The organism is Serratia sp. GW822-FHT06D09, from assembly GCF_058799515.1.
This window is the reverse complement of record NZ_JBXALO010000003.1, coordinates 285,665-397,829: the sequence shown is the minus strand read 5'-3', so window position 1 is coordinate 397,829 and position 112,165 is coordinate 285,665. Positions and strand designations below refer to the sequence as shown.

Genomic DNA, 112,165 nt, shown 5'->3' with positions numbered 1-112,165 from the left:
AGAAGCGCCCTTCCTGCTACGATTAAGGCCCTAAGCTAGGCGCCGATTTCGGTGCGCACATCCAACAGTTCAGGGAAGAAAGTCAGCTCCAGCGCCTTTTTCAGGAAGCTGACGCCGCTCGAACCGCCGGTGCCCGTTTTAAAGCCGATAATCCGCTCTACCGTTTTCATATGCCGGAAACGCCACAGGTGGAAACTTTCCTCTATATCCACCAGCTTTTCGGCCATTTCATAGGCTTCCCAATACTTTTGTGGATGGTCATAGATCTCTTTAAAGGCCGGCAGCAGGTTTGGATTACGTTGGTAAGGTTGCGTCCAGTCACGTTCGATACACTCCTGCGGGATCGGCAGACCGTGGCGGGACAGGTAAAGCAGATATTCATCGTACAGGCTCGGCGCTTCAAGAATGGCCTTCAGCGCCGCGTGTTTTTCCGCATCGTTGCTGAACACCGCCAGCATGGCCGCATTCTTGTTGCCGAGCAAAAACTCAATCGAACGGTATTGATGGGACTGGAAGCCTGATGAACTGCCCAGCACGTCGCGAAACTCGACGTACTCCGACGGCGTCAGGGTTTCCAGCACCGCCCATTGCTCGAACAGCAGCCGCTGGATCTGTTTGACCCGCGCCAGGATCTTGAAGCAATGACTGAGCTTATCTTGTTGCACCAGCATCCGCGCCGCCTGCAGTTCATGCAGCATCAACTTCATCCACAGCTCCGACGTCTGGTGCTGCACCACAAACAGCATTTCATCATGGTGTTGCGGGTTGGACAGCGGGTGCTGGCAGTCCAGCAGTTGATCCAGGCACAGATAGTCGCCATAGCTCATGCGTTTGGAAAAATCGGTGACAATCGCGCTTTCTAATTCCCGTTTGTTCATCTGTTATCTCCGCTGCGCCCACGACCGGAAGCGGTGTGTAGCGTGCTGCAAACAGAAAACAATAGTTCATATCGCCCCAACCCGAAGGACTATAAACGAGAGTTGCCTCGCAGATTTCAGGGTTGGTCATGTCAGGTTGATTCCCTCCTTATGTCTGCCTGGATTGAAAATCCCCGCAGTGATTATCCGCGGGGATGGGATCAGCAACTCCTGAGCATCAACATTGCTCTGCCGATCCCCGAACCGCTGAAAATCAAGGCTCTCTGTAATCTCGTCGTCGAACCATAAAGGATCGTTCGAAGGTGATCACCGTTTCGCCCGTGGATTTGATGCCCCGCGTTTCCACCGTAATGATGCCGTTGTTCGGTTGGGATTTTGACGGACGTTTAGCCAGGATCTTACTGATGGCGTAAAGCGTATCACCGACAAAAAGCGGCTCTTTCAGGCGCACCGTTTCCCAGCCCAGATTGGCCACCGCCCTGGCAGACAATGCCTGCACGGTCATCCCGCTGACCAACGCCAGCGTGATGCTGCTGTTGACCAAAACGCGGCCATATTCCGCTTGGGCGCCATAGGCCTTGTCGAAATGCAAAGGGTGCTGATTCATCGTCAACAGGGTGAGCCAGGTGTTGTCGGCTTCGGAAAGCGTGCGCCCCGGCCAGTGTTTGATCGTCATGCCGGTTTCGAAGTCTTCATAGTCCCCTCCGTGCTCTTCCTGATACTCATTTTCGCCGACTTTTCTTAACATGGTTTTTTCTCCCTGAATGGGTATAGCGCCACCGCGGCAGCGGTGTCTTCGATGGCCAGCCCCACGCTGCGAAATACCGTGGTCTGCTCCGCCGTTGCAGCGGACTCACCCAACACGAGAGCGCCCAGCTCATTCAGTCCTTCAGGCTGAATGTATCCCTGCGCCATAGCGCTTCGAATCTCCCCCGCATCCTCCCTGGCAGCCGCGCCGGTTTCCACCACGACAAAGGCGGTTTTCAATAACGCGGGGTCGACCTCAATGGCGTCCTCGTGGGTGCCGCCGATAATGTTCAGGTGGGCCCCTGGCGCTACCCAATCGGCATACACCAAAGGTTCACGGGCACGGGTTGAGGTGGTGGTGCAGATAAGATCCGCCCCCTGCACGGCCTCGAATGCGCTACTGCAAACGCTGACCGGCGCGGTGGTCAGCGTACGAGCCCAGTGCGCAAACTCTTGCGTTCTGAGCGCCGAACGGGAAAAAATGCGCACCCTGCGGATCTGCCGCACCGCCAGCATCGCCAGCAGCGTGGCCCGTGCCTGAACCCCTGCCCCGAGGATAGCAAGATCGCCAGCCTGCTCCGGAGCACACAGCTGGGTCGCCAGTCCGGCCACCGCACCGGTTCGCAACGCGGTCAGACTAGCGCCATCGAACAAGGCCAGCATCTGGCCCGTATCGATGTCGGTGAGCAGCACCACCCCATGGATCAATGGCAACCCTCTCTCAGCATTGCCGGGCGTGAGCGTAGTGATTTTAACGCTGGCGACACCGCGTCTGTTCCAGGCCGCCGGGCTGATCAACGTCTCTGAAGGACCATGCTGGAGTAAGGTCCGCGTCGGTGATTGTTCGTCACCGCGACGTAAATCCCCGAACGCCTCACTCAGCATCGCCATGACCTGCCGCAGTCGGATCTCTCCGGACATTTCAGCTGCATTGATGATTTGCATCGTCACAGGGCGATCCTCTTCAACTGCGCGGCCACTTCTACGATAAGGTCTTCTTGCCCGGCCACGGCCTGACGTTTTCCCAATTCGAAGAAGACGTCACGCGGATCGACCCCCGCAGAGGCCGAATGGCTTAACACCGGATTTTTAAAGCCGGAAAAAACGCCGGCCAGGCCACTGACAATGCCCACGGAGTCGATCATCGGTGGGGTGACCATCAGTTCCCGAGCGGCGAGCTCGGCGGCGTCGAGAAAATGATAAAGGTCGATGCCGGTGTTGAACCCCAAACGTTCCAGTACCGGTACCAGAACTTCAAGTTGGGTGTTCCCTGCCCCAGCCCCGAATCCGCGGGCACAGCCATCAATCACGCTAGCGCCGGCCTGAGCGGCGGCAACCGAGTTGGCCACCGCCATGCCCAAATTATTGTGGGCGTGGAAAATAAGCGGCACATCTACCTGCCGCCGCATCGCGGTGATGCGTTCGGTCACATCCTGCGGCAACAGGTTGCCGGCAGAATCCATGATGCCGACGGCCTGCGCACCGTACTCCACCAGCAGTTGAGCCTGATCGGCTAACTGTTGGGGAGTGGCCATATGGCTCATCATCAGTACCGCATGCGCTTCTGCCCCGTGATCACGCAGCCATCCCAGATGACGTTCGGCCAGGGTTGCCTCAGTGCAATGGGTACCGATGCGCACCACATCCGCACCGCAGGATAACGCCTTCGACAGATCGACGATGGTTCCCCAACCGGGCAGCATAAACACGCCCATCTTGCTGTTTTGCAAACACTCGCGCACGGTGTTCAGCATGGTTTCATCACTCAACGCCGCGCGCCCGACCTGATACGAGGAGGCGCCAAGCCCGTTGCCATGGCCAACCTCGACAATCGCCACCCCCGTTTTATCTACCGCCGTCGCGTAGTCTCGTAACTGAGCCACCGTGAGCTGATGCTTCACGGCGTGTTGACCATCACGCAGGGTTGAGTCGTTAATCAGAATGGCCATTAGCCCCCTCCGTTTTATTTCGATAGCTCGCATACTGTTCGGCAACCAGGATGGCGGCAGAATTAATCAGATCCAGATTCCCGGCGTATTCAGGCATCACCTTGCTGCTGGCAACCACCTCCAGCGAGATCGAAACGCGTCCTTCGCTGACATTGAGAGCGGTAAGCGAATAGCCCGCCGAGAATCCCCGCACCGCCTCAACGGCCTCAGCAAGCACCGGAGTGATCTGTTCCTTTGTGACCCCGGGAATACCGGCGAAAATGGTGACCCTGAACATGGCGGGTGGCGCGGCCGGGCTGATGTTGAGGATCGCCTTGGTGTTGGCTACGCCGGTAAAAGCGCTGAGCGCCCGCTGCGTGGTGTCCACATATTCGTCGATGTTGATCCGGGTGGCCCGCCCCAGAATATTGCTGGCGACGGTCGCCACCACCTCGATATCGATGATGCGAAAATGTCGGCTCAGGGCATGCAAAATGGGTATCGACGCCTGTCCACCGCAGCTGATCAGGCTGACATTGCGCTCGGTCAGCGCCTCGGTTCCCGTCACCGTAGGCACGATCATTTTGCCCAGGTGGCTGGGGGTTAAGTCGATCAGTAAGGTGCCCAGCGGACGCAACAGCTCCCAATGTTTGGCATGCGACATCGCGTTGGTGGCGTCGAAAACCACATCAAAAGGCGTTGGCGACGCCAACACAGCGTCAATGCCACCGGCGCTGGTCGGGCAACCCAAGCGGGCTGCGACCTCAAGACCGGCGGAGTCCTTGTTGCGCCCCGCCAGCAACCCGCAATGCAGCAACGGGGAACGCTGGATCTTATTGACCAGATCCATGCCGATGGCGCCGGTTCCAATGACAGCGACGGAGAGCGTCATGAGTTACCCCTACTGAAACGAGCGGCCCAGGCCTTGCCTGATTGCAGGGTATTGCGCGCCATGCGGGCAAAAGGCGGCCCCACCATGTGTCCGTCCAACAAGGCAATTCCCCCTTGCGCCGCTTTCACAGCATCGGTAATGCGGCTTGCCGCCAAGAGTGCGCTCTCGCAGGGCCGTAACGTCGAGTTGATCAGTTCGAGCTCGCTGGGATGAACGGTGGCTTTGCCATGGAAGCCCAGATCTTTGACGCACTGAATTTCATTGGCCAACACGTCGGGTTCGGAAAGCCGATAGTTGGCGGTATCGATACAGCCAATACCATGTCTGGCACTCGCCAACACCATCGCCTGACGAGCGGCCAGCATCCCGGACCAGGTGATCGGCACCCCTAAAGTGGCCGCCAAATCTGCAGAGCCGAAAATCAGCCCATCCGCCACCGCCGCGACATTATCCAGATCGGTAATGGCCTCGACGGTCTCTATCGTCAGGTAAATTTCTGGGAACCTTCCGGCTGAGGCGAAGGTTTCACGCAGGAAAACCACCTCGGCAGGGGTTCGAACCATCGACATCACGATAAAACTGGGCGTGGTTTGACCGGAACACAGCATCACCAGATCATGCAAAGCGTCAATCGTGCCCAGCGCGTTGATTCGCACGGCAATATTTGCAGACGGCGGTGCATTATCGAGAGCCGTACGGCAGATGTTTCTGGCCTCCGCCTTGGCCGGGCCAGGTACGGAGTCTTCCAGATCCATCAAATGCACATCAGCGTCATAAGACAGAGCCTTGACCACACGGTTTAGTGACAAGGCCGGCGTGTACAGAATGCTGCGGGGAACAGCCCGGGCGATATCCGTCATTGCGGCCCCCTGACAGCAGAGATCACCTGGCACAGGCCGCGGATCTGCTCTTGCGTTTGTCCGGCTCGCATCATGACTCGCAGGCCGGCGGTGCCTTTGGCGACGATAGGGAAAAACACCGGCGAGACATAGAAGCCAGCCTCGATCACCTGGCGCCCCGCCTCGATCACCCGGTCATCGCTCATCGGCACCAGGCGGATCGGATAGGTATTGCCGCTTTGCTCCGTCGGGATCAGGGAATCGAACAGCGCGATGTTGTCGTACAGTTTCTTTTGTAACCGGGGCAATTCATCCGTGCGGTGAATTTCCGCCGACGCCAGGCTGGCGCCGATGGCCGCCGTATTCAGGTTTTGCGAGTAGTTGAGCCCGCCGCCAAAGCGTTCGACCAGGCGCAGCATCTGCTGCGAATAACCGTTGAGCAATATCGCCGCCCCGCTGGTGCCGAAAGCTTTGTTGAGCGTGACCACCATAATGGTGTTTTCATCCAACGCCGGACTATGGGAACGAACATAGCCAACACCGCGTTCGCCATAAGCGGAGATCGAATGCGAATCGTCGTAAAACACCATCAGGCCGTATTTGTCCTGCAGTTCAGCCAGGGCTTTGACCGGAGCATAGCCCCCCAGGCTATCGCTGCCGTCGACCACGTAACAGACCCGTTGATATTGCTTGCAGCAGTCTTCAATGAAATTCAAATCATGATAATTGCAGGTGACGACTTCGGTTTCATCGGCACAGGCGGGTTTGGCAGCCGCCAGCGACACGTGGGCGTGTTTATCGAAAATCATCAAAGGCCGCACACCGTTGCCTAAATGGCCCGAGGCAATAAGAGGAAGCAAGCCGCCGCTGACGCTGCTCGCTGACACGCCGCTGAGTACATCAGCCTGGAACAGCTCACCCAGCGACGCTTCCAACTCCTTCATGGCAGGGAGCTGGACCCGGCTGCGGGCAATGCAGTGATCCAACACGCCGTAGCGGCGCACCGCGTCGATAGCACCTTCGACCACCTTGCTGTGGGAGTCCAGGTTCAGGTACGAGCAGCAGCTGAAATTGACAAACTGATGGCCACTTTGGGTAGACAACAGGTCGTTATCGAGCCCGGCAACGATACCCGCAAGGCCGTTTTGCTCTGACATATCCCAGAAAGGATTGCCTATGCCGATGGCCTTATCGTTGTTGCGGAATTTGTTCGTGGGAATGATCTGCTTACGGCTGCTCATCAAGTGCCTTCCTCTTGGTGGGTTCTGGTTGATAGTTGTAGATGCCTTTAAACTTGCGGTAAGCCGCCGTGTAGAGCGCGGAGTAGAAAACATAAGGGCGACGCAGGATTTTCAGATCCCACAGCCAAAAATTAACGTTGATATTCAGGTCGTCTAAAGATTCGGCCTGGTGCCACCACCCCAGCGGCAAATACAGCATTTCGCCGGGTTCTAAAATAAAGTCGCGGCGCTGCGGGATTTTTGCCGCCAAGCGGGGAAAACGCTGCGGGTCGATATTGTCAAAATCAAAGGCCTGCGATTTATCGCCGAACCCCTGCAGGATAGATCGCGGATAGTAATCTCTGCGGCCCGGAGGAAAAAGAATGAACCGTTTTCTGCCCTGCAAAGAAATATTAAAGTTTTCCAGCTCATCGAAATGGCTTTGGGTAAATACCCCGTGGTAGCTGACCCATAAATTGGCGGCGTTCAACCCACGACGGGAGGCCAACAGGGAAAAAGCATCAAAGCCAAGGATATTATTGACGTCCTCGGGGCGGTGCATAATATTGGACACCACGCGATACCAGGTATTGTTGTCGCTTTGGTACTCTTTATTTTCCAAAAAACCACGCAGCTGAATTTTCATGGTTTGCCAGCGTTCGGTATTTTCTTTATTACTGGCCTCTCGGAACAAGGTGACATTGTCATCGCCCAAACGTTGTGAAATCAGGTCACTCGCCCCTATGCTGGTATCAATGGGTAAATCGGTAATAATGACCGGGACGTCGGCTCGGAAAATAGCTTCAACACCAAAGGCGACGAACTCTTTAAAGGTCATGCGCGGAACGGGAACCCCCGTCGTTAACTGTTTCACGATTGCCGTTTTCCTGTTTCGAAAATAATAATGTGAGGCCCCGATATTCTGGGGCGTAGTTTTTATTTATTGCTGAGTAATTTCTGGCTAAACAGGCTGGATAATAAAGCGAGTGTTCCGGCGGCCATGGCTACCCAAGCCACCTGACCCGCTCCGCTTTGATCAGAAAGCTGCCCACCCACCGAGACGCCCAGTGAAAAGCCCAGCCAGCCGGCGCTGGACAACCAGGAGAAGCCTTCGGATAAACACCCTTTCGGCGTCAAGGACTCCAGCAGGTTGCTGCAGGTGATCAATAACGGCGCCACCGACAGCCCGGCGACGAAAGCGGAAATGCCCATGACAACGGGAACGCTGGTGAAAATCAGCGGGAGCGTGCCGGCACACAGGGTGGCGGAGGTGATCAGCAGCAGGCGGGGTTGCGATAAGGTCCAGTTCATGGCGCCGTAGCAGGTACCGCCCACCAGGCTGCCCGCGGCGCAAATGGATAACAGCACGCCGGCGAGGGTTGGATTGCCTACTTCTTTGGCGTAGGCGATCATCATGACGTCGATTGAGCCAAGAAACAGGCCTACCGCCGCATAGGAGATCATTAACGCCCGTACCCAGACCATGCTGATTGCCCGACGGTCGCTTTCTGCGCTCTTGTGCACAATAACCGGCTCAGAACGCCGATGTAACACCAGGGCCAGAGAACCACTGAAGGTGAGCGCGGCGCATAACGCCAGCCCCGCTGCGGGGTGCCATGCCGTGGCCAAAACAATGGCGATTAACGGCCCCAATAAGAAAATGATCTCATCAAGCACGGTTTCTAACGCGTACGCGGTTCGTAGCGCTTCATCGGTCACCATGGAGGCCCAGCGAGTACGAATAAATCCATCCACCGGCACCGACGAACAACCGGTAGCAATGGCCGCGGCCATAATTGCCCATAAGTGCATATTCAGCAGCACCAAGCCAATTAACGAAAGGATCGCAATGACGTGGCAGCAGCAGGTAATAATAAGCACCTTTCGCTGACTGAATTTATCGGCAAATCGGCCTAAAACCGGGCTGGCTATCGCCTGCGTAATCATTAATGTTCCCGCCACGGTTCCGGCAATCCATAACGAGTCCATAGTGGCGGAAATCAACATTATGCAACTGATGGACCGCATCGCCACCGGGAACCTGACCAGCAGGCCAAACAATGAAAGCGTCGCATGTCCGGGATCAGACAATAATCGGGTATAAGAACCAAAACTGAACTTGGACTCAACGGCCTCTGTTTCCATAAGGTGCTCTCAATAGATATTCGCTAAAAGAACGAATGAATATATCAATCGAACATACCCACTCATTTATTTGATCTGGCACACTCAATGAATAAATAACTTAACTATTTATTTATGCGCAACAATAAAACGAAGATAACGCACTCAGGCATTAATCCCTCCCGAATGGAGTTCAGGCCATAGAATATTGTTCGCGTTGAAATCATCTTGGTTAATAATTATTAATTCGCCATCTTGAAAAGTCCCCGAAATTTATCATAAACAATTTTAATGCATGGGCATTAAGAATTAGCAACGCTAATCATTATTTACAAGAGCGTTTTTGCATCACATTGATGCGTTATTGCATTCATATTTAATTACAGTGAGTTAAGTGTTAATTATGGTGAAAATAATAATTTTCAGTCTGCGAATGACGCCCTTTGAACCAAACTCTCAGGGCCCTCTGGCGCTATAGCGGCGCAGAAAACAGAAACTGTGCCGTAATCGTCATTTTTACTCCCTATTGGAGCCAAGTATTCCTGCCGCGCTTTATTTATGATGAAGGTTTGACGCGCGGGGACATTGGCCCTGACATTAACATCACGCGAGGAGAACACATGGCTACAGGCATTGGCGGTAGTACGCCACAACAGGCCCTGGAACAGCTGCAACCGCTCACGGACAACCCGCCTGAAATCGCCGCGGTGGAATACCGGCAACGCATTCAGCACGCGCAGCGCCTGATGCGCGACAACGGCATTGACGCCTGCTACCTCAATGCCGGCAGCAACCTGCTCTATTTTACCGGTACCGCCTGGTCGCCCAGCGAACGTATGGTGGGCGCGGTGATCCCGGCCGAGGGGGAAATCGCCTATATTGCGCCCTGGTTTGAGATCGGCACGTTCAAGGACGCGCAGGTGATTGAGGGGGAGATATTTAGCTGGCATGAGGAAGAAGATCCCTATCGGTTGTTCTTCACCGTACTGGCCGCGCGTGGGCTGACGGGTTCGGGCCGCCAACTCAAAGTGGCCATTTGCGAAACCGCGTCGGTCACGCTGTTCCTCGGCCTGCAACAGCATGCCGGTGAAATAAAGTTGGTCAGCGCCCTGCCGATCACCGGGTACTGCCGCAGCCGCAAATCGGCGGCCGAAATTGCGCTGATGCAAACCGCGAATAACATTACCCTGCGGGTCCAACAGGCGGCGGCAAGCATATTGCGCCCAGGGATCACCGCCAGAGAGCTGGTCGAGTTTGTCGATCAGGCCCATCGCAAAATGGGCACCACCGGTTCTTACTTCTGCATTGCACTGTTCGGATCCGATAGCGCGTTTCCTCATGGCGTTAAAGCCCCCAACCCGCTGCAACATAACGATGTCGTGCTGCTGGATACCGGCTGTCGCTACAAGGGCTACCTGTCCGATATCACCCGAACTTATGTCTACGGCGAAGCCAACCCGCGCCAACGCTTTGCCTGGCAGGCTGAACATGATGCGCAGGCTGCGGCATTTGCTGTAATCGCGCCCGGCGTGCCCTGCCATAAAGTGGATGACGCCGCGCGCGAAGCGCTGGCTTCTCATGGTTTTGGGCCGGATTATCAGCTGCCGGGGCTGCCGCACCGTACCGGTCACGGTATCGGGCTGGACATTCATGAAGCGCCGTATCTGATCCGCAAGCAGCAGGAGCCGCTCGACGTGGGCATGTGCGCCAGCATCGAACCCATGCTATGCCTGCCGGGCGAGTTCGGCATTCGCCTTGAGGATCATTTCTACGTCACCAAAGACGGAGCGCGCTGGTTTACCGCGCCGGCGAAAACTATTGATGCCCCCTTTGGTTGAGACTCCTGATCCCCCCTTCGGGCGGCGATGCCGCCCGAATTAAAAGATTAACCCTGCCATAAAAATAGTGGTTATTAATATCGATTTAATTTATTCACCTTATTTAATTTTTCAGGTTAATATAATCATTAATTTATAACGCCACCGTAACCCAAGAATGAAATAACGGTTGATATGACAAATGAATTGAGTTAATAATTAATCGTTCTTCAAGGAAAGATATAATAAAAAATCATAAATTAAAAAGGAGTGAGTTATGAAAACAATTGATTCTGCGCTATTAGAGACTATCGCCGGCGGTCGCGGCAACAATGGCGGCGACCGTGCGGATAATAGCCGCAGGAATAAAGGGAAAAACAACGGTGGTAAGCAGGGACGTTCTGGCGATTACTATGCTAAAAACACCTCGGAAGACTGCATCAATGGCATGGTGGCCGGCGCGGCCTTAGGGGCATTCGGCGGATTACCCGGGGCGGCGATGGGGTTGGTTGGCGGTGCGGTGACCGGCGGCTGTTTTAAAGATGCCAGCAGGGGCGGCGGTAACGTAGGCATGGGGAAAGGCGGGAATAAATGCGGGTCAAGTGCCGGCGGCAAGTGTTCCTGGTAAGCATTAACCTTAACGAAAATAACAACGGGCTGACCTTTCGCCGTTCTCAGGTGATCACATGAATAATAAAGCGCTAAAAATAATATCAGTTGTCATGGGTATATTTTTATCTTCATCCTTGCTAAGCGGGGCCGGAGTAGGCTTTTCAACATGGTATCCCGCGCCGAGGGGAATTTCCGTCCTGTTAGTATCAATTGGCTGCGGTGTGGCCTTGGTAAGGTTTATTTACTTAATAATTAAATTCATTTTCGGCAGACCACTCAGGGGAAGCTGATCTTTCTGTTCTTTACCACAATGTTCTTCTTCATTAATGCGAGGCGGCAGTGATTTCCCTGCCGCCTTATTCCCTACTAGTGTCCTGAATAATCCTCTTCGGCAGTGCCGGGTCATGAATGTCCACCGATAAGGCCCTCGTCGGCAGATTAAAATGCGACGGTAACAGTTCCAGCTCACCGCTGTTTTGCGCCACGCGCGCCAAAATGGCAGCCCGATAGATCGTAAACACATGAAACTGACTTTCAGCTTGCTGAAGGAATTGAACGCCTTAACGGCAGAGGGACTTCTGCCTGACGCTTGCCTGGCGTAATCTTACCTGCGCCGATAGCGATTTTTTTATTCGCCATCGCCGTTCTGCGACTCCACACGTCAACTGGGGTTAATCAGTTGGCGTGACCGCTAAAATAGATTAGTTTTAAGCTCTGACTCTCCTCGGCACTGGATGCTATGACTACCCAAAATCAACACCCCCAGGCTGTCTTCAGCCCCGTTACACGCCACGCCATTTTTTTGGTCGCGACTTTATCCGCCAACCCTGCGCAGCTCGCTGCGGTGCGTGGCTGGTGCGCGGATATCAGCGGCGTAATTCGTTCCGTCGGTAAAAGATCCCCTGCGGGCAATCTGTCCTGCGTCTGCGGATTTGGCTCTTCGGCCTGGGATCGGCTGTTCGGCCAGCCTCGCCCGGCGCTGCTTCATCCTTTTCGTGAGATAGGCACCGGCGACCGCGTTGCCGTTTCGACCCCTGGCGATATCCTGCTGCACATTCGCGCCGACGAGATGGATTTGTGCTTCGAACTCGCCACACAGTTGATGAACAAGCTTGGCGATGCCGTGACGGTAATAGAGGAAGTGCACGGTTTCCGTTATTTCGACCAGCGGGCAATGATTGGCTTTGTCGACGGCACCGAAAACCCCGAGGGACACGAAGCGTTCGACTATACGGTGATTGGCGAGGAAGACGCCGGTTTTTCCGGCGGCAGCTACGTGCTGGTACAAAAATACCTGCACGACATGAAAGGCTGGAACTCACTGAGCGTCGAAACGCAAGAGCGCATTATTGGTCGCCACAAGCAATCCAATATTGAACTGGATGAGGACGTCAAGCCTTCGTCATCCCACAGTTCCCTGACGACGCTGACCGATGAAAACGGCAATGAAGTCAAAATATTGCGTGACAACATGCCGTTTGGCAAACCCGGCATGGGCGAATTCGGCACTTACTTTATCGGCTACGCCCGCTCCCCCCAGCCAATCGAGCAAATGCTGGAGAACATGTTTGTAGGTCGGCCGGCCGGCAACTACGATCGCCTGCTGGATTTCAGCCGCGCGGTCACCGGCAGCCTGTTCTTTACGCCTTCGGCAACCCTGTTGGAAGCCTTGGCTGAGCGTAACGGCCCGCAATAATCGCTAAAAGCAGGGAGACTGATCCCAGCGCGGACTCGGGGTCAGTGCTCCCGACTACAGCAGCAGTGCCAGCTCCATTGCCGTACGCTGCAACTGCGGCAGCACGCGCTCACGCAATTCCGCCGACGAAATTTGCGAGGCATTCACCCCTACGTTCATCGCCGCCACTACGCCGCCCTTGCGTGAATGCATCGGCACTGCGATCGAACGCAAGCCTATTTCTAACTGTTGATCGTTAATCGCATACCCCTGACGACGCACCTTGGCCAGCTGTTCACGCAGTTGCTCAGCGCTGGCCACGGTAAACTCTGTCAGCGGTTCGAAGGTGACCCGCGACAGATAATCGTCCAACTGCGCTTCGTCCAGCGCGCTGAGTAAAACCAATCCCATTGACGTCGCGTAGGCCGGCAAACGGCTGCCCCGTCCCAGATCGATGGTCATGATGCGCTTCACCGAAGCACGGGCGATATACAGAATATTGTCACCGTCCAGGGTCGCTACCGAGCAGGATTCATTCAGCAGTTTACTGAGATAGTCCAGCGAGTTTTGTGCCGCTTTCGCCAATTCGGATGAGGAAAGATAGGCGTGACCGATAGTCAGAACCCGCGGCAACAGCCGGTAATGCCGACCGTCGGGGCAATGGACAAAGCCGAGGGCGCGCAGAGTGTAAAGGCAGCGGCGCACCGCCGCACGGGGAATACCGGTAATGTGGCTGATTTCAGAAACCGACATTTGCGAATATTGCGGCTGGAAGGCCTGCAACACCTCTAACCCCCTGGCCAGCGACGCCATAAAATTGGGATCGCCTTTATACTGATCGTTACTTAAATCCCCGATTTCCTGCAGCCGGCGCAGTTCTCCAGCGCCAAATTCCGACTCATCGCCCATCCGGACCTCCGATTCAATAAACTTTGGCATTATAAGCCTGTGGCGCCGCGATGCTGCTTTGTCTGGCATCCAATAGCGATTTAGTTATCTGCGTCACAGAATTGACAGGCAAATCACCATCGATTCGATAATCGCACAAACAGCTGATATTCGCACTTGTCGCTGCATTTTTCCTCGCTTAAGGTGGATCCAGACCCACCAGCGTCACGCTGAGAGACTCTTAGCGTACTCAGGAGAGCAGATGATCGATAAAAGCGTGGCGTCCGTAGACGCCGCCGTCGCCGATATCCCCGACGGCTCGACCATTATGGTCGGCGGTTTTGGCCCCGCCGGTCAGCCTTATGCGCTACTGGATGCACTGATTCGGCGCTGCCCACGCGAGCTGACGTTGATCAGCAACAACGCCGGCAATGGCGACTTTGGCCTGGCCGCGCTGCTGAAGGCCGGTTGTGTACGCAAGGTCATTTGTTCATTCCCGCGTCAGTCGGACTCCTGGGTATTTGACGACCTTTACCGCCGCGGCGAACTGGAGCTGGAACTGATCCCACAGGGTAATCTGGCGGCCCGCATCCAGGCTGCCGGTTCCGGGCTCGGTGGGTTTTACACACCCACCGGATACGGCACCGAGTTGGCGCAGGGCAAAGAAACCCGCGAGATCGACGGCAGGCACTACGTGTTCGAACTGCCGTTGAGGGCGGACTTCGCCCTGATCAAGGCCGAACAGGCCGATCGCTGGGGCAACCTGCGGTATAACAAAACCGGGCGCAACTTTGGGCCGATCATGGCCATGGCCGCCACCTGCACCATTGCTGAAGTTAATCGCATGGTGCCGCTGGGCGAACTGGATCCTGAAAACATCATTACGCCAGGGATCTTCGTACAGCGCCTGGTGACCACGCCTGACCATCCTGCGCAGCTTTCGGCTTAAGGGCTCTCCATGACCAAACTTACTCATCAACAGTTGGCAGAACGCATTGCGCGCGATATCCCGGAAGGCGCCTACGTCAATCTGGGCATTGGCATTCCCACGCAGATCACCAACTACCTGCCGGCGGATAAAGAGATTTTTCTGCACAGCGAGAACGGTATTCTCGGCATGGGCCCGGCACCGGCGGCGGGCCAGGAGGATCCCGAACTGATCAATGCCGGCAAGCAGCCGGTCACCCTGCTCAAGGGCGGCTGTTTTTTCCATCACGGTGACTCCTTCGCTATGATGCGAGGTGGCCACCTGGATATCTGTGTGCTCGGTGCCTATCAGGTTTCCGAACGGGGCGATCTGGCTAACTGGAGCACCGGTGCCCCAGGAGCCATTCCGGCGGTAGGCGGCGCGATGGATTTGGCCATTGGCGCCCGCCAGGTGTTTGTGATGACCGAGCACCTGACCAAAAAAGGGGAATGCAAAATTGTCCGCCACTGCACTTATCCATTGACCGGCGTCGGCTGCATCGATCGCATCTACAGCGATCTGGCGGTGATGGACGTGACCCCGCAAGGCCTGGTGGTCCGCGAAATATTCGGCGGTCTGACCCCGGAACAGCTGCAGGAAGTCACCCCGGTCGAATTGACCTTTGCCCTTCAGCACGGAGAACATCCCCATGAATCCAGCCTATCTGTGTGACGCCGTCCGCACGCCTTTTGGCCGATTGAACGGGAGCCTGGCAACCGTTCGCGCCGACGATTTGGCCGCTCTGCCGCTGAAAGCGCTGCAGGTTCGACACCCGCAGCTGGACTGGGCCGCAGTGGATGATGTGCTGCTTGGCTGTGCCAATCAGGCTGGCGAAGACAACCGTAACGTGGCGCGCATGGCGTTACTGCTGGCAGGCCTGCCGCTACAAATCCCCGGCTGCACCCTTAATCGCCTGTGTGGCTCCAGCCTGGATGCGGTAGCGATGGCGGCGCGCGCGATAAAAACAGGTGAAAGCGAACTGATGATTGCCGGTGGCGTAGAGAGCATGTCCCGCGCGCCCTTCGTCATGGGCAAGGCGGAAAGCGCTTTCAGCCGGGCGATGAAACTGGAAGACACCACCATGGGCTGGCGGTTTATCAATCCGCAAATGAAAACGCTGTACGGTGTGGATTCGATGCCGCAAACCGCCGAAAACGTCGCCCTGAAGTTCAATATTTCCCGTCAGGATCAGGATGCTTTCGCCCTGCGCAGCCAACTGCGTACCGCCGCCGCTCAGGAAAGCGGCTTTTTTGCCGACCAACTGATTGATGTCAGCATCGCACAGAAACAAGGCGAGCCGCGGCTGTTCACGCAAGACGAACATCCTCGTGCTACCACGATGGAGGGATTGGCGAAACTGAAACCGGTAGTGGATCCGCAGGGTACCGTCACCGCAGGCAATGCCTCCGGGCTAAACGACGGCGCCTGTGCGCTGCTGCTGGCCGGCGAATCCGGGCTGTCCCGCCACGGCCTGCAGCCCATGGCGCGCATTGTTGCCAGCGCCGTTACCGGTATTGAGCCGTCGATCATGGGCTTTGCCCCGGCGCAAGCGGTTCGCAAGGTGCTGAAAATTTCCGGTTTAAGCCTGGATCAGATGGACGTGATCGAGCTTAATGAGGCCTTTGCGGCGCAGGCGCTGGCAGTGACTCGTGAGCTGGGACTCCCCGACGATGCCGCACAGGTCAACCCTAACGGCGGCGCCATCGCTCTGGGTCACCCGTTGGGCGCCTCCGGTGGCAGGCTGGTGATGAACGCGGCCTGGCAATTGCAGAACACGCGTGGGCGTTATGGCCTATGCACCATGTGTATCGGCGTCGGCCAGGGTATTGCGCTGATTATCGAGCGGGTGTGAAAAGGGGACAAGGATGGATATCGACTATCGTCTTGATGGCCGCGCGGCTGCGCCGCTGTTGGTACTGTCCAACTCACTGGGCACCACCTTCGATCTGTGGCAACCGCAGCTGTTGGCACTGAGCGAACACTTTCGGGTATTGCGTTATAACCAACGCGGACACGGTGCCACACCGCTGTCTACCCCACGGTTACGGCTTGAGGATCTCGGCCAGGACGTGATCGCCCTGCTCGATTATCTGGACGTACCCAGCGCCCATTTCTGCGGCATTTCAATGGGCGGCCTGACCGGTCTGTGGCTTAACCGTTACCACCCGCAGCGCATCACGCGGATGGTGGTCGCCAATACCGCCGCACGCATCGGTAATGCCGAAGGCTGGCAACAGCGAGCGCAGCAGGTGCGCAGCCAAGGGTTGTCTTCGATTGCCGCCGCCTCCCCCGCCCGCTGGTTCACCGAAGCCTTTCTGCAAAATCATCCTGAGCAGGTTGCCTCCCTGGTCGCCGCTCTGGCGGCCGGTAACCCCGAGGGATACGCCGCCTGCTGCGATGCCTTGTCAGTGGCGGATTTACGCGCCGACGTGGTTTCTATGAGCCGGCCGATGCGGGTGATCGCCGGAGACGCTGATCCGGTAACCACCGTCGCGGACGCCGAGTTTCTGGTGGCCAACGCCCCGCACGCGGAACTGCAGCGGCTGCCGGCTTCGCATATCTCCAACCTCGCCTGTCCGCAACTGTTCAGCCACAGCGTGATCGAATTCCTGACTGAGGAACGTTCGGCCGGCTAAGTCGGTTATTGGTCGGCTATTCGCCGCCCTTGCGCATCGATCACTGGTGCATCGTCTTCCTTGGTGAAAGAGCCCTGCTGCGGATCCGGCAGGATATCCAGCACGGCTTCCGACGGTCGACACAGACGGGTGTCCAAGGGTGTCACCACAATAGGTCGATTAATCAATATCGGCTGTTGCAACATAAAGTCGATCAATTGTTCGTCACTCCAGCCTGCATCTGCCAGCCCCAACGATTCATAAGGCTCGACGTTTTTACGCAGTAAGGCTCGCGCAGATTTTCCCATATCGGCAATCAGCCCGATCAATTGCTCGCGGTCGGGCGGTGTCTCCAGATACAAAATCACCGTCGGTTCCACACCACTATTGCGGATCAGTGCCAACGTATTGCGCGATGTGCCGCAAGCCGGGTTGTGGTAAATCTTGATGTTACTCATGGCGTTCTCTCTGAGTTATGGCTAAAGCGACAGGCGCAGGGCCAGGGCGGTCAGCGCAACCAACAGCACCGGCAGGGTCATCACTACCCCGACCCGGAAATAGTATCCCCAGCTTATGACGATGCTTTTCTTCGACAATACGTGCAGCCACAGCAGCGTGGCCAGGCTACCGATCGGCGTAATTTTCGGCCCAAGATCGCTGCCTATGACATTGGCATAAATCATTGCCTGTTTAATTACGCCTTCGGCATTGCTGCCGTCAATCGACAAGGCCCCCACCAACACCGTCGGCATGTTGTTCATCACCGAGGACAAAAATGCCGTCAGGAAACCGGTGCCCAGCGTAGCTGCCCAAATTCCGCGTTCGGCCAAAAAATCAAGCACACCGGCCAGGGTATCGGTCAGCCCTGCATTACGCAGTCCGTAGACCACCAGATACATCCCGAGAGAGAAGACCACGATCTGCCAGGGGGCGCCCCGCAACACTTTAGCAGTGTCGATGGCCTGCCCCTTTTTCGCCACCAGCAGCAGGATCAACGCCCCAACGGCGGCGACCAGGCTAACCGGCACGCCCAGCGGCTCAAGCCCAAAAAACCCCACCAGCAGCAGCGCCAATACGCCCCAACCGGCTCTAAACGTCGGCAAATCGCGAATGGCCTCACGCGGTGGCCGCAGCAACCTCAGGTCATAGCTGCGCGGAATGTCCTTGCGAAAGAACAGGTGCAACATCACCAGCGTGGCGACGATGGCGGCAAGGTTCACCGGCACCATCACCGCCGCATACTGCGTGAAACCCAGTTGAAAGAAATCAGCGGAGACGATATTCACCAAATTGGACACCACTAGCGGCAGGCTGGCGATATCGGCGATAAATCCCGCCGCCATCACGAAGGCCAGCGTTGCCCCTGAACTGAACCCCAACGCCAGCAGCATCGCAATCACTATCGGCGTCAGGATCAGCGCCGCCCCGTCATTGGCAAACAACGCCGCCACCGCGGCGCCCAGCAGCACAATATAGGTGAACAACCAGCGCCCTTTGCCCTTGCCCCAGCGCGCAACATGCAGCGCGGCCCATTCAAAGAAGCCGGACTCGTCCAGCAGCAGGCTGATAATGATCACCGCGATAAAGGTCGCGGTGGCGTTCCAGACGATCTGCCAGACCAGCGGAATATCACCGACCTGTACCACACCGGTCAGCAGTGCCAAGATCGCGCCGAAACAGGCACTCCAGCCTATGCCCAAGCCTTTCGGCTGCCAGATCACCAAAACGATCGTCAGGATAAATATTGCCCCGGCCAACACCATCACAACTCCTTAGTCTCTCGCATAATATATATGTTATTTCGAATGTGTTTGTTTAAATTTTTTAGCGTTACCGGCAGACCGCCCCTAACGCGCGCTGCGCCAGCTCGGTCACCTGCTGTTGCCGGCTAAGATAAGCCTGTTCGATGATTGCCGCCGCCCATGCCGGCATATGCGGCGACAGGCGGTAGTAAATCCACTTGCCCTCGCGACGATCGATCAGCAGACCACTTTCACGTAACATCGCGAGGTGACGAGAAACTTTGGGTTGCGATTCCTCCAATGCGCTGACCAATTCGCACACGCATAGCTCACCCGCCTGGCGCAGCAAAAGCACCAGCGTGAGGCGAGTTTCCTCCGACAGATTTTTAAACAATGCCAGTGGCGTCAGTGATGTCATGGGGATCCTCCTTTTACGATAACCGCCATCATAAGCCGAAGGAGAAAAAACGCCAAGAAACATATATGAATTAGTGAATATTAAGGTTTATGAAGATTGCGCAGAATGGCTCACTTTCGCGATGGTCCGGTGAAAACGCTCACTCAGCCTGAGTTAAGTTTCAGCTATTGATTCCATACGCCAAAGCGACTGTTCATTATGTGCTCTTTCGTTACAATCTCTAGCGTGAAATCCACCGTTTAGAGGGCTCTTATGTACAACTTCTCACGTTATCAGGCAAAAGAACTGGCGCTGGCTTATATGAGCGGCAAAAAACACGACCTGTCACCGCAGGAATTTCTGCAGCAGCTGAAAAGCAGCGAGAAATCTTTCGACTATCTGTTGAAGCACGGCAACGAACAGCCGCGCGAAGTGCTGGTGAAAAGTTTCTAACACCCCGCACCTTAATCTCCCTTCGCCGGTGGCGTACCTATAGGCACGCGTATTCCCGGTCGAATGGCGACGGGGTGTTATCACCGATCCGGGGTATCCCAATAAGGCTGCTCTCCTCCGAACTGAGCCAGCAGAAAATCGACAAAGGCCGATACCTTAGCCGGTAAGTATTTGCGCTGTGGATAGACGGCATATATAGCATGCTCGGGCAGCCGATAGTCCGGCATCAACTCAAGCAGTCGCCCCTGCGCAATATCGTCTCCAACGATGAAAGTCGGCATCTGACAAATCCCCAAACCGGCGATCAACGCTTCACGCAACGCCTCGCTGTTATTCACCTGGTAATTGCCTCTGGGTTGGAAACGTACAGCCCCCGCAGGCCCGTCGAACTGCCATTCGCTCCCCCCGCGGAAATAGCTGTAAAACAAACAGTTATGCTTCGCTAATTGCTCCATGTCCGTCGGTGTTCCACAGCGCGCCAGATAAGACGGCGCTGCGCACAAGACGCTGTTGCACGGCGCAATACGCCGGGCTATCAGGCTCGAGTCGGCCAGTCGACCAATGCGGATCGCCAGGTCATAGCCCCCTTCGACCAAATCGACCAGTTGGTCGTCCATCATCATATTGATCTCCACCGCCGGATAAGCCGCCAGGAAACGGGGGATCAACGGGGCAATATGCAAACGACCAAACACCATGGGTACGCTGATCCTCAGGCAGCCCTGCGGCTGCCCCTGCAAGCGGGTGACCGCATCCTCTCCCTCTTGCGCTACGGCACAGGCATTGCGTGCATAGCCAAAATACTGCTCACCGGCCTCGGTCAGGCTCAAACTGCGGGTGGTTCGCTGCAATAATTGCACGCCCAGCGAGCGTTCCAACTGGGTGATGCGTTTGCTTACTGCCGATTTGGTGATGCCCAGTCGCTCGGCGGCGGCAGAAAAGCTTTCGCATTCCACCACCGCCACAAATACCGGGATTGCTGCAAAGCGATCGTTCATTATTAGTCAACTTTTTCTCAACAATGAGTTTCCATTTTAGTGGATTAAGCTTTAAAAAAAAACAATATAGGCTGCTCTTCAAATTAATTTTGAAGTTGAAACCCTGATGCGTGAACGTTTTTCCGATCCTCTGCTGGCGCTGGGCGCCGGTGCCCTATTGGCCCTGATGATTGCCATCAACAGCCTGCTGGCCAGCTATAACTCCCCCTTGCTGGCCTCATGGTTGGCTCACGGTATGGGCGCCATCACCGCCTGGTTGCTGCTGCTCCTGCTGAACCGTCGTTCCCCGCGCCGCGCGCCCTCATCGGCCAGGACGCCTCGCTGGGCTTATTTGGGCGGTCTGCCCGGTGCGCTGACGGTGGTGCTGGCCGCCATTACGGTCAACAGCCCGCTGGCGCTTTCCGGCAGCCTGGCGCTGATGCTTACCGGTCAGGTTTTGTTCGGCATGCTCGCCGACAGCTGCGGCTGGTTTGGCTCGCTTAAACGCCGTTTGAGTCTCAACGATATCGTCGCCACGCTGCTGATCCTCTGCGGCTGCGCTCTGCTCATTTTCCTGAGGTAACGCCCATGTTTACCCTGATAGTCCTTGCTCTACTCAACGGCGTCTGTATCGGCCTCAGCCGCGCAATCAACGGGCGTCTGGCGCTGGATCGTGGCGCTTTTCAGGCCTCACTTTGCAATCATATCGTCGGTTTTTTGTTCCTCAGCCTGCTGCTGGTGGCAACCGGCAGCGTCAACGGTGCAACCTTCGGCCAGGCCCCGTGGGGTGCCTACCTTGGCGGTGTCATCGGGGCGTTGTTTGTCGCGCTGAATAGCTATGTTCTGCCGCGTCTCGGCACCCTGCGCGCCGCACTACTGATTATCAGTGGCCAAATGCTGGCAGGCGTGGTTATCGACCGCCTGCGCGACAGCGGCGATACCATCAGCGCGCAGATCTTGGGCGTGGGGCTGATCCTGCTGGGCGTCTATGTCGCCCGGATGGAGAAATCGCTGCTTAAGCTGATGCTTGAGCCTATTCAGCGGCGGCGTTGATTTCGCCTTGAGAGACGAATATTTATCATATTCGCTCTCAGATACGAATTATTGACATATTCGCCTTGAGGTGCGAAATTTACCGATAACTCCCGCTTCAGAGTAGAAAAAAAGATGCCAGCACAAGTTAGCGTGATCACCGGCGATCTGGTCAATTCACGGCAATTAGACACCACTCACTACATTACCGGGTTAAATGCCCTGCTGAGTCAATTGCAACGGGCTACGCTTATTGAGCGATTCGAGATTTTCCGTGGCGATGCTTTTCAAGCGGTGGCCGAACCGCAATCCGGTTTGCTGCTGGCGGTGTATATCCGTATTGCGCTTAGAGCGATGGACTCACGCCATTGGGATGCCCGCATCGCCGTTGGCCTCGGCAGCGACCAGGGACAAACCGCCGGTTATGGCAGCGCCTTTGTGAATTCTGGCCAGGCCCTGGACGCTTTGATGAAAAATTGCCGACTGGCTCTGAAAAATGACAATGAGCAGACAAATGCCATTGTCAGCGATCTATTGCCGATGTTAGATCATGTGATTAGCCGCCTTTCACAGACCGAAGCGCAGGTCGTCCAGGCACGTTTCTTCGCCGACACCAGCCAAGAGGTAGCGGAAAAGCTGCAAAAGGCCGCCTCCACCGTTTCTGCTACGCTGAAACGCGCGGCCTACGAGGAAATTATGCGATTTATTCACGCGATTAACAGGATCACCTGAATATGGATTTGAGCTACGCGCCGTTGCTAACCTGGTTGCTGGTGGTTCACCTGCTTGCAGACTTCCCGCTGCAGCCGCGCAGTTGGGTCGAGGATAAGGCTCGTCACCGCGCACGTTCTCGTTTCCTGTTGCTGCATGCCTTACTGCACGGCGTGCTGGCCGCCTGGGTGGTGGCCGGTTTTGCGTTGCTGCATGGCGGACTCTCTTCCGGCCAGGTGCTGACCACCCTGCTGGTGATCGCCATCAGCCACTGGCTGATTGACCTGTTGAAGGTCACGTTATTGACGCGCATCAGTCAAGCGGGCGGTTTTCTGCTCGATCAAGGCCTGCATCTTACGGTGATTGCACTGCTGTGGCTGTCGCTGACGCCCAATGCCCATGGCCTGCTTAGCGCGCTGGGAGCGGCCATTGCCGGTTGGCAGGCTGGGCTGGTTGTGGTGACGTATTTGGTGATTTACATGCCGATGGGCGTGCTTATCGGCCAGCTTTTGGCTCACTGGGCACCGCAGATGCCTCCTTCAGCCAAAGCCGATAACGACTCGTTATTACGTGCGGGCAAGCAAATTGGCTATCTGGAAAGAACGCTGATCCTGACCTTTGTGCTGATCGGCCAAATCCCGGCGGTCGGTTTTTTGCTGGCGGCCAAGTCAATCTTTCGCTTTGGCGATTTGCGTCAGAGCGATGACAAAATGCGTACCGAGTATGTGCTACTGGGTACGCTGTTTTCCTTTACCCTGACCATCATGCTGGGTCTGCTGGTGAAAAAAATGCTGTAGAGGCGGATAATATTTCGCCCCTACAGCCGGCACTTATTACAACCACTCACCGAAGCGGCGAATATAGAAACGCTTCATCAACTGCGCCACCACGCAGTAGCTCACCAAGGTACCTGCCAGCCACGGGAAGTATTCCCACGGCAGCGGCTGCAACCCGACCAGTGCGCCCAGCGGCGAGAACGGCAGGTAGATACCCAGCCCCATCACCAGCGCCGTGGTCAGCAACACCGGCAGCGCGGCGGTGCTCTGAATAAACGGGATCTTCTGGGTGCGCAGCATATGCACCACCAGGGTTTGCGACAGCAAGCCTTCAATAAACCAGCCGGACTGGAACAACGCCTGATGCTCTACGCTGTTGGCGGCGAAAACAAACCACATCAGCGCATAGGTAGTGATATCAAAGATGGACGACGTTGGCCCAATCCACAGCATAAAGCGGCCAATGTTTTTCGCATCCCACTTGCGCGGCTTGCGTAGGAACTCTTTGTCCATCTTGTCCCACGGCAGCGACAGCTGAGAGATATCGTACATCAGGTTCTGGATCAGCAGGTGGATCGCCAGCATCGGCAAGAACGGAATAAAGGCGCTGGCCACCAGCACCGAAAACACGTTGCCGAAGTTGGAGCTGGCGGTCATGTTCAGGTACTTGATGATATTGCCGAAAGTCTCCCGTCCCTTGATCACCCCCTCTTCCAGCACCATCAGATTTTTTTCCAGCAAAATGATGTCTGCCGACTCTTTGGCGATGTCCGTACCGGTGTCGACCGAAATGCCCACGTCGGCATCGCGCAGCGCCGGCGCATCGTTAATGCCGTCGCCTAGGAACCCGACGGTATGGCCATTCGCCTGCAGCATTTTCAACACTCGCGACTTCTGCAGCGGCGTCAGTTTGGTGAAGACCGTGCGCTGTTCCACTTCTTGCGCCAGCGTGGCGTCGTCCATCTGTTCAATTTGCGGACCGGAAAGCGGTTCACCCGGCTCCAGGCCAACATCGCGGCAGATTTTGCAGGTGATCACCGGGTTATCACCGGTCAAAACCTTAATCGCTACGCCGTTTTCCTGCAGGGCGGCGATCGCTTCCTGTGCGCTCTCCTTCGGTGGATCGAGGAAGGTCAGAACGCCCTGGATCACCATATCGCGTTCATCGATAATGCTCAGCGGCAGAGCATTTTTCTGTTCGCCCAGATCTCGCGTTGCCAGTACCAGCACGCGGAATCCCTCTTCGTTATATTGAGCGGCAAGCGCCTGCAACGCCTCACGCCGAGCCTGATCCAGCGGTAAAATCTGCTGCCCATCGCGAACATGGGTGGCAATTTCGAGCATTTCCTCCACCGCCCCTTTGCAAATCAGGCGTTGTTGGCCATTTTCATCCGCCACCACGATCGATAAACGGCGGCGTATAAAATCAAAGGGCAGCTCATCGACCTTGCTGTAACGGCCCAACGCCTCGATGCCCGGTTTGCCGCGACCAAAACGGATCACCGCCTGGTCCATCAGGTTTTTCATTCCGCTCTGGTGGAAGCTGTTCAACCAGGCCAGGTGCAGCACCTCATTGTCTTTGGTCCCGCTGGCATCCAGATGGTGCTCAAGGATGATGCGATCCTGCGTCAGGGTGCCGGTTTTGTCGGTGCACAACACGTCCATCGCGCCAAAGTTCTGAATAGCGTTCAAACGCTTGACCACCACTTTGCGTCGCGACATGGCGATAGCGCCCTTCGCCAGGTTGGAACTGACGATCATCGGCAGCATTTCTGGCGTCAACCCAACCGCCACCGCCAGAGCAAACAGCGCGGCTTCGCTCCAGTCGCCTTTGGTGAACCCGTTGATCAGCAACACAATGGGCACCATCACCAACATAAAGCGGATTAGCAACCAACTGACGCTGTTAACCCCGCGATCAAACGCGGTTTGCGAACGGGTACCGACAATCGACTTCGCCAGCGACCCGAAATAGGTGCGTCCGCCGGTTGCCACCACCACCGCCGTGGCGGTACCACTGGCGACGTTAGTGCCCATCAGGCAGATGTTCGACAGCTCCAACAGCGCATGTTCGCTGGAGACTTCGTCCTCACTCGATTTTTGGCTGACGTTGCCCATAACGTCGTATTTCTCAATCGGGATCGCCTCGCCGGTCAGAATGGCCTGGCTGATAAACAGATCGCGCGACGCCAGCAGGCGAACGTCCGCCGGTACCATATCCCCGGCAGAGAGCTGAATAATATCGCCCGGCACCAGTTCGCGGATCGGGACCTCCAGCGTCAGCGGATGTGCGCTGTAGCTGCTGCGGCGCATTACCGTTGCGGTGGTTCGCACCATTGACTTCAGCGTCTCCGCCGCCTTGTTGGTGCGGTATTCCTGCCAGAAGCGCAGCAGCCCGCTGAGTGACACCATCACCAGAATGATGATGACACCGGTGAGATCGGTTTCTTCACCGCGCCGGGCAGGCAGCCAGTAATCGGTAAAGAAACTGATCGCAGCCAGCACCATCAGTACATAGATAAACGGGTTATTAAAGGCGCTGAACAACTGCACCAACGCGTGCGGAGCCTTCTCATGAGCTACCTGATTAATACCAAACTGCGTCAGGCGTTCATCAACATCCTCCTGGGTTAATCCATTACGGTTGCATTTTAAATTTGCCAGCGTCTGGTCAACGCTGTTTTTCGCCTCTTGTGCGATGGCGTATGGCGTCGATTTTTTATCCCGGCGACGTACGGTTTCATTAATATAGGTCATAATGCAATTCTCTTATCTTACTCTGCGCACAGGGATACCCCGCCTGATTAACAGGTGAATAAGCACAGAATGGAATTTATTTAATTGGCGTGATTAACGCGAACTATTGCCGCGTCATGCACGCTGAATAATTAAGCTTTCGGGGTCACCGTCCATGACGCCTCCTTATCACTGAGTACAGTGAAACATTAATGACTTATTAGACAGGCAATTCAGAAGCGATACGCCAACGTACAGCACTGACGCTTTTTTCCAGACTGACGCGACAGACAATACCCTCAATCTCTTTTTGCACCGAAGGGTTAGCGGTTATTTCCGCACAAACCTCCAGCTGGCCGGGAATAGCAATATCGGCACTGCGCAATGATTGTAATCTTAATGCCACGCCATTTAGCGCCTGTAATATCAGGGTGCGTACCAGTATTTCATCCTGCTCGCCGCAGGTGACCTGTATGCGGTAGCACACCTCCAGATCGGTCGCCTGTTGTTGCGGCTGCAGATTGATGCGCTGCGCCGCTTCGCGCAGCAGAATATTGGCGCACAGGATCACCAGCGTCGCCAGCACCGCGTTCCAATACTGCCCCAGGCCGCACAGCACGCCTATTGCGGCTGAGCACCAGAGCGTGGCCGCCGTATTAAGGCCGCGGATATTCAGGCCTTCACGCATGATCACCCCGGCCCCCAAAAAGCCGATGCCAGAGACAATTTGTGCCGCAACCCGGCCGGCGCTGGAAGGGTCGGTAGACATGGAGCTGAGGATAAATACCGCCGCCCCGGTCGCCACCAGTGCATTGGTACGCAGGCCGGCCATGCGCTGGCGCCATTGCCGTTCTGCGCCAATAACGGCACCCAGGCTCATCGCCAGTAATAAATTTAAAACAAAAGGAGTCATAGCCATGACTTTCCCCTTAAATAGCCACAGGAGATAAAATCATGTGCTTTTTAGCACACGCGAAATCGCGCCGATAATAAATCAGCGATTGAGCGTATAAGTGCCAGGAGGGAATAGGCTGTGGCTGCAAATAACCATAATTACGTCCAAATCAATTCACCCGATGCCATTTGGCCTCAGGAACAACAGTCAGATTCGGGTTTGCACAGCTCGGAATAACCAGAGAGGGGTGCTGCCCGCCGTTTTCGGCAAGCAACTAATCAGAAGAGGATTGGTCAGCTTGCCTTATTTATATCACTGCAACTAAAACTGTCCAATTGTGTTTCCTCTTTGAAATTTTGGCTGAGTATAGTGACGCAGAGTGACGATGTAAAGGCGAATTTATTAAACGGAAATTAAACTCAATAACCCCAATATTTGATGAGTCACACGATTATAACTTATTGGCATTGGGCAATTGGCTAATTACCGATAAGCTTGAGCTTCAACAGGACAATCATCCTCAAGGACACGCATTCAATGAACCTGCTTCGCCTTTCCATCAGCCTCGCCCTGCTTGCCGGTTTTCCCGCTCAGGCCCTGCTCTTGCAACAGGGCGAAACGCGTTTCGATATCGATCCTGCCACGCTGCAAATCGTTGCGGGAAAAAACCAGGTTAACCAGGCACTGGCTGGGCAAACCGTGGCTGAACTGCAAAGCACATCGACGCAGGCAAGCTGGCAATGGCCCAACAGCGCCATGCAGGTTACCGCCAGATTGGAGGGTGGCGATCTGCGTTTGAGTTTCAGCAGCAAGCGGGCACAAACCCTGAATTGGTTCAGGCTGCCGCCGCAGGCAACGACCCTGCTGCTGCCGATTGGCGAAGGGAGCCGCATCCCGCTGGACAATCCCGTCTGGCGGAATTATCTGGTCAAGGAAATGACGCCGCTGGATACCAACTGGGATCTGAAACTGCCGCTGTGGAGCCAGCAACAGCAAGGCAAGGTCTACAGTTGGTTGCTGCTAACCCCATTCAGCAACCAGGTAACCTTCGCCAGCGCAGGAAAGGGACTCGCCATGCGCAGTAGTCATGAGTTCAACCGCTTTAATCAGCAGCAGGCTTTCGAGGTGCTGCTGCACGTGGGAGACACGCCGCTGTCCGGCGCGCACCGTTACCGTGAATACCTGCAACAAAGCGGTCAGTTCAGCAGCCTGCGAGATAAAATCCGCATCGCGCCGGAAGGCGAAAAGCTGATTGGCGCTACGCACATTTATCTGTGGGGCGACAAACTGCTGGCGGCGAACGACGTGAAAGATTGGCCGGGTCTGTTGGCCTGGCTTATCACCTCCAAGGGCGAGCTTCTGTGGCGGAAAATGGATGCCGATAGCCAAAAAACCGCGCGCACGCTGGCGGGAAAAACGCCGCAGGGCTGGCAACAGCAAGCGCTGATTGATGCCCTTAATCAGGCGCTGGTGACGCTGACGCCGCTCAAGGCGACGCCGGATGACGCCGACTTCTTATCGGCGCAACGCCAACAGGCCACGGATATCCGGGCATTGGCGCAACGGCAACTCGGGCCCTATCTGACTGCGCCGGAGAGCTGGGGACAGGGGCTGGCTAGCCCCCTGGTCGAGTCGCTGCAGCACGCCGGCCTGCCTCGGCTGTGGTTGGGTACCGACAACTGGACCGCCGAGTTTCTGCACCCGCATGCGGTAGAAAGCGCCAAAAAAGCGGGATACCTGATCGCCAGCTACGATTCTTACGACACCGCCATTCCACGTGGGGTCAATGACAGCTGGTTAACCGCCCAACTGCCGACGTCCCTGCGAGAAAAGTGCGCCATCGTGCGTGCCGACGGCAGTAAGAAACCCGGCTTCGGCAAACAAGGCTACTACCTGAATCCAGGCTGCGTACTGCCTTACTCTCAACAGCGGATGACCGAACTGGTGCGACTGGCCGGGCTGAACAGTCTGTTCCTTGACGTTGACGGCACCGGGATGGTCTCTGACGATTATCAGCCCAACCACCCGACCGGTGCCGAGCAAATGGCGCAGGCTCGCAATGCGCGGCTGGCCTGGTTCAGCAACACCCTTCGCCTGCCGCTCGGCTCCGAAGATGGCAATGCGGTGACCGCACGCCACATCATGTTTGCCCACGGTATGGAAACCTGGGGATTTGGCTGGGGCGATAAGCAGATGAATCACGATAAGTCCTCCCCTTATTACCTGGGTGCCTGGTGGCCCAATGTCCAACCGGCCTTCTTCTTCAGCCCGGCCAAGGTAAAGGAACCCTACCGCACGGTGGAATTCGATCCGCGCTATCGCCTGCCCATGTATCAGGCGGTGTTCCACGACGCGGTGATCAGCAGCCACCACTGGAACTACGACAACCTGAAATTCAGCGATGTCAAAACCACCCGCAGCCTGCTGAGCCAGCTCTACAATACCGCGCCGATGTTCCATCTCAGCCGTGCCACGTTGCAGGCGCGCCTGCCGCAGATCAAACAGGCCGACGCCGCCTTCCGTCCGCTGCATCAGGCCCTTTGGGATAAAGCGCTGATCGATTTCCGCTGGTTGGATAAAGCCGGGTGGGTGCAGCAAACCATCTTCAGCGACGGCACCACGCTGACCGCCAATTTTGGCGAGCAGCCGTTCGACAGCATAGCCGCCCAGAGTCTGCGTGCCAAACTGGCGGACGGTCGCACCCTGAACGTTACGCCATAGCAACACCGGTCGGGGTGAACTACGCTAGGTTCAGTCCCCTGACCGTCACCGCTGGAGTTGATAATGGATAGCCTTACTCAAACGCTGCTCGCAGAGATCGGGCAAAGCTTTGGTCACGACGCCTTTTCGACGGATTCGGTGACGGTCAGCGGTGAAGGTGTGCTGAGCAGCGCATTCCCGGTCAGCGAATTGGCGACCGCCTGCTGGGCCGCCGCCGGGCTGGCCGGCGCCAGACTGCTGCAACAGAATCGCAGCGCAGCACCGCAGGTGTTTGTCGATCGACGGTTGGCGTCCTTATGGTTCGGCTGGACGCTACGCCCGCTAGGTTGGTCATTGCCTGCGGCCTGGGACGCGTTGGCGGGCGATTATGCCACCAGCGACGGTTGGATCCGCCTGCATACCAATGCACCGCATCACCGTAAAGCCGTAGAGCAAGTGCTCGGTCCGCATCAGGATAAAAATGGGTTGGCACAAAAGGTGCTGGCATGGAAAAAAAACGAGCTGGAGCAGGCGGTGATAGAGGCCGGTGGCTGCGCGGCGCAAATGCTTTCTGTCGAAGCGTGGCGGCAGCATACCCAGGGTAAAAGCGTTGCCCTGGAACCGCTGATCCATCAGACGCAACTTCAGGAAGCTGCGACGCCAGTCTGGACGCTGCCCAACGCCAGGCCGCTGCACGGCATACGGGTGCTGGATCTGACGCGGATTATCGCCGGCCCGGTAGCCACCCGTTTTCTCGCCGGTTTAGGGGCGGACGTATTGCGTATCGATCCCTACGGCTGGGACGAACCCGCTGTTGAGCATGAGGTGATGCTCGGCAAACGCAGTGCACGATTGAACCTGACCAACGCCCACGATCGCCATACCTTTGAACAGCTGCTGAAAAACGCCGATGTTATCGTGCACGGATATCGCGCCGGAGCCTTGGAAAAGCTGGGTTATGGCGCGGAACAACGACAGGCTTTATCTCCGGGATTGATCGACGTCTGCCTGAATGCCTACGGTTGGAGCGGCCCGTGGCGCGGGCGGCGCGGTTTCGACAGTCTGGTACAGATGAGTTGTGGTCTGGCAGAGGCGGGCATGACGTGGAAAGGCGCCCCTCACCCCGTACCCTTGCCGGTACAGGCGCTGGACCACGCCACCGGTTACCTGATGGCCACGGCGGTGCTGCAGGGCATCCGCCAACGTCTGCAAAATGGCACCGGCTACAGCGCCCGGCTGTCGCTGGCCCGAACGGCAGAGCTGCTGTTGCGTCATCCGTACCCGCCACAACATCCGGGAAAACCACTGGCGCCGCCGGTCGATGCAGATGAAAACCCGGAAACCGAACTGACCTGCTGGGGCCCGGCGCAACGTCTTAACCCCGCGTTATGGCTCAATGGCACCGCGCTACTTTGGGTACTGCCGGCCACCCCGCTCGGCCGCTCGCAACCGGTCTGGCTACGACGCTGAACTCAGGCCAATTGACGCTGCAACCAATGTAACAAGGCTTCAACCGCCGGCGTCAACCCGGAGTTTTGCGGCCAGACCAGATAAAAATCAACCGGTTCAAGTTGCCGAGCCGCAGCCAACGCCACCAGTCGGCCCTCGGTCAGCGCATCGCTCACCAAAAGTCTTTTCACCAGCGCGATACCAAATCCCTGTTCGGCCGCGCGGATCAACAAGCCAGCGTCATTGAACGACGCCAGAGGCCTGCCATACTCCCTCTGCTGATGCACCAAAAACCAACTGCGCCATGGCGTAACATCATGCTCCAGCAGCGGCATGCCTGGCGTACCATCGTCGAAGGCCGCCTGCCATTGGCGCGCCAACGCAGGGGTTGCGACCGGCACCACCTCTCCCCTGGCAATAAGTTGCGCCTGCATATCCGCCCATTGCCCATTGCCAAGACGAATAGCCGCATCAAAACCTTTGCGCGTCAGATCCTGCACCGCCAGCGAGGCATCGATATCCAACGTAATATCGGCGCAGGCCGCGTGAAAAGACGACAGCCGCGGCATTAACCAGTAATGAGCGAAAGAAGGCAAGACGCTGATACGCAGAGCCTGACTTTGCGCAACGCGCCTGACCCGGCCAATCCCCTGTTGCAATGCTTCCAGCGTTGGTTCGGCCACCGCCAACAGCTCGCGCCCGGCAGCGTTCAGACGCAGCCCCCGCCCCTGCCGTTCAAACAACGGACAGCCCATCGCCTGTTCAAGCTGCTGGATCTGCTGACTGACGGCACCGTGGGTAAGGTGCACCTGCTGGGCGGTGGCGCGCAGGTTCTCTAGCCGGGCGGCAATTACAAAGGTCGGCAGAAAGTGTAAAGGAATACGCTCATCGAACATTGGTTAGCCCTGCTATCCAAAAAGGGTATTTTTCATCGATTTTCGCGCCAAAGTAAAGGGTTTAGGGTGTCACTATTCCCCCTTACGTCTGGAGTTATCGATGCACCCACGTTTGCAGCAAGACCTTGACCAGTTTCCACAGATCCTCGATCACACCCGTCAGTTGGCCGAAACGTTTCTGGGCGGCATAAAACAGCGCCCGGTTTGCCCGCCCCTGGATGCACAGCAACTTCAGCCGGGTGATGACCAACTGGCCGAAGGTGGCAAGGGCGCGATCGCGGCACTGGACCACTTCTGGCAGCGTTATGCCGAGGGGATCTCCGCCAGCGCCGGGCCACGTTACTTTGGCTTTGTGACCGGTGGAGCAACCCCGGCGGCACTGGCGGCGGATTGGCTGGTTAGCGCTATCGACCAAAATAGTCAATTGAGCCAGGATACCGTTGCCGCAGCGATTGAATTGGCGACGGTAGACCAGCTAAAAACCTTGCTGGGGCTGCCGGAAACCTTCAATGGCAGTTTTGTCAGCGGGGCGACCATGGCCAACTTTGTCGGTATCGCCATCGGTCGCCAATGGCTCGGCCAGCAACGCGGTATTGACGTCGCCGAACAGGGGGTTGCGGCCCTGGGCCCCGTACAGGTGCTGTCGGCGAATCCGCATGCCAGCAGTGTGAAAGCGCTCAGCATGCTGGGGATCGGTCGTGATGCGCTGAAAATTATCGACTGTCTTCCCGGCTCCGAAGCTATAGATCCGGCGGCGCTGGAACGGCATCTGGCTAGCAGCGTCGGCATACCTACTCTCGTCCTGGCCAGTGCCGGCACGGTGAATACCGTGGCCTTCGACGACCTGCAGCAGTTATTGGCGCTGCGGGAACGTTATCCATTCTGGCTACATGTCGATGCGGCCTTTGGCGGCGTGGCGGCCTGTTCACCGCGCTATGCAGCGCGCCTGGCCGGCTGGGAGCAGGCGGATTCCATCACCGTTGATGCTCACAAGTGGCTGAACGTCCCTTATGACAGCGCCATTCAATTCAGCCGTCATCTGGCCTTGCAGATGCAGGTGTTCCAAAACCATTCGGCCTATCTGGAAGCCCCCACGTTACGGCCGGACAACTATCTGCATCTGACCCCTGAAAACTCGCGGCGCTTCCGGGCACTCCCTTTATGGATGGCGCTGAAAGCCTATGGCCACAGCGGCATGCGGGATATGGTGGAGCGAAATGTCCAATTGGCGCAGCTTTTGGGCACAGAGCTGGCGGCCAGCGAAGGCTTTCATCTGCTGGCGCCGGTCAATTTAAACGTGGTGTGCTTTGCCCTGAAAGACAATAAAGGCGATGCCGTTGCAGCACGCGACCGTTTTATCGCCCGCCTGGATCGGCACGGCATCGTGCGTTGTACCCCTACTCGCTACAATGGGCAGCCGGGGATCCGTGCTGCGCTGGTCAATTGGATGACGCAGGAAAGCGATATTCATTTAGCATTGGAATCGATGCGTTATTGTTTGCCAGAACCTTGCTGATAGGGAAAAATCAAGGGTGTTTCCTGCGTGGGTCGCTCTATTATTACGGTCGTCACCATGCGGCCGTAAACCTTTATCAATAATTGATAATTTACAGCCCTGTTGCGAAAGAAAATAGTTCAGTAAAACCAATTAATCACTCACTGACATTTTTCACATTGGTTGAAATAGCACGAATAATCACACCAACCTCTTGTTATATCGTCACTTTTCTTAACAAAAAAACGCGTTAATGTTAACTCTATGTGATTATTGATTATCGCAAGTGATAAAAAATGGAAGAATTATCATTATCAAAAACAAGAGAATCACAGATAACATTATGATAATATTATTAAAAATAAAATCATACAAATCAGAGTGTATTTCTAAAGCTCAATAAATAGGCTAAAAAAAGTTAAAAAAACAACACATGAATTTTTTTTAAGAATTTTCCTAGCAATCTAATATTTCGTTTCGTGACATGATGGGTTGAATCAATGACAAAAAGACCAGCAGGCACGCGGTTCAAGCCCAAATTGGCGTTACCTCACAGCAATTCCTGCGCCAGCAGATTATTCTGACTTAAGCTAAACTTATAGATTCACAGTGTTAATTAGTTTAGTAATAAAATATCGTTGAGTACAGCCGTGTTTATTGATAGAACACTGCTTCTACGTGAATTTTTTGTGCTTTTTATTTGCCTTTAAGGCTTCAGGCTTTTTCTTTTTGTTACCGCGGTAAAACGGATTTAAGTGGGGGTGAGATATGCCAACGATCATTATGGATTCATGCAGCTATACCAGATTAGGTTTGACAGACTACCTGACAACACACGGAGTAAAAAAACGCCAGATTAATGCCATCAATGATATCGACGACCTGCATGAAAAATGCAGCAAGTTGAAACCCAGCCTGGTATTTATAAATGAAGACTGCTTTATACACGAAGCGAACGCTACGGAACGTATAAAGGGGGTGATTTCACTGCACCCTGACACCTTATTCTTCATCTTTATGGCCATCACCAACGTACATTTCGACGATTATTTATATGTTCGTAAAAATGTCATCATCTCGTCAAAATCCATCAAACCAGAGACTATGAATCAACTACTTAGTCACTATCTGGAGAAAAAAGCGCCTCGTACCGAGAAAACCTCGTTTGACCAGACTCCGGTTACCCTTAGCCAAACTGAGTCAAACATGTTACGCATGTGGATGTCAGGCCAGGGCACTATCCAGATCTCCGACCAGATGCAAATTAAGGCCAAAACCGTCTCTTCCCATAAGGGAAATATCAAAAGAAAAATTAAAACGCACAACAAGCAGATTATTTACCATGTTGTTCGTTTAACCGACACCTTAACCAGTGGAATATTCGTCAATAGCCGCTAGGTAAAAGGTTTGTTGCTTACTCTGCAAACGTTGGTTTTAAATGTCTTTCAGCGTGCCCTGCTGGATACCACGCATTTAAATAACCTAAATACCTGTTCGCGACGATACTCTCGGCCGCGACGGGTATTCCCGCATTAAAAGACCGAGTATTCTTCCCCCTCCGGAATAATTCCCTCACGGAAGTTTTGCAGATTAAATTAATGCGCCAGAGAAGTATTGGCTCGGTATCAGACTATGACCTGGTTTCCGTCTGCCTAAGCTCAACAAAGGTCCCATCACGGCTGTCAATCTCGTTGAAGAACCAGACACCGGCAGGATAGTCCGGCAAAGAGACCAGATACATAATCCCTTCATTAAACTCTTCTACCGCCAGGATCACCCCTTCACGCCGCTGTATGCCATCCGTCTTTACGGTGACCAGATCGTTCACTTTCATGCCGTACCCCATCATTTATCATTGATGTCAGTGTATTACAAAATGCGGTGAGAAAAATACTGCGCCGACAGGGAATTCGCCACTCGCCTGTACGGTTCTCACTAAAGCGTAGCAGTCCACCGGACCCTCAGCTTTTCACTTTCTTAACGTTTTGTCCGCAGAATCTTAAGCGCACAACGGTTAGTCTGTTTCCTGGTGCTTCCCCCCAGAGAAGTATCAGCAAATGAAGAAGTAACAAGGAACTTTTGCCCGCAGACTTGCGGGCTTTTTTTTGCCTGCGCCAAATTACAGGCACAAAAAAACCCGCCTTGGCGGGTTTTTGTTAATCAGCAGAAGAGCCGATTAGATAGCGGTAACGTTAGCCGCTGACGGACCTTTAGCACCGTTCTCGATAGAGAACTGTACGTTCTGGCCTTCAGCCAGGGTCTTGAAGCCTTGATCCTGGATAGCAGAGAAGTGTACGAACACGTCTTTGCTGCCGTCTGCTGGAGTGATGAAACCAAAACCTTTAGACTCGTTGAACCACTTCACTTGACCTTTGATCATGTTAGACATGTCTAATTCCTTCAATATTAAATGTAAGCCACCATGGGCAAGATATAGCCGGTCATCAGTTACTTATGGAGGCACTAGAAAGGAAATTCGTCAGTGAAGTGCTATCTAGGATAACGCTTTAAATTTGAACTACTTTACTCAAAATGTCGTGCATAAATAGGTCTGTACCACAGGCCGAGAAGCATTAACTCACGATGGGACTTTAATAGCAACTCTTTTTGTTTGCCCCTCTGTGGAAACGGGGCCAAATGCACAGGATTTAACCCATTTCGCTTGTTTTTTGGTCACTTCTGGCTCTGCTTACCCGATAATGGGGGTAATCGGCTGCCGCAATATTTGCAAAATATCGCCTCTGTCTCATGGCCACCTCGTTGACATTGTTCACAATTTCGCCTTTCACGACTGCGCTGCAGTTCTTGCGACATGTAAGCCGTCAGAATCCCGGTCGGCACCGCGATGATTGAATAGCCCACCAGAATCAGGACGGAGGTCAATAATCGGCCCAGCGGAGTATGGGGGACGATATCGCCGTAGCCTACGGTGGTCAGCGTGACGACTGCCCAATAGATAGACGCCGCCAGGCTGGTAAACCCGCCGCTACCGCCCTCTATCGCATACATCAAACCGCCAAACACGCACAACACCACGGCGACAAAGCCAAAAAACATTGCCAGCTTATGGCGCGCCAGCTTGATGCTGCGCCAAATCATGCCCATTTCGCTCATGTAACGCAGCAGTTTCAATACCCGCAATACCCGCAATACCCTCAGGACACGCAGCAGCATCACAAATTCCACCGTCATATGCGGGAACAACCAGATGATGTACAGCGGCAGTACCGTCAACAAATCGACCATGCCGAAAAAGCTCAGGGCATAGTGCTGCTCACGCGGCGTACTCCACAGGCGTAACAGATACTCGAGAGTAAAAATGAAGGTAAATACCACCTCCGCCCAAAAGAACAGATAAATGGCCTGCCGACCGGGCGCGTAAAGGGCACTGCCCCCTGGTTCGAGGAACAACAAAATCACGCTCAGCAACGCGGTAGCGACCCAAAAGGTTTCCATCCTGCGGCCGATGCGCGAATGGTTGTCGAACAGCAGCCGATAGCTGCGCTGGCGTAAACTGAGCGCCGCAGTGTCAGTGGTCATAGTCCAATGTCTTATAACGGGAAGTTGCTCATATACTAGACCTGAACCTGAACGCCGCCAACTCTGGCACCGGCCCCTCAGAGGTCACAAATGATAGTAATTCTCGTCTGACTGTTTTATAGTTGCGCAGCGTAACTATAAAGGGAGATTGACCATGCTTAGAGGGCATACGCTGGCAGCATTTTGCTGCACCACGCTGTTAATATTGAGCGCCCCAGCCCAGGCGCTGGATCTTTCCTACAAGGCACCTGAGCCCAGCATCAAACCCGCGCCCGCGCCCAAAGCCGCGCTCGGCCCCGCGGAAAAAACCGCCAAGGCGCCCGTGGTGTGGTCAGAAACAGAAGAGAAAACCGGTTTTCGGGTCGATCTGGAATGCGATCACCCCGGGTGTAGCCAGAAGCGCACCAAACCGTATTCATCGCTGAACAGCCCGGTGAAAAAAACCGACCGCCGTCGCCAGTCTGATCCCTATTCCACCAATCAGGATCCCGAGTACAGCGTGAACATGGGTTATCAATGGTAACCACGCTTTAAGAGTTATCCCTATATCTGCGCAAACGCGCACTTTATATAATGGTCACCTGTTCACCACTCCTCCTGGTGCTGGACACAACAAGCTGTGTTGCAATTTTTTATGCGCCTCCCTATAGGCGCTTTTTTTATGTCTGAATACCAGTCCGTTCCGCCCTTACAGAATGGTCTCATTGCGGCATAACGTGATAGCTGTCACAAATAACCGCTCTCAAGCCACGCGTTATCGGAGGTTGGCCAGATGGCGACTGAATATTTATCTTTGCTGGCAGTGTTAGCCGGCATCGCAGGTTTCGCACTGTATAAACACTTTAAATCACAGAAGAAAAGTACTTTGCTGCGTCCGCACGATCGTTGACGCAAAAGTGGCCGGGGTACGGCATCGACGCTGTGCCTCAGGCCACACAACTGCGCTCTGTCATTTTTTTATCACAAAATTGTCACAATATAGCCATATCATGGTCGGCGATTATCCGCACTGGCTCAACACCAAGGATTTCGTTATGACCACCATGATTAAAGCAACAAACCACCAGGAAGCCGAAAAGCTGATCCGCTACGGTACGGCGAAAAAAATCGAACTGGCCTATGACATCGACAGCGATGATTTTTTCCAGCTCGCCAGCCTGTGGTGTGATAGAGGTGCCAAGATTTCCAAAGGTAAAGAACACTTTATCGTCTCGCTAAAAGGTTTTCGCATCCCGCCAAATGATTGATGTTATGCCGCCCTTGCGGCGGCGCCCCCTTCCCCCGAAAAAATCGCCTTGTGAGCTACACTCTCTCCTTAGCATTTCAGTAAGATAAATCATCAATTACTGCAGCTGGTTACCTAGATGGGTCACTGCGCCTGAATGCCAACCGAGGAGAATCGTCATGTCTGCGAACCCGCAACTGCCCAGCACCATGAAAGCCATTGAGATCAGCCAGCCCGGCGAACCGGAAGTTTTGGTTGTCGCACAGCGGCCGCTGCCGTCCCTGCAACAAGGGGAGATCCTGGTGAAGGTCGCCGCCGCCGGGGTTAACCGCCCTGACGTGTTGCAACGCCGCGGCCAATACGCACCGCCTCCCGGCGCATCGGATATCCCGGGCCTGGAGATCGCTGGCGTGGTGGTCGCCACCGGCGTTGGTGTGCAAAATTATGCCGTTGGCGATAGCGTCTGCGCCCTGATTGCCGGTGGCGGCTATGCCGAATACTGCAAGGTGCATGAAAGCAATGCGCTGTCGGTCCCCAAAGGATTTAGCCTGGTTGAGGCAGCAGCCATCCCGGAAACCTTCTTTACCGTGTGGGTCAATGTGTTCCAGCGCGGCAACCTGAAAGCTGGCGAAACCGTTTTGATCCACGGCGGCACTTCCGGCATTGGTACCGTCGCCACCCTGCTGGCGAAAGCTTTCTGTGCTCATGTGATTACCACCGTTGGCTCGGAAGAGAAGCGTCAGGCCAGCCTGGCCTTGGGGGCCGATGTGTCGATCAACTATCGCGACGAGGATTTTGTCGAGCAGACCCGGCACGCAACTAACGGCAAAGGGGCAGACGTGATTGTCGATTTGATCGCCGGCGACTACCTGGCGAAAAACTACCAGGCGGCAGCGATGGATGGCCGCATTGTGCAAATTGGCACCCAGAATGGCGTGGTGAAGGAGTTGAACCTGATGCCGCTGCTGCTCAAACGTCTGACCCACACCGGTTCCACGCTGCGTTCGCGAAGCGTTGAAGACAAAGCGGGTATTGCCGCCGATTTGCTGCAAAAGGTTTGGCCATTGCTGGATCGCGGTGCGTTAAAACCGCAGATCTTCAAAACCTACCCGCTGGAACAAGCAGCCGAAGCCCATGCGTTGATGGAGTCGAGCCAGCACATCGGCAAGATCATGCTGACCCTCTAATCTGTGCCCCGCAGCCTAGGCTGCGGGGCCTGTTTCACCTGCCTGGCGTATGCACGTCTCCAGGCGTTGAGTCGGTACTGTCTAACTTTTCCTGCGCCAGCGCTTCATCTTCGCTGTCTTTCTCCAGGCTTTCCTGCTGCGCCCCCTGCTGCGGCGAATACACCAACTCCACCATAATCGGGAAGTGATCTGAACCGACGCTGGTCAACCGACGCAGCGATCCGAGCACGAAATCATCGCTGTGAAACACGTGATCCAATGGCCAACGCAGGAACGGATAACCGGCATGAAAGGTGCTGAACATGCCCCGACCGCGGCGCGGATCCAACAAACCGCTGACTTTAAGGAACAACCGGGTGGTGGTCGACCAAGCCACGTCATTCAGATCGCCGGTCACAATCACCGGAAACTCCGATTTGGCCGCACTTTTCCCGACCATCACCAGTTCGGCGTCGCGGTCTTCCGATTCCTCGTTTTCGGTAGGGCTCGGCGGCATCGGGTGAACGCAGTGCAGGCGCACCTGCGGCCCATGCGGCAAATGCACCATCATGTGCATCGACGGGATCTGATCATCCACCAGATATTGGATCTGCGCATCGCTGAGTTTCAGCCGCGAATAAACGTGCATGCCATACAGATTATCCAACGGGCATTTCAACGTGTACGGATAATCCTGCTCCAGCACCGAGAGCTGTTGTTCCCACCAGCGGTCGGTTTCCACCGCCACCAGCACGTCCGGACGCTCGGTCGCCACCAACGCCAGTAGCTTATCCGCCTGGCGATTGGGTGTTAACACATTGGACACCAGAATGCGGATACGCGGCTTTTTTTGATAGCCGGTAAAGTCCAGCACCTGCGGTTTGCTCAGCCGGGTGTAAGGGTAAATCCAGGCCGCCTGGTAAACCACACAGGCCAGGTTCAGCGCCATCATGCCCCACACCCAAGGCGACAGCGGCACAAACAGCAGATTCAGCAACAACACCAGTAGCGAAAGCGCCAGTATCTGCAGGCGGGGAAAATCCCACACCCGAATCCACCAGGCTGCATGCTTTGAAAGCGGCGCAATGGTCACCAGCGCCAGCAAAAGCGTCAGTATGGCGGTAATCCCTGTCACGTTTATTTCCTCATTCTCATCGGCCTGGGCCTGTCGGGGTGACGGCCTCTTGGCTGCCGTATCTGGCGGCAGCCAAAGATTGCCATAAAAAACCTATCCCCCGCCAGCGGGCTTAAGGAATAATCTTGCGACGACGGAATTCGTCAAACAGTGCGAACAGCATCGCTTCGGTGTCGACAAACTGATGAAAGCCAAAGCGTCGCGCCTTGCTGCCGTCCGCAAACATGTCGTAATCCCACGAGAAAACAAAGTCCGCGAAGCGCCAGCTCGCCACCGCGCGATAATCCGCTTCGGCCAGGCCATGCTGCCGCGCCAGCGCCTGCCACAACTCGCTTTTGTCTGCCATCACCGACGTCAGCGGCATAGGCAGCGGCGGCGCCACTTCCAAACCAAAGTAGCCGGCAATTTTCGGCCACATCTCACTCCAGCGAAACAGATCGCCATTGTTGATATTAAACGCCTGATTGGCAGCCGCCGGTTCCGTCGCAGCCCATAGCGTGGCGCGCGCCAGCAGACCCGCATCGGTCATTTCCAGCAGGCTGTGATAGGCCCCCGGCTTGCCGGGGAATCGCAGCGGCAACCCCAGAGACTTGCTGATGGAGGCATAGACCGCGATAGTCAGGGCCAGATTCATCGGATTGCCGAGCGAGAAGCCCCCCACCACGCTGGGCCGGATCGCGCTCCAACGCCAATTTTTGCCCTGCTGACGCCGTTCAAGATAGCTCTGCTGCTCAAGATTAAACTCCGGCGGCATGTGCCCGGCATCGTTTTCCCGCGCCGGCGTCTTGAACGGCCCCAGATGAGCGCCGTAAACTTTATAGCCCTGCATCAGGCTGATGTGCTCCAACCCATGCGCTACCGGCTCCAGCGCCTCCACCACATTGGCCAACATCGCCAGATTCGGTGCAACCAGCCCCGCCCAGTCCGGCGCATCCTGATAAGCGGCATAGAAAATATGGCTGACCTCGGTTAGCGGGCGCAAGGCATTGCGCGTCGCCTGAGCATCCAACAGATCGACCGCCACATAGCGCACTTGCGGCCGATTGACGCCCCCGCGTCGTGACAGGCCAACCACCGGCCAACCTTGCCGTTCCAGTTCTTCAATCAGCTTGCCGCCAATCACGCCGTTAGCCCCGACTACCAACGCCAGTTTTTCATTTTGCATAGGTCACCCCGCTCGCTTTTGTTTGAGGCCCTCACTGTGAGTGATTAGCAAAGCTTGCGGTAGAGGCGTAGTGTTGCTAACACTTATAAGTAAAATCTATAACTGGAGCGCTGATGGACAAGCTGAACGCCATGAAGACTTTCATGCGGGTCGCGGAACTGGGCAGCCTCTCGGCAGCCGCCCGCGATTTGGGCCTGACGCAGCCGGCGGTCAGCCAGCAGATTACCGGTCTGGAACAACAACTGGGCGTGCAGTTGCTGTTTCGCAGCACCCGCTCCGTCACGCTGACCGACGCTGGCGGCGGCTATTATCGGCAAATCAAACCGATTCTGGCGGCGGTGAGTGAAGCAGAGGAAGCGCTGCACGGCATGCAGCAGCGGCTGCAGGGCCCCTTGCGCATCCATGCCCCGACCGGCTTCGGTCAACAGCACCTGACGCCGCTGGCGATAGCTTTTCAGCAACAGCATCCGGAATTGAATATCGAACTGTTGCTCGACGATCGCCGGGCTGACGTGATCGGTGAAGGTATCGACGTGGCGATCCGCTTTGGCGAAATAAATACGCCGGGCACGGTGGCGCGCCGGCTGGGGGAATTACAGCGTATTTTAGTGGCTTCCCCGGCCTATCTGGCAGCGCAGGGCGAGCCGCAAACTCCCGCAGAGCTGGCGAGACATCCGCATATCCGCTATAGCGGCTTGAGTGACGGCGATGCGCTGACCTTAATTGGCCCTCAGGGTGCCGAGATAGTGAACCTGCGCCCGGTCTTTCGCGCCAACAATACGTTTTCGCTGCTGGCGGCCATCGAATCAGGATTGGGTATTGGCGGAGCACAGCGCCCGCTGATTGGTCGGCAACTGGCCAACGGCAACCTGGTACCGGTGTTAACGGCCTGGCATTATCCGCCGATGGCGCTGCATGCGGTTTACCCCGCAGCGCGGTTTATTCCCGGTAAAGTCCGGGCCTGGGTAGATTATTTGCTGGCGGCGTTGGGGAGTATTGAGGGAATTAGGGTGAACAAAGCCCCCGACAAGGTGCCAGGGGCATAAAGATTATTTGAACAGTTTACCGACCATGTCACCCAGTTCGTTGCTGTTCGACTGCACTTCGCCATTTGGCGAGGCCGCGTCAGCGACCGTTGGCAGGAACTGTGCAATGGTGGCTGAAGCCTGAGCCGGATCGATCCCCAGCTTTTCCGCCAGTTGGTTGATGGCATCGCTGCCCAGCGCTTGCTGCACGTGATCGCCGCTAATCTGCTGGTTTTCACCGTTGCCCAGCCACGAGCCGACCACATCGCCGAATTGACCCTGGCGGAACTTGTCCAGAATCGCCTGCAGGCCACCCTGCTGCTCAACCCATTGCATAATGGCGACGTAATCAATGCCCTTACCGTTGGCACCGCCCAGAATGTTGCCCAATACGCTATCAAACAGACCCATGGTATTCCCCTTCCGATCGTCGGCTCTGCCGCTCGACCGCAGTGATTTAACGAAAAAGGGCCGCCGCAGCGACCCTGTTGATCAGCAACTGATTAATTTCTGATCTTTCTGTAGACAAAAAGCACCACCAGGGCACCGATGACCGCGACAACAAAGCTGCCCAGGTTGAAGCCATCAACACGGCCCATACCGAAGAAGGTACTGATATAGCCGCCGACAACCGCACCGATGATCCCCAGAATAACGGTTACGATAAAGCCGCCGCCGTCTTTGCCCGGCATAATCCATTTAGCCAAGATACCGGCGATTAACCCAAAAATGATCCAGGAAATGATGCCCATTTTTACTCTCCCTATTACTTTTTGCCCAAAGAAACTCTGTTTTCAGGCCCGCGTCGGCGCCTGATCCAACCCTGACGATACTTTCACAACCACAATCCTGTTGCCCTGTGCTGACCGTTAACGGCAGCGCGATGCAGGGTGAATCTTGATAAACACGCATATTCACACTGTTACTATAGACAAATATCAGCAGTTTACCCATTTCCGTGTGTCTGAATTTAGCTGTGCAAAAATCAACCGCATTCATCAAACTGTCATTACTCCGCGCTATAACAACAGGTGAATATTGCTGCAGGGGACAGACCATGACCAACACACCGTTTCTGCTGATACTGGCTGCAATCTATGCGCTAGCCGCCGCCTGGGACGGTTCTGCCGCCTTGTTGTTCCAGTGATGTTACACGCGCTTTGTCACTTTTCGAGTGGTTTTAAATGTGTCTTGTTTTGTCTGCAAATTTAATCAGTTGAAAACGAATGACAAATAGCGAGCCGTTTGGATAAAAATCCCATTGGCTACCGGGCCTCAATTTTCACAAAAGGGCTTGATAAGGTGGCTGAACCACTCGGCAAAGGCGGTTAAACGCGCCGAACGTTGGCGGCGGTGAGGATAAAGCAAGGCAATGCCCATTGCCGGTGGCCGGGCCTGCGGCAAAACCTCACATAAGCTCCCGTCCTCCAGGTAGTGCTGAACATCAAAGCGCGGTATCTGAATCATCCCTAATCCTGCCAGACAGCACCCAATATAATTTTCCGCATTGTTTACCGTGACCCGGCTACGCAAGATTTTTTCCATGTGCTGATCGCCCCGCTGCCAAACCCAGGTATCTGCCCCGGCCAAAGTCGGCTGCGCGTAGCCTACCCCCCAATGCCCCGCCAACTGCTCAGGATGCTCCGGCGTGCCGTAACGTTGCAAATAGTCCGGGCTGGCGCAGTTGATCATGCTTAATCGCCCCAGCGGCTGGCTGACCAGGCTACTGTCGCTGAGACTGCCGACGCGCACCACGCAGTCGATCCCTTCCTGGATCAAATCGATCGAACGGTCGCTGGCGCTGAGAAACAGTTGAATGTCGGGGTACTGCACAAAAAAGTCCGGCAGCGCAGGCACTATCATTCGCCGGGCTATACGACTGGGCACATCGACCGTCAAACGACCGTCGATCGGGCCGTTTTGCCGATGAAACAGGCCTTCCAGTGTTTGAACGTCGAACAACAGGCTGCGCGCTTTTTCGAGCAACAGCTCACCGTCGCTGGTCAATTGCACCCGGCGAGTGGTGCGGTGAAACAGGCGGGCACCCATTTCGTGTTCCAGTTGTTGTATCGCCGCCGAAACCGTGGTTTTTGGCATCAACAGGATTTGCGAAGCGCGGATAAAACTGCCCACCTCAGCAACCTGGATAAAAACCCGTAATCTCCCTATTTTATCCACCGGTTGTGCGTCCTGATTAACAGGCTGCGGCCTGGGCCGCAGCAGAATTAAGGTTAACGGGTAGTATAGCCACCGTTGGCGAACAGCGTCTGCCCGGTGATCCACCAGCCGTCAGTGACCAAAAATTTAACGATCGGCGCAATGTCCTCGATGTCGGTCAGACCGGTTTTCGAGAACTTGCTCAGCGCGGCGGCACTGCTGTGGTACGCCACCGCCTCCTTGCTTTCCTGGCCATAGAAGAACGGCGTATCCATTGGCCCCGGACCAATGGCGTTCACGCTGATACCGCGTTCGCCAAACTCCTTGGAAGCCGCGCGGGTAAAGTGCTCCACCGGCGCCTTGCTGCCCGGATAGACCGCATAAAATGGCGTATAGGCCGCCAACAGCGAGCTGACAATGGTCACAATTCGGCCGTTATCGGCCAAATGTTTACCGGCCTGCTGGATAAAGAAAAATGCCGCTTTGGCATTGATGTCGAAACTGCTGTCGTAGTCGGCTTCGGTCACTTCGGCAATCGGTTTTTTAATCACCAGACCGGCGGTATTGATGGCAATGTCCACCTTGCCAAACGCCTTGACGGCCTCCTCAAACAGCAGCGCCACGTTAGCCGGCTGGGTGAGATCGCCCTGCACCGCAATCGCCTCGGCACCTGCCGCCTTAACCGCCCGCAACGTTTCCTCCGCGGCAGCACGAGTGGCGTCGCTGTTGTAGTGCACCACCACGGCCGCCGCGCCGTTGGCGGCCAAATCACGCGCCACCAGGCCACCCAGGTTCTTGGCGCCGCCGGCGATCAACACCACTTTTCCATTCAAAGATTGCTTGCTCATTACAGTGACTCCGTTAGTGAAGGTTGCAACGAGTATAGAAACTGTGACCGCTCAGATAATCTGTCCAAATTGGGATGAACCATCCCGCTTTTTCGGTCAATAGCAACGATCAGGCCGTTAATTTCCACAGCGTGATCGCCCGCCGGGCATTCGGCGTAAATCGCACTACACTTGTAAGTTCCCGGCAGCAATAGTCACAACCAGAAACTATTGTCCCTCGCCCGTGGGATGCAAAACGCCTGACGGGCCACAACAGAGGTCAATGTCATGTTGATTCAACCCTATCTTTTTTTTAACGGTAACTGTGAACAGGCGATCAACTTCTACCAGCAGCAGCTGGGCGCCAGAATCGAAATGATTATGCGCTACAAAGATATGCCCGAGGAGGCCAAGCAAGGCGGTCCTCAGGACGTCAATCCAGAGTCCATCATGCATGCCCGTCTACTGATTGGCGAAACGGCGCTGATGGCCTCCGATGGGTGTCCGCAGGACGGCGGCGAAGCTTCGCATAAAGGATTTGCCCTGTCGCTGGATCCGAGCGACGTGGAACAAGGCCGAGCATTATTCGAGAAGCTGGCGCAGGGCGGCCAGGTCACCATGCCATACCAGGCCACCTTCTGGGCCAAGGGTTTTGGCATGCTGACCGACCAGTTCGGGGTCAATTGGATGATTAACGTTGAATAACCCGTCATCCCGCCAGGGTGTCCGCCACCGACAGCGGATACCCTGGTGCCAAGGTCAACGGTAGTGATACCAGTCATAAGCCGCCATCGCGAACAGCACAAACAGCACCGTCAACAGCACCAGTCCCAAACGCCAATAGGGCGATTTACGCTGCCGCCAGGCAAAAATCATCATTAGCGCCAGCACCCCCAAGGTCAGCGGGTAATAAACCACCAGCGTCAGCAAAGTAATAATGATGTAGTCAGACATATGCGTGAACCCTGTATTTTCTATGCCGGTTTTGCGGCGAATTGTAACACTCCGCTTGAGTGGCTCATGCATTTTTGATGTTAAGGGAGTAGTGGTCGGCGTGATTAACGAATAAGATGTAAGATTGTTCTTAACACGATTTAAAGACTTTATAACAAGGGTGACATGACACAGCAGCAACCGCAGGATGCCGAACGGCCACGCAACGGTAAAAATTCCCCGTTACTTTTTCAGGCCGGCGTATTTGTCGTCATCGTTGCCGTCACGCTGATTCTGTTTAACGGCTGGCAGATTTGGAATGCGCACCAGCGCGACTTGCAAAGTGCCGAAAATGAATCGGCCAACCTGGCCCGCTCTCTGGCACAGCATGCCGATGACACCTTTATGCAGACCGACACTACGCTGTCCGATCTGACCGAACGCATTCAGACCGACGGCCTGAGCCAACCGCAACAGCTGCGACTACAGAAAGTGATGCAAACGCAGGTTGGCAACCTGCCCCAGTTGCATGGCCTGTTTGTTTACGATGCTCAAGGGAACTGGATCGTCACCTCATCGGGCCGGTTCATACAAAATGCCAACAATGCCGATCGTGAGTATTTCAAATTCCACCTGAGCCACAACAGCAGCGCGATATTTATCGGCAAAGTGGTACGCAGCCGCTCTACCGGTGATTTGATCATTCCGGTCTCACGCCGGATCAACAACCCGGACGGTAGCTTTAATGGGGTGGTACTGGCCACGCTGTATGTCGATTATTTCCGCCAATTTTACGACACCTTCGCATTGAACAGTGACGCCTCGCTCAACCTGCTGTTGGCGGACGGCACCATTCTCTACCGCCGCCCCTACTCCATTGCCGCGATTGGCAAAAATATTTCGGAAGGCGTGTTGTTCCGCGAAATTCTACCCCACTCTGAGTTCGGCAATGCCACCATCACTTCGCGGTACGACAAGGTGGAACGGATCTACGGTTATTCGCGGGTTAATCGCTATCCGCTGGTGATAGCTGCCGGACTGTCGAAGGAAGATGCGCTGTCCGACTGGCGTAATGATACCGGCGTGTTTGCCCTGGGTGGCGCGACGCTGTTAATCATTTTACTGGCGATGGGTCTGGTACTGATGCGCCAGATTAACCACAGCGTACGCACCGAAGCTGAACTGATGCGCACCCGCGATCAGCTCACTACCATCAACCGAACGTTGGAAGAGTTGGCGTTGCTGGACGGGTTAACCGGCCTGGCCAACCGCCGTCAGTTTGATATCGCCATGAAGAACGAACTGATGCGCGCTTCACGCAATTACCGCAGCGTGGCGTTGCTGATGCTGGATATCGACTGTTTCAAACAATATAACGACATCTACGGTCACGTAGCTGGCGATCAGTGTCTGCAACAGATTGGACAAACGTTGAAAGGGCTGGCGTGCCGCAGCAACGATATTATGGCCCGCTATGGCGGTGAGGAAATGGCCATTATTCTGCCGGATACCGACACTCAGGGCGCACTGATTTTCGCCGAACGGGTGATTGAATCGGTGCGGGAGCTGAAAATACCGCATACGGGCAACCCTCACGGTATTGTCACCATCAGTATTGGCATCTTCGCCAAAGTGCCGCATATGTATAACGACACGCCAATTGGCTTTATTAATCAGGCTGACAGCGCCCTGTATCAAGCCAAAGCACAAGGGAAAAACCGCATTTATCCCGCCTGACCCATTGGGCCGCCTCCCTCGGAGGCGGCCCCTGAATTTGTTTTTTTCCGCTCGGAAAATCAAAATCAACCCGCTGATCATAAAACTAAATTTAATTTAAATCGTTAATCTACTTTCGCTGATAAATTAATTAATAGCGATTAAATCTATTTTTATCCATTCGTGCCATTAGCGCGTCGTTTAATATCTGTTTACTTTTTGGCGCATTTTAATAGTGCTAGGATAATTCAATCCAGCTATTAGCATCAACTAGTTCAATTCAACAATAATTCCCGCTGGTTATATATTCCTTTCAAATAAAAACAATCAAAACATCCCCTTCGCAAGGAGATATTATGCGCATGGAAAACCTGACGCCGGAGCAGGCGTTAATAACGTTGCCACAGCAGCAGTGGGATAGCGCCCCAGCGCCCTTTTCCCCCTCTGCCGTCGAAGCGCTTGAACAAGGCAAGCTGGTATTTTTGCCCGAACTGGCGTTTCCCTTGTTGGCTGGTGAAATGGCGCTGCTGGATCCCGCGTTGGTCGATACAAAACGTAAAAACATCAGCTACTGGCCAGAAACGAGCAAATTATCCGGCGTGGCGATAGCCGCGCAGCAGCCACAGGTCGAGACGTTGCTGTCACGCTATTATCAAACCTGCCTGCAACTGGTTGCCACCCTGCTCCCCCACTACCAACAAGCCCTGCATTCGCCGGTCAACACCCTGCGCCTGCATCCGGTTGCGGCCTGGCGCAAGACCAGCTCATGGCGCAAGGATGATAGCCGGCTGCACGTCGATGCCTTCCCGTCGCGCCCGAACTATGGTGAGCGCATTCTGCGCATCTTCACCAACATCAACCCCAATGGCGAACTTCGCCAATGGCGCATCGGCGAACCCTTTCCTCAACTGGCGCAACGCTTTATGCCGCGCCTGGGCCGCTATTCACCGCTGAACAGCTGGCTGCAGCACAAGGTCGGCATCACCAAACGGCGCCGCAGTCATTACGACCACCTGATGCTGCAACTGCATGATGCCATGAAAGCCGACCAGCACTATCAGCAACAGGGCCCGCAGCTGGCGCTCGACTTGCCGCCGGGCAGCAGTTGGATCTGTTTCTCCGATCAGACGCCACACGCGGCGATGGCGGGTCAGTTTATGCTGGAGCAAACTTTCCTGTTGCCCGTCACCGCAATGAAGAATCCACAGCAATCACCGCTCAAGGTACTGGAAACCCTGCTACACCAGCCCTTGATCTAATCCGGTTCCGCCAGCAGGGTTTCACCCTGCTGCTGTGCCAGTTGATAGTGGGTAACCTCGCTATGGCGGCCAATCAGTTCGGCAAGCTGCGGTGAGTGGCTGGTGATCCACAATTGGCTATAACGGCTGGCTTCAGCGATCAGCATGGCCAATGCCGGTAACAGTTGCGGATGCAGACTGTTTTCAGGTTCATTGAATGCCATAAATGCCGGCGGCCGCGGGCTGAGCATCGCTACCGCCAAACAGAGGAAACGCAGCGTGCCGTCGGAAAGTTCGGCACTCTCCAAGGGGCGTAAAATGCCGGCACGGTGCATCAATAGCTGGAAGCGTCCCTGAGGGGCCTGAATTTCAAATTCGCTGTCGGGAAACGCCTGCGCCAGAATGTCGCGCAGCAACTCGCCGTTGCCGATCTCGCAGATGGTTTCAAAAGCGGCCGCCAGATTACTGCCGTCATGCGCCAGCACCGGCGCGCGAATACCCACCTGTGGCGCTCGCAACGGTGAACCGGGCCACACGGCAAACTCGTGGTAAAAACGCCACTGCCGCAGATTCTCTCGTACCTGGGACACTTCAGGATACAGATGCGGATCGGCAAGCTGACCAAATACCGATTCCTCCGCATGGAGACTGGCAGGATAAGTGGCGCGATCGCCCTGGATATTCGTCAGGAATGCACTCTGGTTGCGCCTTTCGAGTACCCGGGTTGAAGGTCGACGACCGTGGCCCGAGATCCACAGTGACTCCTCTTTGACCAGCGGGTCGAGTTGAAACAGGCTGCCGGTCGGCTCAGGGAAGCCTAGCTGCAGCTGATAGTCGAAATCATCCAGGGTGGCTGACAACAGCATCCGTTTCGGATCGCCCCGGCGATCACCCGGTCGCAATCCGCCGGCCCACATCGCCTTCTGAATGCCCCCCTCTTCAGCCAACGCAGCAGAAAGCCGCCCACAGGCGGCCTCGTGGATCAATCGCACCGCTTTATACAGGTTAGATTTTCCGCAACCGTTCGGGCCGCTGATCACATTCAGACGGCCCAATTGCAGCTGCAAATTACGTATAGAGCGAAAACCGCTCAGTTGGAGTTGTTGGATCATCGTCGCCACAAACTCTGTGTCAGGAGATGGTGCATCTTACCATGGCGCCATCTCACCGGCCTTTAGCTTGTCGGACCGAAGTCCCCTTCCTGCCGCGCCACCAACGTCAGGATACTGTACAGCGCCACCGCCTGCTGATGCTGGTTGAGCACCTGAACATCCCATACCACCACGCCGTGCGGACGATCCTCCGCCGTTTTCTGCGGCTTACGGATTTTCTTTTTGCAGGTCAGCCGTACCTGAAGGGTATCGCCAATCTTCACCGGCTCGATAAAGCGCAGGTTTTCCATACCGTAGTTGGCAATCACCGGCCCGACGCCTGGATCAACAAACAGCCCGGCGGCGGCAGAAACCACAAAGTAGCCGTGCGCGACCCGCTCGCCAAACAGCGATTCGGCCGCGCCGATCTTGTCCATATGGGCATAGAAGTGGTCGCCACTCAGGCAGGCAAAATTGACGATATCGGCCTCGGTCACGGTACGCCGCGCCGTCAGCAGGCTTTCGCCCAGGCGCAGTTGCTCGAAGTATTTGCGGAACGGATGTACCGGCTCTTCAATCACCGTCGCGCCGCGCACCCACTCACGGCCGATTGCCGCCAGCATAGCCGGACTGCCCTGAATGGCCGTGCGTTGCATATAGTGTTTTACCGCGCGTAGCCCACCCAATTCTTCACCGCCACCGGCTCGCCCTGGCCCGCCGTGCACCAGCATCGGCAACGGAGAACCGTGGCCGGTGGACTCCACCGCCGCCTGTTGATCCAGGATCAGCATTCGGCCATGCGCGCAGGCGGTGGCGCGAATAAAGCGCGTCGCCAGCGCCTCATCGGCGGTCACCAGTGAGCCAGCCAGACTTCCCTGGCCCATTAACGCCAGCTCAATCGCCTGTTCGGTATGCTGATAGGGCATCAGCGTCGCTACCGGGCCGAATGCTTCTGTGCCGTGCACCGCCTGATGGCTAAAGGGATCGGCACAGTACAACAGCGTGGCCGGATAAAAAGCCCCCTGCTGCACGCCTGCCCCGCTCACCTCCAGGTTATCCGTTCTCGCGCCGCACAACGGTTCGCAACCGTTATGCAGCAGGTAATCCACCTTCTGTTGCACATCGTCGCGCTGTTCGCGGCTGACCAAGGCCCCCATCCGCACCTGTTCCAGTTTAGGATCGCCCACCGTGACGCCACTCAGCCGCTGCAACAGCGCCTGCTGTACCTCTGCCACCCGTTTCGCCGGCACGATAATCCGCCGGATTGCGGTACATTTTTGCCCGGCCTTGGCGGTCATCTCGCGGCACACTTCTTTGATAAACAGCGCAAACTCCGGCATCTGCGGCGTAACGTCCTCGCCCAGCACGCAGCAGTTGAGCGAGTCTGCCTCCATGGTGAAAGCAATCGACTTTTGCAACAGGCGCGGGTGCGCACGCAGCTGCTGACCGGTCTGCGCCGAGCCGGTAAAGGTCACCGCATCCTGATAATCCAGATGTTCAAACATATCGCCGACGCCACCGCATACCAGTTGCAACGCGCCCTCTGGCACCAGACCGCTGTCGATAATCAGTCTGACCATCGCCTGCGTCAGCTGCGCCGTGGCGGTCGCCGGTTTGATGATCGCCGGCATGCCGGCCAACCAGGTGGGCGCCAGTTTTTCCAGCATCCCCCAGCAGGGAAAGTTAAAAGCATTAATATGCAACGCCACGCCAGGGCGTGAAGTCAGCACGTGTCGGGCGGCAAACTGCGCCTGTTTGGACAGCGGGATCAGTTCGTCTTCCGGCCACAGGGTATCGTCCGGCAGTTCGCGCCCTGCCAGCCCGGCATAGGCAAACAGCGTGGCGATACCGCCTTCGATATCCACCCAGCCGTCACTGCGAGTCGCGCCGGTCTGGTACGAAATCTCATACAGCGTTTCTTTGTTGGCCAGCAGGTGCTTAGCCACCGCTTTCATCATTTGTGCGCGCTGCTGGAAGGTCATCTGTGCCAGCGCCTTGCCGCCCTTGCTGCGCGCATACTCCAGACTGGCGGCCAGCGGTAGCCCGTCGGAACAAACCTGATACAGCGGTTGGCCGGTGACGGCATGGTGGATTTCACGGGCTTTGCCCTGGCCGTACACCCAGGCGCCAGAAAGATAACTGTGTAGCTGCTGCATTTGCTCCTCCGGAATTCATAAATTTACACCACAAGGATTAATTACGTATCACATATTGTCCAGTTTTCACCAGAATGAAATTTAACAAAATAAAAACAACCAGACATTGAAAGCGCTCAGACAGGCGTTTTACTCTCATGGATTAATTTTTAATTTCATTTAAAAACAACATTATAACAACACTCCTTGTGAGCACCCTCGCAAAACCACACAAATGCCGTTTGATCTTTTTGTTATCAGTTTGTAGCCTTATGGTTAGTTAACGTGATTCACATTTTTATATTTAATGTGAAAAATACGAATCACCAAGAGGCACGCATGACAACTGACGCGCAACATCAGCAGCACTTCGACGACAAAATTGCGGCGGATACCTCGATTGAGGCCAAAGACTGGATGCCGGACGCCTACCGCCAAAACCTGATCCGCCAGATTGGCCAACATGCCCATTCCGAAGTGGTCGGCATGTTACCGGAAGCCAACTGGTTGACGCGCGCACCTACCCTGCGCCGCAAGGCGGTGTTGTTGGCCAAGGTGCAGGACGAAGCGGGGCACGGCCTGTACCTGTACAGCGCCGCGGAAACCCTGGGCTGCTCTCGTCAGGATATTTACCAGAAGATGCTCGACGGCAAGATGAAATACTCCTCGATCTTCAATTACCCGACGCTCAACTGGGCGGATATCGGGGTGATCGGCTGGTTGGTGGATGGCGCGGCCATCGTTAACCAGGTGGCGCTGTGTCGTGCGTCCTACGGCCCCTATGCGCGGGCGATGGTGAAAATTTGCAAGGAAGAGAGCTTCCACCAGCGCCAGGGTTACGAAGCGGTCATGGCGATGGCAAACGGCAGCGAACAACAGAAAGCCATGCTGCAAGATGCGATTAACCGCTTCTGGTGGCCGGTACTGATGATGTTTGGCCCCAGCGACACCGATTCACCGCACAGCGCGCAGAGCATGGCCTGGAAAATCAAACGCCACAGCAACGATGAGTTACGGCAGAAATTTGTCGACAACACCGTCCCCCAGTTGGAAGCCCTGGGCATGGTCGCACCAGACGACGATTTGGCCTGGGACGAAGCCACCGGCCACTACCGCTTTGGCGAAATCGACTGGAGTGAACTGCATGAGGTGATCAAGGGGCGCGGCCAATGTAACCACGAACGGCTGCAAGCCAAACGCCGCGCCTGGGAGGACGGTGCCTGGGTACGCGATGGCGCTCTGGCCCACGCGTCAAAAAACACCTCAACCGCCGCATAAGGAACCGATGATGACACATGCCCAATGGCCACTGTATGAAGTGTTTATCCGCAGCAAACAAGGGCTGGCGCACCGTCATGTCGGCAGCCTGCACGCCGCCGACGACCAGATGGCGCTGGAAAACGCCCGCGATGCCTATACCCGCCGCAACGAAGGCTGCTCAATCTGGGTGGTGCAATCCAGCCATCTGATCGCCTCGCAGCCGGAAGATCGCGAAGCCTTTTTCGATCCGTCCGATGACAAGATCTACCGTCATCCGACGTTCTACACCATTCCCGACGGCATCAAGAACATGTAGGGGCGACCATGACCTTCAATAACGATCCACTCGTCACCTATGTCCTGCGTCAGGGCGATACGCCACTGATCCTCGCCCAGCGCTTGTGCGCCTGGTGCGGCCACGCGCCGGAACTGGAGATCGACCTGGCGTTGGCCAATATCGGCCTGGACCTACTCGGCCAGGCGCGCAACTTTCTCGGTTATGCCGCCGAACTGGCCGGGCCGCAATTCAGCGAAGACCGACTGGCCTTCGGCCGTGACGAACGTGAGTTCCATAACCTGCTGCTGGCGGAACAGCCCAACGGCGGCTTCAACGACACTCTGGTGCGGCAGTTCCTGATGGACGCCTACCACGTGCAGTTGCATCAGGCCTTGAGCCAAAGTCACGATGCGCAACTCGCCGCCATCGCCGCCAAGTCACTGAAAGAGGCGCATTACCACCTGCGTTTCAGCCGTGGCTGGATGATCCGTCTGGGTGACGGCAGCCCCGTCAGCCACCAAAAAATGCAGCAGTCGCTGGATGGCCTGTGGCGTTTTACCGCCGAACTGTTCCATGCCGACGAGCTTGAACTGCAGTTGGCAGAACAGGGTATCGCCGCCGATCCGCGCCAGCTTGAGGCTCCGTGGCTGGCGCTGGTTGAAGAAACGCTGCAACAGGCCACCCTGACGCTGCCGGCAGAGCAGGCGTTCCGCCACGGCGGTAAACAGGGTCGGCACAGCGAACATCTTGGTCCGCTGCTGGCCGAGATGCAGTTCCTGCAACGCGCCTATCCCAACGCAAACTGGTAAGGGGCAGCTATGAACATTACCCGGCTGCAGGCCGCGGAAATTCCGCAAATCTGGCACTGCCTGCAACAGATCAGCGATCCGGAACTGCCGGTGCTGTCGATTACCGATCTGGGCATGGTTCGCGACGTTGAAGCCGACGGCAACGGCTGGCGCATTACCTTTACGCCAACCTACTCCGGCTGCCCCGCCACCGAGTTCCTGCTCGAAGCCATCGAGCAGCGGCTGGCCGAGGCCGGCTTTGCCCCGGTCAAAGTGGACATTCGCCTCAGCCCGGCGTGGACCACCGACTGGATGAACGCCTCGGCGCGTGAACGGCTGCGTGAATACGGCGTCGCACCGCCACAGGGCCATACCTGCGACAAACCGCAGGCTGCAGGCCCGGTGCCCTGCCCGCGCTGCGGCAGCACCCACAGCGAAAAAATCAGCGAATTCGGCTCCACCGCCTGCAAAGCGCTGTATCGCTGCTGCGATTGCCGCGAACCCTTCGACTATTTCAAATGCATTTAGGAGCGCAGAAAACCATGACGGTCTTCCATCGCCTGAACGTCGCCGCCATCGAGCGCGAAACGCCGGACGCCGTAGCTATCACTCTGCGCGTGCCCGAAGAGCTGAAAAGTCATTACTGCTACACCCCCGGCCAACATCTGACGCTAAAGGCGCAGGTGGATGGCGAAGAGCTGCGCCGCTGCTACTCCATCTGCAGCGCTCCTCAGGAAGGGCTGCTGCAGATCGGCGTTAAAGCCATCCATCAGGGCCGCTTTTCCTCGTTCGTTAATCGGCTACTGAAAGTCGGCGACGCGCTGGAGGTGATGGTGCCGCAGGGCCGTTTCGGCTACCAGCCACAGGCGGAAAACAGCGGCAACTATCTGGCGATTGCCGCCGGTTCCGGCATCACGCCGATGCTGTCGATCATCAAAGCCACCCTGCAACTTGAACCAAACAGCAGCTTCACGCTGATTTACGGCAACCGCAGCAGCCGTTCGGTGATGTTCAAGGAGACGCTGTCCGATCTGAAAAACCGCTATCCACAACGTTTTCAGCCGCTGTATCTGTTCAGCCAGGAGAGCCTCGACAGCCCGCTGCTCAGTGGGCGCATCGACCGCGAGCGTCTGTTGGCGATTGGCGGCGCGCTGCTGGATTACCGCGACTATGACCATGCCTTTATCTGCGGCCCGCAAACCATGATGGACGACGCCCAAAGCGTGCTGGAACAGGCTGGCGTAGCCGCCGAGCGTATCCACAGCGAGCGCTTTAACACCAGCGGCGTGGTCGCCCGCCCGGTCAACGACACCCCGCGCAACGCCACGCGAGTGGCGATTTTGCTCGACGGCCGCCGGTTGGATATCGAGGTCGGTTCGCAGGACGACAGCATTCTGGACGCGGCGCTGCGTCAGGGGGCCGATCTTCCCTATGCCTGCAAAGGCGGCGTGTGCGCCACCTGCAAGTGCCGGTTAAAAGCCGGTCAGGTGGACATGGCCGTCAACTACAGCCTGGAGCCGGATCAACTCGCGGCAGGCTACGTATTGAGCTGCCAGTCGTGGCCACGCGGTGACGGTGTGGTGCTGGACTTTGACGTATAGGAGCCGCCAATGGAAACCCCTTTGATCCTGCAACATCGCCAGGCGCGCGTGCTGACGCTGGAACTGCACCGTCCACAAGCGCGCAATGCCCTGAACACACCCTGCCTGGAGCAGCTGGTTTATTTACTGGAACAGGCCGATGCCGATACCGCCATTGGCGCAGTAGTGATCACCGGCACAACGCGTTTCTTTGCCGCCGGTGCCGATCTGCACGAACTGCAACGGCAAGACCTGCCCGCTACGCTGACGGATCGCCGCCCGCTGTTGTGGCAACGGCTGGCGCAGTTCAGTAAACCGCTGCTGGCGGCAGTGAACGGCTATGCGCTCGGCGCCGGCTGCGAGCTGGCGCTGGCCTGCGACATTGTCATTTGCGGCGAAAGCGCCCGTTTTGGCCTGCCGGAAATCACCCTCGGCCTGATGCCAGGGGCCGGCGGCACTCAGCGCTTGATTCGCTGCGTCGGCAAGTCCTTCGCCAGTCAGATGGTGCTGAGTGGCGAAGCCATTAACGCCTCGCGCGCATTGCAGTGCGGGTTGGTCAGTGAAGTGTGCGTCGATGCCCTGACGCTAGAACGCGCACAGCAGATCGCCGAGCACATCAGCAGGCAGGCCCCGCTGGCACTACGCGCCGCCAAACAGGCGCTGAAACAGGCGGAGGAAACCGGCCTTAGCCAAGGGCTGCTCATCGAACGCCAGCAGTTTGCCACCCTGGCCGCCACCGACGATCGCCGCGAGGGCATCGCCGCCTTCTTCGAAAAACGTACGCCAAACTATCAGGGGCGCTGATTTATGGAAAATGCATTGATTCTCACCCACCTTGAAGCCGGGGTGCTGACGCTGACCCTCAATCGGCCAGACCGGCTCAATAGCTTCAACGACGAGATGCACCGCCAACTGAGCGAAGCCTTGACCCTCGCCGAGCGGGACGAAACCGTACGCTGCCTGCTGATCACCGGCGCGGGGCGTGGCTTTTGCGCCGGGCAGGATCTGAACGATCGCAACGTCAGCATCGAACAGCAGGCGCCGGATCTCGGCCTGTCGGTAGAGCGTTTTTACAATCCGCTGATCCGTCGTCTGACCGCCCTGCCAAAGCCGGTGGTGTGCGCCGTCAACGGTGTCGCTGCGGGGGCCGGCGCAGCGCTGGCGCTGGCCTGCGATATCGTGATCGCCGCCGATAACGCCAATTTTATTCAGTCTTTCTGCCGCCTGGGGCTGGTGCCGGACTCCGGCGGCAGCTGGTTCCTGCCCCGTTTGGCAGGCCACGCCCGCGCCATGGGCATGGCGCTGCTGGGAGATAAAGTCAGCGCACAACAGGCGCTGGCATGGGGCATGATCTGGCAGGTGGTAGCGGCGGACCAACTGGCCGCCACCAGCCAAACGCTGGCACAACACCTGGCCACCCAACCCACTTACGGGCTGGGGCTGATTAAAAAAGCCCTCTACAGCTCGGCGAACAATACCCTCGATCAGCAGCTCGATTTGGAGCGCGACCTGCAGCGCCTCGGCGGCCGCAGCGACGACTACCGCGAAGGCGTCAGCGCCTTCTTCGCCAAACGCACCCCTAATTTCAGCGGGAAATAATCATGAACCTGCCGAACGTCAACGCAAGGGTCGCCGTGATTGGTGCCGGCACCATGGGCATCGGTATCGCCCAGGTGGCGGCCGGGGCCGGGCATCCGGTGTGGCTGTTTGATATCGATGCCGCCGCCGCCCGGCAGGCACTCGATGCGTTAGGCCAACGCCTGCGCCAAAGGGTCGAGTCCGGCAAGGCCGACGCCGATGCCACCGAGGCCCTGCTGGGCCGTATTCAGCCGGTCGAGTCGCTTGACCAGTTGGCCGACAGCGCACTGGTGATAGAAGCAGTGGCGGAAAAACTGGCGATCAAACAGAGCCTGTTTCGTGAGCTGGAAGCGCTGTGTTCCCCCGCAGCACTGTTCGCCAGCAACACTTCATCGCTGTCGATTACCGCCATCGGCGGTGCGCTGCGCCATCCACAGCGCCTGGCCGGTTTGCACTTCTTCAACCCGGCACCGGTGATGAAGCTGGTCGAGATCGTCAGCGGGTTGGACACCAGCGCCGAAACCGTTGCCGAACTGCAGGCGCTGACCCGGCAATGGGGCAAACAAAGCGTGCTGTGCCGTTCCACGCCCGGCTTTATCGTTAACCGCGTGGCGCGACCTTTTTACGCCGAAACCCTGCGCGCGCTCGAAGAACAAGTTGCCGACGCCGCCACGCTGGATGCGGTAATGCGCGACGCAGGCGGCTTCGCGATGGGGCCACTGCAACTGACCGATATGATTGGTCAGGACATCAATTACGCCGTCACTGAATCAGTGTTTCAGGCCTTCTTCCAGGATCCACGCTTCACGCCGTCTTTGGTGCAACAGGAACGGGTGGCCGCCGGGCGTCTGGGCCGCAAAAGCGGGTGCGGCTTTTATCGCTATGACAAACAAGCGCCACCTCAAATTGTCGCCGGGTTACCTGCATCCTCAGCGGAATTGCCGCACAGCATTAAGCTGCACGGCGACGCGGCAGGCGTCACTCTGCTGGCCGAGTTACTGGCAGGAAATGCGGAGGCGATCATACAACCCGGCCAGACCAGTGCTTTTGCCCAGATCGATGAAGTTACATTTATGTTAACAAATGGTAAAACAGCCAGCCAGGTCGCCGATGAAACCGGAACCCCCGTGGTGCTGTTTGATCTGTCTGCCCAGTATGCCCAGGCCTCCACCGTCGCCATCAGCTGCGCGGCGCAAAACGATGCCCGACACAACGCCACTGTGGTACGTCTGCTGCAATCCCTTGGCAAGAAAGTGATCCTGTTGCCGGACTACCCGGGCCTGCTGGTGATGCGCACCCTCACCATGTTGGCGAATGAAGCGCTCGACGTGGTGAACAAGGGCGTCGCCAGCGCCGCCGATACCGACCACGCCATGCGCTGCGGGGTTAACTACCCGCGCGGCCCGCTGGAATGGGGTGCGTCATTAGGCTGGCGACACATCCTGACCACGCTGGAAAATCTGCAACGCTTCTACGGCGAACCCCGCTATCGCCCGATGCCGTTGCTGCGCCACTACGCATCCCTTTCTTCAGGAGCCCAATGATGAATGCCAATACGCCCCACGCGCTGGCGCAACGCTGCGCCGAACAGATGTTTCAGCAGGACACCTGCGCCCAGGCGATGGGCATGCGGGTGGATGCCGTCGACGCCGGGTTCGCAAAAGTCAGCATGACCGTCGGGCCGCAGATGCTCAACGGCCACCAGACCTGCCACGGCGGGCAACTGTTCAGCCTGGCGGACACCGCTTTCGCCTACGCCTGCAACAGCCAGGGGCTGGCGGCGGTAGCGTCCGGCTGCAGCATAGACTTTATCCGCCCGGCGCTGGCAGGCGATCGCCTGACGGCCAGCGCTGAGGTGCGCCATCAGGGCAAAACCACCGGTCTGTATGACGTGGAGATTGTCAATCAACTGGGCAAGACCGTCGCCTGGTTCCGCGGCCGCGCACATCGGCTCGGTCACGCCATTTTAGGGGAGCAAGCATGAACCAGGCTTTTATCTGCGACGGCGTCCGCACGCCGATTGGCCGTTACGGCGGCGCCCTGGCCAACGTCCGCGCCGATGACTTGGCCGCACTGCCGCTGCGTGCCCTGTTGGCCCGCCACTCGCAGGTGGACTGGTCGAGGGTTGACGACGTGATCCTCGGCTGCGCCAATCAGGCCGGGGAAGACAACCGCAATTTGGCCCGTATGGCAGCATTGCTGGCGGGCCTGCCGGTTAACGTTTCCGGTACCACCCTCAACCGCCTGTGCGGCTCGGGATTGGACGCGCTGGCGACGGCGGCCCGCAGCATCAAGGCCGGTGAAGCCGGTTTGGTATTGGCCGGCGGCGCAGAATCGATGACCCGGGCCCCGTTGGTGATGGGTAAGGCCGACAGCGCCTTCAGCCGTCAGACGCAGCTGTATGACACCACGCTCGGCTGGCGGTTTATCAACCCGCTGATGCAGGCGCAATACGGCACCGAATCCATGCCCGAAACCGCCGAAAACGTAGCGGAAAAATTCAACGTCAGCCGCGCCGATCAGGACGCCTTCGCTCTGCGCAGCCAGCAACGGGCCGCGCGAGCGCAAGCGTTGGGGATATTCGCGCAGGAGATCGTGCCGGTCAGCCTCAGCGGCAAAAAAGGCGCGGTCACCCTGTTTGACCAGGACGAACACCCGCGTGCAGATACGCGGCTGGAACAGCTGCAGGCGCTGAAAACCCCGTTCCGCCAACCCGGCACGGTGACCGCCGGCAACGCCTCTGGCCTGAACGACGGCGCAGCGGCGCTGATCGTCGCCTCGGAGGCAATGGCAGTGAGTCAGGGATTAACACCGCGTGCGCGTATCGTCGCGACGGCAACCTGCGGGGTCGAACCCGGTTTAATGGGCATAGGTCCGCTACCGGCCACCCGTAAAGTGCTGGAACTGGCCGGGCTGAGCCTGGCGCAAATGGATGTCATTGAACTAAACGAGGCTTTTGCCGCCCAGGCGCTGGCAGTATTGCGCCAGCTTGGGTTGCCTGACGACGCCCCGCAGGTGAACCCCAACGGCGGCGCGATCGCCCTTGGCCATCCGCTGGGCATGAGCGGCGCGCGTCTGGCGTTAGCTGCCCTGTTCGAACTGGAACGGCGTTCCGGCCGCTACGCGCTTTGCACCATGTGCATCGGCGTCGGCCAGGGCATCGCCATGATTATTGAGCGAGTCTGACCCCCGAGGCTAACCATGACAATGAATCCACAGCCACTCGACGCCATTGAGTTCGCCTCGCGCGATGAGATTGAGGCGCTGCAACTGGAGCGCCTTAAATGGACGCTGCACCACGCCTACAACAATGTGCCGATGTACCGACGCAAGTTCGATCAGGCGGGCGTCCATCCCGGCGATCTCAAACAGCTGAGCGATCTGGCTCGCTTCCCCTATACCACCAAGCAGGATCTGCGCGACAACTACCCGTTCGACACCTTCGCCGTGCCGATGGAACAGGTGGTGCGTATTCATGCCTCGTCAGGGACCACCGGCCGACCGACGGTGGTCGGCTACACCCAGCGGGATATCGATAATTGGGCCGATATCGTCGCGCGCAGCCTGCGTGCCGCCGGCGCTACCGCCAAAGACAAGGTGCACGTGGCATACGGCTATGGCCTGTTCACCGGCGGGCTGGGGGCTCATTACGGCGCGGAGCGACTCGGGGCGACGGTGATCCCGATGTCCGGTGGGCAAACCGAAAGGCAGGCGCAGCTGATCCTGGATTTCAAACCCGATGTGATCATGGTGACACCGTCCTACTGCCTGACGCTGATCGACGAGCTGGAGCGCAAAATGGGCGGCGACGCCCGTGGCTGCTCGCTGCGCCTCGGCGTCTTTGGTGCCGAACCCTGGACCGAAGCGCTGCGGCATGAAATTGAAAGCCGCATGGGCATCAAGGCGCTGGATATTTACGGCCTGTCCGAAGTGATGGGGCCGGGCGTGGCGATGGAATGCGCCGAAAGCGGCGGCGGCCCGACCATCTGGGAAGACCATTTTCTGCCGGAAATCATATGTCCGGAAACCGGCGTGACGCTGCAGGACGGCCAACACGGCGAGTTGGTGTTTACCACGCTGACCAAAGAAGCGCTGCCGGTGATCCGCTACCGTACCCGCGACCTCACTCGCCTGCTGCCGGGCGACGCGCGCCAGATGCGTCGCATGGGGAAAATTACCGGCCGCTCCGACGACATGCTGATCATCCGTGGCGTCAACGTGTTCCCGTCGCAGGTGGAAGAGCAAATCATGCAGTTCGAACAGCTGTCGCCACACTATCAGCTACAGGTCAGCCGCAGCGGGCACCTGGATACCCTGGCGGTGCGCGTTGAATTGAAGGAAGCGGCGCTCAGCCTCAGCCACCAGCAACGCTGTGAGATTTGCCACCAGTTACGCCACCATATCAAGTCGATTATCGGCGTCAGCACCGATGTCAGCATCGCCAACTGCGGCGACATCCCGCGTTCAGAAGGCAAGGCCCAGCGCGTGGTCGATCTGCGGCCTCGCTGATTGCCCCGGCGTCACGGATGACGCCCGAATGATTTGTGGTAATGTTGTGCTTCACCGTCGGCTAACCCATGGAAAAATATGGAACATAAACTGGATGAGTTTATCCGCCATGCTATAGAGGCTCAGCCGATCAGCGGCACCTCGCTGATTATCTCCCTCTACGGCGATGCGCTGAGCCACCGGGGCGGCGAAGTCTGGCTTGGCAGCCTGAGCGCGCTGCTGGAGGCCCTGGGTTTTGGTGACCGCTTCGTGCGTACCTCGGTATTTCGCCTGCAGAAAGAGGGCTGGCTGGAGGTTGAAAAAATCGGCCGTCGCAGCTTCTATCGGGTGACCGATCAGGGTATGCGTCAGTTCCGCCATGCCGAGTCGAAAATCTATCTCAGCGAACCGCCCGCCTGGGACGGGAAATGGGATTTGCTGTTGCTGGAAAGCGCGGAAAAGGAGGAGCGGGCACGGTTGAAAAAAGAGCTGGGTTGGCTGGGCTTCGGCCAAATAGCCAGCAATCTGATGGCGGCCCCCACCCACGCGCAAACCGACGTCACCGCCCTGCTCGGCGAACTTAACGCCAGCGAACAGGTGATCTACTTCCGCGCCGACTATCCCTATAACCGCTCGGAGAAAACCCTGCAACAGCTGGTGGCCAACTGCTGGGCGCTGGCTGACGTCGCTGCCGATTATCACGAATTTATCGTCTCTTTCCGCCCGCTGATGGCGCTGCTGCGCGAAGCCGATGAAGCGCTGTTGACGCCCCAGCGCTGTTTCCAGATTAAGCTATTATTGATCCACTTCTTCCGGCGCGTGGTGCTCAAAGATCCTCTGCTGCCGGACGCCCTGCTGCCGGCGCAGTGGGAAGGACAGATTGCCCGTAACCTGTGCATCAATATTTATCAGCGGGTAGACCGCGCAGCGACCGAGTATGTCAGCGCCATGGCCGAGACCACTATCGGTGCTCTGCCTGCCCCGGCAGCCGGCTATTATCGGCGCTTCGGCGGCCTGCCGCGCGACCCTACAGTATAAGGAAACTTTGCTATGCCTGTGTATCAGATTGACGGCCTGACGCCAGTGATCGATCCCAGCAGTTACGTACACCCTACCGCCGTACTGATTGGCGATGTGATCGTCGGCAAACGGGTTTATATCGGCCCCAACGCCAGCCTGCGCGGCGACTTTGGCCGGCTGGTGATTAACGATGGCGCCAATATTCAGGACAACTGCGTGATGCACGGTTTTCCGCAGCAGGACACCGTGGTGGAGCAGGACGGGCACATCGGCCACGGCGCCATCTTGCACGGTTGCCACATCCGGCGTAACGCCATGGTCGGCATGAACGCGGTGATCATGGACGGTGCAGAGATCGGCGAAAACACCATCGTCGGTGCCATGGCATTCGTCAAGGCCGCCGCGGTGATCGAGGCCAATAAGCTGGTGGTCGGCAGCCCGGCGCGGGTATTGCGTGACCTGACCGAACAGGAGTTGGCGTGGAAAGTCGCCGGTACGCGCGAATACCACGATCTGGTTGAACGCTGTAAATCCTCGCTGCAGGAGGTTGCGCCACTGACCGCCATTGAACCGGGCCGTCAACGCCTGAGCTTTGGCGACCACCTGATCCCGAAAAGCCAGCTTTAATCCTGTCGAAAACCGCTATTCAGGCCAAAAGTGGTTTACAGTAAACTCCCTGTTAACCCACTTTTATCTGGACCGGAATAGATGCCCAGAACGGCCAAAACGGTTGAAGTCCCCGCTATCGGCGAGCTTGATCGCCATGCGGGGCAACTTAGCCTGCAACTTGCCCAGGCGCTGCGCGCTGCCATAGGCAAAGGCGAACTTAAACCGGGCGATCTGCTGCCCTCAACCCGCGTACTGGCGGGCGCATTACAGCTTGCCAGAGGAACGGTGCTGGCCGCCTTCGAGCAACTGACGGCGGAAGGATTTCTCGAAGCACAACCCGGTTCGGGCACTCGGGTGGCGTTGTCGCTCACCCGCCCGGCCCCCGCGCCGGTCAAACACCCGGACGCCGGCGACATGCCGCTTTCCGATCAGGCGCTGGCCCTGGATCACTTTGCCGCCCAGTTGCGCCCTCTGCCACCGGTTCCCTTCACCGTCTCGGTACCGATCAACGATACCGCGCCCGACGACGTTTGGCGCAGGCTCGGCAACCGTATCCGCGCCAGAGGCCCCGGCGCCCCCGCCGGTTATGGCGAACCGCAGGGCGCATTGCCGCTGCGTGAGGCGATATGCGAATACGTTCGCAAGTCCCGTTCGGTGCACTGCACGCCGGAACAGGTGATCATCACCTCCGGCACACAGCAGGGGCTCTATCTCGCCACGCAGATTCTGCTGGATGCCGGTGAGACCGCCTGGGTTGAAGATCCCGCTTATCATGGCATTACCGCCATTTTTAATACCGTCTTCAGAGACCGGAAAATGGCCAGAGTGCCGGTGGACAGCGAAGGCATAGCGGTCGCCGCAGGCAGGAAAATCGCGCCACAGGCCAGAGCCGCCTTTGTCACTCCCTCGCATCAGTACCCCTTGTGTATGCCCATGAGCATGTCGCGCCGGCTTGAGCTGCTGGCATGGGCCAAAGCGCAGCAGGCCTGGATCGTCGAAGACGATTACGACAGTGAAATGCGTTATTCCGGCCACCCGTTTCCTTCGTTGCAGGGGTTGGATCCGGCCAGGGTTATCTACCTGGGAACCTTCAGCAAGGTGCTGTTCCCTTCGCTGCGCCTGGGCTACGCCATCGTTCCTCAGCCCCTGGTGAATGCCTTCTGCGGTGCGCGAGTGCTGATGGATCGCCACCCCCCCAGTGCCGATCAATACGTTCTGGCCAGTTTTATGGCGCAGGGACATCTGGATCGCCACATTCGTAAAATGCGCGGCGTGTATGCGGAAAAAAGGCGAGTGCTGACCGACGCCATCAACGCGCAGGTTTCTGCCGAGCTGGCCACTCTGCACCCCAGCGATCAGGGCATGCATATGCTGCTGTGGTTAAAAGCGGATGTGGACGATCGGCAGGTTGCCCGTAAAGCCGCCGAGGCCGGGATAGCCGTCGGTGCACTTTCGCCGATGTATAGCCCCGGCAGCGGGAAAAACGGATTGATACTCGGGCTGGGAGGCTACACGGAACAGCAGATCCACCAGGCGGCCCAAAAGCTGAACCGGGTGCTGGCGACCTTGGCTACGGGGTAAGGCAGGCCTTACCCCGTCTTATTACTTACCGCGAAAAACGCTTGGCGCCGTATACGCAAACCAATACGCCGACCATTACCGCAATCATTGAAGGTTGAATGCTTTCATGCAGCACCAGCCCGGCCAGCGCCAGACCAAAAAACGGCTGCAGCAATTGCAGCTGTCCCACGGCGGCGATGCCCCCCTGCGCCAAACCGCGATACCAAAAGATAAAGCCAATCCACATGCTGAACAGCGAAATGTAGCCCAGAGAACACCAGGCGCCGACGCTGACCTGTGGCCAGGCTGGCGGGGCCGTCACCACGGCCGCCGCTGCCGTCAACGGCAAAGCCACCACCAGCGCCCAGGAGATCACCTGCCAGCCGCCAAGCTTGCGCGTCAGCACGGCGCCTTCCGCATAGCCCAGGCCACAAAGCAGCACCGCGGCCACCATCAGCAGATCGCCAAGCCAGGAGCCAGTCGCCCCCTGGCTTAACGCAAAAGCGCCAACCAGCAGGCTCCCCAACACCGAAAACAGCCAGAAAGCGGCTTTGGGCCGCTCACCGCCCCGCAGTACACCGAAGCAGGCGGTAGCCAGCGGCAACAGCCCGATATACACCAGCGCATGCGCCGAGGTGGTGTGCTGCAAGGCTAGCGCCGTGAGCAAAGGAAAACCGATCACCACCCCGAGCGCGGTGAGTGCCAACGGCGCCAGGTCGCGGCGCTGCGGCCAACGCTGGCGCATCAGCGTCAATGCACTCAGAGCCAGCAAGGCCGCTAGCACCGCGCGCATCGCGGTGAGAAACATGGGATCAAACTCTTGCACCGCCACGCGAGTGGCAGGCAAAGAACCGCTGAAAATCAACATGCCCAGAAAGCCGTTGATCCATCCCTGCGCCGAATGCCTGGCCACCGGCATACTGTTGCTACAGCCAATAAGGCGCCGTTTTTCTGTCCCACTGCTCATTGCAAACCACTCCATAACCCCAGAAAAGGCTTATTCTCCGGATAAAGTGGTTTATCACCAGAGCCACATATTCACATTTTCAGTGAACCGGTTTACTCCACGCTCGGTGTTTCCATTACCGCGGGTACGGGCTGATGACGGCTGTAGAAGAAGTAGATAGCCACCAACAGCAGGGTAAACGGAATGCCAAACCACAGCGTCATCCTGAAAAATTCGGTGAACGCCGTCGAGATCAGCAACGCGGCCATCAAACCGGCACCGGCCAGCGTGGTGTAAGGAAAGCCCCACATGCGAAATTTAAGGTGGGTTTGCCGGTGCTGACGGCGGAAAAACAGGTGCGTGACAAAAATCATCAGCCAGGTAAAGCAGGCACCGTACACCGAAATAGACATCATGGCGGCAAAGGATTTTTGCGGGTAGACCAGACTCAACACGATCGACACCACGATGCCGATGCAGGACATCGCCAGCGCGCTTACCGGGATGCCACGTTTACTGACCCGGCCCAGCGCAGCCGGAGCTTGCCCAGCGCGTGACAGCGAGAACATCATGCGGGTGGTGATATACAGTTGACTGTTCATCGCCGACAGCGCGGCCACCAGAACGATAAAGTTGAAGATACCGGCGGCGGCAGGCAGGTGGATGACGTTCATCGCCACCAGGAACGGGCTTTCGCCGGTACCGGACTGCCGCCAGGGAACGATCGCCAGCATCAGCGCAATCGACAGCATGTAGAAAATGAACAGTCGTAAAATGGTGCCCTTGAACGCGGTTTTTACCGCAATTACCGGGTTCTTGGCCTCACCGGCGGCGACGGCGATCATCTCAATGCTCAGGTAGCTGAAAATCGACACGATCACCGCAAACCACATGCCTTTCACGCCAAACGGGAAGAAGCCACCGTTGGCAGTAAAGTTTTGCAGACCAAAGGCCGGGTTGGCAGAAAACATCAGAATACCGATGCCGATGGCGATAAAGGCGGCAATGGCCACCACCTTGATGGTCGACAGCGCATATTCCACCTGACCGAACGATTTAACGCCAATCACGTTAATCAGGATCACCGCCGCAGAGAACAACAGCACCCAGGGCCAAATTGGCGTGGTCGGGAACCAGAACTGCATATACATGCCGATGGCTGTCACCTCGGTCCCCACCGCCAATACCACGCAGGACCAGTAAGAATAACGCACCAGAAAACCAAACAGCGGGCTGATGTAAAATTCGGCATAGTCGCCAAACGAGCCCGGCGTCGGGTGTTCTGAGGTCATTTCCGCCAGGCATCCCATCAGTAATAACGCCACGATGCCGCCGATAAAATAGCTCAGCAATACGCTGGGCCCGGCCATCTGAATGGCATAGGCGCTGCCGAGAAACAGCCCGGTACCGATAGCGCCGCCGATCGCCAGCATCGACATCTGCCCGGCGGTGAGCTGTTTCTGCAACCCGCCTTGCCGCCGGGCGATTTCGTCAAAACCTTTTATCTGTCTCATAGCAGTCTCCTACCTTTTCATGCAGTGCGGGTGACGTCCAGAATGGCGGCAGTAACGTAGTCGACATTGTTTTGGTTCAGGCCCGGCAGGCACATGCGGCCAGGCGCCACCAGATAGATGGCGTAATGTTGCCGCAGTCGTTCAAGCTGCTGTGGGTTCAGGCCGGTGTAGCTGAACATCCCTTTTTGGTCACGGATGCGACGGTAGTCCAGTTGCGATCCCCCCTGCTCCAAGCCGGCGGAAAGAATTTGGCGCATCTGTTGAATGCGTTGACGCATGCCTGCCAGTTCGCTCTCCCACTGTTGACGCAAATCGGGGTCCGTCAGCAGGGTTTCCACAATCTGGCTGCCATGGGTCGGCGGGCAGGAGTAACTGCGGCGGATCAGCGTTTTTAATGCGCCTTTGACGTTCTCCGCACTCTCTGGGCCAGCGCAACGAACCGAAAGCCCACCCAGCCGTTGACCATAGAGGGCGACATTTTTCGAAAATGAGTTGGCGACCATAAATTCCAGATCCGTTTTCAGCGCCTCACGCAGGGCAAAGCAGTCTTCATCCAACCCCTCGCCAAACCCTTGGTAGGCGATATCGAACAACGGCAGCAGGCGGCGGCGCTGCAGCACTTCGAGGGTAGCACGCCACTGTGCCTGGCTGAGATCGGTGCCGGTCGGGTTATGGCAGCAGGGGTGCAGCAGCACCACGCTGCCTTCCGGCAGACTGCCTAACGTATCCAGCATCGCGTCAAAGCGCAGCCCGCCGTTGGCCTCATCGAAGTACGGATAGGTGTGCACCTTCAGCCCGGCCCCCTCAAAGATGGCCCAGTGATTGGCCCAGGTGGGATCAGAGACCCAGATGTCACGGCGCGACAGAAAGTGATGAATAAAATCCGCCGCCAGCTTCAGCGCACCGGAGCCACCGACGGTTTGTACCGTAGCTATCGACGCTGTTGGCGCCTCGCCAAACAACAATGCCTGCACCTGTTGGGCAAATAGCGCTGAACCTTCGATTGGCGGATAGCCGTGCGGGCTGCGCCGCTCAAGCAGGCGCTGCTCCGCCGCCTCTACCGCCTGCATCAGCGGGATCCTGCCCTGCCGATCGTAATAAAGGCCAATGCCCAGATTCACTTTCTGGCTATTGCCATCCTGTAAATAAGCTTCCATCAACGACATAATAGGATCGGCCGGCGAACGGCCAATGTGATTAAACATAGCGATTCCTTTATTCATTATTGAATGAATGAGCAGGTGGGAATTAAGTAATAGATAAATCAGACGGTGGCGCTAACGGTTATTTCTATTTTCATGCCGGGCACCACCAGTTTATCGACTATCACCGTTGAACGATTGGGATAAGGGAAGTTAAAGTATTTTTTGTAAATTTCATCGAGTAATTTAACGTCATTGACATCGGTCAGATAAATAATGACCTGTAATACCTTATCGCTGTGGCTATTTGCCGCTTTCAGGGTTTGAGCCAAATTATCGAATGTCAGGGCGATCTGCTTTTCCGGCGCGCCGGTTTCAATACTGCCGTCGGCTCTGACCGGGCCATGGGCGGTGAACAACATGCCGCCGCCCTGAGTGGCCCAGGAGAAAGGTTGACCGATTTCCGGCAGGCCGGTGTCAATGATGGTGCGCATGGTTTATTTCCCCGTAGTGGTTAGCAGGTGAGTCAGGGCGCCATCCCAGGCGAACAAGGCATCCAGCACGTTATAATGGTTGGCGCCGGTGACGGCGACCAGGCTGACAGGCTGGCCTTTTTCCTTCAGCGCAGCGTAATAGTGCCTTGACTGACCAATCAATTCCGGCAGCTCATTGGCACCGTAAAACAGCGTCATCGGCTTGATACGCTGCGGAATATGTCGCACCGGACTCAGTTGGGTAATTTGTTGATTGGTCAACTGCAGTCGTCGGTTAACGTAGGTGTTTAATAGCGGCTCCAGTTCGAAAATGCCGCTGATCGGTAAGGTCGCGTCGACCACCGGGTGATGCTGCCAGACGCTGGCCAGATGCCCGCCGGCAGAGTGGCCGCACAGATACACTGGCGCCGGCTGACAGACGGAAAGCCGTTGTTGAATGGCGTCCAGCGCCGCACCGGTTTGCCGGCAAATATCGTCAAGCCGAGCCTCGGGCGCCAACGTATATTCCACCAGCACGACGTCAAAACCTAACGACAACGGCACCTGCGCAATAAAAGCAAAATCATCCTTACGACAAAACTGCCAATAGCCACCATGAATAAATATTAAGGTCCCTTTACCCGGTTTGTCGGAATATAACCAGTCAAAAACTTCTCGCGGTGAATTTCCATAGGCAATATTGCACTCAGTGCGAGTTTTTTGATAAACCGCCTGACTGCGGATTTGAAATGAGTTGAGGATCTCATCTTCATTATCCACCGTGCTACCGTTGTCGTAACTTCCCGCAACAAGTTTCATATATTAAACTTCGTTTATTATTTAAGATATGCGTTAACTATTAGCAGTCGTCAAAATATTGTCAAGAGAGGCGTTACAGCAATGCGCGCCCGGTAATATAAATCTTTTTTCGCGCCAAATAAGTTTAACCAGTGAAACTTATTTGGCGCCAATACCTATTTTTATCGCGCCTGAATTTGCGCTAATTGGCTTAATTCCTGCCAGGCATAATCCCAGAAGGTGCGTACCTTGAGCGGCATGCGCTGCATGTTTTGCGCCACCAACTGCACCGGCATCGGCAAAGGTTCAAACGCCGGTAACAGGCGTACCAACGTCCCCGCGGCCAAATCGTCTGCCACCTGATACGACAATAGCCGGGCGATGCCCTTGCCCGCTCGCACCGCCAGTAACTGCGTTTCGACGTCATTGAGCAACAAACGTGGCGTTAGCCTCACCCGCTCGCCATTCTCCTGCGGGCCAAAGCGCCATTCGCGCAGCGATGCCCGCTGGGTACCCACGATGGTGTCATGCTCCGCCAGTTGCGCCGGCTCCTGCGGTTCGCCGCGCCGCGCCAGATAGTCCGGGCTGGCGACGGTCACCCGGGACACCTGCCCCAACCGACGCGCCACCCGCGAAGAATCCTGCAAATGACCAATGCGCACCGCGACGTCCAGCCCCTCGTCAATCAAGTCCAGGTTGCGATCGTTGAGGACCATTTCAATCTGCATCTGCGGATACCGGTCAAGAAACGCCATCACCACCGGTGCCACATGCTTACGCCCGAACTGCACCGGCGAGGTAATACGCAATAATCCGGTGAGCTGAGTGTCCGCCGTGTCCAGCACCGCGGCCTGATAGTCAGTAAGCAGCAAGTGCGCACGCTCCGCCAACCGCAACCCTGCCTCTGTCGGCGCTAACCTTCGGGTGGTGCGTTCGACCAAGCGGGCACCAAAGCGCTGTTCCAGCGAAGCGATAGCCCGGGTGACGGCAGGTGCGGAGCGTCGCAGCTTGCGCCCCGCCGCCGCCAGACTGCCGTGTTGGACTACCGCCACAAAAATAGCCAATTCGTCCAGGCGATCCATAGACTGTTCCAAAAAGTGAAATTATCAATTTCTACATTGCCGGATCCCGCTCGCTGACTGCAAGAGTATGCTGGTAAAAATTCTTCAGGAGTCTGACCATGCACAAGCTCAAACTGTACGGCACCCCGCTTTCCGGCCACGTCCACCGCGTGGCATTACTGCTAAGCATGCTGGAGCTGCCCTACGAATTTATTGAATCCCCGGCCGAGGTTCGCCAAAGCGAAGCGTTTCGCCGCCTTAATCCTCTCGGCCAGATCCCGGTACTGGTGGACGGCGATTTAACGCTGGCCGACAGCAATGCCATTCTGGTTTATCTGGCGAAAAACTACGCGCCGGGCAGCCACTGGCTGCCGGAGACGCCACTGGCGGCGGCGCAGGTGCAGGCGTGGTTGTCCAAAGCGGCTGGAGAAGTACGCTACGGTCCGGCGTCCTGCCGCCTGATCGCCCAATTTTCCGCACCGGAGGACGACAGGGTTGCGTTGGCGATTAGCGCACGTTTCTTGCCGCAGATGGAGCAGCATCTGAGCGACCGTGATTACCTGGCGACAGAGCAGCCCACCATCGCCGATCTGGCCTGCTACAGCTATGTGGCGGTGGCACCGGAGGGCGGTATCTCCCTGGCGCCCTATCCGGCCATCCGGCGCTGGGTGGCGCGCATCGCCGCACTGCCCGGTTTCTTTGCGATGCCCGCATTGCCGCACCCTGCGCAAAGGTAAATCCTATGACCCAGCCGATGTTTCACCCTGACGAACTGCGCGCCCAGGCATTGGCCGGTTTTGACCGCGTCGGCGGCAACATTTACACCAGCATGCCCGAGCAGCACCGCGAATTTTTCGCCGCGCTGCCTTACCTGTTCGTCGCCACCCTGGACGAGCAGGGCTGGCCGGTGGCCACGCTGTTCAACGGCCCCCCTGGATTTTTACGCACGCCGGACAGCAACCACCTGCGCATCAGCGCCCCGCGTCGCCAGGACGACCCGGCGCAGGCAGCCTTGCAAACCGGGAGTCTGGTGGGAGCGTTAGGGCTGGACTTCAGCAACCGCCGACGCAACCGAGCCAACGGTCACATTACGCGCACCGATAAAAACCGCCTGGAAATTGCCGTCAGTCAGAGCTTCGGCAATTGTCCGCAGTATATCCAGCAACGCGAGCTGTATCCGGTAGCCACCCATCCCGCGCCGATTGAGCATCTCGCGACGCTGGACGCGGCGGCACAGGCATTGATTCGCCAGGCGGATACCTGCTTCGTCGCCAGCTGCGCCCACAGCTCACTGGAACAAGGTGGCGTGGATATCTCACACCGGGGTGGCAAACCGGGATTTATCCATCTTCAGGATCACAGCCTGTGGATACCGGATTTTCGCGGCAACCGCTATATGAACACGCTGGGGAACCTGCTGGCGGAACCCAGGGCTGCGCTGCTGTTTATCGATTTTGAGCGCGGTGATGTTCTGCACTTGCAGGGAGAAACGCAGATCCTCTGGCAGGCGCAAATCGGCCAGGGAGTCACGGGGGCGGAACGTTACTGGCGCTTCGATATCCGCAGCGCGTGGCGTTTTTCACAGGCCCTGCCGTGGCGCGGGCGCAATCTGACGTATTCGCCGGCCACGTTGAGCACCGGCGTGTGGTCACAGCCGGCATAAAAAACCCCGCAGAGGCGGGGTTAGCTAAATTTATACGCTGTGTTCCGCCGTCGCGGCGGCCTGATAAAGCTGGCGGAAATAACTCAGGCGTTCAAAGAACAAGCGGCTTTGCGCTTCGGACATGTTGCCCGCCACCTTGCCGGCGTCGATCTCACGCCCCTGCCACTCCATCAGCGCAATGCTGGAAGCCAAAAAATCCATGTTGCTGCTGTAGGCCGCAAGGTGCCGACTCACTGAAGTCATCATGCTGCACGCTCCTTTCAGGGTCTTAGGGTCATTTCGAAAAGGGTCATATGCCTGCTGATTTCAGTATCGGCCTGAGCGCGGGCATTTTTTGTACAGAAGGTGCGAATGGCGATAAATTGATCGGTTGCCAAGGATCGGGCAAATGAAGGCGGAAAAATTTGCTAGGGTAAAGGGTAGCCGTTTGGGGTAGGTCAACCCGTGTTGAATTCTGAAAAAGGAAGATAACCGATGAGCACTAACTTCTCCGCCCGCCTGAAAGATCCCACGCTGTTCCGCGAAGCCAACTACATCGATGGACAGTGGTTGGCGGCCAAAGGCGACCAAACTATCAAGATCCACAACCCCGCCACCGGCGAGCTGGTCGGTCAGGTACCGGCTTTGGGTGCCAAAGAAACCGCGCAGGCGATCGCCGCCGCCAAAAAAGCCCAGCCTGGTTGGCGGGCGCTGACGGCCAAAGAGCGTGCCGGCAAGCTGCGCAAACTGTTCGAACTGATGATGGAAAACCAGGAGGATCTGGCCATCATCATGACCGCCGAGCAAGGCAAGCCGTTGGCAGAAAGCCGGGGTGAAATTGCCTACGCCGCCTCCTTCATCGAGTGGTTCGCCGAAGAAGGCAAGCGGGTTTACGGCGACACCATCCCGCAGAATCTGTCCGGTCGCCGCATTATCGTGCAGAAAGAGCCGATTGGCGTTTTCGCCGCCATTACGCCGTGGAATTTTCCGGCGGCAATGATCACCCGCAAGGCCGGTCCCGGCTGGGCGGCAGGCTGTACCGGGGTGATCCGTCCCGCCAGTCAGACCCCCTTCTCGGCGTTGGCGCTCGCCGTGCTGGCCGAACGTGCAGGTTTACCGGCCGGCGTGTGCAATGTGATCACCGGCCCAAGCCAGGCTATCGGTGGCGAACTGACCGCCAACCCGGACGTGCGCAAACTCTCCTTTACCGGCAGCACCGAAGTGGGTGCGCAACTGCTGGCGCAGTGTGCCCCGACCATCAAAAAAACCAGTATGGAACTGGGCGGCAATGCGCCGTTTATCGTGTTTGACGATGCCGATCTGGACGCCGCCGTCGCCGGTGCCGTCGCGTCCAAATATCGCAACGCCGGCCAGACCTGCGTTTGCACCAACCGCTTCCTGGTACAGGACGGTATTTACGACGCCTTTGCCGAAAAGCTGAAGGTGGCAGTGGCCAAGCTGAAAGTCGGTAATGGCATGGATGATGGTGTCACCATCGGCCCGTTGATTAATTCTGCCGCCGTGGAAAAAGTCAGCGAGCATATCACCGACGCGGTGCAGCACGGCGCCTCGATACTGCTGGGCGGCAAGCCCCATGAGCTGGGCAATAACTTCTTTACGCCGACCATTCTGACCAACGTGCCGCGGCAGGCCAAAATCTTCCATGAAGAGACCTTTGGCCCGGTAGCGCCGCTGATCCGCTTCGACAGCGAAGCCGAAGCCATTGAGTTGGCCAACGATACCCCTTTCGGTCTGGCTTCTTATTTCTACAGTCGCGACATTGGCCGGGTAATGCGGGTTGCCGAAGCGCTGGAATACGGCATCGTAGGCATCAATGAAGGGCTGATTTCCACCGAAGTGGCCCCTTTCGGCGGGGTTAAAAACTCCGGACTGGGGCGTGAAGGATCGAAGTACGGTATCGAAGATTATCTCGAGATAAAGTACCTGTGCCTGGGCGGATTAGGGATCTAGCCACCCGACGCTTTTATGCGGCCCGCTCACGCGGGCCGGTCAAGCCCGATTACCTTTAGCAGCCGCTTAAACGAGGTCAACAATGGAGTTATCCCCTGCCGTTCCCATTCTTCGCATCTTTTCGGTTGAAAAGGCCCGGGAGTTTTATCTGGATTTTCTCGGTTTCACGTTGGATTGGGAGCACCGTTTCAGTGAAGATCTGCCGCTGTACATGCAGATCACGCGTTCCGGTCTGAGGTTGCATCTCAGTGAGCACTATGGTGACAGCACGCCGGGTTCCGCAGTGTTTATTCCCACCGAGGATATCGACGCGCTGCACCAGGAGCTATCAGCCAGGCAGTACCGCTATGCCCGGCCAGGCGTTGAAACCCTCGACTGGGGGAAAGAGCTTAACCTCACCGACCCCTTTGGCAACCGGCTGCGTTTTTGCCAGCAAATCGGCGACGACTGACCCTTTTGGCGGCTAGCCGTTCAGGGCAGGCTTGTGGTACTGCGCGTCGCTGACCTTCTCCATCCAGTCTACCGGGCTGCCGTTTAACGATTCGGCGATGGCGATGTGGGTCATGGCGGTGTCCGGCGTCGCACCGTGCCAGTGTTTGACGTCTTCCGGGATCCACACAATATCGCCCTGGTTCATTTCCTGGATCTCTTCACCCCACAGCTGGATCCAACCGCGCCCCTGAGTCACGATCAGCGTCTGGCCGAGCGGATGGGTGTGCCAGGCGGTACGGGCTCCGGGCTCAAAGGTCACGGTGGCGCCGCCCACGCGGGCCGGTTCGCTACCGGCAAAAGGCGCATCGATGCGAACTTTGCCGGTAAAGTACTCTTCTGGCCCCGGACGAGAAGGTTGGGAACCGCTGCGTTGAATTTTCACTTGTTTCTCCAGTTCGGCAAAGGCTGCCGACGTTAACATTGACAGGATAATTGTAGAGCGTGCGCGCCTTTTCGCCGGTCGGTGACGGCGGTTCAAAAGCTACCGCGGGCAACGGCCGCATCAACGTCCGACGTTTTGTTGCAAATGCGCCGGATAGCGATCGCCCTGAACCTCAATAACCGCGAGTGCCGCTTCAATGCTGCGCAGTTCTTCCGACGACAATGACAGCGACGCGGCCCCGAGGTTTTCCTGCAGGCGATGCTGTTTGGTGGTCCCCGGGATCGGCACAATCCAGGGTTGCTGTGCCAGCAGCCAGGCCAGCGCTATCTGTGCCGCGGTCACCCCTTTTTGCTGAGCTATCTGCGCCAGCACGTCCACCAGCCCCTGGTTGGCCCTGCGCGCCTGCTCGCTGAAACGCGGCACCACATTGCGGAAGTCGCTGCTGTCGAAGGTGGTATTTTCGTTGATCGCCCCGGTGAGAAAACCTTTCCCCAACGGGCTGAAAGGAACAAACCCAATGCCTAACTCTTGCAGCGTCGGCAAGATTTCCTGCTCGGGCTCCCGCCACCACAGCGAATATTCACTTTGCAACGCCGTCACCGGCTGCACCGCATGGGCACGGCGCAGCGTCTGTGCCCCCGCCTCGGACAGGCCAAAGTGCTTCACCTTCCCTTCCTGGATCAGCGCCTTCACCGTACCGGCGACGTCTTCAATCGGCACATTGGGATCCACCCGGTGCTGATAAAGCAGATCGATCGTTTCGACGTTAAGACGCTTTAACGACCCTTCCACCGCCTGGCGGATATGTTCCGGCCGGCTGTTGAGCACCTGTTTGCCATCCGGCTGCGGCAGTTCGAAACCAAACTTGGTGGCTATTACCACCCGATCACGTACCGGCGCCAGCGCCTCGCCCACCAGTGACTCATTGGTGAAGGGGCCATAAACTTCTGCGGTATCGAAAAAGGTCACGCCCTGATCCACAGCGGCTCGGATCAAGCCAATCGCCTGCTGTTTGTCGGTGGCTGGGCCATAGCCAAAGCTAAGCCCCATGCAGCCCAGTCCCAACGCTGATACCTCCAGCCCACTGTTACCCAGCTTACGTTTTTGCATTTTTCCTCCGATGTGTACGAATGGGTCACCGCTTGTGCGGGGCGACCAGGTGCGATCACTGTAAGAGGCAACCGGGCAAATAACTACGCGCTGAATATGCATGAGCTTATGAGCTCAATTCATAAACCCGCAAGGCGCTAAAAAAAAAGCACAAGGTATTCAATAAAAGCAGAATAATTAGAGTAACCTAGCCGCGCTTTGGGCGGCGCCGTCACATCCGTGCAACATCATCGAAACGGCTACGCCTGATTCAGCCCTTTTGGGCTTTATCTCTGACGAGAGCGTTTATTCAACGTCCAAAACTGTCCGCCTTATTTTTGATTGCCGCTGCCTTTTAGCCTTGGCAACAGGGGGATATGCCAGACACCGGGGATGGATTTTTGGGGAGAAACCGCGTGTTTTTTTGGATATGGCTTAATCTCTAAATCGGGGACTTTTCATTTTGGTAAGGATAATACTATGCAAAATAAAGCGTCATCATCGCCGCTCATCATCATCACGGCACTGTTCGCCGCGTTGAGTGGGCTCTATCTGCTGGGAGGCGGCATCTGGCTGGCCAAGCTCGGCGGTTCGCTGTACTACATCATCGCCGGCCTGGTACTGCTAATCACCGCCTGGTTACTGGTCCGCCGTCGTGCAACCGCTCTGTTGCTGTACGCGATCTTTTTACTCGGCACCACAATTTGGGCGCTGTGGGAAGTGGGGCCTGACTTCTGGGCACTGACGCCACGTCTGGACGTCACCTTCTTCTTCGGCCTGTGGCTGGTACTGCCTTTTATCTATCGCAAGCTGCACGCCAGGGGCAAACTGGCTTACAGCGCGTTGAGCCTGGCGCTGGTCGTCACCGTGGTGGCGCTGGCCTATGCGGTGTTTAATGATCCACAAGAGATCAACGGCACCCTCGAACCTGCGCAGGTAAAAGTCGAACCTCAGGCGTCAGACGCCGACTGGCCGGCCTATGGCCGCACCCAGGAAGGCACGCGTTACTCTCCACTGAGCCAAATCAATGATAAGAACGTCGGCAAACTCAAGGAAGCCTGGACTTTCCAGACCGGCGACCTGAAAACCGCCAACGATCCGGGGGAAATCACCAACGAAGTGACCCCGATTAAAATCCGCGACACGCTCTATCTGTGCACCCCGCACCAGAAGCTGTTCGCACTGGACGCCGCCACCGGCAAGCAAAAGTGGCAGTTCGATCCTCAGTTGAAATTTAACCCAACCTTCCAACACATCACCTGCCGTGGCGTTTCGTATCATGAAATGCCTGCCGCCACAGGTGCAGCCGCAGATGCCTCCCCGGCGCTGTGCGCACGACGCATTATCCTGCCGGTGAATGACGGTCGTTTGTTCGCTCTGGATGCCGATAGCGGCAAGCCTTGCGCCGACTTCGCCAATAACGGCGAGCTCAACCTGCAAAGCAATATGCCGTATGCGACGCCAGGCCATTATGAGCCAACGTCGCCGCCGGTGATCACCGACAAGGTGATTGTGATAGCCGGTGCAGTGACCGACAACTACTCCAACCGCGAGCCTTCGGGCGTGATCCGCGGTTTTGACGTCAACAGCGGCAAGCTGCTGTGGGCCTTCGATCCGGGCGCGAAAGATCCGAACGCCATTCCGGCGGACGAGCACCACTTCACCCCGAACTCCCCTAACTCCTGGGCCCCTTCAGCCTACGATGCCAAGCTGGATATCGTTTACCTGCCGATGGGCGTCACCACGCCGGACATCTGGGGTGGCGATCGCACGCCGGAAATGGAGCGTTATGCCAGCGGCCTGCTGGCGCTGAACGCCACCACCGGCAAACTGGTCTGGTTCTATCAGACGGTGCACCATGACCTGTGGGATATGGACGTACCGGCACAACCGACGCTGGCGGACATTACCGATAAAAACGGTAACAAGGTGCCGGTGATTTATGTGCCGACCAAAACCGGTAACATTTTCGTTCTGAACCGCACCAATGGCGAGTTGGTGGTTCCGGCGCCGGAAAAACCGGTTCCTCAGGGGCCAGCCAAGGGCGACCGTCTGTCACCGACCCAGCCTTTCTCTGAACTGACTTTCCGTCCAGAGAAAAAGCTGACCGGCGCGGACATGTGGGGTGCCACCATTTATGACCAACTGGTTTGCCGGGTGATGTTCCACAGCCTGCGTTACGAAGGCACCTTCACGCCGCCTTCCGAGCAGGGCACGCTGGTGTTCCCGGGTAACCTGGGCATGTTCGAATGGGGTGGTCTGTCTGTAGATACCGACCGTCAGGTGGCTATCGCCAACCCTATCGCCTTGCCGTTTGTTTCCAAACTGATCCCACGCGGTCCGGGCAACCCGATCGAGCCTGACGAAAATGACAAAGGCGGATCCGGCACCGAGTCCGGCGTTCAACCGCAGTATGGCGTGCCGTTCGGCGTAACGCTGAATCCGTTCCTGTCGCCGTTTGGCCTGCCGTGCAAACAGCCGGCCTGGGGTTATATTTCCGCCGTGGACTTGAAAACCAACGACATCGTGTGGAAAAAACGTATCGGTACCGTACGCGACAGTTCTCCGCTGCCGTTACCGTTCAAAATGGGCATGCCGATGTTGGGCGGGCCGGTGTCCACCGCCGGTAACGTCTTCTTCATTGGCGCAACCGCGGACAACTATCTGCGCGCCTTCAGCGTGACCAACGGTGAAAAACTGTGGGAAGCGCGGCTGCCGGCCGGTGGCCAGGCAACGCCAATGACCTATGAGGTCAACGGCAAGCAGTACGTGGTGATTTCCGCCGGCGGTCATGGTTCGTTCGGCACCAAGCTGGGTGACTATATTGTCGCTTACGCCTTGCCAGACGAGAAATAATCGCAGAGGATAGTCTTGTGACAGAGCACGCCGGATGGCGTGCTCTGTCACTTTAAAACCACAGTAAAAGCTTTCTCACCGCCCATCCTCGTCCTGCAATAAAATTTCACCCCAACCATTGATAATGATTATCATTCGCAATATTATATCTGCGTTGGCCCCGGCAGTGGCCGACAATCATCTTCATATCGCAAGCAGTAACCGGCGGCCGCCTTCGGGCGGCCCTATTTGGAGGCACATGGTCGAGCACAAACACCGGCAAGAAAGCAGCATAGCCCCCTTGCGGGCCCCCCCCTGTCTACCTCAGCACGGAGACGCCAGAATGAGCCAACAGCCGTTAACCGCCATGCTGATGTTGATTTACGTGCTGCTGATGGTTCCGGCACTGTTCGCCATCGATAGTCGTCTGAGCGCCACCCGCTGGGGCCACAGTCGCCTGATGCGCAAGACGCTGCAAACCGGGTTTATCATTGTCCTGACGCTGCTGTTTTTTAGCCTTATGACGCTGCTGTATTGAGTTGAGCCGGCACTAATTCGCCGCAACCGGCAGTGTGCCCTCCTGCTTGATTACCGCGACCTTACCGCTAAGGGCAAAGGCTGAAATCAACGTGAACAGCAACGCAATGCAGCCGAGGATCAGGTAAGAGGTTTTGAAACCGTAATTGACGTACATCAGGCCTGCCGCATAAGACATACCGATGGCCGAGAGCTGCTTGAAGAAGCAAAAGCCCCACAGGTATATCGACGCCGAAAGGTTAACGTTAAACTGGGTGGTGATGTATTTGAAAATGCCCACCAACAGGAACGGCACCTCAAACATATGCAGGGTTTTGAGAATAATGACCGCGGCGACCGAATCCGCCTGCGATGAACCAATAATCCGCACCGACATAATCACCCCAGCTATCAACAGCGCGTTCTTGCCGCCAATGCGATTAATGATCAACGGCGCAAAGAACATGATGAAAGCGTTAAGAAACTCGCCCAGCGTCGTTACATAACCAAACGCCTGCGTTCCCGCATGTCGGTCGCTGAAAAACGACGTAAAGAAGTTGGCGAACTGCTGATCAAAGACGTCATACACGCAGGCTACGCCCACGATATACATCACCAGACACCAGAATTTGCGCATTTTCAGCAGGTTCAACGCCGCCTTTAACTTGATGGGTTTGTGGTTTAACGCCAAGCCGTCCGCCACCGCCAGCGTGCTGCTCCGATCGGGTTTGAACAAATACAGCAAACCGGCCAGGATCAGCGCAAAGCTGGAGGCCAACCAAAACGCGAACTGGTTGTTGATGGTAAACATATAGCCGACGATCGAGGCGCAGATGGCCCAACCGATACAGCCGAACAACCGAGCGCGGCCATACTCGAACTGACTGCGTCGGCTCACTTTTTCGATATAAGCTTCAATGGCCGGTGAACCGCCGCTGCACACCAGCCCCAGGTAAACCCCGCACAGCAAGGCCCCCCAAACAAAATGGCTTTGCAGCAGCGGCGAAAACACATAAATAAACAGCGGCGCCAGAAACAGCAGCAGGAAGATGATCATCCACAGCAGGTGTTTCTTCAGGCCAAATTTGTCGGTGACAAAACCGAAAATCGGCTGAAACACCAGGGCAAACAGCGCCATACAGGCAAACACCAACCCGGTTTGCTGCTGGTCAAGCTGGTTGACGTCATGCAGCCAGATAGGAAAGAACGGCAGCACCGCCCCCATGATGAAAAAGTAGAAAAAACAGAAGGCCCCAAAGATCCAAAAATTCTTGTTTCTCAAATAAAACATGGCTCACCACCCTATTTTTGATGGCGCAGGAAGCCCCGCGCCTTGTGCGTTTTGAGGAGGAGATACGGTTAAATTCGGCGATCAGTGATAGGCAGGGAGCCAACTGCCGTGAGCCTCAATCAGCTCGTCGCACAGCTTACGTATATCATCAATGGAAAGCTCGGCGGAGGTATGTGGGTCCAACAGCGCCGCATGGTAAATTGCGTCGCGTTTGCCCGTCACCGCCGCTTCAATGGTCAATAGCTGGGTATTGATATTGGTGCGGTTCAGCGCCGCCAGTTGCTCCGGTAAATGGCCGACGTAACAAGGGCTGATCCCCTGCCCATCCACCAGACAGGGCACTTCTACGCAGGCCTCTGCCGGCAAGTTGGTGATGAGACCGGTGTTGAGCACGTTGCCGCCAATCTTGTACGGCCGGTCAGTCTCCATCGCTTCGATAATGTATGAGGCATATTCGTGGGTACGGGTATGCGTCAGGTTAGCGTCGTGGGTCAACGCCAGCTTGCGTTGCTGCCACTGGTCGATTTGCTCGATACAACGGCGCGGATACTCGTCGAGAGGGATATTGAAGCGCTCAATCAGTTCCGGGTAATGACGTTTAATCCAATACGGCATGTATTCGGCATTATGCTCGGAAGATTCAGTGACGTAATAACCAAAGGTTTTCATGATTTCATGGCGTACCATGTCGTCATGCTTGCCCTGCAGCGCGTTGGCGCGACGCTTGATTTCCGGGTACAGATCCTCGCCGTGACGGCGAACGTCCAGCAGCCAGGCCATGTGGTTGATGCCGGCAATGTGAAACTGTACGTCGTCGGTAGGCATATCGACGCTTTTCAGCAAGGTCTCCGCGCATACCTGAACGCTGTGACATAACCCCACCGTTTTCACCCCGGTATGGCGCAGCATGGCTCCGGTTAAGGCCGCCATTGGGTTGGTGTAGTTCAGCAACCAGGCATCCGGACAGACCGCCTCAATGTCCCGGGCAAAGTCAAACAGCACCGGAATGGTACGCAGCGCGCGGAAGATGCCGCCGATGCCCAGGGTATCGGCAATGGTCTGCTGCAGGCCGTACTTTCTGGCGATGGTGAAATCGGTAATGGTGCAAGGATCGTAGCCGCCGACCTGAATGGCATTTACCACGTAATTAGCGTTTTTCAGTGCCGCACGGCGGTTTTCTACCCCGAGATAAGGGGTGATCTTCGCCCTGCCCGCATTAATATTGCGGTTGATATTGCTCAGCATGGCGAAAGATTCATTGAGACGAGCGCTGTCAATGTCGTACAGCGCAATATCCACCTCTTTCAGGGCCGGCGTTGCCATGATGTCGCCGAGAACGTTCTTGGCGAAAATGGTGCTGCCTGCCCCCATAAAAGTCACTTTAATCATCGTATTTCTCCGCTGCTGTGGTTTTCGATAAGCTGAAACTACGCGGCAACGCATTCGCAATATAGGGATAAATGTGACCTTGTTATGGCGAAAAATGACGCAGCATGAAAACTGTGAGCCATGTCTGGATCTGAAGATCGCCCCACCGCCGTGCCACGACTACACTGCTACAGTAAGCGAAAACACAGGGGCCATGACTGATGCATAAGAGTTTTACTCTGAGCCGTACCGACAATATCGAGCTGAACCTGTACCAGTATGGCGAGGAGAACTGTGACAAGGGGCACAGCTTTGGACCGGCGGTACGCCAACACTATTTATTTCATTATGTGATAAGCGGTACCGGGGTGCTGAGCAGCGAATATGGCTCTTTTCCGGTGGTGGCCGGAGAAGGTTTTTTGATCCACCCGCACGACGTGACTACCTATCGCGCCGACTCAAAAGATCCCTGGCATTATATGTGGCTGGAAGTCGACGGGCTGGTGGCCGGCAAGATTTTTGAAGAGTGCCGCCTGAGCCGCCAGTTGCCGATTTATCGTCCCCGCCAGAACGAAGACCCCCCTCTGGCGCTGCGCTATCTGCGGCAACTCATTAGCCATGGTGATGAACATCGGTTAAAAACGCTGGGCCTGAGCTATCTGTTTTTTTCTTCGCTGATTGATAACGCTTTGCAAAGCATCGCCGAGCCGCCAAGCGACAAGGCGCAGCATCTGCGCAAGGCGGTAAAACTCATTGAAAACCGCTACCATGAACCCCTCACCATTGAGCGCCTGGCCGCCTACTGCAACATCAACCGCAGTTACCTGTGTCGGCTGTTTAAAGGCACTTACGGCATTGGGCCAAAGGAATATCTGCTGAACTTCCGCATGAGCATCGCCGCCAGCCTGCTGTGCAATAGCCAGACGTCAATCAAGGTGGTGGGAATTTCGGTGGGGTATGAAAACCAACTGCACTTCTCCAAGGCCTTTAAACAGGTCCACGGCCTCTCGCCGGCCAAATGGCGTCTGGAAAACAGTCAGGCATCATCGGTGCCGGGCGAATTAACAGCGAACGCCTGATCCTTACTCGCCGCTTTTCTCTGCGCGGATATTTTCCGCCAGCGAGTTCGATTTTATGCGCGGGTATTTCCACAGCCACCGTCCGCTGACCATACGCCAGTAGAACAAGACACCGCGTACCGCCCAATCCATAAACATCCCCAGCCAGACGCCAACCACGCCCATGCCCAGCATGATGCCCAGCGTATAACCGGCAACCACGCGGCAACCCCACATGCCCAGCATCGACACCCACATCGCAAAACGGGCGTCGCGCGCGCCCTTCAAACCGGCGGGCAACACCCATGACGCCGCCCAGATAGGCATAAAGGCGGCATTGAGCCAGAGCAACACCTTTACCACCTCCTTCACGTCGTCTTGTTGGGTATAAAACGAGGCGAATACCCCCGCCAGGGGCGCCGTGCCCCAGGCAATCACCGTCAGCCCTATCGTTGCCAGCCAGAAAATGTGGCGCAATTGGCGCTCCGCCTGAGCTATTTGCCCTTTGCCCAGCCGTTTTCCCACAATAATGGTCGACGCCGACCCCAGAGCGTTGCCCGGAAGGTTAATCAACGACGCGACAGAAAAAGCGATGAAATTGCCGGCGATAACGTTGGTGCCCATGCCGGCAACAAACATTTGGGTCAATAACTTGCCGCCGTTGAACAACACCGATTCGATGCTGGCAGGAATACCTATCCCCAGCACTTCCCACAGGATGGTCAGCTTCAACGGGGTAAAGTAACTTTTCAGCGTGATGTGCAGCGCCGGATTAAAGCCGATCATCAGGACGTAAACGATCGCGATGGCGCCAATATAGCGGGAAATGGTTAACCCCAGCCCGGCCCCGACAAACCCCAGCCCGTGCCAGCCCAGCATGCCGTAAATCAGTATGCTGCTGATGATGATATTCAGAATATTCATGCCGCCGTTGATCAACAGCGGGATTTTGGTGTTGCCTGCACCGCGCAACGCCCCGCTGCCAATCAACGCAATGGCGGCGGCCGGGTAGCTCCACACCGTGGTTTGCAGATAAGACAGCGCCAACGCCTTTACCTCCGGCGTGGCGGCACCGGCGATCACATCAATAATCTGTTCGCCCGCCAAATGAATGCCGATCGCCAAGGCAAAGGCCACCAGGGTCATTAGCACCAGCGACTGGCGTGCAGCCGCTCGCGCTCTTTTTCTGTCCCGCTTGCCGAGGCTAAAGGCCACCACCACCGTGGTGCCGAGATCCACCGCGGCGAAGAACGAGATGATTACCATGTTGAAGCTGTCCGCCAGCCCCACCCCGGCCATCGCCTCTTTGCCGATCCAGCTCACCAAAAAGGTGCTCAGCACCCCCATCAGCAGGACGCAGGCGTTCTCCATAAAGATCGGCACCGCCAACGGCGTGATCTCACGCCAAAACAGCACGCGATAGCTTTTGCGTTTAGGATACCAGGGCGTATTTTCCACGCGCTGGCGCAGGGCGGCGTATAAGTTCAAGATCGGCTCATGAGATAAAAGTGAAACAACATTTCAAATAATGAGCGACAGAACGTTATCCTGCAAAGAATATTTTGCTTCCTTGATGAAGGCAGCTGAAAGCTGGCGTTTCTTCCGGAAAACCTGGGTGCCCCGAGGGTATTAATCAGCCCAACAAGACCACCAGCCAAAGCATTATTGTCATCACCACCGCAACCAACTGCGCAGCGCCGCCCAAATCCTTGGCCCGCTTGGATAAGGGATGTATCTCCAGAGAAATGCGATCGACAACGCTCTCAATGGCAGTATTAAGCAACTCAACAACCAGTAAAATGAAGCTGCTGGCAATCAATAACATCCTTTCTACTTTTGTAATATCTAAAGTAAATGTAACAACCAGTAATATTACGTTAATCACCAGCAATTGGCGGAAAGCATCCTCGGTAAAAACGGCATCAACAAGGCCCGCCAGTGAGTTTTTTATGCTACTTATTAAGCGATTTATTCCTTTTTTCTTTTCAAAGGACATGCATCTTACTCTTATAAAAACCGGGTGATTTTTAAAGCCAATCAATAACGCACAGTAACTTATAACGAAATTGATTAATGAAATTAAATAATCACCCGTGTGACATTGTTTTTCCGGCAACGTTGAATCGCCAACAACCAAAAGGCAATTTTGGCCATAGGTATTCTCTGAGCGCAGTGCGTTTTACATCCTGTGAAGGGCCGATAAAATCAGCGTCTTGCCGAGGGGTTAGAGTTGTTTTTCATATAAGCGATAACGCTTGTAAGGCACCGCGCCAATTCGCTCCAGGATGGTGCGCATGCCGGTATTCGACTCTAATATCCAGGACATCTCCAGCGCATCAATACCGCGTTTCTCGAAGGGGTCATGTAACGCTTCGATCAGCAATAGTGCAATAATCGGCCCTATTCGGCTGAATTGATATTCCTGGCGAACACCCATCAGCGGCACCCTCGCGGTACGCACCCCGCTCACTTTCAAACGCCACAACAGCTTCGCCCAGCCAAAGGGAAATAAACTGCCGTTGAGATCGGCAATTGCCTCGTTGATATTGGGCAAACCGACGATGAAAGCGCAGGGTACTGAATCGACTTCGGCAATATAAATCATGTCATCAGGCACCAGGAACTTCAGCTGATTGCCCATGGTGGCAAACTCATGCTCGGTGAAAGGCACAAATCCCCAGTTATCCTGCCAACCGGAATTGAAAATTTCGCGCAGCACCTGCATTTCCTCGCTAAACCTTTTGCGATTGAGGCGGCGCAGGGTCACTTTTTTACGCACCTGACTCATCATTTTGGCCAGGGAAGGCGAAAAATGCAGGTCCGTGCGCTTCATCCAATAAGCCAACAAATCTATGCCCTGCGTATATCCCTGGCGCTCCAGATTGGCTGCGTAGTAGGGTTTGGCATGCGTCATCAGCGCCGACGGCGGCGTATCAAACCCTTCGACCAACAGGCCACTTTCCTGATTGATATTAAGACTGAAGGGACCGGTGATTTTTAATGCGCCCTTAGACCTCAGCCAAGCTTCTGCCGCGGCAAATAACGCGCTAAAAACCGCCGGATCCTCGATGGCATCGATCATGCCAAAGTGACCGGTATCCTCGCCGTAGCGTTCGCGGTGCAAAGCGTCAATTTGAGCGGTTATCCGCCCGACCACCTTGCCCTCTTTTTTGGCTACCCATGCCTGCCATTCTATATGGTCAGTCCCAGGATTCTTCTTAGAGAGATGTTCTTCGCGCTCTAAATACAAAGGGTCAATCCAATTAGGATCGTCACGAAACAGGGAGGAAGGAAAAGCGATAAATGCCTTAAGATCACGCTTATCGAGGACTTGCTCAATATGAATCATAAATAACCTTACAATTTAGTGACATGCTCAAAAAAAGAACGTTATAACGCCAGTGATATTTTCTGAAATGAGATCCGCTCTCGGTTATGACTTATCGCTTTAAGAGATAAGAAAAATCAATTAATACCTATTATCCTGCAGGATGTTACCCGAGCAGAGTTTCCACTGACACGTGCTGTTCTTTATCAAAAGTGATGCCAGACAGGGGCGTGAGTGATCTGAGCAAATTATGCTTTTTATTATTTCGTGCTATTTCCAGCAAAGAAAAACCAATCGTTTTTTAGTTTACTAATTCTGGTCTGGAGACGCATTGGCATATTTTAACATTAAATGCTTTTTCTATCCCTGGTGTTAAATGAGGCTTTCACTTTTGTCCGTCTTCCGGATACTGTTTAGGATATGTTTAAGTACGGAGATAGCCATGCGCAAGATCAGATCATATGAATCGCCGATTATTGCCTTCCGGAAATGTGTCGATAACAGGCACCCGGTCAAGGCTGTCGGGCAAAGGATGGAGATATCAGGAGCTGGCTGTGACAGCACCTATATCCGCCGTTCTTCTGTCATGGTCCTCACGTGAAAAAGACCAGGTAATATCCACGGCTAATCCCTCGCCTTTAGTTCTAAGTAGACATGCTGGTTATTAATTCCAGGGTGATCTGTTTGTGGAATGAAAGAAAATGATTGAATAACAAATATATTCAAAACATTTTCATTGTAAAAACATTAACTCTCTCGCCAATAGTCGTTTATCTCTTTTGGTGATTTTTACTCTATGGCTAATTTGTATATGTCTGAAACAAGCTCCACTCATTCTCTTCCAATGCGTTATGCAGATTTCCCCACTCTGGTGGAGGCATTAGATTATGCAGCGCAGGGCAGTACAGGAATGAACTTTTACGATCGTCGTAATCAGCTCGTGGCCGTACTGGAATATCGCACGCTGAAACAGCGCGCGATAGTGGGTGCGCGGCGCCTGTTATCCCTGAACCTCAATAAAGGCGATCGGGTTGCACTTATCGCGGAAACCAGCGCCGGTTTCGTCGAGGCTTTTTTTGCCTGCCAATATGCCGGTTTGGTTGCCGTGCCCCTGGCCATTCCTATGGGGGTCGGGCAACGGGACTCTTATACCATCAAGCTTCAGGGCCTGATCAACAGCTGTAAACCTGCCGCCATTATCAGCAGCGAAGAATGGGTACCGCTGATCAGCTCTGCGACCCTGGATGCACCGCCAACCCATATTCTCAGCGACGCAGATTTTAACGCTCTGCCCGAGCGGGATGTGGAGCTGCAGGCACCGTCGCCCAACGATATTGCCTATCTCCAATACACGTCGGGCAGCACTCGCTTTCCACGCGGGGTGATCATTACCCAGCGTGCGGTGATGTCTAACCTGCGCGTGATTAGCCATGATGGGATCAAACTGCGCGCGGGCGATCGCTGCGTTTCATGGCTGCCCTTCTATCACGATATGGGCCTGGTCGGTTTCCTGCTTACCCCAGTGGCGACTCAGCTGTCCGTCGACTATTTGCGTACGCAAGATTTTGCCATGCGTCCAATGCAATGGTTAAAACTGATCGCCAAAAATCGCGGCACCGTGTCCGTCGCTCCGCCGTTTGGCTACGATTTATGCCTGCGCTACAGCAACAACAAAGAGATCACCGAGTTGGATCTCTCCAGTTGGCGCGTGGCCGGCGTAGGGGCTGAACCTATTCCGTCAGATTTACTCTCTCAGTTCGCTGAGCACTTCGGCCATCTTAACTTTGACCGCAAGGCGCTGATGCCCTGCTATGGTTTGGCCGAGAACACCCTGGCGGTCAGTTTCTATGACGAAGCTTCCGGTGCGCCCATCAACCAGGTCGACCGCGACATTTTGGAATACGAAGGTAAGGCGGTAGCCCCCGGCAAAAAAACGCGGGTCACATCGACCTTTGTCAATTGCGGCAAGCCACTGCCCGGTCACCGTATCGAAATTCGCAGCGAAACCGGGCTCCCGCTGCCAGAGCGGCAGGTCGGCCGTATTTGTATCTCCGGCCCCAGCCTGATGAATGGCTATTTCCGCGACGATGCGTCTCAACAGCAAATCCAGACAAGCGGCTGGATGGATACCGGTGACCTGGGCTATCTGCTGGATGGCTATCTGTACGTCACCGGCCGCAAGAAAGATTTGATCATCATTCGCGGTCGTAACATTTGGCCGCAGGATATTGAATATGTTGCGGAGTCCGAGCCGGAAATCCGCTCTGGCGACGCCATTGCCTTCGTGACCGAAGAGCACGGTGACGGCGCCAGAATCATTCTGCAAATCCAGTGTCGAGTGAGCTCTGAAGATCGTCGGGAGCAAATCGTCCACACGCTGAGCGCCCGAATTCAAAGCGAGTTCGGCATTGCGGTGGATATTGAGCTGTTGCCGCCCCACAGCATTCCCCGCACCTCTTCGGGGAAACCTGCCCGTGCGGAGGCCAAGAAGCGTTGGCTGACCACCTCCATCTGCCCGTCGATGCAGCAACTGGCAGGCTTTGCGCAATGACAGGCACCGTGGCAGTCACTGGCGTAACCGGCTTTATTGGCCGGCATATCGTTCAGAACCTGCTTTCCCGTGGTTTTACCGTGCGCGCCCTCACCCGGCGCGCAGGTCAAATCGCCCCCCCTAACCTGACCTGGATCCAGGGGGCGCTGGAGGATCAGGACTCGCTCATCGAGCTGGTTAGCGGGGCAGAATTCGTGGTGCATTGTGCGGGCCAGGTGCGGGGCGGCACGGAAGAAACCTTCACCCGGTGTAATGTCAGCGGCAGCCAACACCTGATGCAGGCGGCCAGACAAAGCGGCAGTTGCAAGCGCTTCCTGTTTATCTCTTCTCTTGCCGCTCGCCATCCGGAGCTGTCCTGGTATGCCAATTCAAAACACGTTGCTGAACAACGGCTAACCGCTATGGCTGCGGATATTTCACTGGGCATTTTTCGCCCCACCGCGGTTTACGGGCCCGGCGATAAAGAACTTAAGCCGATATTCAGCTGGCTTCTGCGCGGCGTGCTTCCACGGCTGGGTGCGGCGGAAGCAAAGCTGACGTTCCTTCACGTGAGCGATTTAGCCGAAGCCGTAACCCAGTGGCTATTGGCCCCTGGCCCGCAGACGCAAACGTATGAACTGTGCGACGGGGCTGCCGGCGGTTATAGCTGGCAGCGATTACGGGAAATAGGGACCACCGTCCGCAATGGCCCGGTGAGGCTGGTGAGGATCCCGCTGCCCCTGCTGAAAATTTTGGCCGATGGCAGCATGTTGCTGAGCCGGTTGACCAACAAAGAACCGATGCTGACCCACAACAAAATACGGGAATTAACCTATCCGGACTGGTCTGCAAACAATCGAAGCCTGTCCGAAGATACTCATTGGGTCCCCAAGATCAGTTTGAAGCGCGCACTGCGTGAAGGTTTATTTTAATTATCTAAATTAGAGGTTTGCCAAAAATTTTTATGCGAAATCGCGACGCTGTTATGAATTATATTCTGACTTGCCTGCAAGGTCTGGTCGAAGGCGGATTAGAAATCAAACCTGATAGCGATCTCGTCAACGATCTTGGCCTGGAGTCCATCAGAGTCCTGGATCTGCTGATGATGTTAGAAGACGAATTCGATATTTCTATTCCTATCAATATATTGCTTGATGTCAGAACGCCAGAACAGCTGCTTGACGCTCTACTCCCTCGCCTGGAGAAAACCAATGGGTCTTTATGATAAATTTTCGCGGCTTACCCAGGATCGTAAGCAATTCCAGGCCGATGGCCTGAACCCCTTTGGCACCTGTATCGATGAGGTTTACTCGGCAACCGAAGGCCGCATTGGCAATCAGAAAATTGTTCTGGCGGGGACCAATAACTACCTGGGCCTGACCTTCGATGCGCAGGCTATTGCCGAGGGTCAGGCGGCATTAGCCGCTCAGGGCACCGGCACAACCGGCTCACGCATGGCGAACGGCAGCTATGGCTCTCACTTGCAGTTGGAGCAAGAGCTGATGGCGTTCTTTGATCGCCCTACCGCCATCGTCTTTTCCACCGGCTATACCGCGAACCTGGCGGTCATCAGTACTCTGGCAACCCCCGGCTCGGTCGTGCTGATCGACGCGGACAGCCACGCCAGTATTTATGATGCCTGCGCCCTGGGCGGCGCTGAAATCATTCGCTTCCGCCACAACGATGCCAAAGATCTGGAACGTCGCATGGTGCGCCTTGGCGAACGAGCCCGAGACGCGATCATCATCGTCGAAGGCATTTACAGCATGCTGGGCGACGTTGCTCCGCTGGTTGAAATCGTCGACATCAAACGGCGGCTCGGCGGTTATTTGCTGGTAGACGAAGCGCATTCATTCGGCGTGATGGGTGCTCACGGGCGGGGTCTGGCTGAAGAGCTGGGCGTTGAGCAAGATGTTGACATTATTCTGGGCACGTTCAGTAAAAGCCTGGCCTCTATCGGCGGCTTTGCCGTGGGCGGCAAAGATATGGAAGTGCTGCGCTACAGCAGTCGTCCTTATATTTTTACCGCTTCGCCTTCGCCATCCAGTATCGCTTCGGTGCGCGCTTCTTTGAAAAAGATCGCGCAACATCCTGAACTGCGGGAAAAACTCTGGAGCAACGCGCATCGGCTCTATCAGGGACTGGCCAAGCTGGGTTACGAGCTGGGGCCACGCATCAGCCCGGTGGTGCCGGTGATGATTGGCTCGAAAGAAGAGGGTTTGCAATTCTGGCGCGACCTGATCGCCAAAGGTGTTTATGTCAATCTGGTGTTACCTCCGGCAGCACCGGCTGGCATAACGCTCCTGCGATGCAGCGTTAACGCCGCGCACAGTGATGAAGAGATTGATAAGATCATTGGGGCTTTTGCCGCGCTAAAAAAATAATGACGTCCCGCTGCTCATAAAACTCATGGGCAGTGTTCCCATCGAAAACACTCTTCACCTTGCCTGCCAGTGCCGAAAAAGTTATCGGCACTGGAGTCAAACTTTCTGACTGCGAGAACTGAAATAATCAGTGGGTCGCTACCGATTCACCTTCAACTACAAAGCTATATCCCTGCGCTTGCATAAACTCTGCGACAGCTTTTTCAGCGGCGGATAACACTTCATCGAGCGGTTTATTGGCATCGACATCCGCAATTTCCGCACCTTCAAAAGTGAGCAGTGGCGTAACGGCAATCTTTTTGGCTAATGCTTCTTTGCGATGATCGGGTTTACGTGCGCAAGCGACGTCCAGATCCACATTCAACTTGATCACCAGGTCTGGCTTATTATCCGCCATCCATTGAAAAGCTTTGCGTTCGCGCCCCGCCAACCACCTGACAAAATGGCTGCCTTGAGTATTTTCGGGAAATACGGTGCCATCGTAGGCGCCGGGGATTTGTACCTGCGGGAAACGGTCGGTTAATACGATCAGACCTTGTCGACGAAAAGCCAACATCCGGCGAAAACGCAGCAGCCGACGCAAAACGAAAGTGATGATGACCAAACCCGGCAACAGCCCCACCCTGGATTTTTTGGATTTCACTTTTTTAGTATTGCGTTCGATGGCCTTGCCAACAGAATTTCCCATCAGCGGGAGTTGCGAAACCGCACGCCCGACATTTCCTGCCTGCTTACCCAGATGCACCTTCACTGCAGGACCGTATTTTTTCACATACTCAATGAGATATTCACAAACGGTAGACTTACCCGAGCCATCGCTGCCAATTACCGCAATAAGCGGCGGGGATTTTGAATTCATAATAAGATTCTCTTCTAAGACACCTGTAAAAATGTACCATTTCGAAAACAAAAAGTCGCTTAATGACGTTATCAAAGCCATGAGGAATAAATATTGCCACAGACCAAAGCACACAAAAGATTAAGAAAACAATGAAGAAACCTGTTCCATTACCCGGTGCGGCAACGCCTAATTAGCATTAAGAGCTATAAGAACAATCCCAGCCGTGGTTAGCACAAAAAAACAAGACGGACTCACCAAAACATAATCACAAATAATAAACAAATTTGAATAGTACTGAGATAATACTCAATAAATATCTTGAACCCAAGGCTGGTTATAATACAATAGTTTCTTTGAGTTGGACCAATTATTGTGAGTCAACAGACAATGCCCATTGCTAATCATCCCCCCGTGCGCGTAATTGCAATAACGGGTTGTGATGGCTCGGGAAAATCGACCTTGGCTGCCAGTCTGGTCAATCATCTCTCATCGCAAGAACCGACAGAATTACTTTATCTCGGCCAGTCTTCGGGACGTATTGGGGAATGGATCAGCAACTTGCCGATTATTGGCGCGCCCTTCGGTCGTTATTTACTGGCGAAGTCCGATCGCGTTCATGAACATCCTTCAACGCCGCCGGGTAATCTGACCACGCTGGTGATCTTTTTGTTGTCATATTGGCGCGTTTATAAGTTTCGCCGCATGCTGGCAAAAAGCCGCAGAGGGCAATTACTGGTCACCGATCGCTATCCGCAAGCGGAAGTGGCGGGTTTTCGTTTTGATGGGCCGCAGCTGGCAAAAACGGATGGCGGTAATCGCTGGGTACGCTGGTTGAGAAAACATGAGCAAAGGCTGTATCAGTGGATGGCATCATATCCGCCTTTCTTATTGATTCGTCTGGATATTGATGAAGAAACCGCATTCTCGCGCAAACCCGATCATAAACTTTCTGCGCTGCGCGAAAAGATTGCCGTCATTCCGCATCTTACTTTTAACGGCGCGAACATACTGGATTTAGATGGGCGAGAGCCGGCGGGTAAAATTCTTGATGAATCGCTGCGTGCCATTCGAACCTCCCTGGCGACACCCAAGGTTTAGTCTGCCGATAACTTATTAATACTGAAAAAAATGCAAACAGATAAATCAAATACCGCCAGCGATGATTCATCGACCGTGATTACCGGCCTGATTGCGGTCGTGGGCAGTGACGGTACGGGGAAATCCACGCTTACCGCCGATTTGGTCAAAAACCTGCAAAAATACCGGGCAACGGAACGGCGTTATTTAGGGCTGATCTCCGGTGAGGATGGCGACAAAATTAAGCGCCTGCCGGTTATTGGTGTCTGGCTTGAACGCCGCCTGGCCGCCAAGTCCGACAAGACTCAGCGCATGAGTAATAAACCGCCGGCACTCTGGGCAGCCCTGATTATGTATGGTTTTTCAGTGTGGCGTGCGGCTAATTTACGCAAAGTACAGCGTCTGGCAGAGAGCGGCGTGCTGGTGATTAGCGACCGTTTCCCGCAGGCCGAGATTTCCGGTTTTTATTATGACGGGCCAGGCATTGGCGTAGAGCGGGCAAAAGGCTGGTTAATGACTCGCTTAGCCGCACGCGAAAAACGTTTATATCAATCAATGGCCTTATGCCGCCCCGAACTTATCATTCGCCTCGATATTGATGTCGATACCGCCTTTTCACGTAAGCCCGATCACAGCTACGAAGAACTGAAGGACAAAATCTCTGCCATGGTTCGGCTGCAATATAATGGTTCCAGAATTATAGAGTTGGATGCTAAAGCGCCTTACGATGAAGTACTGGAAAAAGCGCTGAATGCAATATCCTCCGTCGCAATGATCCCTTCGCGTCCCCAGGCTTCTCTCGGATAGCGAATTCATTCATCTACAGACATGTCGATAATATCGTTCACTATTAAGATTCAGGGGTAAACAACGCTAATGTTTATTACCAAAAAATCAGGAAAACGCACTTTTTGATCATGTTTTAAAATGAATGCCAGTACCGAGAGGATGACTAAACAGCATTGAATGGTAAAATTTTATCAGCCTGGAAAAGTATTATCGGAGAGATTTTCATGATTATATTTCAGGTGTGAAAGTTTTACCCGAGCCTATCGCTCGCAATGTAAAATAGGGATTGAGCCGCTATCAATCCTGGTGAGAGTGTCGCCAAGCAAAACGGACGATTCTTTACTTTTCACTCCATGAACGGATACATATCTCTGAGTTTCGTCGTACCGGATATGTATGCAAGGCCGGCTTATGTCCGCTGAGCTATTGATAACCTGAAGTGGTCAGTATGGCTGGTTTTACCATGAAGCATTGGTTTTCCGATGGCGCTTTTCGTTCCATCTTACGTAACGCCGCTTATTTAGGTTCCGGCAGTGTAGCCAGCGCCCTGCTCGGGCTGCTTGCGCTTTCTTGCGCCGGCAAAGGCATGTCGCCTGAAATGTTTGGTGTTCTGGTTGTTATTCAAGCCTATACCAAAGCAGTCAGCGACTTTATCAAGTTTCAGACGTGGCAATTCGTTGTCCAATTTGGGACTCCGGCGCTGGAACGCCAAAACATTCAACGCTTTCGTGACGTCATTTCATTTTCGTTCGGTCTGGATATTGCCAGCGGCACCATTGCGGTACTGGGCGGCATGTTGCTGCTCCCTTTCCTTTCGCACGCCTTAGGGTTGGATACGGAAAGTTTCTGGCTCGCGATCCTTTACTGCACCTTAATTCCGTCGATGACGTCGTCCACCCCTACGGGAATTTTACGCGCGTTTGATCGCTTCGACCTGATTGCCGTTCAGCAGGCCATCAAGCCCTTCCTGCAGGCCGTCGGCAGCGTGCTTTCCTATTATTTTGATTGGGGATTTCCAGGGTTCATCGTCACATGGTATGCCTCCAACTTGATCGGCGGCACGCTATTTTGGTGGTTCGCCGCGCGTGAACTGCACCGCAGAGATATCCATAACGCATTGAAACCACGCCTATTCAAAACCGCACGTCGTATCGAAGGCGCCTGGAATTTCGTCTGGACCACCAATTTTGCCCATACTATTTGGGCTACCCGTAACTCGTGCAGCACGGTGTTAGTCGGCGTCGTTTTGGGGCCGGCAGCCGCCGGGCTGTTCAAAATCGCGATGACCTTCTTTGACGCCACGGGGACCCCGGCCAAGCTGCTGGAAAAAAGCTTCTACCCTGAGATCATGCGTCTGGATCCCCGAACCAGCAAACCCTGGATGCTGGGCCTCAGATCGGCGTTGTTGGCTGGAGGCATAGGTCTCGCCGTGGCGCTGCTGGTCATCGTCGTAGGTAAGCCATTAATTTCCTTTGTGTTCGGCCAGCAGTATTTGCAAGCCTATGATTTAATCCAAATCATGCTGGGTGCCATTATCGTTTCCATGCTGGGCTTCCCGCAGGAATCCTTATTGTTCATGGCGGGCAAACAGCGGGCCTTCTTGATTGTGCAGACTTTTTCTGCGATCGCCTATATAGCGCTGCTGGTGGGCATGTCTCATCTGTTTGGTGTGCAGGGTGCGGCCTTCGCTTATCTGGCAGGCCAATGTTTGGACGTTTTATTGACGCTCATACCGACGATAGGCGCTTACCGTAATCGCTATTTACTGGGATTCAATGTATCCAGAGAGAGTAATCAATGATGAATAGCAGCAACGGGAAAAAATTCTCTGCTGAAACTACGCAGTTACTGTTTATTGCCGTAGAGACGGATGACATTGTTGATGCAAATATCAGTTTGCCGCAACATATTGATTTGCAATGTTCCTATGAGAGCATTCAGGATAATTACGCCCTGTGCCTGCAATTTTGGGAGGACGGTTTCACCCGACGAGAACTCCTGGGCTTAGTGAATGATTTTCTTAAGGATTCAGACTTACCCGCCGCGACGCGCATGCGCTACAAATATATTCGCGCGCGCTATAAACATTTACGCTTTGCCCAGCGTCTTTACAGCAAAAAGCACAGTGCCGGCCGCCTTTTTCACACCACCACCGTGGTGCTCGGCCATTTTCAGGACGCGTTTCGCAATGGCAACCAACAGAACCTGAAATTCTACGGCAATCTTCTTCGGCTGCTGCTCAGCAGGCCGGTCTGGTCGCTGGTGAATTATGCTTTGCGGCATATTCAGTTAGAAACCGAGAGTGATTTTATTGCCTACCGACAGGAACAAATGCGCGCGCTCCAGGAGCTCATTGTCAACCCAGAGCTCACGGGAAAGCAGTTCCACGACGTGCGGAAAATCGTCAGCCAGCAAGTCTCTTTTTATGACACGCTGAGGTCGATAGATCCAGGTAACCGCGAGGCTCTGCAGATCTCCAGATTCCTGGCCGCGATTAACGGGCTAATGGGAGATCGCCACGATGTGATGGTGGCGGACAAGCTGGCGGGGGGGAAATCCTATGACGAACCCACAATGCTGGATGTCGATATCCGCCAACGCCTGGAGTTACTTCTCGAGCGCTATCCTATGTAACTGTTACTGGGGGAGATTACCGCGCCCCCGGCCGCAGCCATTGATAAATTAGGGTTATTTTCATGATGCTACGCAGGTTACTGCCCTTGTCACTGCTGCTGTTGCCGCTGATGGCATCCGCGCATAATTTTGTTCAGGGTAAGCCTGTCGTACCGGTTGTCATCGCCGATCGGGGTGAGTTGCTGCTTGAAAATGACACTTTCAGCTACAAGAAATGGGACAGTGCAGAATTGGCAGGCAAAGTGCGGGTGATCCAGTGCATCGCCGGCCGTACCTCGGCCAAAAAGAAGAACTCGATGCTGATTACCGCCGTCAAAGAGGCCAACTTTCCAAACGACCGTTTTCAGCCCACCACCATCGTCAATACTGACGATGCGATCCCCGGCACCGGTTTTTTCGTCCGCGGCAAAATTGAGAAAAACAAAAGGCATTATCCCTGGGCGCAATTTATCGTCGATAGCGATGGGCTGGTACGTCAAGCCTGGCAACTGCCAGAAGAGAGCTCAACCATTTTGGTACTGGATAAACAAGGCCGCGTCCAATGGGCAAAAGACGGTGCTCTGACCCCTGATGAGGTTAACCAGGTCATCGCCCTGCTGCAAAAGCTGATTAACCATGATCAATCATGATGAAACACGGGCTGAAAGCCGGTCTTCTTCCGCAAAACATGCGTTTGATAATAAGGGACGTCTATAACTTATGGTGTTGATTGAGCGCTATATCATGGTTGAAATCCGCCGATTGGTGATGATCATCGTGGGTTTTCTGATTTTCATGTTTGCCAGTTATTCGGCCCAGCGCTATCTCACCGAGGCCGCCAACGGCACACTGGCGCTGCACATCGTATTCGACGTTGTCTGCTATAAAATATTGATTGCCCTGGAGATGCTGCTGCCGGTAGGCCTCTATGTTTCCGTCGCGGTGGCGCTGGGGCAGCTCTACAGCGATTCCGAAATCACCGCCATTCACGCCTCAGGTGCCAGCCCGTGGCGGCTGTACAAAGCGGTGTTGGTACTCGCCATTCCGCTGGCCCTGTTTGTTACCCTGCTGTCCCTGTATGGCAGACCCTGGGCGTACGGCAACATTTATCAGTTGGAACGCCAGTCGCAATCGGTGCTGGATGTCAGCCATCTGCAGGCGAACAAGTTTAACGTTAATGGCAGCGGCCGAATGATCATGGCCTCACGCATTGACCCGGCCTCAAACCACCTGACGGATGCATTGATTTATTCACGTTCGGCCAATAATACCAGCCTCTATCGGGCTCATTCCGTCGAGGTCATAGATCCTTCGCCTTCAAGCCCCTCCGTGATACTGAAAACGGGCACGGCCTATGTGCTGGAGCGCAAAGGTACCGACGACAACATGCAGAATTACAATAACTTCAAGATATCACTGAAGCCCTTTATCGAAAGCCTGGAAGTGAAGCGCAAATCAGCCTCGCTGGGGGAACTGTCGCGCTCATCGGATCCCGCAGACCGGGCAGAATTACAATGGCGAGAAAGCCGCGGCGTCACCACTTTGCTGATGGTGTTATTGGCTATCCCCTTTAGCCGCATCAAACCCCGTCAGGGGCGTTATGCCACCTTGCTGCCCCTGACGGTGCTGTTTACCGCCATTTTTTATGGCGGGAATATCTGTCGGACATTGGTCGCTAACGGAACCCTCCCCACCACGCCGGGCGTCTGGCTGGTGCCGATACTCATGCTGGCTGGGATGCTGATCCTGATTGCGCGCGATTTTTCCCTGCTGCGGAAGCCCTTGCGATGAACATCTTCAGCCGTTATTTGATCCGTAATCTTTTTATCGGCTTTGCCGCTGCGGCCGGATTGTTAATCCCGTTGTTTACCACCTTCAATCTGATCAATGAACTCGAGGACGTCACCCCTAACGGCTACCATTGGAACCAGGCATTACTGGTGGTGTTGATGACATTGCCCCGAAGCCTGGTGGATCTGGGGCCCTTTATCGCGCTGCTTGGCGGCATCATCGGGCTGGGCCAAATGTCGAAAAGCCTGGAATTAACGGCAATCCGCACCGCCGGTTTTTCAATTTTCCGCATTGCTCTGGTAACGCTCTACGCCGGCCTGTTTATCAACCTGTCGTTAGGCGCACTCGATGAATGGGTCGCTTCCCCTCTGCAACAACGCGCATTGCAGCTTAAAGAAGGCGCCCTGGCAAAAACCGGTAATGCCACGGATGCGGGTAACGCCCTGTGGGCCCGAAAGGGCAATGAATTTGTTACCGTGAAATCTCTGGACGAGCATAGCCAACCCGTCGGAATTGAGATATTCCGCTACCAAGACGACCTCACGCTGGAGTCCTATGTGTATGCGGAGACGGCCACCACGGCCGATAACGGACTGTGGACGCTGCATAAAGTTATGCAGAAAAAATGGGACAACAAAAAAGAGAGCGTGCAAACCCAGGATACTTTGCTCTGGCAATCCCTTTTTGCCGGAATGAACCTCAAAGGGCTGACCTTGCCTGCCGACAGCTTCTCCATCAAACAGTTGAAGCAGTACATCACCTACCTGCAAAGTTCGCAGCAACCCAGCACCGAGTACCGGATCGCCTTATGGCAAAAATTGGGCCGCCCTCTGTTGGTCCTGGCGATGATTTTATTGGCCATCCCCTTCACCTTCAGTATTCCTCGTGCCCCCGGGCTAGGCAGCCGTTTAGCCGTAGGGGTGATCGTGGGGTTGCTCACCTACATTATTTACCAGATTATCCTCAACCTCGGGCTGCTGTTTTCGCTCAATGTCCCACTCACGACGCTGGCCCCACCGCTGTTGCTGCTGCTGATAGCTTTAGCCTTGGTTTACCGCTTCGATAAACAACACTAGGGCCTGTCCCTCAGTACACCCTGAAGGTGGCGAGGGACAGGATTCAACCAGCGACAGAATCAGAATTGATACAGGGCATTCAGGTAAAAGCCTGCGCCGACGCTGTTATCGGTCAACGGGCTGCGGCGTGCCCCTGCGGTCAGGGCATAGAGCTTCATCCCGCCCTGCAACGCCAGGTGAGGCTGCAGTTGCCAGGTCAGACCGGTTTTGAGCGTCACATCCCGCATGCCCCCACCGGTTTTATACTCACGAAAATCGGTACGTGCCGCCTGTTCGCCTGTCACCCCGAAGTGAGCCATCATGTCGTCCTTATCACCCCAGGTGCCGTATAGCGCGGAGTCCAGCGTCAGCGCAGAAGACAGCGGCAATGCGCTGGAGGCCCCCGCTTCAAGATACGCCGTGTGCCCCAGATCCTCGCCACCGTATTCACGGCTGCGGGTCGCTTGCCAGCCGCGAACAAACAATCGACTGGCGGAGAGCCCCCAGTAGGCTTCCGCCCCCACCATCGCTGAGTTGTCCAGATCCCCCATCCCCTTCAGGTAGCTGTTGTGGCCCCCCAGGGTACGGATTTTTTCCTTGCGGCCAGGATCATAACCCACCAACAGCGCTACGCCGAACGTCGACAGGTTCGGCAGATCCCACCGCAGTCCTTCAGGAAATGCTGCCGTAAACGTGCCCCAGTTCTCCGTCGGCATCACGGCTTTCGCCACCAGTGAAGGGAAAACCGCGTAACGCGAGGAGCCTTCATACAGCGGGCTGACCACCACCCCGGCCCCCAACGCAAAGGTAGGGATCGCCTCGCTTGCAGCCGAATGTGGCGCAACAGAGGTACTGACCGCCTGCTCCACCGGCGCAGCTGCCTTTGCACACAGCGGTAGCGCAGCCATCAACCAAAAAGCATGGACCCGCTTTCTTTTGCTAATTGCCATAATGTCATTCTTCCTTAAATACTCGTCTGTTTCGCGGTCAGGTCGCCCTCTATTCCGACAAGCGAAAATAAGCGCCGAACACACCGCATCCGGTTATTGTTTTAAATATGGAAAATTAAAATCCGAGTTTACCCAACCCCATTAATAACGGTTTCACCTTGCTAGCAGTTTCTTAAACAGCCCCCCTTATTCTCTGCCTGTAAATAGAAGCCAGCCCAAAAGCCACTAAACATGTGAAAGTGGCTTGCAAAACAATTCAATGATAAAAAATCACTCAAGCTGCCAATTTAAAATCACAACGCAATTCACGCTGCCAGTGGCACAATGATATTATTTTTAAATTAAGGTTTTTTATTCCACTCTCTGAGCAGTATTAATTATTTTTGGCGGCACGCAGGCTGACAAGCCTTTAGAGAGATCGTTATATTTCCCCTGTTAAAATCTGCCGCTCACCCCCAATATTGGCCCCTGCTGCACCACGTCATACACGAAGCCGTCATGACGATAGTCGACCCCCATCGCCCGGTAACCGGCCACCGCAGAGAAACCCGACATAAATTCCCACCCCACCAATCCTGCCACATCCCAGTCCAATCGGGACTGCCCGCCCCCGGCCAATCCCCAGGCCGACAGCCAGACTGTCGGCGTCAGCGCATAGTGCCCGCGCAATCCCGCGACCGCATCTATCCAGGTCGCTCGATCGCTACCCGATATCCCGCCGGCATCTCCCCCCTGGAAAGTTAACCGGGTGCTGCTGTACCAGACCCTGGCACCGCCGGCGGCATCAAGCCGGCCACCGCCTTTTTCCAGCAGGGTATATCCTCCACCCAGGAACCCTGACACCGTCCTGTTATCCACCTTCAGGCGATCTGCCGGCGCGCCATCGGGTAAATCGTTACGGGTCGTGGTATCGATGTACATCAAGTCCACCAGCAGGCTGTAACGCCCTTTACGCGCCTCCCCCATGCCCATCACCGCCACATCGAGATCGCGGGCGATGTCGGAGAAATCGGTTTTCATAAACTGCGTTCCGGTCGACCGGTGGCCAATATCTCCCCGGATCCCTGCGGCCCATACATAGGGCGCGAATGTGAACTGCCATTCGTCCGCCGCCTGATAGCCCGCAGATAACGGTTGAACCGCCTCTGCCGGGAAGCTGATAACGCCAAAAGCTAATAACGCAGCGGGCAGGAAGCGTCCGGCACACCTGTTTGATCGATTGTCACCGTTCATCATGACCATGGCCCTCTCAATGCATACTCAGGGAGAGCGCAACACGTTCAGCCGCGCAGGATTCGGTAGGTTTCAGGCTCGCCCTGGTTGCCTCCTGCACCTCGCGCTTCGCGGCAGCCAAATCTGCCATAAAAGCGGGATTGCCATGCAGAACGGCTACCGTGGCGGCGCCCATGATGCGGCCCGCGTCCACGTCACTTTGCCAATGCGCATCACAAATCACACGGCTTTGGCCAAAGGCCAAACCGCGGGCCAACAGCTCTGTCGCCCGTGCCGGCTGGATTTCGGCCAACACCAAACCCCACGCCCAGCCTGCCGCCGAGTGCCCGGACGGCCAGGAACCGTCATTTTTCAACAGGGGCTCCATGTCCTTGCGGCAGGTTCCCTCGTTGTGCTGTACAAACGGGCGAGTACGGTTATAGGCGTTCTTTCCGGCATAGGTTGAGCCACCGGCATCCGTCAATACGCGCTGCATCATAGAGTAGAGGTGCGGGGTATTTTTCTGGTTGATATCAGTGCCCAGCGCGCACGAAAACGCCTGAGCCGGGGCCGGGAACGTCAACTCGGCATCCGTCGCGGCCAGCTTTTCACGAGCGCTGCCGCGTAAAGCCAATGCGGCCCGCCTGGCTTCTTCATCGCGTGCGAAAGCCGCAGAGTCCGGTTTTGGCGGTGCCCCCAGCAAGGCTAAATGCACCGGTAGGCTGGCGGGTTCCAGGTAGCCTGGCGCCAGCTTAAAATGAGGGTCCGTAATCACCGGGCCCGTGTCATTCGCCGCCGCAATGCCGGAATACAACAGACCGGCTAACGGCGCGATCAGATATAAGGGATGACATGATTTTTTCATTGTTGCCTCCAGATTCGGTTTATGCCGCAGGGGGAATGGCACTCTCATTGCCTCGCAGTAATTCCCCCACCGTGTTATTCGGTTCAGGACGGAATTCTCTGCCGCGCCAAAACAGCCAAATCATGAATATTTGCCACCGGCCACGTTATAAATCCACCGCTACCGGGGGCGATTATTTTCAGCCATGCAAGCTGGTCGCCTCGACTAAATAAAACGCATCACTGCGGCTGTGGGAAATGCCATTTACCGTTAAGAATTTCGTTACCAGGCTGATAAAGCCTGACGGTATAATTCCAGCCTGGCATTGTCGGCAAACAGTTGGCGATCTTGCCGTCGCAGCCCCCAAATTGGATCATAATCGAGCCATCATCACTTTTTTTAGCGGTGAGGTTATTTAACGAATAAGCATCATAGGGGTTCTTTTCAAAATAACCGGCGGCGTTATAAACGCTCACGGACCAGAAACTTTTAACCGGAACCTGCCCGACCTTGAGCCGATAAACGGTTTTCCCATCATTTTTCGGCATCACGCCGCCGAGATAGATGGCGTCCTGGCTCGGATTGCCGCCCCAGCCGGAAGCTGTGGCAATCAAATGCTGAATAGGATCAACCGAGCTCTTGGTACCAAAAGCCTGGTTATAGTTAGGGAGCGTAGCGCCGAGTACCAATAGGGCATCGCGCATCTTTTTCTGACTCACCGGATCCCATTTCGGTACGACGAATTCCCCTGCCCGTGCCTGACTGACCTTGATGGCATCCTGCAGTACATGTACCTGCTCAAGGTCTTTGCGATCGGAGGGATCGACCAGGGTACGGATCGCGACAAAAACATAGCGAGTGCCGACCGCATCTTTGGTTAAAGTACGGCTGCCGGCGCCGTAAAAGACGGCGGGTACGTAGTGATCTTCATTGACCACCAGCATCGACATGAATCTTTTACCCGCTTCAGGCAAGCTGATGGTGACCGGGCCGGCATCAAGATCGAATACCGCACTCGAATAAAGCGTATCCCGATTCATGCGGATGACACTTTGCGCGTCGATGGCAACGGGTTCGCGACTATGCACAAACCGTCCCAGACCGCCCTCCTTCACCATATTGCCCATATAGAGATCGGACTCGGCACGGATAAAATTATCGACGCCCACCGGCATCACTTCGCCCGCGACGGATTGAGCGTTCGCACTTGCCAATGTTGCCAATGTGAGTGCGACCACGCTGGCCGTGGATAGATAAGTCATGTAACCCCCCTGATGGTATGAATTAATACAGTTTCCCAATGCCAATCCTTTCTTATTTTGCGATCTCTGAACACATCGCCAGCGACGCTAGGAATTGTCTTAGCGGACTGTATAAGAACGCCTCGAAAGAGACTTGCCATTTGACGCCAAAGATAAAGCCGGCAGGCATAAGGGACGCAAAATACAGGGGGAGATTGGCTTTATTTTTGCTGAGCGTTATCGATTGGGAGAAATTGCTGGTGACGCAAAGCACCCAGAGTCGGATGACCCCAGGAGGCATTAAAATGAGGGAGAAATCTTTGGCGTGTTTGTGGCTGCGAGGAAGTTGATGCTCACCCTTTCTTTGAGGCTGAGCGGTAAAACGACGGTGTGTTACCGGTCCAGCGTTTAAAAGCGCGAGTAAAGTGCGCCTGATCGCTGTAACCGACCATATAGGCAATTTCAGTCGCCGAGTATTTGCCGCTGGCCATGAGCTGCAGAGCTTCGCAGCGACGGGTTTCATCACGCAGGGCTTCGAATTCGACACCGCAATACTTGAGACGACGCTGCAGGGTTCTCGGGGACAGCCTGATGCTTTTGGAAATAACGGTAAGTTTAGGCTGCTCCGGATCGGCGATCCGTTTGATTAACGCGCCTGCCGTTTCAACCGTCGTCCGCAAGGCTTCAGTGGTTTTCCAGGCCTCATCACGGATATTTTTCAGCGGGATCTCGAGCAAATCGCGGTCGAACTCAATCATGTTGTAGTTCGAATTCATCACCAGATTCGGCCCCAGGCACTCTTCAAGCGCGTCATCCCCTCTTTCCCTCGAGGACTTGATGTGAACACGGATGGAAGAAGGCTCGCCGGACATCAGCGGAACTTTTCTGAGCACCGCCAAACTGCCGAGGATAAATTGCCGCGGATCGGCTTCATATTGCCCGGTGAATTGGTGGATGAGTTTCGTCGTACGGCCTTCGGTGACAATGTTTACTTCTCCCCCCTGATGCAGCATGGCCGCGTGGGTTGCCGCCAGCGCACAGGCCTGGGCGATATTCGTTGAGTTCATGATCATTTCGCCCCAAACGCCAAGCGAGCGAATTTCGGTCAGGTGCCCCACATAGGCGCCACCAAAAGGATCCTGCGTGATGGCAGCCATTTCATTGGCAATACGAAAACAGGCCGATCGCGGGATCCAGATATCGGGGTTTTGGAAAATGTTTGGGGAAATGCCAAGGCGTTGAAAGAACTCCAACGACGATACCCCTCGCATGGCCAGATAAGGGGCCATCTGGAGAAAACTTCTCAGCTTGATGGAAGGCGTAATATTCGTCATCGGCGTTCGCACCTGTTATTAAGGCCTACGAAGAGAAACTGTTTGAGCGCACAGAGCAGCGTCGGAGCAAAAACATTGCCCAACCCAAGCTTCTGATCGCAGCGTTATGTACGACGGATAACCAATTTTGAGGAGTATATCTGACCTTGGAGAAAAAACTATATCTTCGCGTAACGCGTTTCATTCGTAGTCCCCCAGCTCCATTCCCCTCCCACGCAGAAGCCGCAATGCCGCTGTCTGTTTGAGCACAGCGACACTCCATTAAGCCGCTCAATTCACCGGCAGCGCCAATACCTGATCGGTAGTTTTGATTTCGGCAAACACATCGGCTACCCCGGCCAGCGCGGCACGTTGCAGCACGGCGTGGTCGACAATTTGGTTGTCCCAGGTAGCCAGATCGCGGGTGGCGGTGGCATCTTCAGGAATAATCACCGTATACCCCAGCGGTACCGCATCGCGCGCCGTTGATGAAACACACATATGGGTCATCAAACCGCCGATCACCAGCTGCTTGATACCGGCCTGCTTAAGTTGACGATCCAGATCGGTACCGACAAACGAGCTGGGGGTGGCTTTGGTAATAACACGATCGCTGCCAGAGGGTTGCAGGTCAGGATGGAAATCGGCGAACTTGCTCCCTTCGGCAAACAGAGGGCCATTCGCCGGGCCAAGATGACGCACAAAAAACACCGGCATCTTATGCTGATGGGCGAAACTGACTAAGCGCTGCGTATTTTTCAACGCCTTAACGCCGTCGGGGATCGGCATTTTGCCTATAAAATATTCATTTTGATAATCAATCACTAACAGCGCCGTGGCATTGGCTGATAAGGATTGCGTTGGCTGGGCACCACTCAGGGTACGAATGGTCGGTGCGGCTGGCGTGTCGGCGGAAAAAGCCAGGCTGGAAGCCACCATCGAGAGCGTCAATGCGCTGCAAGCCATCAGTTTTTTCATTCTCATTTATCCTTGTTAGAGCAGAAAACAGCAGGCAATATCCTGCCAGGGTCGGGATAAATTCTGTGGGTTTTGGGGGCGTGATAACAGATAGCTCAACACCCAAAAGCGATACCATCAGGCCAAATTTCCTGCCGGCGTTTAACCATCAAAGGAAGCCGTATGTCGCCACTTAAAGTGGGTATCGTTGTTTTTAACAATATCATCCCGTTTCACCTTTCGGTCCCCTGCGCGGTCTTTGAGAAGGCGTTAAACGGCAAAGGCGAACCGGCGTATCAATTATTGATTTGCGCCACCGAGCCTGGGCCATTGAAAACCAACGCCGGCTTCTCGATTATCGCGGAGTATGGGCTGGCGGCGCTGGCACAAGCCGATATGGTGATAGTGCCTAGCTGGAGCGATCCCGAAGTCCTGCCACCGACACCGTTAATCGATGCCTTGCTCAGTGCCCATGCGCGCGGAGCCACTCTGGTCGGGTTGTGCATGGGGGCATTTGTTCTGGCGGCAGCCGGGCTGCTCAATGGACGACCGGCAACCACCCATTGGCGCTGGATGTCGGACTTCCTGCAGTGCTATCCGCAGGTCTCCGTAGACAAGAACGTGCTGTACGTGGATAACGACGATATCGTCACTTCGGCAGGAACCGCCGCCAGCATCGACTGCTGCCTGCATCTGGTACGCAAGCGTTGTGGCGCAGAGACAGCCAATGCGGTAGCCCGGCAGTTGGTGGTGCCGCCGCATCGACAAGGGGGCCAGGCGCAGTTTATCGAGCAGCCGGTGTATAACACCGCCGGAGGGGACAGATTTATGCAAACGCTGAATTGGGCGACAGAAAATCTGCAGCAGCCGCTGACGCTGGACCAACTGGCGGAAAGAGCCTGCATGAGCCGCCGCAGCTTTACCCGCCGTTTTCAGCAAACCACCGGCACCAGCGTGATGCAGTGGCTGTTGAACCAACGACTGGCGATGGCGCAGCGCTTCCTGGAGAAAACTGACCAGCCGGTTGAACGCATCGCACAGGCTGCAGGTTTCGCCACTGCGCTGTCAATGCGCAGGCATTTTCAACGGCAGTTCAAAACGTCCCCGTCCTTATATCGCAAGGAGTTTCGGGTGACGGATCATTAAGAATAACGGCAGCGGTGTTTTTTTATCGCGTGAGGACGGGTGAGGCGTGGATCACAGACAAAATCATCTGTAAGTGATTGAATAATGGCGGAGAGAGGGGGATTTGAACCCCCGGTAGAGTTGCCCCTACTCCAGTTTTCGAGACTGGTCCGTTCAGCCGCTCCGGCATCTCTCCTTCAAGTGCTTGCTATCATGCCCCTTTTTGCGGCATTTTTACAGAGTTAGCCTCCAGCCGAATGTTCAAGTGACGATTTTACGAGCAACGCGATGATTAAATGGCCGTGGAAAACGCAACAACCGCAGGCGGAAACGCTTGCCCAGTGGCAAGACGCGCTGGCAATCCCTCTGCTTTCTCCTTTGGATGAGCAGGAACAACAGCGGCTGATTGCCGTTGCCGGGCAGATTTTACAGCAAAAAAGCATCGTCCCCTTGCAGGGGCTGCAGTTGACGTCACAGATGCAGGCACGCATCGCCCTGCTGTTCGCCCTGCCGGTGCTTGAGCTGGGTGCCGAATGCCTCGACGGTTTCAATGAGATCCTGCTCTACCCAACGCCCTTTGTGGTAGAGGACGAATGGCAGGACGACTTCGGCCTGGTGCACACCGGGCCGGTGGTGCAGTCCGGTCAAAGCTGGGAACAGGGGCCGATCGTGCTTAACTGGCAGGACGTGCAGGACTCGTTCGATCTTTCCGGCTTTAACCTGGTGATCCACGAAGCCGTCCACAAGCTGGATATGCGCAACGGCGGCAGCGCCACCGGTGTGCCCCCTCTTCCGTTACGCAACATTGCCGCCTGGGAACATGACTTGCACGCAGCAATGGAAAATCTGCAGGACGAGATCGACATGGTGGGCGAAGAAGCCGCCAGCATGGACGCTTACGCCGCCACCGATCCAGCCGAGTGCTTCGCCGTACTGTCGGAGTATTTTTTCAGCGCACCCGAGCTGTTGGCCAACCGCTTTCCAGCGCTGTATCAACATTTCACCCGCTTCTATAAGCAGGATCCGCTGGCGCGTTTACAACGGCTTCAGGCCGATAGCGGTACGGAACTGCCTTAAGTCGGCCGCATTGCTCAGATGCTGAGCAGTCGCACCGAATCGGCTAATTTAGCGTTGACACACTCCAGGTGGCTGGATATGATGCGCCCCGTTCAGACAATTCCTCTGTAGTTCAGTCGGTAGAACGGCGGACTGTTAATCCGTATGTCACTGGTTCGAGTCCAGTCAGAGGAGCCATATTAGAGAAGCCCGCTTAAGGAAACTTAAGCGGGCTTTTTGCTGTTCGGGATTACTGAATCTTTGACAGAATCCGATGTTATCCATACCGATGCCGCGTTAACGGTGTTCAGTGCTTTCGGCCAGGAAGCACTATAGCTTTTCTGAGGCTCACACAGAGTTGAAGAGTGGCGCAAGCTCTGCCCACCGATGACTATGGGCATCCAGACACTTTGTAGATCTCAGCAATCACCTGCATCGTTGCGTCTTCGAGCAGGCCTTCATTACGGCATAAAAACCAGCCGTGGTTTGCAATTTCTCTCTCGAACGCATGGGTACAAGCAACATGCTCTTCCAGCTTATGAATCACCGTACTGCTTAGCCCACGCGGCCGAGCCGCGGCCCTCGCCCATGAGATCTCAGGCGCAGTAACAACCCCGACATGCAGGTCTGGCGTTCGCACGTTTCGTTCAATGTTGAGCTGTAAAATCTCGGCAAATGGAAGCATCCGACGAAACGCGGCATCCGAGGGATACCAGCGATCCATCAAGATAATGCTGTCCGGTGGCTGTTTAGTCAGCACATGCTGGGAAATCCATGCACGGCTATCCGCAAAGCGCGCACAGACCTCCAGTTCCAAATCCAGAGTGGGATTTCTGGCGAATTTGTTAACCAGGGCCATGGTTTCCGCCCTGTAGGGATCGCTTTTTTTCTCACAAAGTCGGATCACCTTCTTGTTGTCTGCCCTTAGTCTTTTCGTAATGGCTTCCAACAGTGTGGTTTTACCGGCGCCCTTGGGCCCATCCAGAGCAACAAACAGCTGACGACTCATTCTGCAAATGACGATTGATAAACGGTTTTTGTAAAGCTTGAATCTGGCAAAAACATCTTACTTCCTTGGTATGAATAGCTGCCCTCCCTCTTGGTTCGTCGGGGCACCTGGCGCGTCAGCGCGAATCGGATCGAGGGATTTTATCAACAGACGCCGATGAACATTCCGGCAATGGCGCTAACTCACCCGTTTAAAAACCCAGAATTACGGCCGTGCATGGTCATAGCCCATAGGTTGTGACCTGCGCAAGGTAGTTTAAGGGATCCGCTGACAAAACGGAAAGCATCCCCCACCAAGCCTGTTTTTAAAGCAGACCGGCGTTGATGGGCAGCTTTGAGGAAGGAGCAGAATGATAAACCGGAGTGAGGAGTGTTCGATAACATTCATTCACGAGGGAATACTTTTCGTGAATTACACCAAGAAGTACCTTCCAGTGGTATGGTTATATTTTTACCATCACAAGAGGGAAAGCTAATGATTGTAAGGACCTGGCACGGTTGTGTTCCACTTGAACATGCAGAAAGCTTTGCAAAGCACCTTGAGAAAACAGGAATAGAACATTCAAGGAGCATATCAGGGAACAAAGGCGCGTTCGTTCGCAGGGAAACTCAGGGGGGCTGGGAACATTTTTTTCTGGCTACTTACTGGCAGGATCTAAAGTCGGTGAAGGCATTTGCCGGAGAAAACTATCATGTGGCGGTCACCTACCCGGACGACGAAGAATTTGAACTACTTTCTGACCCTTACGTTTTCCAGCATGTTGTTGAAGCCTTCGTACCGCTTTAATCTCATTTCCGGGGAAACCTATTGGGAACCCGGAATTGCCATAACACAAGTATTAATTCAGAGAATCAACTCCCGCTTCTGGTACGAAGCTGTCAGACTAGTTGGCTGTCAGGTCCGCTATGAGCGAGGAGCGGAAGTTGACTGGAAATGGATTGTAGGAGAAGCCAAATTGTAAGCATACCCGTTTTAGTTCCACGCACTTTTTGAGACTTCCGTGTTTTCAGCCATCAGCCGGTACTCTTCCGGCGTCAGGTTGTTCAGCGATTCGTGAGGGCGTTCGCTGTTATATTCCGTCAGCCAGCGCTCTGTGATTTCCCGGGCCTCATTCAGTGTTCTGAACAGGTAAAAATCTAGGATTTCTGTCCGGTACGTCCGGTTAAACCGTTCGATGAAGGCATTCTGTGTCGGCTTGCCAGGCTTGATAAATTCCAGCAACACACCATGTTCTTCAGCCCACTGTGCCAGCGTCAGTGAGACCAGTTCTGGTCCGTTGTCCATCCGCATTTTCAGCGGGTAGCCACGGTTTGCCACGATCCGCTCCAGTACCCGGACAACACGTTGAGCCGGGATATTCAGGTCGATTTCTATCGCCAGTACTTCCCGGTTAAAATCATCCACCACATTGAAGGTCCGGAAGCGTCTACCACAGACCAGCGCATCATGCATAAAGTCTATCGACCAGCTCTGGTTAAGTGCCTCAGGCGTCACCAGT

111 protein-coding genes and 2 tRNA genes (2 of these 113 cut by a window edge) are annotated in these 112,165 nt (G+C 55.7%); 60 read left to right on the top strand and 53 right to left on the bottom strand.

The genetic code is table 11. The features are described 5' to 3' along the window. On the top strand, position 1 holds a 1-nt sliver of the coding sequence (locus AC1RKG_RS09585; protein ID WP_122079710.1) for a LysR family transcriptional regulator. Its footprint begins 929 nt before the window's first position; just 1 of its 930 coding nucleotides falls inside the window; its start codon lies off the left edge, out of view; its stop codon straddles the left edge of the window (only 1 of its three bases is visible, at position 1). 34 nt (positions 2–35) lie between these two features. Here the strand turns inward: AC1RKG_RS09585 and kynA are convergent, their stop codons facing one another. From kynA to AC1RKG_RS09540, 9 genes are all read right to left on the bottom strand, one after another. Beyond that, a complete protein-coding gene (gene kynA / locus AC1RKG_RS09580) occupies positions 36–878 on the bottom strand; it encodes a tryptophan 2,3-dioxygenase (RefSeq protein ID WP_020827548.1) in 843 nt (280 codons plus the stop codon). A gap of 253 nt (positions 879–1,131) precedes the next feature. Next, complete coding sequence (locus tag AC1RKG_RS09575) at positions 1,132–1,626, bottom strand: MaoC family dehydratase (protein WP_020827549.1); 495 nt, start codon at positions 1,624–1,626, stop codon at positions 1,132–1,134. Continuing rightward, positions 1,620–2,570 carry an ornithine cyclodeaminase family protein gene (locus AC1RKG_RS09570; RefSeq protein WP_262255685.1) on the bottom strand — a complete coding sequence of 317 codons (951 nt, stop codon included), beginning with the start codon at positions 2,568–2,570 and terminating at the stop codon, positions 1,620–1,622. Before AC1RKG_RS09570 ends, AC1RKG_RS09575 begins: the two co-directional genes overlap by 7 nt. A gap of 2 nt (positions 2,571–2,572) precedes the next feature. Beyond that, a complete protein-coding gene (gene dmpG, locus AC1RKG_RS09565; protein WP_048760305.1) occupies positions 2,573–3,574 on the bottom strand; it encodes a 4-hydroxy-2-oxovalerate aldolase in 1,002 nt (333 codons plus the stop codon). After that, a complete protein-coding gene (locus AC1RKG_RS09560) occupies positions 3,558–4,445 on the bottom strand; it encodes an acetaldehyde dehydrogenase (acetylating) (RefSeq protein WP_493182867.1) in 888 nt (295 codons plus the stop codon). Before AC1RKG_RS09560 ends, dmpG begins: the two co-directional genes overlap by 17 nt. Further along, on the bottom strand, positions 4,442–5,305 hold the full coding sequence (locus AC1RKG_RS09555; protein ID WP_122079714.1) for an HpcH/HpaI aldolase/citrate lyase family protein: 864 nt from the start codon (positions 5,303–5,305) through the stop codon (positions 4,442–4,444). The genes AC1RKG_RS09560 and AC1RKG_RS09555 overlap by 4 nt, the downstream gene beginning before the upstream one ends. Further along, positions 5,302–6,525 (bottom strand): 8-amino-7-oxononanoate synthase family protein, encoded by a 1,224-nt coding sequence (locus AC1RKG_RS09550; RefSeq protein WP_020827554.1) that lies wholly within the window; start codon positions 6,523–6,525, stop codon positions 5,302–5,304. Before AC1RKG_RS09550 ends, AC1RKG_RS09555 begins: the two co-directional genes overlap by 4 nt. Then, complete coding sequence (locus AC1RKG_RS09545; RefSeq protein ID WP_197022773.1) at positions 6,512–7,378, bottom strand: cupin-like domain-containing protein; 867 nt, start codon at positions 7,376–7,378, stop codon at positions 6,512–6,514. The genes AC1RKG_RS09550 and AC1RKG_RS09545 overlap by 14 nt, the downstream gene beginning before the upstream one ends. Positions 7,379–7,440: 62 nt before the next feature. Then, positions 7,441–8,649, bottom strand: coding sequence for an MFS transporter (locus AC1RKG_RS09540; RefSeq protein WP_130016346.1), 1,209 nt, complete (start codon positions 8,647–8,649; stop codon positions 7,441–7,443). Positions 8,650–9,248: 599 nt separating this feature from the next. On the opposite strand from AC1RKG_RS09540, the gene AC1RKG_RS09535 reads away from it, so the two are divergent. The 3 genes from AC1RKG_RS09535 to AC1RKG_RS09525 all read left to right on the top strand — a co-directional run bounded on the left by AC1RKG_RS09535 (position 9,249) and on the right by AC1RKG_RS09525 (position 12,753). Further along, entirely contained in the window at positions 9,249–10,466 is a 1,218-nt protein-coding gene (locus tag AC1RKG_RS09535) for a M24 family metallopeptidase (RefSeq protein WP_493182864.1), read from the top strand. Between the two features lie 256 nt (positions 10,467–10,722). Then, on the top strand, positions 10,723–11,073 hold the full coding sequence (locus tag AC1RKG_RS09530; RefSeq protein ID WP_130016348.1) for a hypothetical protein: 351 nt from the start codon (positions 10,723–10,725) through the stop codon (positions 11,071–11,073). Between the two features lie 723 nt (positions 11,074–11,796). Further along, positions 11,797–12,753: a Dyp-type peroxidase gene (locus AC1RKG_RS09525; RefSeq protein ID WP_128865368.1), complete on the top strand. Its 957-nt coding sequence runs from the start codon at positions 11,797–11,799 to the stop codon at positions 12,751–12,753. A gap of 54 nt (positions 12,754–12,807) precedes the next feature. Here AC1RKG_RS09525 and AC1RKG_RS09520 read toward each other — a convergent pair whose 3' ends face one another. Continuing rightward, positions 12,808–13,641 (bottom strand): IclR family transcriptional regulator domain-containing protein, encoded by an 834-nt coding sequence (locus AC1RKG_RS09520; protein WP_122079719.1) that lies wholly within the window; start codon positions 13,639–13,641, stop codon positions 12,808–12,810. A gap of 241 nt (positions 13,642–13,882) precedes the next feature. Here AC1RKG_RS09520 and AC1RKG_RS09515 point away from each other — a divergent pair, with 241 nt between their 5' ends. The 4 genes from AC1RKG_RS09515 to pcaD are packed head-to-tail and all read left to right on the top strand — an operon-like array spanning position 13,883 to position 17,223. Further along, positions 13,883–14,569, top strand: a complete 687-nt coding sequence (locus tag AC1RKG_RS09515) for a 3-oxoacid CoA-transferase subunit A (protein WP_122079720.1) — start codon at positions 13,883–13,885, stop codon at positions 14,567–14,569. Positions 14,570–14,578: 9 nt separating this feature from the next. After that, positions 14,579–15,259 carry a 3-oxoacid CoA-transferase subunit B gene (locus tag AC1RKG_RS09510; protein ID WP_493182863.1) on the top strand — a complete coding sequence of 227 codons (681 nt, stop codon included), beginning with the start codon at positions 14,579–14,581 and terminating at the stop codon, positions 15,257–15,259. Beyond that, positions 15,237–16,439 (top strand): 3-oxoadipyl-CoA thiolase, encoded by a 1,203-nt coding sequence (pcaF, locus tag AC1RKG_RS09505; protein ID WP_493182861.1) that lies wholly within the window; start codon positions 15,237–15,239, stop codon positions 16,437–16,439. Before AC1RKG_RS09510 ends, pcaF (AC1RKG_RS09505) begins: the two co-directional genes overlap by 23 nt. 13 nt (positions 16,440–16,452) lie before the next feature. Beyond that, entirely contained in the window at positions 16,453–17,223 is a 771-nt protein-coding gene (gene pcaD / locus AC1RKG_RS09500; RefSeq protein WP_122079723.1) for a 3-oxoadipate enol-lactonase, read from the top strand. 5 nt (positions 17,224–17,228) lie between these two features. Here pcaD and arsC read toward each other — a convergent pair whose 3' ends face one another. The 3 genes from arsC to AC1RKG_RS09485 all read right to left on the bottom strand — a co-directional run bounded on the left by arsC (position 17,229) and on the right by AC1RKG_RS09485 (position 19,362). Then, positions 17,229–17,660: a glutaredoxin-dependent arsenate reductase gene (gene arsC, locus AC1RKG_RS09495; protein ID WP_493182860.1), complete on the bottom strand. Its 432-nt coding sequence runs from the start codon at positions 17,658–17,660 to the stop codon at positions 17,229–17,231. A 21-nt stretch (positions 17,661–17,681) separates the two neighbouring features. After that, positions 17,682–18,965, bottom strand: a complete 1,284-nt coding sequence (locus AC1RKG_RS09490; RefSeq protein WP_493182858.1) for an arsenic transporter — start codon at positions 18,963–18,965, stop codon at positions 17,682–17,684. Positions 18,966–19,032: 67 nt separating this feature from the next. Then, positions 19,033–19,362: a metalloregulator ArsR/SmtB family transcription factor gene (locus tag AC1RKG_RS09485; RefSeq protein ID WP_020827563.1), complete on the bottom strand. Its 330-nt coding sequence runs from the start codon at positions 19,360–19,362 to the stop codon at positions 19,033–19,035. Between the two features lie 252 nt (positions 19,363–19,614). On the opposite strand from AC1RKG_RS09485, the gene AC1RKG_RS09480 reads away from it, so the two are divergent. After that, on the top strand, positions 19,615–19,794 hold the full coding sequence (locus tag AC1RKG_RS09480; protein WP_020827564.1) for a hypothetical protein: 180 nt from the start codon (positions 19,615–19,617) through the stop codon (positions 19,792–19,794). Positions 19,795–19,874: 80 nt separating this feature from the next. On the opposite strand, the gene AC1RKG_RS09475 is transcribed toward AC1RKG_RS09480, so the two are convergent. Continuing rightward, positions 19,875–20,792 (bottom strand): LysR family transcriptional regulator, encoded by a 918-nt coding sequence (locus AC1RKG_RS09475; RefSeq protein ID WP_493182856.1) that lies wholly within the window; start codon positions 20,790–20,792, stop codon positions 19,875–19,877. A gap of 106 nt (positions 20,793–20,898) precedes the next feature. On the opposite strand from AC1RKG_RS09475, the gene AC1RKG_RS09470 reads away from it, so the two are divergent. The 4 genes from AC1RKG_RS09470 (at position 20,899) to AC1RKG_RS09455 (ending at position 23,311) form a co-directional block, all read left to right on the top strand. Next, positions 20,899–21,354, top strand: coding sequence for a DMT family transporter (locus AC1RKG_RS09470; RefSeq protein WP_048760330.1), 456 nt, complete (start codon positions 20,899–20,901; stop codon positions 21,352–21,354). A 5-nt stretch (positions 21,355–21,359) separates the two neighbouring features. Then, positions 21,360–21,824, top strand: coding sequence for a DMT family transporter (locus tag AC1RKG_RS09465; protein WP_493182853.1), 465 nt, complete (start codon positions 21,360–21,362; stop codon positions 21,822–21,824). 114 nt (positions 21,825–21,938) lie between these two features. After that, a complete protein-coding gene (locus tag AC1RKG_RS09460; RefSeq protein ID WP_046373221.1) occupies positions 21,939–22,535 on the top strand; it encodes a SatD family protein in 597 nt (198 codons plus the stop codon). A gap of 2 nt (positions 22,536–22,537) precedes the next feature. Then, positions 22,538–23,311: a DUF3307 domain-containing protein gene (locus AC1RKG_RS09455; RefSeq protein WP_046373220.1), complete on the top strand. Its 774-nt coding sequence runs from the start codon at positions 22,538–22,540 to the stop codon at positions 23,309–23,311. Between the two features lie 36 nt (positions 23,312–23,347). Here the strand turns inward: AC1RKG_RS09455 and mgtA are convergent, their stop codons facing one another. Both mgtA and AC1RKG_RS09445 read right to left on the bottom strand, forming a co-directional pair. Next, positions 23,348–26,047, bottom strand: a complete 2,700-nt coding sequence (gene mgtA, locus AC1RKG_RS09450) for a magnesium-translocating P-type ATPase (RefSeq protein WP_046373219.1) — start codon at positions 26,045–26,047, stop codon at positions 23,348–23,350. A gap of 199 nt (positions 26,048–26,246) precedes the next feature. Further along, positions 26,247–26,945 (bottom strand): MgtC family protein, encoded by a 699-nt coding sequence (locus tag AC1RKG_RS09445; RefSeq protein ID WP_044552178.1) that lies wholly within the window; start codon positions 26,943–26,945, stop codon positions 26,247–26,249. Positions 26,946–27,458: 513 nt separating this feature from the next. Between AC1RKG_RS09445 and AC1RKG_RS09440 the strand changes: the two genes are divergently transcribed. Then, positions 27,459–29,642, top strand: coding sequence for a glycoside hydrolase (locus AC1RKG_RS09440; protein WP_493182851.1), 2,184 nt, complete (start codon positions 27,459–27,461; stop codon positions 29,640–29,642). A gap of 63 nt (positions 29,643–29,705) precedes the next feature. Further along, positions 29,706–31,091 carry a CoA transferase gene (locus tag AC1RKG_RS09435; protein ID WP_493182849.1) on the top strand — a complete coding sequence of 462 codons (1,386 nt, stop codon included), beginning with the start codon at positions 29,706–29,708 and terminating at the stop codon, positions 31,089–31,091. A 2-nt stretch (positions 31,092–31,093) separates the two neighbouring features. Here the strand turns inward: AC1RKG_RS09435 and AC1RKG_RS09430 are convergent, their stop codons facing one another. Next, positions 31,094–31,966, bottom strand: coding sequence for a LysR substrate-binding domain-containing protein (locus AC1RKG_RS09430; protein ID WP_116690240.1), 873 nt, complete (start codon positions 31,964–31,966; stop codon positions 31,094–31,096). 100 nt (positions 31,967–32,066) lie between these two features. Between AC1RKG_RS09430 and AC1RKG_RS09425 the strand changes: the two genes are divergently transcribed. Next, entirely contained in the window at positions 32,067–33,482 is a 1,416-nt protein-coding gene (locus AC1RKG_RS09425) for a pyridoxal phosphate-dependent decarboxylase family protein (RefSeq protein WP_493182847.1), read from the top strand. Positions 33,483–34,229: 747 nt separating this feature from the next. After that, positions 34,230–34,859: a transcriptional regulator RcsA gene (gene rcsA / locus AC1RKG_RS09420; protein WP_122079734.1), complete on the top strand. Its 630-nt coding sequence runs from the start codon at positions 34,230–34,232 to the stop codon at positions 34,857–34,859. 232 nt (positions 34,860–35,091) lie between these two features. On the opposite strand, the gene dsrB is transcribed toward rcsA, so the two are convergent. The 3 genes from dsrB to AC1RKG_RS09405 form a co-directional block, all read right to left on the bottom strand. Then, positions 35,092–35,295 carry a protein DsrB gene (dsrB, locus tag AC1RKG_RS09415; protein ID WP_122080645.1) on the bottom strand — a complete coding sequence of 68 codons (204 nt, stop codon included), beginning with the start codon at positions 35,293–35,295 and terminating at the stop codon, positions 35,092–35,094. Between the two features lie 342 nt (positions 35,296–35,637). Next, positions 35,638–35,850, bottom strand: coding sequence for a transcription antiterminator/RNA stability regulator CspE (gene cspE / locus AC1RKG_RS09410; RefSeq protein WP_004946278.1), 213 nt, complete (start codon positions 35,848–35,850; stop codon positions 35,638–35,640). Between the two features lie 284 nt (positions 35,851–36,134). Next, complete coding sequence (locus tag AC1RKG_RS09405; protein ID WP_122079735.1) at positions 36,135–37,001, bottom strand: ion transporter; 867 nt, start codon at positions 36,999–37,001, stop codon at positions 36,135–36,137. A gap of 154 nt (positions 37,002–37,155) precedes the next feature. Here AC1RKG_RS09405 and AC1RKG_RS09400 point away from each other — a divergent pair, with 154 nt between their 5' ends. The 3 genes from AC1RKG_RS09400 (at position 37,156) to AC1RKG_RS09390 (ending at position 39,413) form a co-directional block, all read left to right on the top strand. Further along, a complete protein-coding gene (locus tag AC1RKG_RS09400; protein ID WP_122079736.1) occupies positions 37,156–37,524 on the top strand; it encodes a hypothetical protein in 369 nt (122 codons plus the stop codon). 511 nt (positions 37,525–38,035) lie between these two features. Then, a complete protein-coding gene (locus tag AC1RKG_RS09395; RefSeq protein WP_041415483.1) occupies positions 38,036–38,248 on the top strand; it encodes a hypothetical protein in 213 nt (70 codons plus the stop codon). Positions 38,249–38,405: 157 nt separating this feature from the next. Next, entirely contained in the window at positions 38,406–39,413 is a 1,008-nt protein-coding gene (locus tag AC1RKG_RS09390; protein WP_493182844.1) for an NAD(P)H-quinone oxidoreductase, read from the top strand. 34 nt (positions 39,414–39,447) lie between these two features. Here AC1RKG_RS09390 and AC1RKG_RS09385 read toward each other — a convergent pair whose 3' ends face one another. Together AC1RKG_RS09385 and AC1RKG_RS09380 are read right to left on the bottom strand one after the other, a co-directional pair. Next, positions 39,448–40,527, bottom strand: coding sequence for an endonuclease/exonuclease/phosphatase family protein (locus tag AC1RKG_RS09385; protein ID WP_130016365.1), 1,080 nt, complete (start codon positions 40,525–40,527; stop codon positions 39,448–39,450). A 112-nt stretch (positions 40,528–40,639) separates the two neighbouring features. Further along, a complete protein-coding gene (locus tag AC1RKG_RS09380; RefSeq protein ID WP_493182842.1) occupies positions 40,640–41,692 on the bottom strand; it encodes an SDR family oxidoreductase in 1,053 nt (350 codons plus the stop codon). A 113-nt stretch (positions 41,693–41,805) separates the two neighbouring features. On the opposite strand from AC1RKG_RS09380, the gene AC1RKG_RS09375 reads away from it, so the two are divergent. Further along, entirely contained in the window at positions 41,806–42,738 is a 933-nt protein-coding gene (locus AC1RKG_RS09375; protein WP_493182841.1) for a LysR family transcriptional regulator, read from the top strand. A gap of 3 nt (positions 42,739–42,741) precedes the next feature. Here the strand turns inward: AC1RKG_RS09375 and AC1RKG_RS09370 are convergent, their stop codons facing one another. From AC1RKG_RS09370 to AC1RKG_RS09355, 4 genes are all read right to left on the bottom strand, one after another. Then, the gene (locus AC1RKG_RS09370; protein WP_020827585.1) at positions 42,742–43,128 is read right to left on the bottom strand and encodes a YidB family protein; all 387 of its coding nucleotides are present in this window, start codon (positions 43,126–43,128) and stop codon (positions 42,742–42,744) included. A gap of 92 nt (positions 43,129–43,220) precedes the next feature. Further along, complete coding sequence (locus AC1RKG_RS09365; RefSeq protein ID WP_017893301.1) at positions 43,221–43,469, bottom strand: GlsB/YeaQ/YmgE family stress response membrane protein; 249 nt, start codon at positions 43,467–43,469, stop codon at positions 43,221–43,223. A 523-nt stretch (positions 43,470–43,992) separates the two neighbouring features. Further along, on the bottom strand, positions 43,993–44,895 hold the full coding sequence (locus tag AC1RKG_RS09360) for a LysR family transcriptional regulator (protein ID WP_041414723.1): 903 nt from the start codon (positions 44,893–44,895) through the stop codon (positions 43,993–43,995). A 53-nt stretch (positions 44,896–44,948) separates the two neighbouring features. After that, positions 44,949–45,722 carry an SDR family oxidoreductase gene (locus tag AC1RKG_RS09355; RefSeq protein WP_410528811.1) on the bottom strand — a complete coding sequence of 258 codons (774 nt, stop codon included), beginning with the start codon at positions 45,720–45,722 and terminating at the stop codon, positions 44,949–44,951. Between the two features lie 267 nt (positions 45,723–45,989). Here AC1RKG_RS09355 and yjdN point away from each other — a divergent pair, with 267 nt between their 5' ends. Beyond that, a complete protein-coding gene (gene yjdN, locus AC1RKG_RS09350) occupies positions 45,990–46,406 on the top strand; it encodes a VOC family metalloprotein YjdN (RefSeq protein ID WP_020827589.1) in 417 nt (138 codons plus the stop codon). A gap of 54 nt (positions 46,407–46,460) precedes the next feature. Here the strand turns inward: yjdN and AC1RKG_RS09345 are convergent, their stop codons facing one another. Continuing rightward, positions 46,461–46,655: a hypothetical protein gene (locus AC1RKG_RS09345; protein WP_020827590.1), complete on the bottom strand. Its 195-nt coding sequence runs from the start codon at positions 46,653–46,655 to the stop codon at positions 46,461–46,463. A gap of 165 nt (positions 46,656–46,820) precedes the next feature. On the opposite strand from AC1RKG_RS09345, the gene AC1RKG_RS09340 reads away from it, so the two are divergent. Both AC1RKG_RS09340 and kdoO read left to right on the top strand, forming a co-directional pair. Then, entirely contained in the window at positions 46,821–48,371 is a 1,551-nt protein-coding gene (locus tag AC1RKG_RS09340) for a sensor domain-containing diguanylate cyclase (protein WP_493182839.1), read from the top strand. Positions 48,372–48,712: 341 nt separating this feature from the next. Then, complete coding sequence (kdoO, locus tag AC1RKG_RS09335) at positions 48,713–49,609, top strand: Kdo hydroxylase KdoO (RefSeq protein WP_493183016.1); 897 nt, start codon at positions 48,713–48,715, stop codon at positions 49,607–49,609. Here the strand turns inward: kdoO and AC1RKG_RS09330 are convergent. Together AC1RKG_RS09330 and paaZ are read right to left on the bottom strand one after the other, a co-directional pair. Beyond that, positions 49,606–50,700 (bottom strand): AAA family ATPase, encoded by a 1,095-nt coding sequence (locus tag AC1RKG_RS09330; RefSeq protein ID WP_046373209.1) that lies wholly within the window; start codon positions 50,698–50,700, stop codon positions 49,606–49,608. The two genes, kdoO and AC1RKG_RS09330, sit on opposite strands and share 4 nt — an antisense overlap. 62 nt (positions 50,701–50,762) lie before the next feature. Next, positions 50,763–52,835, bottom strand: a complete 2,073-nt coding sequence (paaZ, locus tag AC1RKG_RS09325; RefSeq protein WP_046373208.1) for a phenylacetic acid degradation bifunctional protein PaaZ — start codon at positions 52,833–52,835, stop codon at positions 50,763–50,765. 318 nt (positions 52,836–53,153) lie between these two features. Between paaZ and paaA the strand changes: the two genes are divergently transcribed. From paaA to pdxR, 14 genes are all read left to right on the top strand, one after another. After that, positions 53,154–54,092, top strand: coding sequence for a 1,2-phenylacetyl-CoA epoxidase subunit PaaA (gene paaA / locus AC1RKG_RS09320; protein WP_044552223.1), 939 nt, complete (start codon positions 53,154–53,156; stop codon positions 54,090–54,092). A gap of 10 nt (positions 54,093–54,102) precedes the next feature. Then, positions 54,103–54,390: a 1,2-phenylacetyl-CoA epoxidase subunit PaaB gene (paaB, locus tag AC1RKG_RS09315; RefSeq protein WP_020827596.1), complete on the top strand. Its 288-nt coding sequence runs from the start codon at positions 54,103–54,105 to the stop codon at positions 54,388–54,390. 8 nt (positions 54,391–54,398) lie between these two features. Continuing rightward, positions 54,399–55,160 carry a 1,2-phenylacetyl-CoA epoxidase subunit PaaC gene (gene paaC, locus AC1RKG_RS09310; protein ID WP_493182836.1) on the top strand — a complete coding sequence of 254 codons (762 nt, stop codon included), beginning with the start codon at positions 54,399–54,401 and terminating at the stop codon, positions 55,158–55,160. Between the two features lie 9 nt (positions 55,161–55,169). Next, entirely contained in the window at positions 55,170–55,667 is a 498-nt protein-coding gene (gene paaD / locus AC1RKG_RS09305; protein ID WP_493182834.1) for a 1,2-phenylacetyl-CoA epoxidase subunit PaaD, read from the top strand. Positions 55,668–55,681: 14 nt separating this feature from the next. Continuing rightward, positions 55,682–56,740 carry a 1,2-phenylacetyl-CoA epoxidase subunit PaaE gene (gene paaE / locus AC1RKG_RS09300; RefSeq protein ID WP_116690227.1) on the top strand — a complete coding sequence of 353 codons (1,059 nt, stop codon included), beginning with the start codon at positions 55,682–55,684 and terminating at the stop codon, positions 56,738–56,740. A gap of 9 nt (positions 56,741–56,749) precedes the next feature. Next, positions 56,750–57,523, top strand: coding sequence for a 2,3-dehydroadipyl-CoA hydratase PaaF (gene paaF, locus AC1RKG_RS09295; protein ID WP_020827600.1), 774 nt, complete (start codon positions 56,750–56,752; stop codon positions 57,521–57,523). A gap of 3 nt (positions 57,524–57,526) precedes the next feature. After that, the gene (gene paaG, locus AC1RKG_RS09290) at positions 57,527–58,318 is read left to right on the top strand and encodes a 2-(1,2-epoxy-1,2-dihydrophenyl)acetyl-CoA isomerase PaaG (RefSeq protein ID WP_493182833.1); all 792 of its coding nucleotides are present in this window, start codon (positions 57,527–57,529) and stop codon (positions 58,316–58,318) included. Between the two features lie 2 nt (positions 58,319–58,320). Continuing rightward, the gene (locus tag AC1RKG_RS09285; protein WP_493182832.1) at positions 58,321–59,841 is read left to right on the top strand and encodes a 3-hydroxyacyl-CoA dehydrogenase; all 1,521 of its coding nucleotides are present in this window, start codon (positions 58,321–58,323) and stop codon (positions 59,839–59,841) included. Further along, positions 59,841–60,281 (top strand): hydroxyphenylacetyl-CoA thioesterase PaaI, encoded by a 441-nt coding sequence (gene paaI, locus AC1RKG_RS09280; protein WP_020827603.1) that lies wholly within the window; start codon positions 59,841–59,843, stop codon positions 60,279–60,281. The genes AC1RKG_RS09285 and paaI overlap by 1 nt, the downstream gene beginning before the upstream one ends. Beyond that, the gene (gene pcaF / locus AC1RKG_RS09275) at positions 60,278–61,483 is read left to right on the top strand and encodes a 3-oxoadipyl-CoA thiolase (protein ID WP_149572719.1); all 1,206 of its coding nucleotides are present in this window, start codon (positions 60,278–60,280) and stop codon (positions 61,481–61,483) included. The genes paaI and pcaF (AC1RKG_RS09275) overlap by 4 nt, the downstream gene beginning before the upstream one ends. A gap of 15 nt (positions 61,484–61,498) precedes the next feature. Then, positions 61,499–62,806 (top strand): phenylacetate--CoA ligase PaaK, encoded by a 1,308-nt coding sequence (paaK, locus tag AC1RKG_RS09270; RefSeq protein WP_046373201.1) that lies wholly within the window; start codon positions 61,499–61,501, stop codon positions 62,804–62,806. A 78-nt stretch (positions 62,807–62,884) separates the two neighbouring features. After that, entirely contained in the window at positions 62,885–63,823 is a 939-nt protein-coding gene (gene paaX / locus AC1RKG_RS09265) for a phenylacetic acid degradation operon negative regulatory protein PaaX (protein WP_020827606.1), read from the top strand. Between the two features lie 12 nt (positions 63,824–63,835). Then, on the top strand, positions 63,836–64,432 hold the full coding sequence (paaY, locus tag AC1RKG_RS09260; protein ID WP_493182831.1) for a phenylacetic acid degradation protein PaaY: 597 nt from the start codon (positions 63,836–63,838) through the stop codon (positions 64,430–64,432). A gap of 81 nt (positions 64,433–64,513) precedes the next feature. Beyond that, on the top strand, positions 64,514–65,995 hold the full coding sequence (gene pdxR, locus AC1RKG_RS09255; RefSeq protein WP_493182829.1) for a MocR-like pyridoxine biosynthesis transcription factor PdxR: 1,482 nt from the start codon (positions 64,514–64,516) through the stop codon (positions 65,993–65,995). A 25-nt stretch (positions 65,996–66,020) separates the two neighbouring features. Here pdxR and AC1RKG_RS09250 read toward each other — a convergent pair whose 3' ends face one another. The 6 genes from AC1RKG_RS09250 to AC1RKG_RS09225 all read right to left on the bottom strand — a co-directional run bounded on the left by AC1RKG_RS09250 (position 66,021) and on the right by AC1RKG_RS09225 (position 71,929). Then, positions 66,021–66,893, bottom strand: coding sequence for a DMT family transporter (locus AC1RKG_RS09250; RefSeq protein ID WP_046375019.1), 873 nt, complete (start codon positions 66,891–66,893; stop codon positions 66,021–66,023). Positions 66,894–67,033: 140 nt separating this feature from the next. Further along, positions 67,034–68,434 (bottom strand): amino acid permease, encoded by a 1,401-nt coding sequence (locus AC1RKG_RS09245; protein WP_048760395.1) that lies wholly within the window; start codon positions 68,432–68,434, stop codon positions 67,034–67,036. A 17-nt stretch (positions 68,435–68,451) separates the two neighbouring features. Then, positions 68,452–69,639, bottom strand: coding sequence for an amino acid aminotransferase (locus AC1RKG_RS09240; RefSeq protein ID WP_187961618.1), 1,188 nt, complete (start codon positions 69,637–69,639; stop codon positions 68,452–68,454). 59 nt (positions 69,640–69,698) lie between these two features. Then, positions 69,699–70,070, bottom strand: a complete 372-nt coding sequence (locus AC1RKG_RS09235; protein WP_020827612.1) for a RidA family protein — start codon at positions 70,068–70,070, stop codon at positions 69,699–69,701. Positions 70,071–70,073: 3 nt separating this feature from the next. Further along, positions 70,074–70,868: an alpha/beta hydrolase gene (locus tag AC1RKG_RS09230; protein WP_493182827.1), complete on the bottom strand. Its 795-nt coding sequence runs from the start codon at positions 70,866–70,868 to the stop codon at positions 70,074–70,076. 161 nt (positions 70,869–71,029) lie between these two features. Continuing rightward, positions 71,030–71,929: a LysR family transcriptional regulator gene (locus AC1RKG_RS09225; RefSeq protein WP_046373196.1), complete on the bottom strand. Its 900-nt coding sequence runs from the start codon at positions 71,927–71,929 to the stop codon at positions 71,030–71,032. A 98-nt stretch (positions 71,930–72,027) separates the two neighbouring features. Between AC1RKG_RS09225 and AC1RKG_RS09220 the strand changes: the two genes are divergently transcribed. Both AC1RKG_RS09220 and AC1RKG_RS09215 read left to right on the top strand, forming a co-directional pair. Then, a complete protein-coding gene (locus AC1RKG_RS09220; RefSeq protein ID WP_046373195.1) occupies positions 72,028–72,645 on the top strand; it encodes a glutathione S-transferase in 618 nt (205 codons plus the stop codon). Positions 72,646–72,650: 5 nt separating this feature from the next. After that, a complete protein-coding gene (locus AC1RKG_RS09215; protein WP_115058546.1) occupies positions 72,651–73,571 on the top strand; it encodes a PNPOx family protein in 921 nt (306 codons plus the stop codon). A 30-nt stretch (positions 73,572–73,601) separates the two neighbouring features. Here the strand turns inward: AC1RKG_RS09215 and AC1RKG_RS09210 are convergent, their stop codons facing one another. Then, the gene (locus AC1RKG_RS09210) at positions 73,602–73,817 is read right to left on the bottom strand and encodes a glycogen synthase (RefSeq protein WP_020827617.1); all 216 of its coding nucleotides are present in this window, start codon (positions 73,815–73,817) and stop codon (positions 73,602–73,604) included. 228 nt (positions 73,818–74,045) lie between these two features. Here AC1RKG_RS09210 and gabD point away from each other — a divergent pair, with 228 nt between their 5' ends. Both gabD and AC1RKG_RS09200 read left to right on the top strand, forming a co-directional pair. Next, on the top strand, positions 74,046–75,521 hold the full coding sequence (gene gabD / locus AC1RKG_RS09205) for an NADP-dependent succinate-semialdehyde dehydrogenase (RefSeq protein ID WP_493182824.1): 1,476 nt from the start codon (positions 74,046–74,048) through the stop codon (positions 75,519–75,521). A gap of 82 nt (positions 75,522–75,603) precedes the next feature. Continuing rightward, complete coding sequence (locus AC1RKG_RS09200) at positions 75,604–75,972, top strand: glyoxalase superfamily protein (protein ID WP_201896250.1); 369 nt, start codon at positions 75,604–75,606, stop codon at positions 75,970–75,972. 12 nt (positions 75,973–75,984) lie between these two features. Here the strand turns inward: AC1RKG_RS09200 and AC1RKG_RS09195 are convergent, their stop codons facing one another. Next, positions 75,985–76,395 carry a (R)-mandelonitrile lyase gene (locus tag AC1RKG_RS09195; RefSeq protein WP_046375018.1) on the bottom strand — a complete coding sequence of 137 codons (411 nt, stop codon included), beginning with the start codon at positions 76,393–76,395 and terminating at the stop codon, positions 75,985–75,987. Between the two features lie 120 nt (positions 76,396–76,515). Next, entirely contained in the window at positions 76,516–77,505 is a 990-nt protein-coding gene (locus AC1RKG_RS09190) for an aldo/keto reductase (RefSeq protein ID WP_493182822.1), read from the bottom strand. A gap of 459 nt (positions 77,506–77,964) precedes the next feature. Here AC1RKG_RS09190 and AC1RKG_RS09185 point away from each other — a divergent pair, with 459 nt between their 5' ends. Together AC1RKG_RS09185 and AC1RKG_RS09180 are read left to right on the top strand one after the other, a co-directional pair. Next, positions 77,965–80,340: a glucose/quinate/shikimate family membrane-bound PQQ-dependent dehydrogenase gene (locus AC1RKG_RS09185; RefSeq protein ID WP_046373191.1), complete on the top strand. Its 2,376-nt coding sequence runs from the start codon at positions 77,965–77,967 to the stop codon at positions 80,338–80,340. 322 nt (positions 80,341–80,662) lie between these two features. After that, complete coding sequence (locus tag AC1RKG_RS09180) at positions 80,663–80,857, top strand: hypothetical protein (RefSeq protein WP_044552266.1); 195 nt, start codon at positions 80,663–80,665, stop codon at positions 80,855–80,857. 12 nt (positions 80,858–80,869) lie between these two features. Here the strand turns inward: AC1RKG_RS09180 and AC1RKG_RS09175 are convergent, their stop codons facing one another. Together AC1RKG_RS09175 and AC1RKG_RS09170 are read right to left on the bottom strand one after the other, a co-directional pair. Continuing rightward, positions 80,870–82,126 carry an MFS transporter gene (locus AC1RKG_RS09175; protein ID WP_493182820.1) on the bottom strand — a complete coding sequence of 419 codons (1,257 nt, stop codon included), beginning with the start codon at positions 82,124–82,126 and terminating at the stop codon, positions 80,870–80,872. Positions 82,127–82,207: 81 nt separating this feature from the next. Next, positions 82,208–83,515: an alpha-glucosidase/alpha-galactosidase gene (locus AC1RKG_RS09170; protein WP_149572711.1), complete on the bottom strand. Its 1,308-nt coding sequence runs from the start codon at positions 83,513–83,515 to the stop codon at positions 82,208–82,210. 200 nt (positions 83,516–83,715) lie between these two features. On the opposite strand from AC1RKG_RS09170, the gene AC1RKG_RS09165 reads away from it, so the two are divergent. After that, positions 83,716–84,573 carry an AraC family transcriptional regulator gene (locus AC1RKG_RS09165; RefSeq protein WP_493182818.1) on the top strand — a complete coding sequence of 286 codons (858 nt, stop codon included), beginning with the start codon at positions 83,716–83,718 and terminating at the stop codon, positions 84,571–84,573. A 3-nt stretch (positions 84,574–84,576) separates the two neighbouring features. On the opposite strand, the gene AC1RKG_RS09160 is transcribed toward AC1RKG_RS09165, so the two are convergent. The 3 genes from AC1RKG_RS09160 to AC1RKG_RS09150 all read right to left on the bottom strand — a co-directional run bounded on the left by AC1RKG_RS09160 (position 84,577) and on the right by AC1RKG_RS09150 (position 87,901). Beyond that, complete coding sequence (locus tag AC1RKG_RS09160) at positions 84,577–86,040, bottom strand: EmmdR/YeeO family multidrug/toxin efflux MATE transporter (RefSeq protein WP_020827627.1); 1,464 nt, start codon at positions 86,038–86,040, stop codon at positions 84,577–84,579. A 145-nt stretch (positions 86,041–86,185) separates the two neighbouring features. Further along, a complete protein-coding gene (locus tag AC1RKG_RS09155; protein ID WP_020827628.1) occupies positions 86,186–86,548 on the bottom strand; it encodes a diacylglycerol kinase in 363 nt (120 codons plus the stop codon). Positions 86,549–86,776: 228 nt separating this feature from the next. Continuing rightward, positions 86,777–87,901, bottom strand: a complete 1,125-nt coding sequence (locus tag AC1RKG_RS09150) for an N-acetyltransferase (protein WP_493182817.1) — start codon at positions 87,899–87,901, stop codon at positions 86,777–86,779. A 790-nt stretch (positions 87,902–88,691) separates the two neighbouring features. Here AC1RKG_RS09150 and AC1RKG_RS09145 point away from each other — a divergent pair. The 4 genes from AC1RKG_RS09145 to spt are packed head-to-tail and all read left to right on the top strand — an operon-like array spanning position 88,692 to position 92,794. Next, positions 88,692–90,431 (top strand): fatty acyl-AMP ligase, encoded by a 1,740-nt coding sequence (locus tag AC1RKG_RS09145; RefSeq protein WP_237142388.1) that lies wholly within the window; start codon positions 88,692–88,694, stop codon positions 90,429–90,431. Next, positions 90,428–91,342, top strand: coding sequence for an NAD-dependent epimerase/dehydratase family protein (locus AC1RKG_RS09140; RefSeq protein ID WP_493182816.1), 915 nt, complete (start codon positions 90,428–90,430; stop codon positions 91,340–91,342). Before AC1RKG_RS09145 ends, AC1RKG_RS09140 begins: the two co-directional genes overlap by 4 nt. A 32-nt stretch (positions 91,343–91,374) precedes the next feature. Continuing rightward, entirely contained in the window at positions 91,375–91,635 is a 261-nt protein-coding gene (locus tag AC1RKG_RS09135) for an acyl carrier protein (RefSeq protein WP_020827632.1), read from the top strand. Next, positions 91,622–92,794, top strand: coding sequence for a serine palmitoyltransferase (spt, locus tag AC1RKG_RS09130; protein ID WP_046373186.1), 1,173 nt, complete (start codon positions 91,622–91,624; stop codon positions 92,792–92,794). The genes AC1RKG_RS09135 and spt overlap by 14 nt, the downstream gene beginning before the upstream one ends. A 127-nt stretch (positions 92,795–92,921) precedes the next feature. Here spt and AC1RKG_RS09125 read toward each other — a convergent pair whose 3' ends face one another. Beyond that, positions 92,922–93,653 carry a nucleoside/nucleotide kinase family protein gene (locus AC1RKG_RS09125; RefSeq protein WP_122079761.1) on the bottom strand — a complete coding sequence of 244 codons (732 nt, stop codon included), beginning with the start codon at positions 93,651–93,653 and terminating at the stop codon, positions 92,922–92,924. A gap of 369 nt (positions 93,654–94,022) precedes the next feature. Between AC1RKG_RS09125 and AC1RKG_RS09120 the strand changes: the two genes are divergently transcribed. The 7 genes from AC1RKG_RS09120 (at position 94,023) to lptG (ending at position 100,981) form a co-directional block, all read left to right on the top strand. Then, positions 94,023–94,733, top strand: a complete 711-nt coding sequence (locus AC1RKG_RS09120; RefSeq protein ID WP_232807852.1) for a nucleoside/nucleotide kinase family protein — start codon at positions 94,023–94,025, stop codon at positions 94,731–94,733. 30 nt (positions 94,734–94,763) lie between these two features. Next, entirely contained in the window at positions 94,764–95,519 is a 756-nt protein-coding gene (locus tag AC1RKG_RS09115) for a nucleoside/nucleotide kinase family protein (RefSeq protein WP_046373183.1), read from the top strand. Positions 95,520–95,964: 445 nt separating this feature from the next. Further along, complete coding sequence (locus tag AC1RKG_RS09110) at positions 95,965–97,302, top strand: lipopolysaccharide biosynthesis protein (RefSeq protein WP_046375017.1); 1,338 nt, start codon at positions 95,965–95,967, stop codon at positions 97,300–97,302. Then, positions 97,299–98,135, top strand: a complete 837-nt coding sequence (locus AC1RKG_RS09105; RefSeq protein ID WP_082144857.1) for a hypothetical protein — start codon at positions 97,299–97,301, stop codon at positions 98,133–98,135. The genes AC1RKG_RS09110 and AC1RKG_RS09105 overlap by 4 nt, the downstream gene beginning before the upstream one ends. A 62-nt stretch (positions 98,136–98,197) precedes the next feature. Further along, entirely contained in the window at positions 98,198–98,764 is a 567-nt protein-coding gene (locus tag AC1RKG_RS09100) for a YtfJ family protein (RefSeq protein ID WP_046373182.1), read from the top strand. A gap of 70 nt (positions 98,765–98,834) precedes the next feature. Next, positions 98,835–99,905 carry an LPS export ABC transporter permease LptF gene (lptF, locus tag AC1RKG_RS09095; protein WP_020827640.1) on the top strand — a complete coding sequence of 357 codons (1,071 nt, stop codon included), beginning with the start codon at positions 98,835–98,837 and terminating at the stop codon, positions 99,903–99,905. Beyond that, positions 99,902–100,981, top strand: a complete 1,080-nt coding sequence (gene lptG / locus AC1RKG_RS09090) for an LPS export ABC transporter permease LptG (RefSeq protein WP_493182815.1) — start codon at positions 99,902–99,904, stop codon at positions 100,979–100,981. Before lptF ends, lptG begins: the two co-directional genes overlap by 4 nt. 59 nt (positions 100,982–101,040) lie before the next feature. Here the strand turns inward: lptG and AC1RKG_RS09085 are convergent, their stop codons facing one another. From AC1RKG_RS09085 to AC1RKG_RS09060, 6 genes are all read right to left on the bottom strand, one after another. Beyond that, positions 101,041–101,910: a MipA/OmpV family protein gene (locus tag AC1RKG_RS09085; protein WP_493182813.1), complete on the bottom strand. Its 870-nt coding sequence runs from the start codon at positions 101,908–101,910 to the stop codon at positions 101,041–101,043. Between the two features lie 435 nt (positions 101,911–102,345). Beyond that, on the bottom strand, positions 102,346–102,930 hold the full coding sequence (locus tag AC1RKG_RS09080; RefSeq protein WP_230090324.1) for a hypothetical protein: 585 nt from the start codon (positions 102,928–102,930) through the stop codon (positions 102,346–102,348). Between the two features lie 229 nt (positions 102,931–103,159). Then, the gene (locus AC1RKG_RS09075; RefSeq protein ID WP_130016386.1) at positions 103,160–103,987 is read right to left on the bottom strand and encodes an acid phosphatase; all 828 of its coding nucleotides are present in this window, start codon (positions 103,985–103,987) and stop codon (positions 103,160–103,162) included. Between the two features lie 218 nt (positions 103,988–104,205). Continuing rightward, on the bottom strand, positions 104,206–105,228 hold the full coding sequence (locus AC1RKG_RS09070) for a DUF1254 domain-containing protein (protein WP_116690204.1): 1,023 nt from the start codon (positions 105,226–105,228) through the stop codon (positions 104,206–104,208). 332 nt (positions 105,229–105,560) lie between these two features. Continuing rightward, the gene (locus AC1RKG_RS09065) at positions 105,561–106,541 is read right to left on the bottom strand and encodes an AraC family transcriptional regulator (protein ID WP_115058533.1); all 981 of its coding nucleotides are present in this window, start codon (positions 106,539–106,541) and stop codon (positions 105,561–105,563) included. A 270-nt stretch (positions 106,542–106,811) separates the two neighbouring features. Beyond that, positions 106,812–107,498 carry a cysteine hydrolase family protein gene (locus AC1RKG_RS09060; RefSeq protein ID WP_401658673.1) on the bottom strand — a complete coding sequence of 229 codons (687 nt, stop codon included), beginning with the start codon at positions 107,496–107,498 and terminating at the stop codon, positions 106,812–106,814. A gap of 162 nt (positions 107,499–107,660) precedes the next feature. Between AC1RKG_RS09060 and AC1RKG_RS09055 the strand changes: the two genes are divergently transcribed. Then, on the top strand, positions 107,661–108,623 hold the full coding sequence (locus AC1RKG_RS09055) for a GlxA family transcriptional regulator (RefSeq protein WP_187961630.1): 963 nt from the start codon (positions 107,661–107,663) through the stop codon (positions 108,621–108,623). An 85-nt stretch (positions 108,624–108,708) separates the two neighbouring features. On the opposite strand, the gene AC1RKG_RS09050 is transcribed toward AC1RKG_RS09055, so the two are convergent. Further along, positions 108,709–108,798: transfer RNA gene (locus AC1RKG_RS09050), tRNA-Ser, on the bottom strand. 92 nt (positions 108,799–108,890) lie between these two features. On the opposite strand from AC1RKG_RS09050, the gene mtfA reads away from it, so the two are divergent. Beyond that, a complete protein-coding gene (gene mtfA, locus AC1RKG_RS09045) occupies positions 108,891–109,679 on the top strand; it encodes a DgsA anti-repressor MtfA (protein WP_493182811.1) in 789 nt (262 codons plus the stop codon). A gap of 101 nt (positions 109,680–109,780) precedes the next feature. After that, a tRNA-Asn gene (locus AC1RKG_RS09040) sits at positions 109,781–109,856 on the top strand. Positions 109,857–110,049: 193 nt separating this feature from the next. Here the strand turns inward: AC1RKG_RS09040 and AC1RKG_RS09035 are convergent. Next, a complete protein-coding gene (locus AC1RKG_RS09035) occupies positions 110,050–110,667 on the bottom strand; it encodes a dTMP kinase (RefSeq protein WP_493182810.1) in 618 nt (205 codons plus the stop codon). 474 nt (positions 110,668–111,141) lie between these two features. Between AC1RKG_RS09035 and AC1RKG_RS09030 the strand changes: the two genes are divergently transcribed. Next, positions 111,142–111,453, top strand: coding sequence for a hypothetical protein (locus AC1RKG_RS09030; protein WP_116690198.1), 312 nt, complete (start codon positions 111,142–111,144; stop codon positions 111,451–111,453). A 186-nt stretch (positions 111,454–111,639) separates the two neighbouring features. Here the strand turns inward: AC1RKG_RS09030 and AC1RKG_RS09025 are convergent. After that, the gene (locus tag AC1RKG_RS09025) for an IS3 family transposase (protein WP_493182808.1) occupies positions 111,640–112,165 on the bottom strand (it continues 586 nt past the right edge of the window). Within the gene, positions 111,640–112,165 belong to an annotated coding region that runs on past the window's edge; the region does not span the whole gene.

What these genes read in the sequence shown, in the direction of transcription:
- kynA (WP_020827548.1), bottom strand. Translation starts at nt 878, where the DNA reads ATGAACAAACGGGAATTAGAAAGCGCGATTGTCACCGATTTTTCCAAA.
- AC1RKG_RS09575 (WP_020827549.1), bottom strand. Translation starts at nt 1,626, where the DNA reads ATGTTAAGAAAAGTCGGCGAAAATGAGTATCAGGAAGAGCACGGAGGG.
- AC1RKG_RS09570 (WP_262255685.1), bottom strand. Translation starts at nt 2,570, where the DNA reads ATGCAAATCATCAATGCAGCTGAAATGTCCGGAGAGATCCGACTGCGG.
- dmpG (WP_048760305.1), bottom strand. Translation starts at nt 3,574, where the DNA reads ATGGCCATTCTGATTAACGACTCAACCCTGCGTGATGGTCAACACGCC.
- AC1RKG_RS09560 (WP_493182867.1), bottom strand. Translation starts at nt 4,445, where the DNA reads ATGACGCTCTCCGTCGCTGTCATTGGAACCGGCGCCATCGGCATGGAT.
- AC1RKG_RS09555 (WP_122079714.1), bottom strand. Translation starts at nt 5,305, where the DNA reads ATGACGGATATCGCCCGGGCTGTTCCCCGCAGCATTCTGTACACGCCG.
- AC1RKG_RS09550 (WP_020827554.1), bottom strand. Translation starts at nt 6,525, where the DNA reads ATGAGCAGCCGTAAGCAGATCATTCCCACGAACAAATTCCGCAACAAC.
- AC1RKG_RS09540 (WP_130016346.1), bottom strand. Translation starts at nt 8,649, where the DNA reads ATGGAAACAGAGGCCGTTGAGTCCAAGTTCAGTTTTGGTTCTTATACC.
- AC1RKG_RS09535 (WP_493182864.1), top strand. Translation starts at nt 9,249, where the DNA reads ATGGCTACAGGCATTGGCGGTAGTACGCCACAACAGGCCCTGGAACAG.
- AC1RKG_RS09530 (WP_130016348.1), top strand. Translation starts at nt 10,723, where the DNA reads ATGAAAACAATTGATTCTGCGCTATTAGAGACTATCGCCGGCGGTCGC.
- AC1RKG_RS09525 (WP_128865368.1), top strand. Translation starts at nt 11,797, where the DNA reads ATGACTACCCAAAATCAACACCCCCAGGCTGTCTTCAGCCCCGTTACA.
- AC1RKG_RS09520 (WP_122079719.1), bottom strand. Translation starts at nt 13,641, where the DNA reads ATGGGCGATGAGTCGGAATTTGGCGCTGGAGAACTGCGCCGGCTGCAG.
- AC1RKG_RS09515 (WP_122079720.1), top strand. Translation starts at nt 13,883, where the DNA reads ATGATCGATAAAAGCGTGGCGTCCGTAGACGCCGCCGTCGCCGATATC.
- AC1RKG_RS09510 (WP_493182863.1), top strand. Translation starts at nt 14,579, where the DNA reads ATGACCAAACTTACTCATCAACAGTTGGCAGAACGCATTGCGCGCGAT.
- pcaF (WP_493182861.1), top strand. Translation starts at nt 15,237, where the DNA reads ATGAATCCAGCCTATCTGTGTGACGCCGTCCGCACGCCTTTTGGCCGA.
- pcaD (WP_122079723.1), top strand. Translation starts at nt 16,453, where the DNA reads ATGGATATCGACTATCGTCTTGATGGCCGCGCGGCTGCGCCGCTGTTG.
- arsC (WP_493182860.1), bottom strand. Translation starts at nt 17,660, where the DNA reads ATGAGTAACATCAAGATTTACCACAACCCGGCTTGCGGCACATCGCGC.
- AC1RKG_RS09490 (WP_493182858.1), bottom strand. Translation starts at nt 18,965, where the DNA reads ATGGTGTTGGCCGGGGCAATATTTATCCTGACGATCGTTTTGGTGATC.
- AC1RKG_RS09485 (WP_020827563.1), bottom strand. Translation starts at nt 19,362, where the DNA reads ATGACATCACTGACGCCACTGGCATTGTTTAAAAATCTGTCGGAGGAA.
- AC1RKG_RS09480 (WP_020827564.1), top strand. Translation starts at nt 19,615, where the DNA reads ATGTACAACTTCTCACGTTATCAGGCAAAAGAACTGGCGCTGGCTTAT.
- AC1RKG_RS09475 (WP_493182856.1), bottom strand. Translation starts at nt 20,792, where the DNA reads ATGAACGATCGCTTTGCAGCAATCCCGGTATTTGTGGCGGTGGTGGAA.
- AC1RKG_RS09470 (WP_048760330.1), top strand. Translation starts at nt 20,899, where the DNA reads ATGCGTGAACGTTTTTCCGATCCTCTGCTGGCGCTGGGCGCCGGTGCC.
- AC1RKG_RS09465 (WP_493182853.1), top strand. Translation starts at nt 21,360, where the DNA reads ATGTTTACCCTGATAGTCCTTGCTCTACTCAACGGCGTCTGTATCGGC.
- AC1RKG_RS09460 (WP_046373221.1), top strand. Translation starts at nt 21,939, where the DNA reads ATGCCAGCACAAGTTAGCGTGATCACCGGCGATCTGGTCAATTCACGG.
- AC1RKG_RS09455 (WP_046373220.1), top strand. Translation starts at nt 22,538, where the DNA reads ATGGATTTGAGCTACGCGCCGTTGCTAACCTGGTTGCTGGTGGTTCAC.
- mgtA (WP_046373219.1), bottom strand. Translation starts at nt 26,047, where the DNA reads ATGACCTATATTAATGAAACCGTACGTCGCCGGGATAAAAAATCGACG.
- AC1RKG_RS09445 (WP_044552178.1), bottom strand. Translation starts at nt 26,945, where the DNA reads ATGGCTATGACTCCTTTTGTTTTAAATTTATTACTGGCGATGAGCCTG.
- AC1RKG_RS09440 (WP_493182851.1), top strand. Translation starts at nt 27,459, where the DNA reads ATGAACCTGCTTCGCCTTTCCATCAGCCTCGCCCTGCTTGCCGGTTTT.
- AC1RKG_RS09435 (WP_493182849.1), top strand. Translation starts at nt 29,706, where the DNA reads ATGGATAGCCTTACTCAAACGCTGCTCGCAGAGATCGGGCAAAGCTTT.
- AC1RKG_RS09430 (WP_116690240.1), bottom strand. Translation starts at nt 31,966, where the DNA reads ATGTTCGATGAGCGTATTCCTTTACACTTTCTGCCGACCTTTGTAATT.
- AC1RKG_RS09425 (WP_493182847.1), top strand. Translation starts at nt 32,067, where the DNA reads ATGCACCCACGTTTGCAGCAAGACCTTGACCAGTTTCCACAGATCCTC.
- rcsA (WP_122079734.1), top strand. Translation starts at nt 34,230, where the DNA reads ATGCCAACGATCATTATGGATTCATGCAGCTATACCAGATTAGGTTTG.
- dsrB (WP_122080645.1), bottom strand. Translation starts at nt 35,295, where the DNA reads ATGAAAGTGAACGATCTGGTCACCGTAAAGACGGATGGCATACAGCGG.
- cspE (WP_004946278.1), bottom strand. Translation starts at nt 35,850, where the DNA reads ATGTCTAACATGATCAAAGGTCAAGTGAAGTGGTTCAACGAGTCTAAA.
- AC1RKG_RS09405 (WP_122079735.1), bottom strand. Translation starts at nt 37,001, where the DNA reads ATGACCACTGACACTGCGGCGCTCAGTTTACGCCAGCGCAGCTATCGG.
- AC1RKG_RS09400 (WP_122079736.1), top strand. Translation starts at nt 37,156, where the DNA reads ATGCTTAGAGGGCATACGCTGGCAGCATTTTGCTGCACCACGCTGTTA.
- AC1RKG_RS09395 (WP_041415483.1), top strand. Translation starts at nt 38,036, where the DNA reads ATGACCACCATGATTAAAGCAACAAACCACCAGGAAGCCGAAAAGCTG.
- AC1RKG_RS09390 (WP_493182844.1), top strand. Translation starts at nt 38,406, where the DNA reads ATGTCTGCGAACCCGCAACTGCCCAGCACCATGAAAGCCATTGAGATC.
- AC1RKG_RS09380 (WP_493182842.1), bottom strand. Translation starts at nt 41,692, where the DNA reads ATGCAAAATGAAAAACTGGCGTTGGTAGTCGGGGCTAACGGCGTGATT.
- AC1RKG_RS09375 (WP_493182841.1), top strand. Translation starts at nt 41,806, where the DNA reads ATGGACAAGCTGAACGCCATGAAGACTTTCATGCGGGTCGCGGAACTG.
- AC1RKG_RS09370 (WP_020827585.1), bottom strand. Translation starts at nt 43,128, where the DNA reads ATGGGTCTGTTTGATAGCGTATTGGGCAACATTCTGGGCGGTGCCAAC.
- AC1RKG_RS09365 (WP_017893301.1), bottom strand. Translation starts at nt 43,469, where the DNA reads ATGGGCATCATTTCCTGGATCATTTTTGGGTTAATCGCCGGTATCTTG.
- AC1RKG_RS09355 (WP_410528811.1), bottom strand. Translation starts at nt 45,722, where the DNA reads ATGAGCAAGCAATCTTTGAATGGAAAAGTGGTGTTGATCGCCGGCGGC.
- yjdN (WP_020827589.1), top strand. Translation starts at nt 45,990, where the DNA reads ATGTTGATTCAACCCTATCTTTTTTTTAACGGTAACTGTGAACAGGCG.
- AC1RKG_RS09345 (WP_020827590.1), bottom strand. Translation starts at nt 46,655, where the DNA reads ATGTCTGACTACATCATTATTACTTTGCTGACGCTGGTGGTTTATTAC.
- AC1RKG_RS09340 (WP_493182839.1), top strand. Translation starts at nt 46,821, where the DNA reads ATGACACAGCAGCAACCGCAGGATGCCGAACGGCCACGCAACGGTAAA.
- kdoO (WP_493183016.1), top strand. Translation starts at nt 48,713, where the DNA reads ATGGAAAACCTGACGCCGGAGCAGGCGTTAATAACGTTGCCACAGCAG.
- AC1RKG_RS09330 (WP_046373209.1), bottom strand. Translation starts at nt 50,700, where the DNA reads ATGATCCAACAACTCCAACTGAGCGGTTTTCGCTCTATACGTAATTTG.
- paaZ (WP_046373208.1), bottom strand. Translation starts at nt 52,835, where the DNA reads ATGCAGCAGCTACACAGTTATCTTTCTGGCGCCTGGGTGTACGGCCAG.
- paaA (WP_044552223.1), top strand. Translation starts at nt 53,154, where the DNA reads ATGACAACTGACGCGCAACATCAGCAGCACTTCGACGACAAAATTGCG.
- paaB (WP_020827596.1), top strand. Translation starts at nt 54,103, where the DNA reads ATGACACATGCCCAATGGCCACTGTATGAAGTGTTTATCCGCAGCAAA.
- paaC (WP_493182836.1), top strand. Translation starts at nt 54,399, where the DNA reads ATGACCTTCAATAACGATCCACTCGTCACCTATGTCCTGCGTCAGGGC.
- paaD (WP_493182834.1), top strand. Translation starts at nt 55,170, where the DNA reads ATGAACATTACCCGGCTGCAGGCCGCGGAAATTCCGCAAATCTGGCAC.
- paaE (WP_116690227.1), top strand. Translation starts at nt 55,682, where the DNA reads ATGACGGTCTTCCATCGCCTGAACGTCGCCGCCATCGAGCGCGAAACG.
- paaF (WP_020827600.1), top strand. Translation starts at nt 56,750, where the DNA reads ATGGAAACCCCTTTGATCCTGCAACATCGCCAGGCGCGCGTGCTGACG.
- paaG (WP_493182833.1), top strand. Translation starts at nt 57,527, where the DNA reads ATGGAAAATGCATTGATTCTCACCCACCTTGAAGCCGGGGTGCTGACG.
- AC1RKG_RS09285 (WP_493182832.1), top strand. Translation starts at nt 58,321, where the DNA reads ATGAACCTGCCGAACGTCAACGCAAGGGTCGCCGTGATTGGTGCCGGC.
- paaI (WP_020827603.1), top strand. Translation starts at nt 59,841, where the DNA reads ATGAATGCCAATACGCCCCACGCGCTGGCGCAACGCTGCGCCGAACAG.
- pcaF (WP_149572719.1), top strand. Translation starts at nt 60,278, where the DNA reads ATGAACCAGGCTTTTATCTGCGACGGCGTCCGCACGCCGATTGGCCGT.
- paaK (WP_046373201.1), top strand. Translation starts at nt 61,499, where the DNA reads ATGACAATGAATCCACAGCCACTCGACGCCATTGAGTTCGCCTCGCGC.
- paaX (WP_020827606.1), top strand. Translation starts at nt 62,885, where the DNA reads ATGGAACATAAACTGGATGAGTTTATCCGCCATGCTATAGAGGCTCAG.
- paaY (WP_493182831.1), top strand. Translation starts at nt 63,836, where the DNA reads ATGCCTGTGTATCAGATTGACGGCCTGACGCCAGTGATCGATCCCAGC.
- pdxR (WP_493182829.1), top strand. Translation starts at nt 64,514, where the DNA reads ATGCCCAGAACGGCCAAAACGGTTGAAGTCCCCGCTATCGGCGAGCTT.
- AC1RKG_RS09250 (WP_046375019.1), bottom strand. Translation starts at nt 66,893, where the DNA reads ATGCCGGTGGCCAGGCATTCGGCGCAGGGATGGATCAACGGCTTTCTG.
- AC1RKG_RS09245 (WP_048760395.1), bottom strand. Translation starts at nt 68,434, where the DNA reads ATGAGACAGATAAAAGGTTTTGACGAAATCGCCCGGCGGCAAGGCGGG.
- AC1RKG_RS09240 (WP_187961618.1), bottom strand. Translation starts at nt 69,639, where the DNA reads ATGTTTAATCACATTGGCCGTTCGCCGGCCGATCCTATTATGTCGTTG.
- AC1RKG_RS09235 (WP_020827612.1), bottom strand. Translation starts at nt 70,070, where the DNA reads ATGCGCACCATCATTGACACCGGCCTGCCGGAAATCGGTCAACCTTTC.
- AC1RKG_RS09230 (WP_493182827.1), bottom strand. Translation starts at nt 70,868, where the DNA reads ATGAAACTTGTTGCGGGAAGTTACGACAACGGTAGCACGGTGGATAAT.
- AC1RKG_RS09225 (WP_046373196.1), bottom strand. Translation starts at nt 71,929, where the DNA reads ATGGATCGCCTGGACGAATTGGCTATTTTTGTGGCGGTAGTCCAACAC.
- AC1RKG_RS09220 (WP_046373195.1), top strand. Translation starts at nt 72,028, where the DNA reads ATGCACAAGCTCAAACTGTACGGCACCCCGCTTTCCGGCCACGTCCAC.
- AC1RKG_RS09215 (WP_115058546.1), top strand. Translation starts at nt 72,651, where the DNA reads ATGACCCAGCCGATGTTTCACCCTGACGAACTGCGCGCCCAGGCATTG.
- AC1RKG_RS09210 (WP_020827617.1), bottom strand. Translation starts at nt 73,817, where the DNA reads ATGATGACTTCAGTGAGTCGGCACCTTGCGGCCTACAGCAGCAACATG.
- gabD (WP_493182824.1), top strand. Translation starts at nt 74,046, where the DNA reads ATGAGCACTAACTTCTCCGCCCGCCTGAAAGATCCCACGCTGTTCCGC.
- AC1RKG_RS09200 (WP_201896250.1), top strand. Translation starts at nt 75,604, where the DNA reads ATGGAGTTATCCCCTGCCGTTCCCATTCTTCGCATCTTTTCGGTTGAA.
- AC1RKG_RS09190 (WP_493182822.1), bottom strand. Translation starts at nt 77,505, where the DNA reads ATGCAAAAACGTAAGCTGGGTAACAGTGGGCTGGAGGTATCAGCGTTG.
- AC1RKG_RS09185 (WP_046373191.1), top strand. Translation starts at nt 77,965, where the DNA reads ATGCAAAATAAAGCGTCATCATCGCCGCTCATCATCATCACGGCACTG.
- AC1RKG_RS09180 (WP_044552266.1), top strand. Translation starts at nt 80,663, where the DNA reads ATGAGCCAACAGCCGTTAACCGCCATGCTGATGTTGATTTACGTGCTG.
- AC1RKG_RS09175 (WP_493182820.1), bottom strand. Translation starts at nt 82,126, where the DNA reads ATGTTTTATTTGAGAAACAAGAATTTTTGGATCTTTGGGGCCTTCTGT.
- AC1RKG_RS09170 (WP_149572711.1), bottom strand. Translation starts at nt 83,515, where the DNA reads ATGATTAAAGTGACTTTTATGGGGGCAGGCAGCACCATTTTCGCCAAG.
- AC1RKG_RS09165 (WP_493182818.1), top strand. Translation starts at nt 83,716, where the DNA reads ATGCATAAGAGTTTTACTCTGAGCCGTACCGACAATATCGAGCTGAAC.
- AC1RKG_RS09155 (WP_020827628.1), bottom strand. Translation starts at nt 86,548, where the DNA reads ATGTCCTTTGAAAAGAAAAAAGGAATAAATCGCTTAATAAGTAGCATA.
- AC1RKG_RS09150 (WP_493182817.1), bottom strand. Translation starts at nt 87,901, where the DNA reads ATGATTCATATTGAGCAAGTCCTCGATAAGCGTGATCTTAAGGCATTT.
- AC1RKG_RS09145 (WP_237142388.1), top strand. Translation starts at nt 88,692, where the DNA reads ATGTCTGAAACAAGCTCCACTCATTCTCTTCCAATGCGTTATGCAGAT.
- AC1RKG_RS09140 (WP_493182816.1), top strand. Translation starts at nt 90,428, where the DNA reads ATGACAGGCACCGTGGCAGTCACTGGCGTAACCGGCTTTATTGGCCGG.
- AC1RKG_RS09135 (WP_020827632.1), top strand. Translation starts at nt 91,375, where the DNA reads ATGCGAAATCGCGACGCTGTTATGAATTATATTCTGACTTGCCTGCAA.
- spt (WP_046373186.1), top strand. Translation starts at nt 91,622, where the DNA reads ATGGGTCTTTATGATAAATTTTCGCGGCTTACCCAGGATCGTAAGCAA.
- AC1RKG_RS09125 (WP_122079761.1), bottom strand. Translation starts at nt 93,653, where the DNA reads ATGAATTCAAAATCCCCGCCGCTTATTGCGGTAATTGGCAGCGATGGC.
- AC1RKG_RS09120 (WP_232807852.1), top strand. Translation starts at nt 94,023, where the DNA reads ATGCCCATTGCTAATCATCCCCCCGTGCGCGTAATTGCAATAACGGGT.
- AC1RKG_RS09115 (WP_046373183.1), top strand. Translation starts at nt 94,764, where the DNA reads ATGCAAACAGATAAATCAAATACCGCCAGCGATGATTCATCGACCGTG.
- AC1RKG_RS09110 (WP_046375017.1), top strand. Translation starts at nt 95,965, where the DNA reads ATGAAGCATTGGTTTTCCGATGGCGCTTTTCGTTCCATCTTACGTAAC.
- AC1RKG_RS09105 (WP_082144857.1), top strand. Translation starts at nt 97,299, where the DNA reads ATGATGAATAGCAGCAACGGGAAAAAATTCTCTGCTGAAACTACGCAG.
- AC1RKG_RS09100 (WP_046373182.1), top strand. Translation starts at nt 98,198, where the DNA reads ATGATGCTACGCAGGTTACTGCCCTTGTCACTGCTGCTGTTGCCGCTG.
- lptF (WP_020827640.1), top strand. Translation starts at nt 98,835, where the DNA reads ATGGTGTTGATTGAGCGCTATATCATGGTTGAAATCCGCCGATTGGTG.
- lptG (WP_493182815.1), top strand. Translation starts at nt 99,902, where the DNA reads ATGAACATCTTCAGCCGTTATTTGATCCGTAATCTTTTTATCGGCTTT.
- AC1RKG_RS09085 (WP_493182813.1), bottom strand. Translation starts at nt 101,910, where the DNA reads ATGGCAATTAGCAAAAGAAAGCGGGTCCATGCTTTTTGGTTGATGGCT.
- AC1RKG_RS09080 (WP_230090324.1), bottom strand. Translation starts at nt 102,930, where the DNA reads ATGAAAACCGATTTCTCCGACATCGCCCGCGATCTCGATGTGGCGGTG.
- AC1RKG_RS09075 (WP_130016386.1), bottom strand. Translation starts at nt 103,987, where the DNA reads ATGAAAAAATCATGTCATCCCTTATATCTGATCGCGCCGTTAGCCGGT.
- AC1RKG_RS09070 (WP_116690204.1), bottom strand. Translation starts at nt 105,228, where the DNA reads ATGACTTATCTATCCACGGCCAGCGTGGTCGCACTCACATTGGCAACA.
- AC1RKG_RS09065 (WP_115058533.1), bottom strand. Translation starts at nt 106,541, where the DNA reads ATGACGAATATTACGCCTTCCATCAAGCTGAGAAGTTTTCTCCAGATG.
- AC1RKG_RS09060 (WP_401658673.1), bottom strand. Translation starts at nt 107,498, where the DNA reads ATGAAAAAACTGATGGCTTGCAGCGCATTGACGCTCTCGATGGTGGCT.
- AC1RKG_RS09055 (WP_187961630.1), top strand. Translation starts at nt 107,661, where the DNA reads ATGTCGCCACTTAAAGTGGGTATCGTTGTTTTTAACAATATCATCCCG.
- mtfA (WP_493182811.1), top strand. Translation starts at nt 108,891, where the DNA reads ATGATTAAATGGCCGTGGAAAACGCAACAACCGCAGGCGGAAACGCTT.
- AC1RKG_RS09035 (WP_493182810.1), bottom strand. Translation starts at nt 110,667, where the DNA reads ATGAGTCGTCAGCTGTTTGTTGCTCTGGATGGGCCCAAGGGCGCCGGT.
- AC1RKG_RS09030 (WP_116690198.1), top strand. Translation starts at nt 111,142, where the DNA reads ATGATTGTAAGGACCTGGCACGGTTGTGTTCCACTTGAACATGCAGAA.